Source organism: Caulobacter sp. Root655 (assembly GCF_001427665.1).
GTDB lineage: Bacteria > Pseudomonadota > Alphaproteobacteria > Caulobacterales > Caulobacteraceae > Caulobacter.
In genome coordinates, this window is sequence record NZ_LMHC01000023.1 from 1 (window position 1) to 115,343 (window position 115,343).

Consider the following 115,343-nt stretch of genomic DNA (forward strand, 5'->3'; position numbering starts at 1 on the left):
CTAGTGGTTATCCCTGGGCAGGCCCTTGGTCTGGGCGATGCGCTGGTACTTGACCGCTGGTTCCAGCACCGCTCCGGTCTCCATCTGGCCGACGATGGTCCGCTGGATCTCCTGCCACGGGGTCTGGCTTTCCGGATAGGCAAAGCCGCCGGCCGCCTCCAGGGCCTTGCGGCGCTCCGAGATTTCCAGCGGCGTGACCAGCACGTCGACGCGCGACTTGCGCAGGTCGACCCGCACCCGGTCGCCGCTCTTCAGCAGGGCCAGGCCGCCGCCGGCGGCGGCTTCCGGCGAGGCGTTGAGGATCGACGGCGAWCCGGARGTGCCCGATTGGCGACCRTCACCGATGCACGGCAGCTGATGGAYGCCGCGCTTGATCAGGTAGTCGGGGGCTCGCATGTTGACGACCTCGGCCGCGCCGGGATAGCCGATCGGGCCCGCCCCGCGCATGAACAGCACGCTGCGCTCGGTGATSCCCACCGACGGATCGTCGATCCGGTGGTGGTAGTCCTCCGGCCCGTCGAACACGATCGCGTCGCCTTCGAAGGCGTCGGGGTCGTCGGGRTCGGACAGGTAGCGGTCGCGGAACTCGGCGGTGATCACGCTGGTCTTCATGATCGCCGAATTGAACAGGTTGCCGCGCATGACCACGAAGCCGGCGCGTTCAATCAGCGGCTTGTCGAAGGGACGGATCACCGCCTCGTCCTCGATGGCCGCGCCGCGGCAGGCGTCGCCGAGGGTCTGGCCGGAAACGGTCAGGGCGTCCTCGCGGATCAGGCCCTGGGTCATCAGCTGGTTGACCACGGCCGGCACGCCGCCCGCCCGGTAGTAGTCTTCGCCCAGATATTCGCCGGCCGGCTGCAGGTTGACCAGCAGCGGCACCGCCTCGCCATAAGCCTGCCAGTCGTCGACGCTCAGCKCGACGCCGATGTGGCGGGCCAGGGCGTTGAGGTGGATGGGGGCGTTGGTCGAGCCGCCGATCGCCGAATTGACGACCACGGCGTTCAGGAACGCGTCGCGGGTCAGGATGTCGGACGGCTTGATGTCCTCGTGAACCAGATCGACGATCCGCAGGCCGGTCTCGTAGGCGTTCTGCTGCCGGTCGCGATAGGGCGCCGGGATCGCCGCCGACCCCGTCAGCGACATGCCCAGCGCCTCGGTCAGCGAGTTCATGGTCGTGGCCGTGCCCATGGTGTTGCAGTARCCGGTCGAGGGGGCCGAGCTGGCCACCAGCTTGATGAACCCGGCCCGGTCGATCTCGCCGGCCGCCAACAGCTCGCGGGCCTTCCAGACAATGGTCCCCGAGCCCGTGCGCTGGCCCTTGTGCCAGCCGTTCAGCATCGGGCCGACCGACAGGGCGATGGCCGGGATGTTGACCGTGGCCGCCGCCATCAGGCAGGCCGGGGTGGTCTTGTCGCAGCCGATGGTCAGGACGACGCCGTCGATCGGATAGCCGTACAGGGTCTCGACCAGGCCCAGATAGGCCAGGTTGCGGTCCAGGCCCGCGGTCGGCCGCTTGCCGGTCTCCTGGATCGGATGGACCGGGAACTCCAGCGCGATGCCGCCGGCGGTGCGGATGCCTTCGCGGATGCGCTCGGCCAGCACCAGATGGTGACGGTTGCACGGCGACAGGTCCGAGCCGGTCTGAGCGATGCCGATGATCGGCTTGCCCGACTGCAGCTCCTCCAGCGACAGGCCGAAGTTCAGGTAGCGCTCCAGATACAGCGCCGTCATGTCCGCGTTGTCCGGATTGTCGAACCAGGCGCGCGAACGAAGGGCGCGGGGCGGAACGGCGGCAGAGCTCATGACGGCCGTCTCGCCGCTGGCGGATGCCCGACTGCAGCTCCTCCAGCGACAGGCCGAAGTTCAGGTAGCGCTCCAGATACAGCGCCGTCATGTCCGCGTTGTCCGGATTGTCGAACCAGGCGCGCGAACGAAGGGCGCGGGGCGGAACGGCGGCAGAGCTCATGACAGTCCTTGATAGACGGCCCTAGATAGACGAGGCGGGCCTTGGGTCGGCGACAGCAGGAGGCTCTGGCACGGCATCATGAAGATTGTCCGCCATTCGAGCGGGGCAATCGCCATCCCGTTCGTTTCACCCCTGTTCATTTGTCTGACTATACCGCACAAGACATGGCGTCAACGTGAGAGCTTCGTCGCTCGACGGGGGTGACAGCCGTGGTTTTCAGTTGGACATACAACAAGTTCCTTCGCCGATTGTTGTCGGACGATAGACGGATCGAGAGGCGTGCATGACTTTGAAAAATCCGACTCCGACGCGTGAATTCCGCGCGCTTCGCCGGACCCTCCTGGCCATGACGGTCGTTGCGCCCTGGCTTTCGGTCCCGGCTGGAGCGGCCCAGGCGGGTGCTGATTCTCTCGCCTTCCGCCGCCTGGCTCCGACGCCGCCAATGGGCTGGAATAGCTGGGACAGCTTCGCCACCACCCTGACCGAGGACCAGGCGCTGGACAACGCCAAGGTCATGGCGCGGACGCTGCTGCCGCATGGCTATGACGTCTTCACGGTCGACATCCAGTGGTACGAGCCCGGAGCTACGGGCTTCGAGTACCGCGCCGACGCTCACCTCGAACTGGACCCATGGGGTCGGCTGCTGCCGGCGATCAACCGGTTTCCCTCGTCGGCCAACGGCGCGGGATTCAAGCCACTTGGCGACCGCCTCCATGCCCTGGGCCTGAAATTCGGCATCCACCTGATGCGCGGCGTGCCCCGCCAGGCCGCCGACCGCAATCTGCCCGTCCTGGGGACCACCGTGCGCTGCGGCGACATCGCCGACCGCAACAGCCTGTGCCCGTGGAACCCCGACATGTACGGGGTCGACATGAAGAAGCCCGGCGCCCAGGCCTATTATGACAGCGTCTTCAAGCTGCTGGCCGCCTGGGGCGTCGACTACGTCAAGGTCGACGACATGAGCCGGCCCTATCACGACCACGCGCCGGAGATCGAGGCGGTGCGCAAGGCCATCGACGCCAGCGGCCGGCCGATGGTGCTGAGTCTGTCGCCGGGCGAGACGCCGCTCGACGCCGCCGCCCACGTCCAGCGCCACGCCAACCTTTGGCGGATCAGCGACGACTTCTGGGACCAGTGGCCAGCCCTGCTGGAGCAGTTCGGTCGGCTGGAACGCTGGAACCCCCATCGCATCGAGGGCTGCTGGCCCGACGCCGACATGCTGCCGCTGGGGGTGCTGGATCTGGGCAAGCGCACGACCCAGTTCACGCCCGACGAGCAGCGCACGATGATGACCCTGTGGTCGATCGCCCGCTCGCCGCTGATCATGGGCGGTGACCTGAGGAAGCTCGATCCGGCGACGACGGCGCTGTTGACCAATGACGAGGTGCTGGCGGTGAACCAGCGCAGCGGCGGCAACCGGCCGCTGTTCAGCCGCGACGGTTTGGTCGCCTGGGCGGCTGAGGTTCCCAGATCGCGGGCCCGCTACCTGGCGCTGTTCAACACCCGAGATGTCGAGGCGACGGTGGGCGTGGACTTGGCGATGTTGGCCTTGAAAGGTCGCGTGAAGGTGCGGGATCTGTGGGCGCACAAGGATGAAGGCGAGACAGTTTCGCGGCTCGAACGCGCCCTGCCCGCCCACGGCGCGGGGCTGTATCGCCTGGGCTAGCTAGAGCTCTACAGATCTGCCATCCCGGACAAGCGAAGCGCCGATCCGGGATGGCAATGGCTTTGGAGCTGGCCCTACCCCTTCGGGTCGATCGCCGCCCGGGTATCCTCGAGCGCCAGTCCCACCAGCCGCTCCATCGCCTCGCGCGCGTAGTCCGGCCGGCCGGCGGCGATGGCGTCGAACACCTTCCAGTGGTCGGGCATCGGGTCGCGGGGCAATTCGCGCTTGCGCTGCTTGAAGATGGTGGTCCAGCGCACGGCCGCGCCGATGCTGCTCGACAACGTAAACAGCGCCGCGTTGCCCGTGGCTTCCAGCACGGTGTCGTGGAAGTCGCGGTCGGCGGCCTGACCAGCCTCGGTGGCCAGGGTCCGGTTTTCCATCTGGATCAGCGCCTTGCGCATGCGCTCCAGCTGGCCATCGTCGCGACGTTCGGCGGCCAGTGCGGCGGCGGCCGGCTCGACGATCATCCGCAGTTCGTACAAGCCCTTGAGGAACTCCTCGCTGGGCTCGGACTCGAAGACCCAGGCCAGAACCTCGGGGTCCAGCAGACTCCAGCGGTTGCGCTCGGTGACCCGGGTGCCGGTCTTGGGGCGACTCTCGACCAGCCCCTTGGCGGCCAGAATGCGGATCGCTTCGCGGTAGGCGCTGCGCGAGACCTGCAACTGCTCGCTGGAATCGATCTCGTTGTTGAGGATATCGCCCGGAGCGTACTGACCCGAGACGATGGCCACGCCAAGGGTGCGGGCGATCGAGCCATGGATCCTGCTGGTCGAGAGCCCTTCCCGCGCCAATTCCCCGTCTCCAGCCCTGTCCTTATTCTTCGCCACGTCCGCTCCGCTTCCTGCCCAGTCGACCGCCGGAACCCCGTCCGCCCCGCCGATCTCGACGCAGCGCGACACTAGCGAGACTGTTTGTCGGACGACAAGGGATTTCGGAACCCGCGCCCCACGCGCCGCTCCGAGTTTGACAGCCGACCGCAGATCGCTATTTGTCTGACTAAATAGTCCACGCCTTGGGAGGTAGCGACAGCCATGGTGCTGCGGTTCGTGCAACTGAAGGAACAGAGCGGGACGCGAATCCTCGCGGCGGTCAATGACGCGGGCCAGGCCTGGCGGGTCGAGGGGACCGACACCCTGCTGGCGCTGGCGCAGGCCGCCTTGGCGACCGGCGTCACTTTGGCCGAGGCCGCCCAGATCCACCCGCTCGGGGCCGAGATCGACATCCCCGCCGCCCTGGCCGAAGGCCGGGTGCTGGCCCCAATCGACCATCCCGATCCCGCCCACCTGATCCTCACCGGCACCGGCCTGACCCACCTGGGCTCGGCCGAGGGCCGCGACAAGATGCACAAGGCCGCCCAGGCTGGAGAGCAACTGACCGATTCCATGCGGATGTTCCTGATGGGCGTCGAGGGCGGCAAGCCGGCCGAAGGCGCGGTCGGGGCGCAGCCGGAATGGTTCTACAAGGGCGACGGCTCGCATGTCGTCGGGCCGGGCGCGCCCCTGACCTCGCCGGCTTTCGCCCAGGACGGCGGCGAGGAGCCGGAAATCGCAGGCGTCTATCTCATCGGACCCGACGGCTCGCCTCATCGCCTGGGCTTTTGCCTGGCCAATGAGTTCTCCGACCACATCGTCGAGCGCGGCAACTATTTGTGGCTGGCCCACTCCAAGCTGCGCCAGGCGGCCCTGGGCCCCGAACTGCTGACCGGCGAACTACCGGCCGACGTGCGCGGCGCCAGCCGCATCCTGCGCGACGACGCGGTCGCTTGGGAAAAGCCCTTCCTGTCGGGCGAAGCCAACATGTCCCACACCATCGCCAATCTCGAACATCACCACTTCAAGTACGACCTCTTCCGCCGGCCAGGCGACGTCCACGTCCACTTCTTCGGCACCGCCACCCTTTCGTTCTCCGAGGGCTTCCAGACCAAACTGGGCGACATCTTCGAGATCAGCGCCGCGCCCTTCCTCTATCCCGTCCGCAACAGGCTGGCTCAGGCCGAGGCGCGGACGGTGACGGTGCGCAGCCTGTGACCCAGGGCAGGATCCGCATCGCCCTGGTCGGCCTGGGCAAGATCGCCCGCGACCAGCATCTGCCATCCCTGGCCGCCGATCCCCGGTTCGAGCTGACCGCTATCGTCAGTCGCAACGCCGGCCTGGACGGCGTTGCGCACTTCACGGCCCTGGAAGACCTGCTGGCCAGCGACCTCGCCATCGATGCGGTGTCGCTGTGCACGCCGCCGCAGCCCCGCCACCGCCTGGCCCACATGGCCCTGGTCGCCGGCAAGCATGTCATGCTGGAAAAGCCGCCCGGAGCGACGCTCAGTGAGGTCGAGGACCTGCGCCTGACCGCCGCTGAACGCGGCCTGACCCTGCAGACCACCTGGCACTCGCGCTACGCCCAGGGCGTTGCGCCCGCCCGCGACTGGCTGGCCGACAAGACCATCAAGAGCGTGCGCATCGACTGGCGCGAGGACGTCCGTGTTTGGCATCCGGGCCAGACCTGGATCTGGGAGGCCGGCGGCCTGGGCGTGTTCGATCCGGGCATCAACGCCCTGTCGATCGCCACCGCCATCCTGCCTTCACCCTTCTTCCTGACCAGCGCGGCGCTGCACGTGCCCGAGAACTGCCAGTCGCCGATTCAGGCCGAACTCGACTTCGTCGACGCGGCCGGCGCGCCGATCCGCGCCGAGTTCGACTTCCTGCAGACCGGCCCGCAAAGCTGGGACATTGCGGTCGAGACCGACCGCGGCGTGTTGAAGCTGTCGCACGGCGGCGCCAAACTGTGGATCGACGGCGTCCTGCTCCACGAGGGGCCGGACGCTGAATATGCCGGCCTCTACGACGCCTTCGCGCGCCTGGTGGCCGATAACGCCAGCGACGTCGACGTCAGCCCGCTGCGCCACGTGGCCGACGCCTTCCTGCTGGGCCGGCGCGTCGTCGCCCCCGCTTTCATCGAATTGAGCGAGTAATCCGATGTCCGACGCTGTGTTGCGGGCCCTCAACCCCGCCACCAACCAAGCCTTTGGCCCGACGTTCCCCGAGCCCGACGCCGACGCCATCGCGGCGGCCTGCGCGGCGGCGGCGGCGGCGTTCGACGTCTATCGCGAGACCGACCTGGAGACGCGCGCGGCGTTCCTGGAAGCGATCGCCGCCCAGATCGAGGCTATCGGCGAGGTGCTGATCGAGACCGCCATGGCCGAGACCGGCCTGCCGCAGGCCCGATTGGCCGGCGAGCGCGGTCGCACCACCGGTCAATTGCGCCTGTTCGCCCAGGTCGTGCGGCGCGGCGACTGGATCGGGGCGCGGATCGACCCGGCCATGCCCGAGCGCACGCCCCTGCCCCGCGCCGACCTGCGCCAACGCTTCATTCCGCTGGGACCGGTGGTAGTGTTCGGGGCCAGCAACTTCCCCCTGGCCTTCTCGACGGCCGGCGGCGACACCGCCGCGGCCCTGGCGGCCGGCTGCCCGGTGATCGTCAAGGGCCACCCGGCCCACCCCAACACCGGCGCCCTGGTGGGCGGCGCCCTCCAGCGCGCCGTGGCCGCCGCGGGCCTGCCAGCGGGCGTCTTCGCCCTGCTGACCGGCCAGTCGCATGACCTGGGCGGCGGCCTCGTGCGCGATCCGCGCGTCAAGGCCGTGGGCTTCACCGGCTCGCGGGCCGGCGGTATGGCCCTGGTGCGGATCGCCGCCGAGCGCCCCGAGCCGATCCCGGTCTTCGCCGAGATGAGCAGCGTCAATCCCGTGGTGCTGTGCCCGGCCGCCCTGGCGGCGCGGGCCGAGACCCTGGGCGCGGCCTTCGTCGGCTCCCTGACCCTGGGCGCCGGCCAGTTCTGCACCAATCCCGGCCTGGTCTTCGCCCTGGCCGGCCCCGACCTCGACCGCTTCACGGCCGCCGCCACCGCCACCCTGACCGCCGCCCAGCCGCACGTCATGCTGACCCCCGGCATCTTCGGCGCCTACGAGCAGGGCGTCGATCGCCTGGCCGGCCGCGAGGGTGTCGAACCGCTGGCCCGGGGCTGCGTCGGCGACGGCGTCAACCAGGCGGTGGGCGCGCTGTTCGCAGTCGAGGCCGAGGCCTTCCTGCGCGACGCGGTGCTGGGCCACGAGGTGTTCGGCTCGTCGTCGCTGATCGTCCGCGTGGCCGACGCCGCGCAGCTGAAGACCCTGCTGGAAAGTCTGGAAGGCCAACTGACCGCCACCCTGCAGATGGACGCCGCCGACGCCGACTTCGCGCGCGGCCTGCTGCCTATACTGGAACGCAAGGCCGGGCGGATCCTGGCCAATGGCTGGCCCACCGGCGTCGAGGTCTCGCACGCCATGGTCCATGGCGGCCCATTCCCGGCCACCTCGGATCCGCGCGGCACCTCGGTCGGCACGCGGGCCATCGAGCGCTTCCTGCGGCCGGTCTGCTATCAGGACATTTCGGACGACCTGCTGCCAGCGGCGCTCAAGGCCGACAATCCGCTGGGTTTGGCCCGCGCTGTGGATGGCGTTTTGACGTCCTGACGCCGGCACGCACCGACAAACGACAAAAAGCCCGGGAGCCGGGCGCCAGAGGAAACCAGAGCCATGAACGCGCCTTCTTGCACCGCCGCCCTCGCCGCAGCCCTACTGGCCTCCACAGCGCTTTGTGCGGGCAGCGCTCAGGCGGCTGACTACACGCGCAAGCCCTTCGGCAAGGCGCCCGACGGCGTCGAGGTCGAGGCCATCACCCTGACCAACGGTCACGGGGTCAGCGCCACCTTGATCACCTACGGCGCAACCCTGCAGTCGCTGATCGCGCCCGGCCGCGACGGGACCAAGGCCGACATCGCCCTGGGCTTCGCGGACGCCGCCGCCTACGCCAAGAACGCCAGCTACTTCGGCGCCTCGGTCGGCCGGTTCGCCAACCGCATCGGCAAGGGCAAGTTCTCGCTCGACGGCAAGACCTACCAACTGGCGCTGAACAACAACGGCGTCGCGGCCCTGCACGGCGGGGTCAAGGGCTTCGACAAGCAGGTCTGGAAAGTGGTCGACGTCAAGCGCGGTCCCATCGCCTCGGTGACCTTCAGCCTCGTCAGCCCCGACGGCGACGAGGGCTATCCCGGGACCCTGACCGCCACCGCGACCTACGCCCTGGACGAGACGAACCAGCTGACGATCACCTACGGCGCCACCACCGACAAGCCGACCATCGTCAACCTGACCAACCACGCCCTGTTCAACGTCGCCGGCGAAGGCTCGCCCGGCGGAGCGATGGGCAACGTCCTGACCCTGGCGTCCGACGGCTATACGCCGGTCGACGCCGAACTGATCCCGACCGGCCAGATCGCCCCGGTGACCGGCACCCCGTTCGACTTCCGCACGCCCAAGGTGGTGAGTGAGCGGGTCCGCGACGCCCGCGACCCGCAGATCGTCGTCGGCCGCGGCTACGACCACAACATGGTGCTGACCGGCAAGGCCGGCGGCGCCCCGCGCCTGGCCGCCCGCCTGGCCGATCCCAAGAGCGGCCGGGTTCTGGAAATCCTCAGCGATCAGCCGGGGATACAGTTCTACACCGGCAATTTCATCGACGGCACGACGGTGGGCAAGAGCGGCAAGATCTATCGCCAGGGCGACGGCATCGCCCTGGAGCCGCAGCACTTCCCCGACGCGCCCAACAAGCCGGCCTTCGCGCCGGTGCGGCTGGATCCGGGTCAGACCTACCGGAACGTGATGGTGTTTCGTCTGACCACTCAGAAATAGGCCTCGACGGCGCCGGAGTCCGGCCTCTTGTCTCGTCGCAAAAACCTCTACGCCAAGCTGAACACGGCTGCGGGGAACTCCCGTCGCCGCCGTGTTCAGCGGCTATTGAGGCGTCGTGGCCTGCGCCGGCGAAGCCTTGTCTGGAGTCGCGCCGCCGCGGCCGCGCTCGACGCTGATGCGGTCCATCGAGACGACGCGCATTTCGCGTCCGGAATAGCGATGGTCGGGCCCGCGCGTGCATGGCGGCGAAAAGGCTCAGCCTACTTGGCCGCGCGCTTGGGCCGCACCTCCTCGATCGTCCCGTCGGTCGAGTAGGTCAGCGGCTCGATGGCGATCGAACGGCGATGGTCGCCGCCGCCGGCCAGCAGATTGTCGTGGTAGAAGAACCAAGTCCTGCCCTTGTCCTGCAGGATCGCCTGATGGTTGGTCGAGATCTTCAGATAGTCGAGGATCACGCCGCGATAGGCGTAGGGTCCCATGGGGGTCTTGGCCGTGGCGTAGACGATCTGGCCCGGCCAGCCGGTCGAAAAGCTGAAATAGTAGAGCCCCTTGCGCTTATGCAGGAACGGAGCCTCGCCATATTTCTTCTTGGGATCAGCGGCGGGGAAGCCCGTCACGACAAGGTTCTGGATCGGGGCGGCTAGGCTGACCATGTCCGGGCCCAGCTTGACGATCTTGGGCACGCGGGTGCCGAAGACCATGTAGGCTTGGCCATCGTCGTCGATCAGCACCTGCGGATCGATCGGCTCGTCGCCGGCGTTGGCGTCGCGAGCCTTATCGACCAGGGGCGCGCCGATGGCGTCCTTGAAGGGCCCCTCGGGGCGATCGGCGACGGCCACGCCGATCTTATCGCCGCCCACCGGCGCGTAGAAATAGTACTTGCCGTCCCGATAGGCCGCGTCCGGAGCCCACGCCTTGGCGTCGGGCCTGGCCCAACCGAAAACCGAAACGTCCAGGACCGCGCCGGCGTCCGCCCAGCGCTTCATGTCCTTGGAGGTGTAGAGCCGCCAGGTCGTCGAGTCCCAATAGGTTCCGGAATTCGACGCGTCGTCGGTGGCGTAGAGATAGTAGCCGGACTTGAAGGCGTGGGGCGAGGGATCGCCGTTGAAGCGCGGGCTGATCGGTTCGCCGGCCAGAGCCGGACTCGCGAGCAAGGCGGCGAGGACGAGCAAGAAAGGCCTCATGGTGGAACTCCTTGAATTCAACGCTCCGGCGGCGGCCGCCGGAGCGTTGATGGCGAGATGGGAGCCCGCGACTATTGCGGCGTCGTGGCCCGCGCCCGCAAAGCCTTGTCGGGCGTCGTGCCCTCGCCGTCGAACGGCTCAAGCCTGAAGCTCACGCGGGTGGGCTCCAGATGGGTGCGGTACTGCATGTGCGGCTGGCCGACATGGTTCCAGGCCGTGTCGCCGCCGACGCCCCACTGCGCGCCATCGACCAGCAGCGAGACCTCGCCGTGCGGGACGATGTCGGTGCTTTTCCAGGTCCCCTCGGGTCGCCGATAGAGATCGGCATAGGGGAAGGCCAGAACGTTCATCATCAGCGGCGTCTGGCTCCGGACCCGCAGGCCCCTGCCCTCGCCCGAGACCTCCATCCAGCGGACGTCGACCTTGTTGCCGGTGTCCTGGGGCCGCATGTAGTCGTGGCTCTGCTCGGCGATCTGGCCGCGCCACAGGCCGATCGGCGCGCTGGTCTTGCGGTCGACATAGCTCTCGTGCGGACCCCGGCCGTACCACTCGACCGTCTTGATGCTGGTCGGCATCGTGAACCACAGCCCCACCCTGACCGGCGGCGGCAGATCGCTCTTCAGCGGTGTCAGCAGGCCGGCGACATCCACGGTCCCGTCGCCGTTCATGGCGTAGGTGGTGACGAAGCGCGCCGCGCCCGCCCCCAGTTCGTGGTCAACGACGACCTCGGCTCCGCCGCCCGGCAGGCGGCGGCTCGTGATCGAGCGGACCTGTCGCTCCTTGGTCATCGCCTTCCACGGCGTTTGCTGCGAGACCGTGCCCGTGAGGGTGTCGTTGTCGATCTCGGCCCGGAAGAAGTTGGGCGCGCCGCCGGTCAGCAGCGCCGAGCCCGCCTTGCCGTAGCCGGTGACCAGGCCCGTCTTGCGATCCAGCGTCAGGCTGGCGCCGCCGGCCGACAGGGTGACGGCGTCGGCGGTCTCCTTCAGCTCGACGGCGCCCTTGATCGCCGGAGCGGTCACGGCCGAGGGCTGACCCAGGGCGAACTGTTCCCAGCCGACGACATAGCCTTCCGGCGTCAGCGGCACGGCGCCCGCCCGGGCCTTGGCGCGGATGGTGACGAAGTACTCCGCGCCGGCCTTGCGCTCGACCTTGGGCAGCGGCAGCGTGATCGTCTGGGTGGTCCGCGCCTTGGTCGTCAGGGCCGGCACGTCGCCCTTGGCGATGGCCACGCCGTTCTCCTCCAGCACCCACTCGAAAGCGAAGCCGGAAAGGTCCCGGAAGTCGTGGCGGTTGCGCACGGTCACCGCGCCGGTCGCGGGGTCGAAGCCCTCGAACTGAATCGGCGAGAGAACCTTCTGAACCTCATAGATGTGCGGGTTGGGGGTGCGGTCGGGCTGGTTCAGGCCGTCGCCGAACTCGACATCGCCGCCGGGGTTCGGCCCGTACTCGCCGCCGTCGCCCCAGTAGCGACGACCGTCCTTGGTGTAGCGATACATCGACTGGTCGACCCAGTCCCAGATGAAGCCGCCCTGCAGCTTGTCGTACTTGTAGATGGTGTCCCAGTACTCCTTGAAATTCCCGCCGGAATTGCCCTGCATGTGGGAATATTCGCACTGGATCATCGGCTGGGTGCGGGTCGGATCCAGCGCCCAGTCGACCATCTTCTCGACGTCGTCGTACATCGGCGCATAGACGTCGACGTAGCTGTTGGGGGCATGTTCCCAGTCCAGGGTGCCCCAACCGAGATACGAGATCAGGCGCGACGGATCGCGCTTGCGGGCCTCGGCGGCCGCCTTCTCGAAATTGGGCCCGATGCCGGCCTCGTTGCCGAGCGACCAGAAGATCACCGAGGGATGGTTCTTGTCGCGCTCGACCATGTTCAGCACGCGGCTGACGTGAGCGCCTTCCCAGGCCGGGTCGAAGCCGATCTGCAGCTTGGGCCGCAGTTCCGGATGCTTGTTGGCATAGTCCATGTACGCGTGGCTCTCGATGTCGGCCTCGTCCATGACATAGAGGCCGTACTCGTCGGCGAGTGCGTACCAGAGCTCCGCATTCGGATAGTGCGAGGTGCGCACGGCGTTGATGTTGTTGCGCTTCATCAACTCGATGTCGCGGCGCATCGAGGCTTCCGAGATGACGTGGAAGGTCTCGGGGTCGTGCTCGTGGCGATTGACGCCGCGGATGACGATGGGCCGGCCGTTGACCGCCACCCGACCGTCCTTGATCTCGACGGTGCGAAAGCCGATGCGTTGCGGCGTGGCCTGGATGATCTGGCCCTTGGCGTCCAACACCTCGACCAGCAGGGTGTAGAGGTTCGGCGTCTCGGCGGTCCATTGCCGAACGCCCGGGATGGTGGCCGACAGGGTCTCGGTCTTGGCCGCTCCGGCCGCGACCTTGGCCTCCTTGGTCAGGACGGCCTGGTCGCCGTCCAGCAGGGTCATACGCACGGTGACGGCCTGGTCGCGCTTCGTCAGGGCCACGTCGGTCGACAGCACGCCGTCGCGGTAGGCCTTGTCCAAACCGGCGTGAACGAACAGGTCGGTCAGCCGGGCCTTGGGCGCGGCCTTCAGATAGACCGAGCGCTCTATGCCGCTCACCCGCCAGAAATCCTGGTCCTCCAGGTAGGAGCCGTCCGACCAGCGGTGGATCTGGATGGCGACGATGTTCTTCTGTCCCGCCTTCAGTAGCTTGGTGACGTCGAACTCGCTGGGAAGCTTGGAGTCCTCGGAATAACCCGCCTCCTGGCCGTTGACCCAGACGCGATAAGCCGAGCCGGCCGCGCCGATGTGCAGGATCACGTCCTGGCCCGACCAGCCGGCGGGGACCTCGAAGGTCCTACGGTAGGAGCCGACCGGATTGGTGGCGTGCGGGATCAGCGGGCGGTCGGCCGGGAACGGATAGGTGATGTTGTTGTAGCGAGGCTGGTCGTAGCCCTCGGTCTGCCACAGGGCGGGGACCTTGATCGTCTTCCAGCCGCTGACGTCATAGTCCGGCTTTTCAAAGCCGTCGGGGACAGCGTCCGACGAGGGCGAGAAGCTGAACGACCACGGGCCGTCCAGGGTCTGGTAGCGGCTCGAGCGCGTCTGGTCGCCGGCCAGGGCGGCCTCGCGGCTCTCGAACGGGAAGTGGGTGGCGCTGGCCGCCAGCTTGCCCCGCGCATAGACCGCCGGGTTCTCCCAGTCCTGACGCGAGGCGTCCACCTGCACCAGTTCGACGCGCGGCGCTTCGGCGGCCGCGCTCGCGGCCAGCCCCAACCAGGCGACACTGGCCAACAGGACCTTCTTCATACGCACCCTCCCGACCGGCAAAGCCCGGTTTCATTTATAAGATAATTAGTCTCTTAGACCGGCGCCGGCGTCCGCGCCAGACAATGCGCGTCGATGAAGTCGCCGTGCGTCGGCATCCGGTCGACCGCCTGGTTCGCCACCTGACAAAAAGACGCCGGCGTGGCGGAGACCGCCACGCCGGCTAGCAGGGGGAGGAAGTGCTAGTAGGTCACACGCAGGGCGACACCGAACCGTCGATCGTTCAGCTGGTACTGCAACGGCGCGGCGGAGGTGCCGATGTAGAGGACGTTCATGCGGTTGTTCAGATTCACCGCATCGACCGAGATGGCGATGTGCTCGTTCACGTCATAGCTGACCGAGGCGTCGAGAGAGGCGTAGGGCTTGGCGTACTGTGCTTTGCCGTTGGCGCCGCTGCCCGTGGTCTGGTCCAGGTAGCTTGAGCGCCAGTTCCAAGCCACGCGACCGGAAATCGGCCCCTTCTCGTACAGGCCGATCAGGTTGTAGCTGTTCTTCGACAGCTTCTCGAGCGGCAGTTGCTTGGGAATGTCCGTCCCTTCCTCGGCGAAGGGGTTCGAAACGCTGCTGTCGACATAGGTGTAGTTGGCCTGCATGCCCAGGCCGCTGAACAGACCGGGCAGGAAGTCGAAGAACTGCTGATAGCCGAGCTCGACGCCCTTGACGGTGCCGGCCCCGGTGTTGAGCACCGTGCTGACGGCATAGGTTTGGCCGTTGTAGGTGCGGTCCACGACGCCGTTGGCCAGGAAGCCGTCGACCTTCTTGTAGAAGACGCCGCCGGTGAGCGAGCCGGTGTTCGAGAAGTACCACTCGACGGTCAGGTCGTAGTTGTCGGACTTGATGGGATTGAGCAGCGGGTTGCCCGAATTGGCTGTGAGTTTGTCCGGTTCGTTCGGGTCAGGCTTGTTGAGGGTCAGATTGGTCGACAACTGATCGAAGTTGGGGCGCGCCAATCCCTTGGAATAGGCCAGGCGGGCTTGCAGCGTATCGGTGAAGCGGGCGCGCAGGTTGAAGCTCGGCAGGAGCTTCGTGTAGGTCTTATCCACGGTGATCGGCTGGGTCGTGCCGTCGTCGTTGAACTGGGTGCCCTCGGATGCCGCTTCGGTCTTCACCACGCGAAGGCCCAGGCCGCCATCGAGCCTGACGCCGCCCAGTTCCGTCGCATAGTCAGCGACGGCCCAGCCGGTATAGGTCTTCTCGGTCTGGCTGTTGATGTCCCTCGGGTCGAAGTGGTCCTTCATCTGAGCGCCGAGCAGGGCGAACAGCGCCGCCGTCTGCGCCCGAACGCCGCCGCCGGCGGGGAACGCCGGATACAGCAGCCCCCCCTTGACCGTGTTGCCGTCGAACCAATCCTTGGAGGGACCCGGCATCGAAAGCTGCGGGAAGCTGGAAAGCGGGACCAGCGCCGTACCGTTCGGCGCGGTGCAGTCCGGATCGGCGCCCAGGACGGTGACGCACAGGCCGTGCCACGTGCCGCGCAGGTTGATGCTGCTGTCCGAATAGCGCGCGCCGCCGCGCAGCTTGGTGATGAAGCCGCCGCCGACGTCGTAGTCAAAGTCGGCCGCCAGCGCCAAGGTGTCGGCGTCGTTACGCTGCAGCGAGTCCACGATGTAGGGCAGGCTGTAGTTGGCCGGATTGGTCAGCACCGACGGATCGCGCACGTCCCATCGCGGATACTTGCCGGTCAGGTCGAAATCGACGATCGACTTGTGCGGCGCGGTCAGCCCGTTCTGGCCAGATTGGCTGTACAGCGAGAGGATGTGGCCGTTGCGGTCGGCGTTGTAGTACGACTTCAGGTACTGGGCGTCGAAATTGGTCTTCAGCTTGTCGCTGACCCGCCAGGCGGCGTTCAGGGTGAAGTTCTGGCTCTGGCTCCACAGCTGCTGGTCGTAGCGGCCGGTCTCGAAGGTCTGGTTCTGCAGCGAGCCCTTGGTGGCGTAGCCCTCGTCGTTGAAGGAGAAGGCCGCGCCCGGCAGCGGGTCGGTGCCGTAGCTGGTCACCACCCCGGCGGCGTCGCGCTGGTTCGAGCGGTTGTTGTAGTCGTAATAGTAGGCGCCCGTCCGATTGAACCAGTACTTGGTCCGCTGGTACTGGGCGGTCAGCAACAGGTCGTCGTTCGGCTGCCACTGGAAGGCCGTGGCGATGCCCAGGCGCTTGCGGTCGCCGCTGTCGTCGTAGATCTCAAAGCCGTAGGGGACCTGGGCGTTGGCTGGGGCGCCCGCGATCGAGCCGGCCGCCACGGTGTCGAACGGACCAGCCAGCAGGCCGTCCTGGCGGTAGTGGCTCTTGCTGAGCACGGCGTTGACCAGGAAACCCATCTCGCCGACGGACGTGTCCCAGCGGTTGCTGTAGAGGCCGGAGATCGAGCCACCGTCCTTGTCGACACGGTCGTAGTAGTTGCCGCGCACGGTGGCGCTGAGCACCCGGCCGGCCGCGTCGAACGGCTTGCGGGTGCGCAGGTTCACCGCCCCGCCGACCCCGCCCTCGATGATGCTGGCCGGCGCGTTCTTGTAGACATCGATGCCCGAGAGCAGTTCGGGCGGAACGCCTTCCAGGTCGAACGCTCGGCCGCCCGAGGCGGAATAGACGGCGCGCCCGTCCAGGAAATTCTGCACCTGGGTCAGGCCGCGAACGGTGACGGCCGGCTGCGTGCGGTGATCGAAGTCGGTGGCCCCTTCGCCGTAGCGACGTTGAATCTGCACGCCGGTGATGCGTTGCAGCGCCTCGGTGGTGTTGGCGTCGGGCAGCTTGCCGATGTCCTGCGCCTGGACCGAATCGACGACCTGGTCGGCGTTACGCTTGAGGGCCTGAGCCGAGCGGAGGCTTTCTCGCACGCCGGTGACCACAACCTCGGCCACCGCGTTGGAATCGGAAGTCTGGGCCGGTGCGGTTTGGGCCGCGGCGACGCCGCCGGTCGCGGCGACGACCGCCGCAGCCGATGCGCCCGCCATCAACTGGAAATAGAAACTCTTCACGACCACGGTTCCCTCCTATCGCTATCGATCGCGCTCGAACGGCCCGATTTCTTGTCGGACATTATTGCGTATTATTTATATTACAAGTGCCATTCTGAGAATGGCATCGGAGGCCTCGCATCCACTCCGCGCCAATGGCTTTCCATTCACGACGATCGCACGATCCTGGCCTAAGGCCACTGCAGCAAGCGTTACAATGGCCAAATCGACACGGTCATGGGTCGATCGCCGACAGGCCTCGTTCACTGGAGTTCCCTTTCCGGGTCCTTGCCGGCGCTATACGCTTGTCGTACAAATTTGGAGATCAGGGAGGATTAAAGGCTTGCTGCTCGCGCTCTTGGAACGGGCGGCCGCGCCCATGCTTCACGCCACGCTTGGTTCGACCCGTTCACCCGTCTCGAAGGCGGTTCGCCGATGAAAGCGGCCCTTCTTGGCGCCCTCTGCGCGCCCTTCCTGTTCGGCGTCTCGGCGCTGGCTCAGGACGGCTTGACGACCGCCGGCGGCGGCAAACCCCGCCTTATGGTCGACGGAAGGCCGTTCCTGGTGCTCGGCGTCCAGCTCAACAACTCGAGCGGCTACCCGGCTGCCCTGCATGCGCTAGGACCGGCGGTCGAGCGCAGCCACGCCAACACCGTAATGGCGCCGATTGGCTGGGAGTCGATCGAACCGGTCGAGGGGCGTTACGACTTTTCGCTGATCGACGGACTTGTCGCCGAGGCCCGCACGCAGAAGGTCCGGCTGGCGCTATTGTGGTTCGGCTCGTGGAAGAACGGCGCGATGAGCTACACGCCGGCCTGGGTCAAGCACGACACCGTGCGCTTTCCGCGCGTGATGACGCGCGAAGGCCGAGCGATCGAGGCCCTCAGCCCCATTGGAGCGGCCAGCCGGGACGCCGATGCGCGCGCCTTCGGCGCCGTGATGGCCCATCTCAAGGCCATCGACGGCAAGCAGAAGACCGTGATCATGGTCCAGGTCGAGAACGAAGCGGGCGTCTTGGGTTCCGATCGCGATTACTCGCCGACGGCCCAGGCGCTCTATGACGCGCCCGTGCCCACCGACATGCCGGGGGCCAGGCCCGGCGGCTGGACGCAGAACTACGCCGAGCGAGCTCAGGAGGCCTTCATGGCCTACCACACCGCCCGATACGTCGGCGCGGTGGCCGCGGCGGGCAAGGCCGCCTACGACCTGCCGCTCTATGTCAACGTCTGGCCGCGCGAACAGCCGGGGCTGGAACGTCCAGGCGAGAGTTCGCCTTCCGGCGGCGCCGTCTCCTGGCTCCTGCCCCAATGGCGAGCTCTGGCCCCGGCGGTGGATATCGTCGGCGTCGACAACTACGATATCAATGTCGCGCCCTACACCGCCATCGCCCGCGCTTACGACGTTCCCGGAAACCCGTTGTTCGTGCCCGAGACCGGCGGCAGCATGGCCCATGCCCGGCACGCATTCTGGACGATCGCTCAGCCCCACAGCGTCGGGATCTCGAAATTCGGCCTGGACGACCAGTTCGGCCTCAAGGACGGCCGCGAGGCGGAGGAGCCCATGGCCGCGACCTACCGCCTGCTGGGCCCGGCGGCTTCCGTGCTCCTGCCGCTGCGCGACGAAGGCAAGGTCGGGGTGGCCGTCGAAGAGGATGGATTGGCCAATATCCCCCTGCCCTTCTCCGCGGTCGACCTCGTCGCCCGGTTCGGCGAGGTACGCGACGGCTACGGTGGTCCGCGCGGTCAGGGCAACAAGGACCTGTCGGGCCGGGTGCTCGTCGCCGAGGCCGCGCCGGACCGGTTCTATGTCACGGGGACTTCGGCCAATCTGAAATTCTCCCCCAAACTGGGCCAGACTGGATCGGTCCAGCTGGTCACCGTCCAGGAGGGACGGTTCGAAGCCGGAGCCTGGATCGGCGAGCGTTTGCTCAACGGCGACGAAACCGCCTTTGGCCTGATCCTGCCCAAGGAGGGCCGGTCTCTGCTCGTCACCGTGCAGGTCAATCCATGACCCCCTCCCGTCGCGCCCTGCTCGGCGCTGGTTTGGCCCTGGCCAGCGGAGTCGGAGTCACTGCGGCCGCATCCGAACCGGAGGTGAGCGTCAGGCTCTCACCCGCCCTCGATCGGCCAGGACCGGAATTCGAAGGTTGGGGCACGGCCCTGGCTTGGTTCGCCAATGTCAGCGGAAACTGGAATGACCCGGTGCGCCAGCGCCTGGCCGATCTTCTGTACGGATCGGGCGGCCTCGGCTGGACCATCGGGCGTTACAACATCGGCGGCGGGGCGCGTCCGGGGGCGGAGCCCAGCCTGCGACCCGGGGCCGCCGTGGAAGGCTTCTGGCGTCAGCCCGAAGGGGCGACGGGCGACGCCTGGTGGCGCCCCGAGGACGAGGCGATGTGGAATTGGTCGGCGGACGCCGGCCAGAGATGGTGGCTCGACGCCATCAAGGCGCGGGTGTCCGACCCGATCCTCGAGGCGTTCTCCAATTCCCCGCCCTGGTTCATGACGGTCAGCGGCAAGGTCTCAGGCGCGCAAAAGGCGCTCGATGACAATCTGCGACCCGGGCACGAAGCGCGGTTCGCCGCCTATCTGGCCCGCGTCGTCGACGAGTTGCAACGCCGCCATGGCGTCGCCTTTCGCACCCTCTCGCCGGTCAACGAGCCCAATACCGACTACTGGTTCGCCGGCAACCGACAGGAAGGCGCGCATTGGAGCCCGGCCCGCCAGGCGGCGATGTTCATTGCGGCTGACGCCGCGCTCAAGGCGCGCGGACTTTCGACCCGCGTCAGTGGCCCCGATGAAACCAACTCCAGCACGTTCCTCGCCGACTGGGCCGAATACCCGCCGGTTGCCCGGCGCGTGATAGGCCAGTTGAACGTCCACAGCTATGGAACGGTCAACCAGACCGGCGTGCGCGACATCGCTCGAGCGTCCGGGGTGCGCCTTTGGATGTCGGAGGACGACACGCCGATGGACAAGGACCCGGAGAATTTCGACAGCGTGTCCTCGGCCCTCGCCCTGGCCGAACACATTGTCCTGGACCTCAAGCGCCTGGAGCCCTCCGCCTGGGTGTTCTGGCAGGCGGTCGAGGATCTCAGCGCCCGCAACGGCGGCGCCGGGTCCAATTGGGGGCTGATCAAGGCGGATCTGACCCAGCCGCCGGCGGGTCCGCAGGACCTTCATGTGACGTCCAAATACTGGGCGATGGCCCAGTTCAGCCGTTTCATCCAGCCAGGTTACCGCCTGATCTTCGTCGATGACATCGACACGGTCGGCGCGCTGTCGCCCAGCGGCCAAGAACTGGTGTTGGTGCACGTGAATGGCGGCCTATCGGCGCGCCGCCTGGTGGCGCCGCCCGGCTGGATCGGCCGGGCCGTGGTGTCCGACGCCACTCGGCATGCTGAACCAGGCGCGCGGCTCATCGCCCCCCCTCGTTCCGTGACCACCCTGTTGATGCGAAGGCCGACGACCAGGCGATAGACTCCGGGATTCGACTGGGAGTCGACCGGAGTGGCGGCTTGCCAGGCGCGGCAGTGACAGGTCCTTGCGCAGGTGAAGCTCACCGAGGCGTCGAGGATGCCGTGGCCTTTCAGCCAGCGGCCATCGATCAGGACGGCCGAGACGCTGAAAGCACGTAGCCAGAGCCGCCGATTGCCCTTGGGCGAAGCCACTATTTAAAGCACCGCGCTTTCCTGATGAACCAGAGGGGCGTCGACACCGTGCGCCAGCAGGCTCGCGCGGCGGCTATAGGCCAGATAGACCACCAGGCCGACGACGTTCCAGACCACGAACCGGATCAGCGTGGCGGATGGCAGGCTGATCATGAAATAGAGGCAGCCGACGACCGCCAACGGACCGACGATCCACACCGCCGGACAACGGAACAACCGCGGCAGGTCCGGCCGACGCACGCGCAGCACCATAAGGCACACCGCCACGCAGATGAAGGCGAGCAGGGTGCCGGCGTTGGACAGTTCGGCGATCTGAGCCAGCGGCAGGAAGCCCCCGACCAAGGCCACGACCGCGCCGGTGATCAGGGTCAGGGTGACGGGCGCGCCGCTCTTGGCGTGCAGCCGGCCCATGCCGCGCGGCAGCAGGCCGTCCCGCGCCATGACGAAGAACACCCGGGTCTGGCCGAACATCATCACCAGGATGACGCTGGGCAGGGCGATGATGGCGGCGGCGGCGATGCCGAAGGCGGCGGCCGGGTGGCCCAGGCCACGCAGGATGAAGGCCAGCGGCTCGCCCGAACGGGCGAACTCGGCATAGGGCCAGGCTCCGACCGCGCAGGCGGCGACCACCATGTAGATCAGGGTGCAGATCACCATCGAGCCGATGATGCCGATGGTCAGGTCGCGCTTGGGATTCTTGACCTCCTCGGCCGAGGTCGAGACCGCGTCGAAGCCGAAGAAGGCGAAGAACACGATGGCGGCGGCGGCCATCACGCCGCGCGGATGGCCCGCCTCGGTGTGGGCGGCGAAGCCATAAGGCATGAACGGGGTGAAGTTGTGCCCCTTGATGGCCGTGAAGGTCAGGCCGACGAAGACGGCCAGGGCGACGATCTTGATCACCACCAGGCCGATGTTGAGCGTGGCGCTCTCGCGCGCGCCCTTGGCCAGCAGAGCGGTGACGGCGACGGTGATCAGCACGGCCGGCAGGTTGATGATCCCGCCGGCGTACGGTCCGGCCAGGATCTGTGGCGGCAGGTGGATCCCGACACTCTGGAGCAGGCCGACCATGTAGCCCGACCAGCCTACGGCCACGGCCGCGCAGGTGACGGCATATTCCAGCACCAGGCTCCAGCCGACGATCCAGGCCAGACCTTCGCCCAGCACCGCGTAGGCGTAGGTATAGGCGCTGCCGGCGGCCGGGATCAGGGTCGCCACCTCGGCATAGGCCAGGGCGGCGAACACGCACAGGACGCCGCAAGCGGCGAAGGCCAGGATCACCGCTGGTCCCGCCCGCTCGGCGCCGATGCCGGTCAGGGTATAGATCCCCGTGCCGATGATGGCTCCGATGCCCAGGGCCAGCAGGTGCGGCCAGGACAGGGTCGGCTTCAGTCGACGGTCGACCTCCACCGAGACGATCGCGTCAAGCGCCTTGCGGCGGGTCCAGAAGTTCATGCGATTACCCCAAGATCGTCTTTGACGGGCCGGAGACGACCGGCCAGGACGGTGTGAAAACAGGTGGGCGCGAACGCCCCTGAGCAAGCTTCGAAGGCTTCACGACGGACCGAACGGCGCATCGATCGAGGGCGAGGGCTCGGTGAACCAGGCCGCACCGTCCTCGGTGACGTGGAAATGATCCTCCAGCCGCACGCCAAAGCGGTCCGGCACGACGATCATCGGCTCGTTGGAAAAGCACATGCCCGGCGCCAGGGGCGTGCTGTCACCGCGCACCAGATAGGGTCCCTCGTGGATCGACAGGCCGATGCCATGGCCGGTGCGGTGCGGCAGGCCTGGCAGGGCGTAGTCGGGGCCCAGGCCGTAGCGCTGCAGCACCTGACGCGCCGCTTCGTCGATCGCCTCGCAGGGCAGGCCCGGACGGACCGCGGCGAAGGCGGCGGCCTGGGCCTCGTGCTCGATGTCCCAGATCCGGCGATGCTCGTCGCCCGGTTCGCCGAACACATACGTGCGGGTGATGTCGGCGTTGTAGCCCTCGACCTGGCAGCCGGTGTCGATCAGCACCAGCTCGCCCTCCCTCAGCGTCTGGTCGCCGGGCAGGCCGTGCGGATAGGCGGTGGCGCGGTCGAACTGCACGGCGCAGAAGGTCGAGCCGCCGTCGGCGCCCGCGGCGCGATGGGCGGCGTCGATGAACCGCTTGACGGCGCTGGCGGCGATCCCCGGCGCGAGCATCGCGGCAGCCCGGCGGTGGACATCCAGGGTGACGGCCTTGGCGTAACGCATCAGAGCCAGTTCCGCCGGCGACTTGAGGGCGCGGCAGCCGTCGATGACCGGAGTGGCGTCCAGCGCGCGCAAGGACGGCGCGGCCTTGTCCAGCGCGGAGAACAGCGAAAACGGCGCGGCCGGGTCGAGCGCCAGGACGTCGGCGTCGATCTCGGACAGGGCCCGCCCCACCAGGGCGGCGGGACTGTCGTGCTCCTGCCAGAGGCGAATGTCGGCCTCGATCTTCAAGTCGGCTTGCAGCGAACCCAACTCGAAGGCCGGGCAGACCATGATCGGCCGCCCCCTTCGCGGCAGCAGCAACGCCACCAGCCTTTCGGTCGCCCCCCACGGCACGCCCGTGAAATAGCGCAGGCTTGCCCCCGCCCCGACCAGAAGCGCGTCTGCGCCTAGCGCCGCGGTCAGGATTCGCGCCCGCTCCAGCCGCGCCTCGTATTCGACCACGGCGACGGCCGGCGGCCGCCCGGGCCGAGGCGACAATCCCGCCAGTTGCAGGTCCATGGTCGAACCACCGACGCCCAGGGTCATGCCGCGTTCCTCTTTTGCGGATCGACCCGTCGCGCGAACCGGTCCAGGTCGAAAGGGGTCAGATCGACCGCCGGAGTCGCCGCGCCCATCAGGGCCGCGACCAGTTCGCCGGTGACCGCCGCCAGGGTCAGGCCCAGATGCTGGTGACCGAAGGCGTAGTAAAGATTGTTGGCCCGCCGGCTGACGCCGATGGCGGGAAGATAGTCGGGCAAGGTGGGTCTGGCGCCCATCCATTCAGCGATCGGGCCCTCCATCCGCACCCCCAGTTCGGACAGGTGGCGACGCAGGCGCGACCACTTGCGGGGATCGGGCGGCGAGGATTCGCGACCGAACTCGACGAAGCTGGCGGCCCGTAGCCGGTCGCCGAACCGGGTGAGGATCAGCGAGCGATCCTCGAACACGACGGGCGGCAGGTCGCCCCAGCGCCCCGCACCGCCTTCGAGATGGTAGCCGCGCTCGGCGATCACCGGCGCGACATGGCCCAGGTCACGCATCAGCGCACCCGAGCCGACTCCGCCGGCGATCAGCACCCGCTCCGGAGCCAGCCGCTCGCCGTCCTCGAGCAGGACCTCGACACGCCCCTCGATGTTCAGCAGTCGCGCGGCGCGACCGGTCCGCCGCTGGCCGCCCAGGCCCTCGAAGGTCTCGTCCAACAATCGCAGGACCAGGGCCGGGTCACACACCTGACCCGTGTTCTCGAACTGCGCGCCGCCGGCGATCGGGACGTCGATCGACTGCTTCAGCCGTCGCGCCAGCGGATCGGACAGAGGACGCAGCCTGGCCTGGCCGATATCGGTGGCGCGCCAGGCCTCAAAGCCGGCGCGGGCGGCGCCCTGGCTCTCCCAGACGACGACGTGGCCCCGCTCGACCAGCAGATCAGGACGGCCCAGGCAGGCGGCCAGACGCCGCCAGGCCGGCAGGGCGTCCTGAAGCAAGCCACCCAGCGCCCGCTTACCGTGGGCGGCGCCTTCTGGAGTTGACGCCCTTATGAAGCGCATCGCCCAGGGGCCCCAGGCGGCGATGTCCGCCAGGCGGAAATCAAGCGCTCCGCCCAGGATGAACAATCGGCCGATGGCCGAGGCCAGGGCGGCGGGCGAAGCCAGGGGCTCCACCTGCTCGACCGCGATGTGGCCCGCATTACCGTAGGAGGCGGGACGTGACAGGCTTTGCGGATCGAGCAGCAGCACCGTTTCGCCGGCGCGACGCAAGGCCAGGGCGCAGGCCTTGCCGACCACCCCGCCCCCGATCACCAATGTTCCCGCCGCCTGTCCCACCTGGGCTTTACCTCCGCATCGTCATTTCGTATACCGTAGACGAAGCAGTTAGAGGTGCAAGTCGTATGAGCTCCATGAATTGGTCGGGCGTGTTCCCGGCCGCCACTACCCAGTTCAACATCGACCTTTCGATCGACATAGACGCCAGCCAGCAGGTGCTCGACGCCTTGGTTCGCGACGGCGTACACGGTCTCGTGGTGCTGGGCACCTGCGGCGAGAACAATTCGCTCGAAGCCGACGAAAAGCGCCGGGTGCTGCGGGCCGCGGTCGAGGTGGTGGCCGGTCGGGTCCCGATCATCGTCGGGGTCTCGGAGCTGACCACGCCGCGCGCCGCCGCCTTCGCCAAGGACGCCGAATCCATTGGCGCCGATGCGCTGATGGTCTTGCCCGCCATGGTCTACGTGCCGACCGAGGCCGAGCTCGTGGCCCACTTCCGCACCGTCGCCCAAGCCTCCGCCCTGCCGATCATGCTCTACAACAATCCTCCGGCCTATCGCGCCGCCATCACCTTGGACGTGCTGGCCCGCCTGGCTGAAGAGCCGACCATCGTGGCGGTCAAGGAAAGCGCGCCCGACACCCGCCGCTTCACCGATCTGGCACGGGCCTTTGGCGAGCGCTTCATCCTGATGGCCGGCCTCGACGACGTCGCCCTCGAAGGCCTGCTCATGGGCGCCCGCGGCTGGGTCTCGGGCCTGACCAGCGCCTTTCCGCAAGAATCGGTGGCCCTGGTCGCGGCCGTCGATCGCGGCGACCTGGAAGAAGCGCGCCGCATCTATCGCTGGTTCATGCCGCTTCTGCACCTGGACGCCGAACATGACCTGGTGCAGTCGATCAAGCTGGCCGAACAGATCATGGGCCGTGGAACCGAGCGCGTGCGCATGCCACGCCTGCCCTTGGCCGGCGCTCGCCGCGCCCAGGTCATCGCCATGGTCGAGGAAGCCGCCGCCACCCGACCGCTCCTCACCCCAGCGGCCGCGGCCTAAGGCGAGAGGCCTAGAGGAAGTCCATGCGTCACACATTCTTCTGTATCGACGGCCACACCGCGGGCAATCCAGTGCGCCTGGTGGTCGGCGGAGCCCCGCTGCTGCGCGGCGACACGATGAGCGCGCGACGCCAGGACTTCCTCGCCCGCTTCGACTGGATCCGCACCGGCTTGATGTTCGAGCCGCGCGGCCACGACATGATGTCGGGCGGTTTCCTCTATCCGCCCACCCAGCCCGATTGCGACGCCGGCATCCTGTTCATCGAGACCAGCGGTTGCCTGCCGATGTGCGGCCACGGCACGATCGGTATCGTCACCTTCGCGCTGGAGAACGGCCTGATCACCCCGCGCGAACCTGGCAGACTGCGCCTGGAGGTACCCGCGGGCGTCATCGACATCGCCTACGAGACGGCGGGCGACAAGGTCACGGCCGTGAAGATCCGCAACGTCCCGGCCTATCTGGCCGAGGAAGGAGTCCAGATCGACGTCCCGGGCTTTGGCCCACTGGCGATCGACGTGGCCTATGGCGGCAACTTCTACGCCATCGTCGAACCCCAAGGCGCCTATGCTGGAATCGACGCCCTGGGCGCGGCCGAAATCCTGCGGCTCAGCCCGATCGTCCGGACCCTGGTCCGCGAGAAGGTCGAGCCGGTCCACCCGCTCGACCCCACCATCCGTGGCGTCAGCCACGTGTTGTGGGCGGACGCCCCCAAGGCCCCGGACGCCGATGGCCGCAATGCGGTGTTCTATGGCGATGGCGCCATCGACCGTAGCCCCTGCGGCACGGGCACCTCGGCGCGCCTCGCCCACCTGGCGGCCAAGGGGCGACTGAAGGTCGGCGACGCCTTCGTGCACGAAAGCATCATCGGCAGCCGCTTCATCGGCCGCGTTGAAGCCCAGGTCGAACTGGGCGAGCGGGCCGCGATCATTCCCTCGGTTCAGGGTTCGGCGGTCGCCACCGGCCACAATATTCTCTGGATCGATCGCGCCGACCCTTTCTGGGCTGGCTTTCAGGTGATCTAGACTCCCGCCAACCGGTGGAATCTGGTATACGATAAGGCTCATACGCGCCGGACGTTTCGGCGCGCGCCGTCGCCGAAGGTTCCTTCCCAGGGCGGTCCGCCAAGAGGTTCAGCCTGCGCTTATGAATATCGTCGTCCGCACGCTGTCCGATCAGACCTATGAAATCGTCAGGCGCCGCATCCTCGTCGGCGCGATGCAGCCCGGAACCGCCGTGCGCCAGGATGTCATCGCGGCCGAACTGGGGGTCAGCAAGATTCCCCTGCGCGAAGCCCTGGGCCGCCTGGAGCAGGACGGCCTGCTCAGCTCCTATCCCAATCGCGGCTACGTGGTTCGCGATCTGTCGACCGACGAGGCCAGCGAGGTCTTCGCCCTGCGCCTGAAACTCGAGCCCGGCGCGGTCGCCGAGGCTTGCCTGCGGGCCACGCCAACCGACCACGCCGCCGCCGAAAAGGCCCTCTCGGCGCTCGAAGCCGAGCTGGCCAAGCCCGACGGCGATCATGTCAGCTTCAACCGCGCCTTTCATCTGGCGCTGGTGCGTCCCGGCGGGCACATCACTTTCCAGCTGATGGAACGGCTGCAGATTCTCGCCGAACGCTATGTGCGAGTGCACCTCGAACCCCTGGGGCGCGATGAGCGGGCCAGCCAGGAGCATCGCGAGATTCTGACCGCCTGGACGCGAGGCGATGCGGCCGAGGTCGAAGCGCTTACCGTCAACCATATCCTCGGCACCCTGTCGGATCTGAAACAGCAACTGTCGACCTGACGGGCGCCGACGCCCCCAACATTCGAACTCACTACGACGCGCACGAACAGGTTTCGGGCCAGGTTTCGGACCGTCAATCGACGCCCTGTTCCGGCGCGGGCAAAATGGCCGTAGCCGCGAATAAATTGTCTGAGTTATTTCCCCATGCCGTCGATCTCCCGCCCTAGAAGGGGGCAAGTCGAGGCATGTTTCGCCGCACTTTCCGGGGCGGGCTCGGCCGAAAAATCTGTAGGGAAGTAGCCTTTCGGTGCGCGCGCCGTCGCTCGCGAAGCCGTCACAGCGTCAACCCCATCGCGCCAGACGCAATATAAATTCCATAAAAACATATACTTATTGCCACACGACGCTCAAGCGCCTGGATTTCCAACGTGGCGCAAGGCGGGTCCGCACCCTCTCGATGGTAGAATGTATATTGTATAATTTTTTTGACGGCGGCCTAGAGATGTGTCCAATTTGCGACCTCGTAATTGTCAGGGGAGAGGACAGTCATGATCAGCAAGCACGTCATGTTGGCCGCAACAGCCTTAGTCGCGATCACCATGTGTTCGCCGGCCGTCGCGCAAGACATCCAGTCGACCGGCCCACAGGCGAATCCGGCGACCACCGATGAAGGAAATAAGGCCAGGGACGACGACGCGACGCTGGTGGACACCGTCATCGTCAAGGGCATCAGGGGCAGCCTGGACGCGGCGACGAAACGGAAGAAGAATTCGGCCCAGATCGTCGAATCCATCGAGTCCGAGGATGTCGGCAAGCTGCCCGACAACAACGTTCCCGAAGCCCTTTCGCGCGTCACCGGCGTTCAGATCGAACGCATCCACGGCGAAGGCACGAACATCACCATCCGCGGGATCCAGGGGATCTCGACAACCATCAACGGCAACAGCAACAGCGTCGGCGAAGGCCGTTCGGCCAACCTGGCCGACATCCCCGCCGAACTGCTGAAGTCCGTCCAGGTCTACAAGACCCGCACCGCCGACCAGGTCGAAGGCGGCATCGCCGGCACCGTCAATGTCGAACTGCGCCGCCCGCTGGACCTCCGGAACGGCTGGACGATCGCCGGCAGCGTCAAGAACGTCTACGGCAGCACGGGCGACACCAAAAGCCCCTATGCCAGCCTGCTGGTCGCCAACCGGTTCGACACCGGCATCGGCGAGATGGGCTTCCTGATCAACGCCTCCTACACCAAGAACCGCTACGAGGAGGACTTCGTCGAGAGCGAATCCCCCGCCAGGTTCTTCGGCACGACCCTGGCCACCCTGCCGGCCAGCCAGCAGGACATCATCGCGCCCTATGCGGTCAATTACGGCGTCGAGCGAGGCGCGATCACCCGCCCGTCGATCAACGTGGCGGGCCAGTGGCGCGCCAACGAGCATCTCGACTTCGTGGTGGAGGGCTCCTACTTCGGCAGCTCGGAAAAGCGGGCCCGCGACCGTCTGCACGCCACGGTGCGCCAGGACGGCCACACCGTGTCGAACGTGGTCCTGGCCGACGACGACCGGACCGTCCAATCCCTGACCCTCAGCCGGGCCGCCGGCGTCGACGCCAGCAGCCAGTCCTATTACGAAGACGTCGACTCTGACAACTACACGACCAATTTGGAGGCGCATTGGCATAACGATCGGCTGCAGATCAACAGCAGCGCCCAATACAACTGGAGCTCGACAAACTATTACGGCATCCTAAGTTTGGCGCGTCTGCTGGATTCGACCGGACGCCCGATCAGTACGGTCAATGTCGATCTGAACTCCAACAATGTTCCGGGGCGCGGCCCTTACGTCAGCTTCCCGACCACCGACCTGTCCAATGTCGACAACTACCAGATCTTCCAGGTTCACGACGAGCAGACCTACGCCAAGAGCCATGAGTTCGTGTTCAGCAGCGACGCGACCTACCGCCTGAGCGAAGATGGGTTCTTCCGCAGCCTGATGGTCGGCGTCCGCTACAACGATCGCCACACCACGCGCGACTACGGCTACCGCGACGCCTTCCCCACCAGCAGCCTGACCGACTTCGTCGATGGCGTCGGCGTGGAGGCGAGCAAGCTGGAAGTCGGCGGCTTCTCGCCGACCTGGTATCACCTGTCGGGCAAGGACCTGATGGCCAACGCCGCCGGCTTCCGCGCGGCCGCTGGCTGGACGACGGTGAAGCCGTCGAACAACCTCGGCCAGAGCTATGTCGACGACGAGAAGAGCCTGGCCGCGTTCGGCAACCTGAACTACGCCATCAATTCGCGCTTCCCGATCGACGGCGTGGCCGGCGTCCGGGTCGTCAGGACCAAGGGTTCTGTCAACAGCGCCCGCTACACCCTCGACGCCAACTGGAACGAGACCATCACCGAGGCCACGGGCGGCGGCAAATATGTCGATGTGCTGCCCAGCATCAACGCCGTCATTCACTTCACGCCCAAGGTCCAGCTGCGCCTGGCCTACACCTACAATGTGCAGCGCCCCAACTTCCTGGATATGTCGACCTGGCAGACGATCGAGACGGTCACCCACAACATCTTTTCCGGCAACCCGGACCTGAAGCCGAACCGGTCCACCAACTACGACGCCTCGCTCGAGTACTATTTTGGTCGCGGCGGCATCGTTTCGCTGGGCGCGTTCCTGAAGAAGCCGGACGGCTACATGTACTACACCCCGGAAGACGAGGTCATCAACGGCGAGACCTGGCACGTCTTCAAGAACCGCAACGCCGGACCGGGCGAGTTCCAGGGCTACGAAGTCAATGCGTCGGGCTTCTTCGACTTCCTGCCCGGCAAGTGGCGCAACTTCGGCGCCAGCGCCAACTTCACCTACATGGCGAAGTACGAGATCGCCTACCCGTTCGAAGGCGATCAAAAGCTGATCCCAGGCGTCTACGACGCCGACAGCACGTCGAGGTACACATATAATCTTGCACTTTATTACGACACGCCGCAGTTCAGCGCCCGCGTGGCCTACAATTATCGCGCTCGCTACAAGGTGTTCGTCTGGCAGGAATATCCGGAATATTCGCCCTACAACGACGCGACCTCCCGCCTCGACGCGGCGGTGAACTGGACTCCGATCAAGCAACTGACGCTCAGCGTCGAGGGCTCGAACCTCCTAAAGGAGAACAACAACGTCTATTGGGGCGAAGACCGCGTCCTGCCGCTGGGCGCTCGAGTCCAGGCCCGCACCCTGCAGGTCAGCGCCCGCTTCCGCTACTGATCGAGACGCGAGGCGGTCGGCTCCACGGCTGGCCGCCCTCACTCACTGACCATCGCGCCCCCTTTGAAGAGGGCGCGACATCCCTCCCCCCCTTGGGCCGGCCCCCGCCGGCCGATTTTTTGTGTCGGAGCCCGGCCCGCGCGACCCAAGGGCTGCGGAAACGGGGGTGAGATTGGCGAGCCTCGATGGAACGACGACCTGCTCTACCGGCCTTCCACGCGCAGCATCACGACCCCACGGGCGGGGACCTGGAACTCCCGCGGGCCAGCCGGCAGATCGGCGCCGCGCCAGAGGTCGCGCACGCGGACCAAGCCACCCGTGGCGACATCGCTGGCCAGCAGCGTCATCGGCGCCGCCGCCTCGCCTCGATTGAACAGGGCGACGGCGACGGCGCCGTCGGCCAACGGCTTGGTCCACACCTCTGTCGAGCCCTCGCGCCGAATAGCCTTGCCCTGAACGCCCAGGGCGTCCTGGTCCACGGCGATCACCTCGCGGTTCTCCAGCATCTTCAGCACCTCGGCGCTGCTCTGACGTAGATCGTGCCCCATCATCAGCGGCGCGGCGGACATCGCCCAGAGGCTCATGTGGGTGGCGTACTCGTCATGGGACATGCCGCCGTTGCCGATCTCCAGCATGTCCGGATCGTTCCAGCCGCCGGGCCCGGCGTGCTCGGCGCGACCGTTCTTGTCGAAGCCGATCTTCGCCATGGCCCCGTAGTCGTCGGTGATGTCGCCGGTCGTGCGCCAGAGATGGCCGCCGACCTTGCGCCCCCACGAACCGACCTCGAAGCGCCCGTACTCGCACAGCGAATAGACGATCGGCCGGCCCGTCGCGCGCAGCGCCGCGCCCATCTCGTAGTAGGTACGCTGGACCTTGTCGGCGTCGTCATAGAACCATTCGCCCGAACAGAGATCGTATTTGAGGTAGTCGACACCCCAGTCGGCGAAAGTCTGGGCGTCCTGCTGGACGTGGCCGTAGCTGCCCTCGAAACCCGCGCAGGTCCTGGGACCCGGCGCGCTGTAGAGGCCAAACTTCAGCCCTCGGGCATGGACGTAGTCGGCCAGGGCCTTCATGTCCGGGAACTTTTCGTTCGACCGAAGCGCCCCGTCCGGTCCGCGCGTCCCCTGCCAACCGTCGTCGATGTTGACATAGATGTAGCCGGCGTCGCGCAGGCCGGTCGCGACCAGGGCGTCGGCCATGGCGCGAACGGTCTTGTCGTCGATCTTTTCGGCGAACTTGTTCCAGCTGCTCCACCCCATCGGCGGGGTCTGGGCCAGGCCGTCGGGCGCCAAGGCCCCCAACGGCGGCAGGGACGTGGTCTTGAAAGTCCTCGCCCGTGCGTCCGCGGCCGCCCCGTGGCGCCCGACCTGCTCGACATGCGCGTACCAGATATCGCCCGACAGCTTGATGTCCTTGCCCGTCAACACCGCCGTCCATTGCCGGGTGGCGTGGGCCTTGTCGTTGAGATTGCGCAGGTCGAAGGTCGCCTTGTCGCCCTGGATCACCAGGTTCTGCATCTCCATCGGGCCATACCAGGCGGTGGTGACGAAGCCGCGGGGCTTCCCCCCTTCGCTGGACAGGCTCACCATGGTCACGCCCGGGTAGGACGGCGCGGCGTCGAACAGCCATACGCCGTCCAGCGGTGTCGCCGCACGGGCCGTCCCGGCGGCCATGACCGTGATTCCGAGTGAAAGCGTCATCAGGTCGCGAAGCATGGCGATCTCCGTTCCATTTCAAGGCGCGGCGAGACCGGCGCCATGGGCCCAAGGCGGGCGTTTGACAGGTCTAGGACTTGGCGTCGCAGGCCGACGCCGAACCGCTGCCAGAGCGCGGGGCCTGGACCGTCGGGGCAAGGACCTCCCACTCCTGTACGGCCAGGCCCGCATAGGTTCCCTGGGCGCTCGAAGCGTCGAACACCGCGCGGACGCAGCGCGTCGTCACCGGCGAGAACGCGGCGGACTGGAAGGCGTCGACGCTCGTCGCGAAGCCCTTGGGGTCGCGGACCGGTTTCCAGCCGCGATCCCAGTACTCCATCCGCCAGCCCTTCGGCGGAGCGACTCCCACGCCGGAACCGGCCGGCTGGTCGGCCCAGAACCGGATGCGCGCGCCGTTGAGGGTCACCGGCTGGTCGAAGCGGTACTCGATCCACTGGCTCGCGGGGTTGCGCGGCGTCCAGCTGCCCCACATGTCCGGCGGCAGGGGCGCGTTCTTGGTGACGCCGTCGTTCAGCGCCTTGATCCAGTACTGCACCGGCACGGGCATGTTGGAGGCCGTCGCGGTCGCCCTGCCCGCCAGGTTCCGGGTCGCCGCGAGCGGCGGCGCGGGACGCCGGGTCGGCGTGACCGGCAAGATGGCCGGCGGGCTGACACCGTCGTCCCAAGCCATCTTGTCGAGCGCCACGCTGCGACGGAAGTGACCGCCGCCAACCGCGTCGGCGGTGTGATAGGCCAAGTACCACTGACCCTTGAATTCCACAGCGCCCGAATGGGAAGTGGTCGAGGAGACCGGCTTCAGGACCACGCCGCGATAGGTCCAGGGCCCCAGCGGCGACGGGGCGGTGCCGTAGGCGATGCAGGCATGATAGACGGCCGGCGTGCAGTCGGACCGGGGCCCGGCCCGATTGCCGGCATAGAGCATGTAGTAGACGCCCTTGCGCTTCATCAGCCAGGGCGCTTCGAAGAAGCCGTCCAGGCTCTCGACCTTCACCTCCGGCCCCTTGGGCGTGATCATGTCGGCCTGCAACTCCATGCCGCGCAACTGACCGAACGTGCCCCAGTAGAGGTAGATCCGACCATCCTCGTCGATCATCGCCGTAGGGTCGATGTTCTGGATGTCGTTGGCCATCGGCGTCGTCTGGGAGATGATCGGACCGGCCGGATGGGCGTCCTTCCAGGGGCCGGCCGGACTGTCGGCCACGGCCACGCCGATGGCGAACCGGTCCTTGGCCTCGCTGACCGCCTGCAGGACGGGCGCATAGAGATAGAACTTGCCGTCACGCCCCGGGACGATCTGGCCGGCATAAGCCCGGCCAGGCTCGGCCCAATGGAAGACCGCCTCCGGTCGCGCGATCGCGCGATAGTGCAGCCAGTCGCCCGACGCCGGATCCCGGGTCGAAAGCGCCTGCCACTCGTTCATGATGAAGTCGTTGACGTCGGCTGGCGCCGCGTCGCGGCCGGCCAGGATCCACAGCGTGTCGCCGATCACCACGGGGGCTGGATCGGTCGAGTAGTACTGACCGTCCGAAAGGATCGGATTGCCGGTAGCGTGCACGGCGACCGGCTGGGCGGCGGCCGGCGCGAGCGCCGCCAAGGCGAGGGCCAGGCCGACGCTCCACGAAACAGAGCTCATGTCATTCCTCATCGGGATAGGGGCCCTTGCCGCCATCGGCGATGAGTTGGTCGACACGGGCGTCGATCACCGGCAGCGGCACCGAGCCGAGCTCCAGGACGGCGTCATGGAAGGCGCGGATGTTGAACTTGGGACCCAAGGCTTGCTCGGCCCGCTTGCGCGCCTCGACGAAGGTCAACATGCCCATGTAGTAGGATAGCGCCTGGCCCGGCCATGCGATGTAGCGGTCGACCTCAGTTCCGATTTCGTGGTCGGCCATGGCGGTGTTGTCGTGGAGATACTTCCGGGCCTGCTCGCGGCTCCAGCCCTGGGTGTGGATGCCGGTGTCGACGACCAGCCGCGCCGCGCGCCACATCTGATAGCTGAGCATGCCGAACCGGTCATAGGGTGTCTCGTACAACCCCATGTCCTCGCCCAGCGCCTCGCAGTAGAGCGCCCACCCCTCGCCGTAAGCCGACAGGTAGGTGTCGCGACGATAGGCCGGCAGGTCCTTGTTCTCGGCGGCCAACGGCATCTGGAAGGCGTGGCCCGGCGCGCTCTCGTGCAGGGTCAGCGCCATCAGCGAGTAGAGCGGACGAGACGGCAGGTTGTAGGTGTTGACCAGATAGATGCCCGGACCGCCGCGACCACCGGTGTAGAAGGGCGCGATCTCGTCGGGCACCGGGCGGATGGCGAAGCGACTGCGCGGCAAGTGGCCGAACCACTGCGACGCCTTGCCGTCGAAACTCTTGGCGTCCCAGGCCGCGCGATCCAGAAGGTCCTGGGGCGTCTTGGCGTAGAAGCGCGGATCGGTCCGCAGATAGGTCAGGAAGGCCGGAAGGTCGCCGTCAAACTTCACCTCCCTCATCACATCCAGCATCCGACCGCGGATCTTGGCGACCTCGGTCAGCCCGATCTGGTGGATCTGCTCCGGCGTCAGGTCGGTGGTGGTGAACTCGCCGATCTTGGACTGGTAGTAGGCCTTGCCGTCCGGCAGGTCATAGGCCGCCAGGCTTCGCCGCGCGCCGGGGATATATTCGTCGCGCAGGAAGGTTCTCAGGCGCGCGTGGGCAGGCGCGACCGCCTGGACGACGGCGTCGGCCGCCTCGCGGCGAAGCGCATCCTGAACCGTCGGCGGGATGCTGGCCGGCAGGGTCTTGAACGGCGCGTAGAAGGGCGAGGCTTCGGGCGTGGCGGCGTCGGCCACCAGGGCCACGCCGGCGTCGCGTCCCAGCAAGGTCACCTGAGCCGGCGTGAACCCGCGCGCCAGCCCCGCGCGCATGTTGACGATCTGCTGGTCGTAATAGCGCGGGATGTCCCGCATCATCGCGATGTAGCCGCGATAGTCCGCTTCGGTCCGGAAGGTCCCGCGCGCCGATTCCGCGACGTCGCCCCAGAAACTGCTGTCGGCGTTCAGCGGCTTTTCGTATTCGCGATACCGCTGTTCGGCGAGCAGGGCGTCGATCTGGCCCTTGTAGACGGCGTAGTTGACTTGGTTCTTCTTCGACAGCTTGGCGACGGGCAGCTCCGCCAGTTGCCGCGCCACGGTGGTCCAGCGCGCCAGCCGCGCCGCCTGGACCGACGGGCCGACGTCGGGAAGCTTGAGCGCCTCGGTCTTGGGGCCGTCCTCGCTGGGCCCGGCCTGCCTCAGACGCCAGGCATATTCCTCGGTGGAAAGCGCTTCGAAACGCTTGTCGGCCGAGCCCGCCCGCACGGCCGGCGGGCTGGCCAGCGCCGGCGATATGGCCAACATCGGCGCCGTCATCGCCAAACACAGGACCGCCGTGTCGAAAAGCCCGGTTCGCCGCATGTCTAGTCCTTCCGCTCAAGCAACATCATGATGTCCCGATGGAGCGCGCCTGGGATCATCACGCCCTCCCGCAGGCTGCGCGCCCGCGCGGCGTAGCGCCGTTGGGACGGCAGGCGCGCGCCCTGGGCCTCGATCGCCTCGAACATCGTCTCGGCTCGCACCAGGTGGTCGGCGAGCGCCCCGCCCAGGAAACCCGCCGGATCGAGGGCGATGATCAGCTCTCCGCCGATCGGCGAGCCGCCGCGCCCCGCGTCGGCGGCCAGCGACTCCTGGCTGGTCATGTCGCCGATCAATGGCCCGGCCAGCAGCTCCACCATCGCGGCCAGAGCCGAGCCCTTGTGGCCGCCGAAAGTGCGCATCGCGCCGCCGAGAACCTCTTCGGCCACGGTCGTGGCGACGCCGTCGGCGTCGTAGCCCCAATCGCCAGGCACGGCCAGGCCAGCCCGTCGGTGTAGTTCGATCTCGCCCCTGGCCACGGCGCTGGTGGCGAAATCGAAGACGAACGGATCCCGGCCCGGCCGCGGCCAACCGAAGGCGATGGGATTGGTGCCGAACACCGGCCGCGTGCCGCCCTCCGGCGCGACCCAGGCGTGGCTGGGCGTGAAGGCCAGCGCCGCCAGGCCCTCGCGCCAGCGCCTCGACCTCGGGCCACAGGGCCGCGAAATGCACGACCCTGTTCAGCGCCAGGGCGGCGATCCCAAAGCGCCGAGCCTTGTCGACAAGCATCGGACGCCCGCGCTCGAAGGCCAGTTGCGCGAAGCCCCCGCCGCCATCGACCCGCGCCAGGGCCGGCGCCGGTTCGTCCAGCACTGGTTCGGCGTCGACCGCCACCACGCCCTTGGAGACACTGTTGGCGGCCACCAATAGCCGATAGAGGCCGTGCGAGGCGCAGCCGTCACGCTCTCCGGCGACCAGGGTTTCAGCGACGGCGGCGACATGCGCCGGCGACAGGCCCGTCGCGCTCAAGACCTGATGCGCCAGTCGCCGGACCTCGTCGAGCGAAAGCCGAACGGCGTCCGGCCCATCGCCCCCCGCCGCCGGGTTCACGCGGTGGGCACGGGCTTGGCGGCGAACAGTTGCACGCCGAAGACCGGACCCGCCGTGCTGCGGTCGCGCGGCACGAACCGCACCTTGACCTTGGTCTTGCCCTTGGTCAGCGCCTCGGGCAGCGGATATTCGACGTCGAAGAACTTCCCGGGGCGGTCGGCCTCCAGATGCTGGGAAGCGACCTTCACATTGTCGACGAGAATGTCGAAGTCGCGCTTGCGCTCGTCACCCCAGTAGGTCGCCTGCAGGATCAGCGGGCCGGGCCGGAGCTTCATATCGAACTCGAAGAAGCCGCCCGAGCGGGCGTCCCGGCCGTTGCGGTTGCGGTAGGCCACCGGGTAGGACAGCTCCGAGGTCAGGTTGTGATCTCGTTCGGGCTGCATTTCGCCCAGGTGCATGATGTCGACCGAGCGCGCGCTGATGTCCTTGGCCCTTGCCTGCTCGGCCAGGAACGCGGCTTCCTCGGTCTTCCACGCCCCCTCGGTGAAGCGCTTGAAATAGACCGCGCTGCGGCGCTCGTACTGGCTGTAGAACGGCACGAAGGTCAGGTCGCCGGGACGGCCGACGCCGCGGGCGACATAGACGGCCTTTTCCGCCGCCGTCGGGTGGAAGCCCGTCAGCACCGCTTCGCCGACGAGGGCCGGATCGACGCCTTTCCAAGGTTCGCTGCTGGGGCCCAGGTCGGCCGCCAACACCATCGGACCTCGGACCACCGCCACCGTGCTCGCGTCTCCGGGCGTCGCCTCCAGACGCAGGTCCAGCGGCAGGGTGATGGCCACCATGTCGCCCGCCTGCCAGCGACGGTCCACCAGGGCATAGCCTCCGGCCATCTCGGGCGTGACGACCTGACCGTTGACGCTGACCTTGGCCTCGCTCCCCGCCCAGGCCGGTATGCGCAGGGCGATCGCGAAGCGTCCGGTCTTGGCCAGCTTCGTCAGGGTCAGGCGCGATTCCGGTTCGTAGGGATAGCGGGTCTCGAGCTTCAGGGTCGCGCCGCGCGCCTTCCACTGAGCCTCCGCCGGGATGTAGAGGTTGACCAGCAGCGTCCCCTCGCCTTCCCAGAAGATCGACTCGCCATGCTTGGCGTGGCTCTCCATGCCGGTGCCAACGCAGCACCAAAAGGCGTCGTCTTCGTTCGTCGAATAACCCCGATCCGCGCCAGTCAGCAGCGGCGTCATGTAGGTGAAGCCGCCGGTCTTGGGATTCTGCGCCGCCATCACGTGGTTCAGGTGGGCGCGTTCATAGTAGTCGAAGAGCGCGCCTTCCGGCCGCCAGCCATAGAGCTGCCGGGTCAGCTTGAGCATGTTGTAGGTGTTGCAGTGCTCGCAGGTCTGCTCGCTGATGTGGGCGGCGATGCTGTCGGGCGCGGCGAAGTACTCGCGGTCGGCGTTGCCGCCGATCACATAGCTGTGGTGCTGGGTGACGGTGTTCCAGAAGAACCGCGCGGCCGCCGCGTCCTGCGGCTTGCCCGTCAGCTCATAGAGCCGCCCCAGCCCGATCAACTTGGGCACCTGGGTGTTGGCGTGGAAGTTGGCGAGCTTGTCCTGTTGGGCGACCAGGGGGTCCAGGACCTTGTTGTCATAAATCCGCTCGGCGACCGCCAGCCAGCGGCGATCGCCGGTACGGGCATAGAGCTCGGCGTAGCTCTCATTGAGCCCGCCGTACTCGCAGCCCAGCAAGGTCTGCATCTGCTCGTCGTTCAGCGCGGCGAAGACGCGCTCGAAATAGCCGCCCAGGCCCACCGCGACGTCGAGCGCCTGCTGGTTTCCCCAGGCGCGATGGACGTCGAGCAGGCCCGCGAAGGTCTTGTGCACGGTATAGAGAGGCGACCAGGAGCCGTTCAGGTCGAAACCGCCCGAGCGGATATCGCCCTTCATCACCTCGGCGAAGATCTCCTCACCATCGACGACCGCTCCATCCTTACGCTTGCGCTGAAGGGCGCCGACATAGCCGTCGCCGCGCTTGGCCTGAGCCCTGGCCAGCTCGCCGACGATGTAGTCGGCGCGCCGCCGGCATTCGATGTCGCCTGTCTGCTCGTACATGACGACCAGGGCCGACACGTAGTGACCCAGGGTGTGGCCGGCGATGGTGTCGGACTCCCACCCGCCATAGATCTTGCCCTTGGCGGGCAGGCCCGCGAAGGTCATGAAATTGTGCAGAAAGCGGTCGGGGCTCAGTCGCAGCAGGTAGGCCCGATTGACCTCCACAGCGGTCGCGTAGGCCGAGGGCAGCAGGCGGACCGATGACAGCGGCAGGGGCGCGGCCTTGGCGGGGAGCGATGCGCCGCGGGCCTTGGCCAGGGCGCTGATCGGCTGGACCATTCCGGCGAAAGCCGCGGCCGTCAGCATCAGATCGCGGCGTGTCGCCATTGGTTGTCCCCCATATTTGATACCGTATACGATCTTAGGGTCGCGCCCTTCGCTCGTCAATCTGGCTAGGTCGGCCACGATCGTGTTCTCTACAGGACGCACCTCTATTTGTCAGACTATATATCATATAATTTTCTTGACGCTGCGGCGAGGAACCGGTTTGTGCAGGATCGGAAGAGGGGCGCGGCATGTTGGTGGGCAGAACAATCAAAACCAGATCTCGCGTCGCCCATTTCGGCCTGGCGGCACTAGCCCTGGGCCTCGTGGCCACCCCGGCCGCCCGCGGTGAAACCTCGCTTTCGGCCTCGGCCGTTAACACCACCCGCCCGCCCCCCATCGCCGAGCGCTACCGGCGCGCGGACCTGTTCATGCGTGGCGGCCTGGGCCAATTCGTCGTCGACGACAATCTGCAAGCCCGGTTTGTCGCCGACGGTCGCGGGGTTCTCTATGGCCGCGGCAAGCCTGGCCAGCGCGTCATGACCTATCTGAACCTTGGCGACCGCAGCCAAAAGACGGTCGCCCTCGAGGCCGAGCTGATCCGCCAGGTCTCGGCTGCCCTGGAGACGCCGCCCGCCGCTCCGCCGCGAATCGAAGCCGTCGATTTCGATCCGCGAACCGGCGCCTTGATCTTCACCGCCGCCGACAAGCGCTGGAAATCGACCAGGACCGGCCTCGTCGAGGTCCCGGCCCAAACCTTCGATCCGATCCTGTCGCCCGACGGTCGGTTCAAGGTGATCGCCCGCGACTTCAACCTGTTCGTGGTCGACAACAAGAGCGGTCGCCAGGTTGCCCTGACCTCGGACGGCTCGCGCGAACAGCCCTACGGCCGGGACATCCCGCAGCTCGCGCAGATCCTCAAAGCCGGCGTGGAAGAACCCGATCTGCCCGTCTCGGCCCAATGGTCTCCCGACAGCCGGCACCTCCTGACCTGGCGGCTCGATACCCGAGGGGTCAAACGACTCTCGATCACGCAGCAGAACCCCGGCGGTCTCTATCCGCGAAGCTTCTCCTACATCTATCCCCTGGCCGGCGCCGAGACGCTGCCCCAGGCCCAGCGGCTGGTGATCGACGTCGAGCAAGCCTTCCGCGACGGGGCCGGCAAGATCGTGCCGCTGGCCGTCCCGTCCGAGTCCCTGCTCTACCCCGCCGCGCCCGACATGAGCTGGGACGGCGATCATGTCCGCGCGCAATGGACAGAGCGCGGCTACGGCCAACTGGTCGTCTATTCGGCCGATCCCACCAGCGGCGCGGCGAAAGTCGTCGCCCGCGAGAAGGTCACGCCGCTGGTGACCGTCACCTCGTCGAGCCTGCAGCCGGCGCCCGCTCTCGGTGGCGAGTTGGCGATCTCCGAGCGCAGCGGCTGGGCCCAGCTCTATCTGGTCAAGTCCGATACGCCCGACGGCGGCAAGGCCCTGACCACCGGGACCTGGGAAGTGCTGTCGGTCGACCACGTCGACGCCCGCGACGGACTGTTGGTGACCGGCGTCGGCCGCGAGAAGGATCGCAGTCCCTATTACAAGGCGCTCTATCGCGTCGGCCTCGACGGCGCGGCCCCCAAGCTCTTGACCCTCGAACCGCTCGATCATGAGACCAAGGTCTCTCCCGACGGCCGCTGGATCATCGACGAGATGTCGAGCCCAACGGAGCCAACCCGCACCGTGCTGCGCGACGCGCGCGACGGACGCCTGGTGCTCGAACTGAGCCGGGCGGACCCCAGCGCGCTGTGGGCCACCGGCTTTCTGCCGCCGGAACCCTTCACCGGCCTCGCGGCCGACGGCGTCACCCCGCTGTACGGGATGATCTTCCGTCCGATTGGCTATGATCCGAAACGACGCTATCCGGTGATCGACAACGTCTATACCGGCCCGACCACCACCCAGACCCCGACGTCCTGGCGCGGCTCGGTCTCGGCCACCGGCAATAGCGTCGCCCAAATCGGCGCCGTGGTGGTGATGATCGACGGTCGCGGGACCTCGCGCCGCGGCCAGGCCTTCCGCCTGCCGGCCTACCAGAACCTGGGCGAGGTGGGGCTGGACGACCATATCGCCATGATCCGGCAGATGGCCGCGAAGGACCCGGCGCTCGACATCACCCGGGTGGGCGTGTTCGGCGGTTCGGCCGGCGGCTACGACGCCGCGCGGTTCGTGCTGCGCCGACCGGAATTCTTCAAGGTCGCCGTCGCCTCGTCAGGCAACCACGATCTGCGACTCGACAAGGCCTGGTGGCCAGAAGTGTCGATGGGCCTGGCGGACGAGGCGACCTGGGAGCGCAACTCCAACATGTCGGTGGCTGGCAATCTGCAGGGCAAGCTGCTGCTGGTTCACGGCGACATCGACGACAATGTCCCGGTCACCGAAAGCATCCGGCTGGCCAACGCCATCATCCAGGCCGGCAAGGACGTCGATCTGGTGATCCTGCCCAACACCAGCCACGCGGTCTATCAGCCGTTCTTCTGGCGCAAGCTGCGCGACTATTTCACCCGCAATCTGCTCGACGAAGCGCCGCCGGCCGAGCAGCCGGCCGTCCGCATCGCCGCCAACACCGCGAAATGACGAGGCTCCGATGACGAACCTTCGCCCGCTGGCCCTGACCGCCCTGCTGCTGGCCACCACCCCGCTGAGCTTGAGCACGACCAGCCTGGCCTGGGCCCAGGAGCCCGCGCCGACGCCGGCGCCGGCCAAGAAGGTCTTCGCGCCGATCGCCAGGACCGCCTATCGCACCGCCCAGTTCCAGTTCGAGTTGCGCGCCGACACCCAGACCCTGGCGCGCCTGTCGCCGACGGTCGAAACCGGCTTCGATTTCACCCCTGGCGCCCGGGAAGCCGAGCGGCAGGGCGACGGCTACGTCCATGTTGGCGACATCCACTTGCGTCTGCGCACTGAAGGCGGCGCCTGGCGTGATTTCAGCTCTGCTCATCAACGCGAGCCGATCCGCCGCCTGCCGGTCGGCGGGGCGACCTTGGCGGCGGCCGACATCACCGCGTCCCTGGGCCAGGATTCGCCACTCCGCGTCGAACGCCGCTGGGTCGCCGAAGGCGGGGCGCTGGTCCTGCGCTTCGTCCTGACAAACACGTCCAAACAAGCCGTCGAGGTCGGCGGGCTGGGCCTGCCGATGGTGTTCGACAACATCATCACCGACCGCTCGCTGGAGGAGGCCCACGCCCAGGCCAGCTTCGTCGATCCCTATATCGGCCGCGACGCCGGCTACCTGCAGGTCACCCGCCTCAACGGCAAGGGCCCGGCCCTGCTGGTCTTGCCCGAGAAGGCGACGCCGCTGGAGGCCTATCGGCCGATCCAGCAGGCCGGTCGCGGCGCCAAGCCCGGCGACATCTTCACCGACCGCAGCGAGCGCGGCCAGACCTCGGAAGGCTTCTACGACTGGACGGTCGCCAGCAAGGGCTTCGCCGAGCAGGACTGGAAGACCGCCGGAGATCAGTGGAACACGCCCACCAGCTTCTCCCTCGCCCCTGGAGCCAGCCGTACGATCGGCGTGCGCCTGGTCACCTCGCCCTCCCTTCGCGCGATCGAGGACACCCTGGTCGCCAACGGCCGCCCGGTCGCCGTCGGCATCCCGGGCTATGTCGTGCCCACCGACCAGGACGCGTCGCTGTTCCTGAAGTCGCCCAAGCCGGTGGCCAGGATCGAGAGCTATCCGGCCGGTGCGTTGACAGCCACGGCGGTCAAAGCCGGCGCCGGCTGGTCGCGCTACGCCGTTCGCGCGTCGGGCTGGGGCCGGGCGACGCTGTCGATCACCTACGCCGACGACAGCGTGCAGACCGTCTCCTACTTCATCACCAAACCGCTCGATCAGACCATGGCCGACCTGGGTCGGTTCTCGACGACCGGGCAGTGGTTCGAGGACCCGTCCGATCCGTTCAAGCGGTCTCCCGGAATCCTCACCTACGACCGCCAGGCCGACAAGATCGTCACCCAGGATCCGCGGGTCTGGATCTCCGGCATGAGCGACGAAGGCGGCGCGGGCAGCTGGGTCGCGGCGATGATGAAGCAACTGGACAATCCCGACGCCGGCGAAGTGGCCAAGCTCGAACGCGTGGTCAACGAGACCATCGTCGGCGGACTGCAGGTCGCCGAGGGCGAGCACGCCGGCGCCATCAAGAAGAGCCTGTTCTATTACGCGCCGGACGAACTGCCGGACTATTACGACCCCAAGACCAACTGGAAGAGCTGGACCTCGTGGTCGAAGAAGGACGCGGGCGATCTTGGCCGCTCCTACAACTATCCGCACGTGGCCATCGGCCACTGGGTGCTCTATCGCCTGGCTCGCAACCACGACGGCCTGGTCAAGACCCATGACTGGCGCTGGTACCTCGACCACGCCCAGATGACCGCCGTGGCGATGATGCGCGACGCCCCCTACTACGCCCAGTTCGGCCAGATGGAGGGCGACGTCTTCGTCGACATCCTCGAGGACCTCCGCCGCGAGGGCATGACCGACAAGGCCAATGAACTCGAGACCTTGATGAAGGGCCGGGCCGACCACTGGAAGACCCTGCCCTATCCGTTCGGCAGCGAAATGGCCTGGGACTCCACGGGCCAGGCCGAGGTCTATGCCTGGATGCGCTTCTTCGGTTACCAGAAGCAGGCCGACGAGACCCGCGAGGTGATCCTCGCCTATGATCCGACAATCCCGAGCTGGGGCTATAACGGCAACGCCCGGCGCTATTGGGACTTCCTCTACGGCGGCAAGGTTCCGCGGATCGAGCGGCAGATCCATCACTACGGCTCGACCCTGAACGCCGTGCCGCTGTTCGACGCCTACCGCGCCGATCCCGGCGACCTCCACCTTCTGCGAGTCGCCTATGGCGGCCTGATGGGCGGCGTCACCAACATCGACCAGGAGGGGTTCTCGTCGGCCGCCTTCCACTCGGCGCCGGACATGATGTCCTGGGACCCCTACAGCGGCGACTACGGCATGGGCTTCTTCGGCCACGCCTATGCGGCGGCGACCTATCTGGTCAACGACCCGACGTTCGGCTGGCTCGGCTTCGGCGGCAATGTCAGCCAGGGCGACGGCGTGGTGCGGATCGAACCGAAGGACGGCGCACGCACCCGTCTCTTCGTGGCGCCGATCGGCGCCTGGCTGACCCTGGAGGCCGGCAAGATCGACGCCGCCGCCTACAGCCCGGCCACGGGCAAGCTCACCCTGACCCTGGCGCCGCGCGATGCGGCCACCCCGGCCGCCCGGCTGCTGGTGGAAGCCACCACCAAGGGCGCCCGTCCCTATCGGCCGGCCGGCGCAACCCTCGAACGGGGCGCCTACACCCTGCCCCTGACGGATGCGCCGACCACGATCGATCTGGCCCCGAACTGATCCGCGGGAGCCGCATCGACATGACCAGGATCGAACAAATCAAGGTCCATCCATGAACATCGTCATCGTCATGGGTATCCTGGTCACCCTCTTGACCGGCGTCCCCGTACTGATCCAGCTGCTGCGAGATCACCCCAGGGGTCTGCTGATCCTGTTCTTCGCCGAGATGTGGGAGCGTTTCTCCTATTACGGCATGCGCAGCATCCTGATCTTCTATCTGACGCAGCACTTTCTGTTCGACCCGAAAACGGCGGGCGCCCATTACGGCTCCTATACGTCCCTCGTCTATCTGCTGCCACTGATCGGCGGCTTCCTGGCCGACCGGTATCTGGGGGCCCGCAAGGCGGTGATCTTCGGCGCCGTCCTGTTGATCGCCGGCCACCTGACCATGGCGATCGAGGGCGCGCCCGCCACCCAGACCCTGACCTATCGCGGCCACACCTACGACTTCGTGTCCGAAGGTCGCGGCGAAGGCCGGGTCTCGAAGTTGATGGTCGAGAACAAGCCCTATGCGGTGACGGCCTCCAAGACCGGAGACTTCGCCATACAGGGCCTGCCGGAAACCGCCCCCATCCCGACCGTACTGCCCAAAGGCCAGTACCAGTTGGGCGTCACCGGCCGGGACCCGGCCTATCTGAACATCTTCTGGTTCGCCCTGGCCCTGATCATCGTCGGCGTCGGCTTCCTCAAGCCCAACATCTCGACCATCGTCGGCCAACTCTATCCGCCGGGCGACCGTCATCGCGATCCAGGCTTCACCCTCTACTATTACGGCATCAACCTCGGCTCGTTCTGGGCCTCGATCCTCTGCGGCCTCCTGGGTGTGACCGTCGGCTGGTGGGCGGGCTTTGGCCTCGCGGGCCTGGGCATGGTGGCCGGTTTCGTGGTCTTCGTGCTGGGCAAGCCGCTGCTGCAAGGCAAGGGCGAGCCGCCGGCCCCCAAGCAGCTCGATCAGCCGCTGCTGGGCCCGCTGAACCGCGAAGGACTGATCTACATCCTGTCCTTGGTCGGCGTCGCTGCGGTGTGCTTCCTCGTGCGGTACACGGGGATGGTCAACTGGACCCTGATCGCCGGCATGCTCGCCTCCCTGGGCTACATCCTGTGGTTCATGTTCGCCAAGTGCGACAAGGTCGAACGCGAACGCCTGGGCCTGGCGGTGTTCCTGATCTTCGGGGCGGTCGTCTTCTGGACCCTGTTCGACCAGGCCGGCTCGTCGCTCAACCTGTTCGCGGCCACCAATGTCGATCTCGATCTGGTCGCCAATCCGGTGCGGCTGTTGAACGGCGCCGTCACCCTGGCCACGCCCGAACAGCTGGCGGCCGCAGGCGTCGACAAGGCCTCGACCTTCTGGGTCAACACCAGCTTCAACGCCGCCCAGACCCAGGCCCTGGCCTCCGGCTGGCTCCTGATCTTCGCCCCGGTCTTCGCCTTCCTGTGGACCTGGCTGGGCCAGCGCGGCAAGGATCTGAACCCCGTCGTCAAGTTCGGCCTGGCCCTGCTGCAGGTCGGCGCCGGCTTCCTGCTGCTGCAGTTGGGCGCGCACTTCGTCGACGGCGTCTTCCGCATGCCGCTGGCCTTCCTGCTGCTGATGTACCTGCTGCACACCACCGGCGAGCTGTGCCTGTCGCCGGTCGGCCTGTCGCAGATGACCAAGCTGTCGCCGGCGGCGATGGTGTCGTTCGTCATGGCCGTCTGGTTCATGGCCGTGTCGATCGCCGGCAAGGTGGGCGGCTTCATCGCCGGCCTGACGGCCACCGAGACGGTCGGCGGCCAGGTGCTCGACCCGAGCGCGGCCCTGGCCAAGTCGCTGATGGTGTTCAACTGGATCGGCGGCATCGCCATGGTGATCGGCCTGGGCTTCCTGGCCCTGGCCCCGGTCCTCAAGAAGTGGTCGCACGGCTCGGACGAAACCGATCATCACGCGCCGGTGGACACCGCGACGAAGGCCGGCTGAGCGGCCGGCCCTTTTCGTTGGCGACTTGCCGCTCAGGGGATCAAGACCCTCCCCCTGTGGGGGAGGCGATCGCGCAGCGATCGGTGGGGGGAGGTTTGGGATCGTCGATCCGGGATCTGGCCATCGCCGAATACTCCCCCCTCCGTCGGCTTCGCCGACACCTCCCCCACAGGGGGAGGATCTCTCACGCGGAAAGCCCGCTGAGCTTGTGGGGGAGGGTGCGAAGCGCCCGGGCCTCGCCCGGATGATTTGCAGTTTTGAATACCGTTTCGACGAAGTTCAGGCGCTTCGCGCGGCCGTTATCCGGAAGCCTTCGGATCGCGGATTTTTAACCCGCTCCGATGGAGGCCCCCGACGGGCAGGACGTTGGCGCGCCCTGGACCGCATGGGCGATTTCAGCCCATGCCTGCTGGCCTGTTCCCTCTATCCCGGGCGCCGCAGCTTCGTCGCGACTGAGGCGAACCTGCTCCGGACCGACCTGGGACGTCCCTGTGGGACACGACGGACAAGCCTTCCCGCTCGACCACCCCCGAAGACCGCATCGGTCGCCGTACGTGCGCCCTCCCCGTGCCTTCAGGTGAGATCATTATTGGGGCGACCGGAGAGGGTGAGCATGGAAAAAAGTGAGAAAATCGTAGGGCTTTGAAATCGTTGAACCTGACCGCCCTCTATCCCGTAAATCGCGGGGATGGACGACACTACGACCCTCTCCCRYCGGGAGAGGGTTCAGGATGATCAGGGACGCTTCATCACGCAAAAAGACAGCCACCGGCGCTGGGCGCGGTGGCTGTTGAGTTCACCTAGGGGGAGATGACCCTCGAGCACCAGCGAGACCTTCGCCGATCCTCGAGGGAAGCTGGAGGCCTTAGAAGTCCATGGTCAGGCCCACGAACAGCGTCCGGCCCATCGGGTCGTAGACGCCCGGATAGGTATTGCCGTTGCCGAAGGAGCTGAGCAGCCCGGCCGCGATCACCGGCGGGTCCTTGTCGAAGGCGTTGTTCATGCCCGCCCGCAGCGCCAGTTGCTCGCGCACCTTCCAGGTCGCCGCCAGATCGAAGTAGCTGTAGGCCTTGATCTTGCGATTGATCTCTATGTAGTCGGGGCTATGCAGGGAGGGATTGCTGTCGTTGCTCGACAGGCTGGTCCCACCGAAATAGCGCCAGTTGGCCGAGATCGTGGCGGGGACCCACGGCAGGGTCCAGGTCGTTCGCAGTTGATGGCGCCAAGCCGGATTGGGCTGGCCGCAGGTCGGACCGAACAGGCCCTTGCAGTTGTAGGCGCCCAGACCCGGCAACTGCTCGATCTTGCGGCTGTTGAGGTAGGTGCCCACGAAGCTGAAATCGAGGCTGCCCCAGTCGCCGCCCTTGGTCAGCGACGACAGGTCGAGGCGGTAGTTGCTGGTCACGTCGACGCCGGAGGTCTGCAGGAAGCCCGTATTCAGGTTGGTGGCGACGATATAGCCGCGGTCGCCGAACAGCACGCCCGAGGTCGGGTCGCGATGGAACAGGCTGCAGAAGTACGGATTGCCGGTCTCGGTGCACTGTTTGATCACGGTCGGGGCGTCGACCGAGCCGATATACTTGTCGACATAGATGTCGAAATAGTCGAGCGACATCGAGAAGCCCGGCAGGAAGCGCGGGGTCAGCACGACGCCGGCCGTGCGGGTGTCGGCCACTTCCGGCTTCAGGTTAGGATTGCCGCCGCCCTGGGTGACACAGGTTTCGGCTGGGCACGGGAGGATCTTGCCATATTGGGCGGCCGTGACGCCGGTGAGCGCGCAGGCCGCGGCGGACGCCTCCAGCGTCGACATCGCGCAGGGGTCCTTCGCCGAAACATTGCCCAGCGACTGAGGCGCGAACAACTCGCTGATATTGGCCGCCCGCACCGCGCGGTTGTAGCTGGCCCGGAACCGCACATCCGAGGTCGGCGCATATTGCAGCTCGACCTTGTAGGTCGAGACCCGCTTGTCGAGGTAGTCGTACTTCGACGTCCGATAGCCGGCATTGACCGACAGGCTCTTGATGAACGGCGCGTCCTGGACCAGCGGCAGGTCCATTTCGCCATACATCTCGTTGACGCTGAAGGCCCCGGCGTTTTCCTTGGTGCCAGCGGCCTGGGCCAGGGCGTCGGCCTCGAACTTCAGCTCCTCGCGGCGATGCTCGACGCCGAGGGCCAGGGCGACGCCGTCATTGGCCCACGGGCTCTTGATCCCGTACTGGCCAAGATCGCCGTTCACCGTCGCGCTCAGCACCTTCTCGCGCTGCACGCCGTGGGTGTAGGTCGGGGCATAGAGGTACTTGTAGGCCGCCGCGCTGAGGCCCTGGTACTTGAATACGTCGATCGGCACGCAGGACGGATCGGTTCCGTCGACCACCGACTTGCAGGTCGGCGTCCCGTTGACATTGACCACCTGCAGGGCCTTGGCCGCCTTGGCGTTGTCGACGTTGTTCTTGTAGCTCTCGTCGAGCACCACCTGCGAGTAGAGGAAGCCGGCGTCATAGGTCCAGCCTGGCGCGATCTCGCCGCGCGAGCCGAAGTTGATGCGGTAGGCGGTGTGGCGCAGGTCGTCGCGCCGGGGCGAACTGCCCGGCCCGGTCAACCGGTAGCCGATGAAGGTGTCCTGGTTGACGTCCGTGCCGGCGGTCGCCCCGCAGAGCGTCGCCGCCTGGGAGGCCGACATCAGCGGGTTGTTGCAGTTGATCTTGAACGTCGTCCCCTGGAACAGGGCGGACGGCGCCGCCTGCGAGAAGGTGTGGTCGTCCATGAACATGAAGCTGCCGTAGAGCTCGGCGGCCTTGCTGACTTCATAGTGCGCGAACGCGCCGGCCGTATAGCGGCTGTCCGAGCGCTGGATGTAGTTGCTGGGCGCGTAGTTGTAGAGGAACGAGCTGTCGTACGGGACCCAGGTCTTGTTCCCGTCCTTGGTGTTGTTCAGCGTCAGCCCCGCATTGGGCCCGCTGAGCAGGCTGAACAGGCCGTATTCGTTGTTGCTGGAGCCGCCGCAGACCAGGGCGTTGCTCTGGGGCCCGGTCAGGTTGAGGCCGCAGGCCGAATAGTCGCGGGTGTCCTGGGTGACCGGTTTTAGCTCGCGATAACCGACATAGAAGGTGACATTGCCCTTGCCGTCCGGGGCGTTCATCCCGAAGGCCAGGTTGACGTCGGTCCGCGCCCCGTCGGTGACCGAGCTCTCCGGAAGTTTGTAGCCCGCCGTGGTGATCAGCGACCTGGGATAGCTGCTGTCGTTCCTGTGCTGGGCGATGCCGTACTGGGCGTCCAGCCGCACGCCGTTGAGATCCTTCTTGAGGATGAAATTGACGACGCCGGACACGGCGTCGGACCCGTAGACCGCCGACGCGCCGCCCGTCACAACATCCACCCGATCGACCAGGGCGCTGGGAATGAAGTTCACGTCGGCGGTCTCGGTCGGCAGCATTCGCTGGCCGTCCACGAGCACCAGGACGCGGCTGGAGCCCATGTTGCGCAGGTTGACCCGCGCCGTGCCGTCCGAGCCGTTCGAGCCGTTCTCGTTGGAGTCGGCGGTGACCTGCGGCAGGCGGTTGAGCACGCTCTCGATCGAGGTGGCGCCCTGGTACTTGATCTCGTCACCGCCGACGACGGTCATCGGACTGGCCGAGACCAGGTTGGGCCGCTTGATCCGCGACCCCGTCACCACCACCGCATCCAGGGTCGCCGGCTCGTCCGCCGTCGCGACCTCTTGGGCGAAAGCGGTCGGAACCCCAGCCACGACCGACAGGAACGCGACGGCCGCGGCTCCCGCCAAAAGATCAAGACGCGCCAGTCTGCTGCGCATGGAAGTCCCCTCCAACGTCGCGCCTCCGATAGACGCGCTTCGACTTCAGGAAGGCATGATTGTATGATTTATGTCAAATATCTTATACGATATACGTATAATGCCGTGCGAAGAGCCCGTTTTAGTGACGCCTTCGGGCCCCCTTCGAGGCCCCGCGGAATGTCGATCGCCCGACTTCGTTGGGCGTGCGGCGGCGCCTGCCGCGCCGCCGGCTTCCAGCTTCTCGCGCGACTTGCTCAGATGGTTGTCGATAGTCCGCTCGGGCGCGGCGCTCCGGACAGGCGGGCGTCGATGAGCTCGCCACGGGAGAACACCCGCATGGGCGCCCTGGCCCAGGCTAGCGCGGAAAATCGACAGCCTTCCCCGCGGGCGGATCGACGGCTGTAAAGCCGCTATCGCGGGCGCGGAACCCGCATGGCGAGGATCTCTCGGGTCCGCCGCGTGATGCCGTAGAGCATGCCTTTATCGCTCTCATCCCAATCGATGGCTTGGCCTTCGGCCTCCATGGCCAAGGTCTCGACGTGGTCCAGCACGCCGCCGCCCATGGGCAGCCGCAGGACGTACAGTTCCGGCAGGTCGTGGCCACTCAGATAGAGCTTGCCGTCCGGACCCCAGCCGCCGCCCGAGATACTCATCGGCGCGATGCGCTCCAGCACGATGGCCGGAAGACCCCAGGCCTCCAGCCGCCGCCACTGGTCGTCGAACTTCACCAGGGTGGTGTGCCGGTGGTCACGCGGCGCTTCGCCGCCCTTGCCGTCATAGTTGGCGAACATCGCCCACCAGAAGCCGTCGTGGCGGTCGATCCAGGTGACCGAGCCCGTACCCAGGCCCAACGAGATACTGCGCCTGTGGGCCAGGGTCATCGGATCGAACACCTCGACGGTGCTGACATGAGGCGTGCCGGGAAAGTTGGAACTGGCGCAGACCAGGTCCTTGGCGATCACGGCGCATGAGTTGATGTGGGGGAAGCGAGCCTTCTCGCCGACCCACTCCGCCCGTTTCTCCCCGGTCTTCTTGTCGAAGCGGACCAGCTTGAAGTTGCTGACCGCATAGACGTCGTTGGGGCCGACGGCGGCGCCCTGGCCGGCGTCGCCGTCATAGCGACGCACGGTCTCGGCCTCGCGGGTGATCGCGGGAACGGGTTTATCGGCCGCCTGCAGCATCAGCGCCGCGAAGAGTTCCAGAACCATCGATCGTTCTCCGTCTTCCGCCTTCGGGACCGAAAACCTCGCCCTTCGACAAGCTCAGGATGAGTTTTCTACTGAACGGCGGTCAAATGGTCCTCATCCAGGCCTCAGCCACACCGTCCGCGGTGGCCGAGCACGCGGCGGAGTTCTTGCCCCACTGAAGATCCAGCGTGAATTTCAATGCAATTTAGAGGATTGTCCGGCCGTCACGCGAACGATAACGTCGCGCCATACATGGATCGGCCAGCGCCCGGACTCGGGGGGCGAGCGTGACCGGACCGCTTCGCTCGTAGCCGCTTCTGTTGAGGTGGATAGTGCCGCCCGCGTCAAGAATGACTGATCTGGAAGCGTGTCCGATGGTGGGCGTGAGCCCCATTGTCACCGGGGCGGCGACCGTGTTCATCGAAGGGCTTCCCGCGGCCCGCAAGGGCGACAAGCTGGGTTGTGGCGGCGTAACCCAGATTGAATCCGGCTCGCCTACCGTTTCCATCGAAGGATCGCTGGCCGCGCGCATAACCGACACCACCTGTCACAAGGGCGTGCTCACCACGGGCGCTTTGACGGTCCTGATCGGCAACGGCGGCGCAGGTCGGTCAACGACCTTGGATGACGCCCATCGCAACTCAGCCCCCTTCGTTCGTGCCTGAGGCCATGGCTGCTGGGCCCCACGAAGCTGGTTCGCCGAATGGCGTTCAAACGCCGCTGCACCTTCGGCGCATAGCACCCTCCTACCTGCGGGAGGCGGCCGACGCGGGGAACCTCTATGCGGTCGTCGATGGCTGCGCGGCGCCGACGATTTCCGATCTGGCGCGGTCGCTTGGCCCGGGCCGAGCCGCCTGCCTGTACCTTGGCGACGCGGCGACCAACTACGGCGACAAGGCGCCCTATCTGCTGCAGGTCGATAGCGCCTTGGCCGCATCGCTGGGCGATGGCGCCAGCGATGCGGCCTGGGGCTGTTTCGTCGTGTCGTCGAGCGGCTTCGAGGCGGTGCGCCGACATCTGCGCGGCTGGCTGACGGTCAATTCACCGGAGGGCGAGGCCTGGCTGTTCAGATTCTGGGACCCTCGGCTCCTGCCCGTCTTCCTGCGCGCCTCCCGGCCCGACGAGCTGAACGCGTTTTTCGGCCCTATCGACGCCTTCGCCGTCGTCGATCCCGCCGGCGACGCCTTCGCGGCCTGGCGGGACACGGCGACCACCGAGGTCGCGCCGCGCCGGCCCGTCGGGGGCCGCTACGCCATCAGCCAAGCCCAGGTGACCGCGTTCCGCCGCGCCGGCATGGCCGACAGCCTGGTCAAGACGTTCTCCGAACCGCAGTCGGCGCGCCGCGACCCTGACAGCGATACGGTGCTGGTCCGCGCGCCGGACGGCGGGATCACCCAGATGGTCCCGGGCGAGGACGGCGCGATCGGCGCGGTGATCAGTCCCCTGGGTCGCCGCTGGTCGATGGACTATCGGGAGGACGGCAAGCTCGTCCGCCTGGTGACGCCGACGGGCTCGGAATTGACTCTGCGGCACGACGCGGCGGGACACGTGGCTAGCGTCGCCCGGGATGGCGTCGAGCGCTTCCAGGCCATTCACGACCTGCACGGACGCGTGCAACGGATCGATTTTCCCGACGGCACCGCCGCCCACACCGCCTACGCCCTCGAGGGTCGGGCGGCGTTGGCCGATACCGACGGCGACCTGGTGTCGGCGCGCCGCGACCGATTGGGACATGTCGAGCAGTTCGGCTACGACCGCGAGCGCCTCGTCGCGGCGGTCGACGGCGCCGGAAACGCCACGCGCTTCGCTTATGAGACCTCGCGCCGGCCCGACGCGACCGTGTTCGCCGACGGACGCCGCGAGACCTACGACTACGACCCCGCCGGTCACCTCCTGCGGCTCGCGCGGACCGACGGTGCGACGCTCAACATCCGGTGCGACGACAAGGGTCGCCCGCTCCGGATCGCCGTCCAGGGCGGCGACGAAGCCACCTTCGAATACGACGGCGAGGGTCGCCTCGTCGCCGCCCGCAACGCGCTCTGCGCTCTGGCCTGGCGCTACGACGCCGCCGGCCGGGTGGTGGAGGAGCGGCAGGGCGAGGTCGTCGTCGGCTACCGGTACGACGAGGTCGGCCTGGTGGGCCTGACCTATCCCACCGGCGAGACCGTCGCCTATCGCCGCGACCTGGACCAGCGCGTCGTCGAGATCAGCGACTGGTCGGGCCAGCCCTATCGGGTCGATTATGGCGAAAACGACGCCGCCTGGCGGCTGACGGGCCCCGACGGCCTCGTCTCGACCGCCTGGCAGAACCGCGTCGGACTGACCACCGCGGTGAAGGTCGAGGTCGGCGGCGCGGCCCTCTGGGAGACCGCCTACGCCTATGACGACGAGGATCGGCTGCGCGAGCGGCGCGACCCGCGCCTGGGCGTGGTGACCTATGACTATGACGCCGAAGGTCAGCTGACCAGCGTGGCGCGCGGCTCGAGCGTCGAGCGGTTCGCCTATGACGGAGCCGGCAACCGCACGCTCAGCGGGGCCGGAGCGGCGGCCTTCGATCCGCTCAACCGCATGCTGTCGCAAGGCGCCAGCCGCTTTGCCCATGACGACCGCGGCGCGATGATCGAGCGGGCGGGCCCCGAGGGTGTCTGGCGCTTCACCCATGACGCCTTCGATCGCCTGGCCTCGGCCCAGGACCAGTGGGGGCGGCGCGTCACCTTCGGTTACGACCCCCTCGGCCGGCGGATCTGGAAACGCGCCGTGGCCGGGCCGCTGGAGACGATCACCCACTTCGTCTGGGCCGGCGAGCAGGTCATCCGCGAGACCACCCAGATCAACGGCCAGGACTATGTCTGGGACCTTGGCGATTCCGCCAAGCCCGGGGCCCGCGACTACCTCTACTGGCCCCAGGGCTGGACGCCGCTGCTGCTGCGCGAAGGCGGGACCGTCTATCGCTATCATACCGACCCGGCCGGCGTGCCCGTCCGGCTGACGGCGCCAGGCGGCCGCACCGTGTGGGAGGCCGATCTCGACGCCTTCGGCCAGGCCCAGGTTAGGGTCGGCGAGATCGCCCAACCCTTGCGGCTGCCCGGCCAGTACGCCGACGACGAGTTCGGCCTGGGCCTGCACTATAACCGCTTCCGCTACTACGACCCGGCGATCGGCCGCTACATCAGCCGCGACCCGATCGGGGTGGCGGGCGGGCTGAACCTCTACCTCTACGCCGGCAACGACCCGATCAACCGCGCCGACCCGCTGGGTCTGTGGTGGAAGATGGCGCTGACGGTCCTGGCGGCGGTGGCGGTGGCCGCCGTGGTCGTCCTCACGGCCCCGATCTCCGGGCCTCTGCTGCTCCTTGCGGCCGGGGCGGCGGCGGGCGCGGCGGCGGGCATGGTCAACGAGGCCCTGAACCAGGAGACCTTCTGCCTTCACTGCATCCTGCTGGCGGGCCTGAAGGGCGCTGCGGTGGGCGCGATTGCGTCGGTTCCATTCATGTTCCTGCCCGCCGCCGCCGGCTACGCCGCCTTCGCCGGCGTCGGGGGCCTGAGCGGGTTCATCGGCTATGCCGCGGACTGGGCGATGACCCCCGGCGCGGAGTGGAGCTGGAAGTCGGCGGCGATCGCCACCGGCCTGGGCGCCGTCCTGGGGCCAGCGGCCAAGTACGTCGGCGGGCGGATCGCGGCGCGAAGGCCTGTCGCTTCAAATCCGGAGCCGCCCCCCGCGACGAGCGGAAGAACGCGCGGACCCGACGGTCGATTTACCTCGAGCGGCGAAGCCCCGGCCGTCTACAATCGATCCACTCAATATCCGAGCGGCTATCGGGCGGGCGTCGTGGACGAAGTGCTCGACGCCAATACGATCCGCAGCGGCCCCAACGCCGGAAAGGTTCGCACCGCCGACGGCGACATCGTGGCGAGAAATGACCCCAGGCTTACGATCGAACATAACAAACCCGTTGTGGAGCATTGGAACGAAACTGGATACAATTCCACCAGGGGCGTTCGAAACGACTTCTACAACAATACAGACAACATGAGCCTCCGACTTCGTTCCGCCAACAGCGCGGATGGTGGCAGAATGTCTGCATCGGGCATTCGATATCGCCAAGATGTTGGAACGAGTTATTCGAGATAGATAGAGAATCGAAATGATTACGATTTCAAAATTGAAAGATAACTTCTATCCGGTCGACGAAATCGATGGAAACGTCGTAAGATGCGGTGACGAGCTGCCAAAAACGACGATCTATACGTACTTCATGATCTGCAATGCTCCCGCGCATTCTCCGATTACGGTATCCGACAATAAAATTGACGATGAATTCGCCAAGCTGGTCTTGAAATCCCGCGGCTGCGAAGGCGCGATCGGCCTGACCAAGGCGGAACTCGCGCCGAACAGCTATGGCTTTTCACATGTGCTCTACGTCCCCCCTCAGTATCACTCCGAACTGAAGGGGCGGCTGGACGCCGATCGCGACAAGGTCACGCTTTGCATCCCCATCTTCAAATCGGAATTCTCGGGATCGGAGACACTTGAGGAGTTCACCGAACTACGGAAACACGTCGTTCCAACATATCGCTGGGACCGGGAAGTCACGCCGAAGATCTCCCTTCGTTTTGACAACATCAAGACAAAGAGCGGAACTGGGGACGGCTACGTCTACGCGCGCTTTGAACAGGTTCTCAAGGAAGTGGAAAATCTTCTTGGCGACAGAGACGGCTTCATCGAGATCCTCAACTACAAAAATGACGTTGTGGAGATCGTGTTTTCAAAGGAAGAGGAATTTTCCTGGATCCGGAATCGCGACGACGCGGCGGGCGAGCCCATTCTGATCGACGCAATCCGCGCCAAACTGTGGACCTTCCTCACGGAGTGAACGCGACGTCGACGCGGAGAGCGACGTCGGTCGAGCGAGGCGCACGGAGCGCCTCGCGATACGCCCGCGCGGTGAGGCGATCAGCGGCTCCCGTGAGTTCGATCACGGGCTTTGCGCGGTGGAGGTCCAGCTTGATGGCCATTCAGGATTTGATCGCGACGATCAACGCGGATCTTCCGACGGCTCCTGACAGAAGCCTGCGCCTGAACCGCCGCGCGGACTTCTGGTGCGCCGCGCCGCCCAGGAGCCCCCTGCCCGCTCTTGGCGTCAGATGTAGCGCCGCGGCGCGGTGACCAGCTTGTCCGTGGTCACTGGCCCGGCGATCAGCGACAGCAGGAACGGGTCTGGCGCACGCCCCGTGTCGGTGACAGGGATGATCAACTGGATCGACCCGCCGGCATAGGAGCGTCGCGTCTGGCGCCCGCCACGATCCTGCTCGGCGCCCGACACCTTGGGCTGGAACTTGGTGGCGCCCCAGCACGCCTGGACGGCGTGGTTTTTCGGCACGTCCATGAACCAGGCCAGGCCCTTGTCGCCCCAATCGTCGCAGACGGCCCACCTCTGGCTCACCGCCTTGACGAGATGCTTGCCCGAGGGCCCGGCGGAGAGGATCTCAGCCACCTCGCTGCCATAGAGCCAGAAGCGGCCCAGACGACCGTTCGCGCCACGGCCGGAGTCACTGAACCGCACCAGGCGGATCGGTCCGGCGATCTCCGTGAAGCGGAAGAACCGGCCTTCGAAGGAGTCGGCTTCCTGGACGCTGATATCGAACGGGCTCATCGGAATCCTCCACCAGGCAAGGGGCCTTGCTTCAACCCTTCAAGGTCACGTCGACGCCGTTCGCCTTGAGCTGCCCGGTCATCCAGTCGGCGACCGCCAACGAGCAGGCCCGGTCGCCGACCACATCAGCCCAAGGCACGCCGCCGGCCGCGCCATGCGTGCCCGTGAACTTCTTTTCCTCGAGCACCCCGTGGCCATCGAGCCAGCGGCCGGTGTTGTAGAAATAGAACCGCGACTTGACCGGATTGCGGATCCAGAAGGCCAGGCTGCGGGCCGTCCGCGCATGGGCGACGAAATCGACATTGTCGGGGATGGTCTGTGACAGGCCCAATTCGCTGGTCTGCATGTCGACGGCGTCGAAGAGGAACATCGCCTTGACGCGCTTGCCCTGGGCCTTGAGCCGCTTGGCCGCGATGATCGCGGTGCAACCGCCGCGACTGTAGCCCACCAGCATCAGCGAACCAGACCCGCCTTGCGCCGCGCCCACCGCGCGGTCGGCGATCGTGGAAACTTCCTTGCCCGTCAGCGAGGGGCCCCGGAAATAGGTGCTTCCCACCACTTGCTTGTTGATCTGGCTGGGGAACGAGTTCCCCATTTCCTTTGCGTAATCCTGGTCGCTGTCAGGTCCGGTTCCATCGATGATGACGATCATACTCTCTCTCGCTGGCCTGAATTGCGAGGGGAGCCTAGCGTCGGCGCACAGCTTACTCAATACAGCTTTGCCACCTTTTGTTGTAATCGTGAAAATGTGCTTGCAAGTCAATCGGATACGGAAGCCATAAGCAAGGTAACCAACTCCAGGCCACAGCAACGTCGCGCCTTTATATTATAGCTTAAGCTTGGGAACCTTTCTGAAACTTACCCGTTTTGGGCAGCCCTTAGAGCATCCAGCCGGTCGCGCACTTTTCGGAAGGCCGCCAAAGCTTCACCATTGAGGCTTCGCCCACTGGTGGTCTGAAAGGTCATCGGGTCGACCTGCGCACTATCGACAATCACCTCGTAGTGCAGGTGAGGCCCCGACGAGAGGCCGGTGTTGCCCGAAATGCCGATAGCCTGGCCTTGTCGCACCGAGGCGCCGACGACGATGCCGGGCGTGTAGCCAGACAGGTGAGCGTAGGCCGTCTGCAGATCCGGCGAGTGCCTGATCCGGATGAAGTTTCCATGGCCGCCATGCGGGCCCACGAAATCCACCACGCCGTCGCCAGACGCATAGACCGTCGTCCCCACGGGAACGGCGAAATCGGTGCCCTTATGGATCCGGGTGTAGCCGAGCACGGGATGCCGCCTGGGCCCGAAGCTGGACGTGATGCGCGCGCCCTCGACCGGCGTACGCATCAGCCCCCTGACAACGCTGGCGCCATTGCCGTCGAACCAGCTGGGCCGGGCGTCGCCGGGCGGCTGGAAGAGATAGAGCGCACGCGATTTGGTCTGGGTCTGCAATGACGCGTAGACAAGCCGTTCGGCGCCCACGATGTCGCCCTGGCCATCGACCTTTTGCTCGAACGCGGCCTCGAAGATGTCGCCCGGCCTGATTTCCCGCTGGAAATCGAAATCGAAGGCGAAGGCGCCGGCGAAATCATTCACCAGCAAATCCACGACGCCCGCCGCCACGGCGGAGGAATAGAAGCTGTTGGCGTCCATTTCCCCGCGCACCACCTTGATCCGGACGTTCAGATCCGAGGCCAGGGACTTGGCGACGAGGCGACCGCTGGCGTCGGGCTGGATAAGCAACCCCGAACCGTCCGCGCGGCGGAGCTCCACCGTTTCGACGGAACCGGCCTGGCCGGTTGGAAAACTCAACGAGACCCTCAGTTCGCCGGGCGCGCCCGCCAAACTCTCGTTGGCCAGCAAGCCAAGTCGCAGCGCTCGGTCAGAAGGAACGCCCTCGGCCATCAGGGCGGCGGCCAGATCCTGAACGCGACCGATCACCAGCGCACGCCGAAACCCGCCATACGGCGTGGCGGTGGGGGCGGTTGCGGCGGCGGGCGGGGATTGCACGGGCGCGGCGGGGCGATGCCAGAGGCTCCAGCCCACCACGGACAACAGGGCCAACGACGCCCCGCCGGAGATCACCCACAGCACAGGCCTCCTTATGCTCAAGCTTGTTCGAGACAATCTCGCCCCGCCCGTATTCACGGCTTCGGACGAGACAGATTTCCGCCGCCAGCTACGAGGATCGAAAGATGGTTCGTCTTCCCGTGCGCCGCGCATCCATCTCTCGTTGCTTGCGTTTCCACAAGCATAACCGCACGGCGCGCGAGAGCCAGGGCTGGAGATGGCAAATGCGACTTCCGCCGCCCCAGCGACTAGTGTTTAAGTGGTATTTCTAGAGTCCGTCGAGGGAAGCGTATGCAGAGCGACAGCCGCGTCGCATGGCGCGAGGGCCTATTCCTTCGACAGCAGCATTTTCAGCAGCAGGATCGGTATTTGGAGGCTTTGGTCGCGACGCGCGCCAACAGCCTGCGTCCCTATCCGTGGGGCGTATCGCAGCTGAAGATCAACGCCGACCTCGCGGCCTTGGGCAAGTTCGCGATCGAATCGATGAATGGCGTGCTGCCCGACGGCTTGCCGTTTTCGATACCCGGCGACCTGCCGCCGCCGCCGCCGCTCGACATACCGGCCGACGCGCGCGACGTGGTCGTGTACCTGACCCTCCCCGCCCGCCAGAGTGGCGCGGTCGAGTTCAAGAGCCGGAGCGAACGCGGCGGCGAGACCGTGCGCTATGTCGTGGACGAAGAGGACGTCGCCGACTCGTTTTCCGACGAACGCGGCCAGGAGCCCATCGAGGTGGCCAGGCCGAACCTGGCGTTCGGCGTCACACAGGACCAGACCTACGGGCGCGTGCTGCTGGGGTTGGCGCGGGTACGCGAAGTCCACAACGGCGCCGTCGTCTTCGACGAACGCTACATCCCGCCAACCCTGGACATCCGGGCCAGCCCCCGGCTGTCAGGCTTCCTGAGCGATATCATCGGCCGGGCCTCGCAACGCGTCGACGAACTGGCCCTGCGCGCCGTCGAGGCGACGGATGGCGGGGCCGAGACCTTCGCCAGCTTCCTGCTGTTGCAAGCGCTCAATCGGTGGAACAGCCAACTTCGCCACCTGGCGGCCCTGCCAGCCGTTCATCCCGAGCGGCTGTATGAAGCCTTCCTGGGCATGGCCGGCGAACTGGCGACCCTGACGCGTCCCGATCGACGCCCCCCGCCCTTCCCGGACTATGTCCACGAGCAATTGCAGCTGACGTTCGAGCCCGTGTTCGAGGTGCTGCAGACCGCCCTCTCGGCCGTGTTCGACCGCTCGGCCATCCAACTGCCCCTGCAGATCGCCGGGCCCGGCGCCTACACCTCGCGGATCACCGATCACAACCTCTACAAGACCGGTTACTTCTACCTGGCCGTCAACGCCCGCGCGTCGCTCGACGACATTCGCGGCCGGTTCCCCGCGGTCGCCAAGATCGGCGCGGTGCAGAAGATGCGCGAAATCGTCGATTCCGCCCTGCCCGGCGTACCGCTGCGGCACACGCCGACCCCGCCGCCGCAGCTGCGTGTGATCCCCGGATACATCTATTTCGAACTCGACCGCTCGGCGCCCGATTGGCGTGACTTCGCCAACGCCGCGGCGCTGGGCCTTCACGTCGCCGGCGAGTGGCCCGACCTCAAGCTTGAGCTCTGGTGCGTCAAGGGAACCGGGCGATGACCGACGACGGCGACGAGAAAAACCCGAACAAGACGGTTTTTCGACCGTCACCGTTGCAAAATCTGCGTCAATCGAGCCAGCCGTCGGCCGCGCCGGCCTTCACGCCCGACGACGTGGCGGCGTTCGCGTCTTCGCCCTTCAAGTCAACACGGGCGCCCCGCCGCGCGACCGGCCTCGACGATGATATCCCGCTTCCGCCAGCGGCCGCGCGATCGCGAAACCCGATGATGATGGCGGCCGCGCCCATCCTGTCGTTGATCGTCGCCGTCCGCTCCGGCCGCGTTCACCTCGCCCTGCCCGAGCTGCACCAGGAGGCGTCGGCTTCGGTCGCGACGTTCGACCAGGCCCTCGTGACCGCCGGCTATGACACCGAAACCCGACAGCGGGCGCGTTACGCGATTTGCGCCACGATCGACGACATCGCCCAAAACCTTCCCGGACAGGACGCCGATGGCGCGGAATGGGCGCGCCGCAGCCTCGTCGTCCAGGTCTTCAACGAGAACATCGGCGGCGACCGTTTCTGGCGCCTGCTCGACGACATGCTGGCCAAGCCGGCGGAATTCGCCAACCTGATCGAACTCTACCACGCGTGCCTCGCCGCCGGCTTCGAGGGCCGCTATCGCGTCGCGCCCGACGGAAAGCGCCGCCTGCACGAGATCATGGCCAGCGTCTATGCGGCGCTGAGTCATACGCGCGGCCTGTCCCAGACCGAGCTGTCGCCCCGTTGGCGGGGTCAGCCGACACCGGCCGCGCGGGTCAGCTTCTGGGCGACCCTGGCGCTGGCCGGCGCCATCGCCCTGGGCGTCCTGCTGGCCCTGTTCATTCTTCTGCGCGTGGTGCTGATCCAGACGGGGCAGCCGTCCCTGGCCGCCCTGAAGGCCATCAATCCGGACCAGCCTCTGCGGATGTCGCGCGTCGCGCCCGCGCCGCCGGTTCTGACCAGCACTCAACTCCAGCGCCTCCAGGGTTTCCTCGCGCCCGAGATCGCCCAGCACCTGGTGGCGGTCGAGCAGGACGCCCAGTCCATCCGCGTGCGCACCACGGTCGGGCAGTTGTTCCGGTCCGGATCGGACAAGCTGGAACCTGGTCGCGAGGCGCTGTTCGCCCGGATCGGCGCGGCCATCGAGGCCGAGCGCGGCTCGGTTCGGGTGGAAGGCCATGCCGACACCGATCGTCTGGCCAGCATCACGTTCCCGGACAATTTCGCGCTCTCCAAGGCGCGCGCCGACGCGGCCGCCAGGATCCTGCGCGGCAAACTCACTGACCCCGCTCGCGTCAGCACCGAGGGCTTCGGCGACAGTCAGCCGATCGCACCCAATTCCTCCGCGAACGGCAAGGCGCTGAACCGCCGGGTCGAAATCGTCATTCCGCGCGCCGAATAGGGCCACGATGAAGCGTTTCTTCCTGAATTGGTGGTTGCTCACCAGCCTGGCGGCGATCCTGGTCGTGGTGCTGCTGGTGCTGGTCCTTCCCCTGGTCGCGCCGTTCCTGAGGCCCTGGTGGGTCAAGGCCTTGCTGGTCGTCCTGGTCGCGACGGCGTGGGGCGCCTTCGCCACGCTCCGGGTGCTGAAGGCCCGCCGGGCCGCCGCCGAGATCGCCAAGCAGTTGGCCGTGGTCTCGCCCGGCGACGTCGAGGCCGAGGCCCTGGCCAACCGCATGCGCGCGGCCTTGGCCAAGCTGAAGACCGCGGTCGGCGACAAACGCGACTATCTCTACGCCCGCCCATGGTACGTCATCATCGGCCCTCCCGGGGCCGGCAAGACCACCGCCCTGCTGAAGTCCGGCGTGCAGTTTCCGTTCGCCGACGCCGCGTTGAAGGGCGTCGGCGGCACCCGGAACCTCGACTTCTGGTTCGCCGACGACGCCGTCCTGGTCGACACGGCCGGGCGCTACACCACCCAGACCTCGGACTCGGCCGTCGACCAGAAGGGCTGGGACAGCTTCCTCAAGCTGCTTCGTCGCACCCGCCCGCTGCAACCGATCAATGGGGTCATGGTCGCCATCGGCCTGGACGAAGTCCTCAATTCGGATCGCGCTGGCCTGGACGAGCACGCCGCGGCCGTACGGCGGCGCCTCCTGGAACTCCGTCGCTCGCTCGAGGTCTCGGCGCCGGTCTATGTGCTGTTCACCAAGGCCGACCTGCTGGCGGGTTTCAGCGAGTTCTTCGACGACCTCGACGTCGAGGGGCGACGCGCCATCCTGGGGGCCACCCTGCCCCTGGAACCGGCGACAGGCCTGGAAGGCGTGCTCGCCGAATTCGACGCCGTGGTCCAGGCCTTGGCCGACCGCGTCGCCAAGCGCCTGCAGGAAGAAACCGACCCGCGTCGCCGCAGCCTGATCCTGGCCTTCCCCTCCCAGGTCGCGTCGCTGCGCGCCCGGCTCAGCCGCTTCCTGGACGGCGCCCTGCTGGCGGAGCAGGACACGCCGCCGATGCTGCGCGGTTTCTACTTCACCAGCGGCGTGCAGGACGGCGCGCCACTGGACCGGATCCTGGGTGAGGTCGCCGCTGTCTACGACGCGCCGAGCGCCCGGCCCACCGGACCGCTGGGCCAAGGCGGCCGAGCCTATTTCCTCAACCGGTTGCTCAAGGAGGTGATCTTCGCCGAGGCCGGCCTGGTCCAGAGCGACGCCAACGCCCGCGCGCGACGTCGCACGGCGCTGATCGCCGGCGTCGCGGGCGTAGCGGTGGTGTCCCTGCTGATCGCCACGCTGTGGGCTGTCAGCTTCGCCAAGAACCGGACGCTTCAGGATCAGCTGCTCAACGGCGCCCAGAACGTCAACGCCGAGGTTCGCAACACCGGGGTCGACCTGGTCGAGGTGCGCGAAGGCGATCCCGATCTGGAACAGGCGCTCTCGCTGATCCGCGCGTTGCGTGACCTGCCGCGGGGTCATGCCGACCAGGCCAAGGGCGGCGCCCCGCTGATGATGCGTTTCGGCCTCTTCCAGGGCGGCCACGCCAAGGCCGCGGACCAGGCCTACCGGGAATCCCTGCAACGCATCCTGCTGCCGCGCATCCTGCTGCGCCTCGAGCGCTACATGCAGGACCACGCCCAGGAGCCGCTCAAGGTCTATGAGCCCTTGAAGGTCTATCTGATGTTGGGCGGCCAGGGACCGCTGGACCCGAAGACCGTCAAGGCGTGGGTGACGGATGACTGGGCCGAGAACGCCTTGCCAGGCGCCGACCGCGCCGAGGTCCGCGAGGAACTGGGCAAGCACCTGGACGCCCTGCTCGCGGACCCGCAATTGGGCCGGGTGTGGCCGGAACGCAAGGCGCCGCTGGATGGCGCGTTGATCGAGTCGACGCGCGCGGCGGTGCAAACCCTGTCGCTCGCCGATCGGGCCTACGCCATCCTGCGCCAGAAGGCGGCGGCCTCCGACCAGGCCGACTGGCGCGCCGACAGCGTGCTGGCGAGCGGGGATCGCCAGGCCTTCCTGAACGGCGACGCGGTTCTGGACTTGAACGTTCCGTACTTCTTCACGCGCGCGGGCTTCGAGCGGGCCTATCAGCCGGGACTTCAGACCGTGGCGTCGGATCTCGAAAAGGATCTGTGGGTCATGGGCCAGGATGCCGACAAGGCCGCCATCCGGGGCCAGATTTCGCAGGTCAAGCCGGGCGTCGCGGCGCTCTACGCCAAGGAATATATCGCGGCCTGGGATGGCGTGGTGCAGGGCCTGAAACCGGCCGACTACTTCACCAGTCCCGCCGCGCTCGGCGCCTTCACCCGCACCCCGTCGCCGTTGAAGGTTCTGCTGCTGGAGGTGCGCAAGAACACCACCTTCGGCAAGGCCCCGACGGTCAACATGTCCAGCAAGCTGAAGACCGCCACGCGGGTCCTCGGAGCGGCGGTCCTGGACTCGGGCGGCGTCGATGCGGGTCGAACGATTTCCAACTACTTCCACCCGCTGTCGGACTATGTCGGCGACGGCAAGGGCGCGGCGCCCGTCGACGAATTCCTCGCGGCCGTGAAGCAGGCGGCCTCGGCCAACATGGCGGCGGGCGTCGCCGGCGGCGGCCTGGGCGGCGTCGCCGTCCAAGGCCAGTTGGCCACCGCCCTGGGCCAGGTCGCGACGGCGGGGGTCGTCGCCCCACCCCAGCTGCAAGGGTTCGTCACGGAGGCGACCCGGAGCGGAAAGGGCGCCGTGGTGTCCTCCGCCCAGAACGCCATTGGCCAGGAGTACGCCTCCAGTCTGGCCGGTGCGTGCCACGGCGTCAGCGACAATCGCTATCCGCTCTACGGCGCCGCGCAGAACGACGCGACCGCCTCGGACATGATGCGGGTCTTCGGCCTGAACGGGCAGTTCGACAACATGGTCCGCGACCGCCTGCAGCCCTTGCTGCTGACCTCCGGTCCGGTCTGGCGCTGGCGGACGGACGACCCGGTGGCGGCCACGCTGGATCCGGCCAGCGCCGAGCAATTCCAGAAAGCCGCCCAGATCCGCGACTTGCTCACCTCCGGCCTGCCGATCAAGGTCGAGGCGACGGGCTTTGGCGGCTCGGTCACCGCCGCCGAGTTTTCAGCCGGCGGCGCGACCTATCGCTTCGAGCCCAACAGCGTCAGCGCCAAGCCGGTGATGTGGGCGATCTCCGGCCTCCCCGAGGCCCACCTCATCCTCTATGCCGGCCCCAAGGAGGTGCGGCGCTACGAGGGACAAGGCGTCTGGGCGCTGTTCCGCCTGATGGACGCCGCGCAGAAGGAAAACGCCGGTCCCAGCGCCGTCAAGGCCACCTTCGGCCAAGGCGCCCAGTCCTTCACCCTCAAGGTCACCCTGCCCTCCGACAAGAATCCGTTCGGTCGCGGGGGCCTATGGTCGTTCCGATGCCCGGCCAAGCTTTAACGCCCCCGTCCGCCTTCGCGTTCGGCAAGCTGCCGACCCACGGCGACTTCGTGGCCCGGGGGCTGTCAGGCCAGGATCGCGACGCCTGGGACGCCTGGGCCAGCACGGGGCTGGAAGAGGCGCGCATGGCCCTGGGCGAGGCGTTCGAGACCCGCCACGACGCCGCGCCACCTGTTCGCTTTTCCTTCGGCCCGGGGCTCTTTGGCGACGGCTGGCGGACGGGCGCGTTCGCACCCTCCGTCGATTCGACGGGGCGACGCTTCATCATCCTGCTCGGCGCACGCACGGGCCATGCGCCGACCACGGAAACCATCGACCTGCTCGCCTCCGCGGCCGAGGGCGAAATCTATCGTACGTTCGAAGCCGCCGCCGACATCGACGCAATGGTGGTCAGCGCGCAAAGTATCTTCCAAACTCTGGGATCAGAGAGCGACTCGGAGGCTGACGGCCGTTTCTGGGCGCCGGACTCACCGCTCGATATCACTGCCAGCCAACCACCCGCCGACCTGATAATCCGGGTTCTGACGACATAGGAGCTGTCCATGGATGATGGGAGTTTGCGGTTTCACGACGCCACCCTCACCCATCCCGGGAAGGTGCGCAGCGACAATGAGGACCAGGTTCTGGCGCGCCCGGACCAAGGTTTGTGGGCGGTCGCCGACGGCATGGGAGGCCATGCCAATGGCAAGTGGTCGTCCAAGGCCATCACCTCGGCCCTGGAAGCCGCCGTCCTGCCCTCCGACTTCGACGACGCGGCGGCGGCGGCGGCGGCGGCGGTCCATGAAGCGAACGAGCGCATCTGGATCGAGTCGGCGGGCAAGCCCATGGGATCCACCGTCGTGGCCCTGTTGCTGCGCGACAGGAGGTTCGTGGTGCTGTGGGCCGGCGACAGTCGCTGCTATTTGCTCCGCGCCGGCCAGCTTTATCAGCTGACCGTCGACCATTCGCAGGTCCAGGACATGGTCATTTCAGGGCGGCTGACGCCCGAGGAAGCCGAAAACCACCCCATGTCGCACGTCCTGTCGCGGGCGGTGGGCGTCGCGCCCCGGCTCGAGCTGGACGCGGTCTCTGACGAAGCCAAGGTGGGCGACGTGTTCCTGGTTTGCAGCGACGGCCTGACCCGTACGATCCCGGACGCGGAACTGGCGACGATGCTGGCGCAGGGCAACCCGGCGGCGGCGGCGGACGACCTGGTGAAGGTGTGCCTGGAACGCGGCGCGCCCGACAATGTCAGCGTGGTCGTGGTCAATTGCGACGAGACCACGCTGCTGGCGCTGACCTGACGCCCTCGCCCGCGCGCCCAGCTCCGAAGGCCGGACTCGCTAGGACCTCTGCTTGGCTTTCATGTCGGCGGCGATCCGTTCGTAGGCGTCGCGGAACTCCTTGGCGAAGACCTCCATGAAGGCTTCGTCCGATCCCCTTGTCACCCCTTCGAATTCCCGCTCGTAGGCCTGCCAGAGCGCGGCGGCGCGCGCGCCCGGCACGATCCTGGCCAGCAGCCCGCGAGTCTCCGCCCGCCCCCGGATCGCCGAGGGCGAGAAGCGATCCAATGTGGAGGCCAACGCCCCCTGCATCGCGGTCAAGGTCGCCAACTGATGCGCTTGCAGGTCGCGGAACGCGTCCTCGACGGCGCGATCGGCGGGCATGAAGCCGCGATCGGGCCGATTGAGCATCTGGGCCATGGCCTTGTCGGTCGATCGCGTGAACTTCAGCGGGTTGTTGCCGTCGAACTCGAGGCTGGTGTTTTGCGCGCCCAGTTGCGCCTTGGCCCGGGCTCTGGCCTCCATCATCACGACCATGCCGCCCAGCAGACGCCGCAGCAGGCCGCCCGCCGTCGACAGAACTTCGAGCGGCGACCCGTTGAAGTCGTCGGGCCTGAGGCCGGCCCCTTGCAGGAAGGCCTGCCATTCCCCGCCCGGGCCCGGCGCCGGGGCCGCCGGACGCGCCTTCGCCCGCGCTGGAGGCGGCGGCGGCGCGGCGGCGACCTCGCCCCAAGGCGCCGTGGTGGGCGAGGACGTCGGCGGCGGCGAGAACGCCGAGGTGGCGGGCGCCGCGAATCCCCGCGCCCAATCGACTTCGTTGGTGACGGCCAATTGGCCCCAGACATCGACCGCCGCGGGCGTCGCCTGCACCGCCGGTTCACTGGACCAGGCCGAGGGCGGCGGGGCCTGCGGCTGGGCCGCGGCCCAAGCCGAAGAGGGTTGCGGCGTCGGCTCCATGCGTGGCGGCGCCCAGGCGCCCGACACCGACCCCTGCCCGCTGGTCGCGGCCCTCGCCGGCGGCTGATCCCAGCGCGCCGGGTCGCCGACCGGTTCTCGGGCGCCGTGGCTGTCCCAACCGCCCCAGGCGGCCGGCGCGGCGGCCGGATTGTCGGCCTCCCGGCCGCGATCCAGGCGCGCCTCGATTTCGTAGTGCCCGACCAGGATCACGTCGCCATCGGCGATCCGATGGGGCGAGGTGATCCGCGCGGTCGAGCGGTTCACGAAGGTGCCGTTGGTGCTGCGATCGACCAGCAGATATCCGTCGTCGCGATACTCGATCTCGCAATGGGCCGAGGAAATGTAGCTGCGCGGATCGGGCAGGCACCAGTCCATGTGAGGAGAGCGCCCGATGCGCGCCCCGTGGCGGTCGAGCTTCAGGCGCGCGGCTTCGCCATTGTCGAGACGATCCAGCGCCTTGATGGTCAAAACGAGAGTCATGCGCGCGCGCTTTCCCGCCCGCTGGCGAACGCCTCGCCAAGCACCAGCGCCGCGCGCAGTCCCTCCTGGCGACGCGCGCCGTGAGTGGCGGCGGTCAGCACGGCGCCGGCGGCGAATGTGCCGGCGGTTTCCCTGGGTGGCGGCAAGGGCTCCACCGCGTCCAGCGCCATCGAACCGCCCGAAAAGAACACCGCCATGGCGCACATTCTCTGCGGGCCGGCGACGCTGGCTTCCGACGCGGCGTCGAAAGCCGCGCGACGTCGCGTCTCGCTAGGATCCTGCAGCCACAACAGCGTGGCCTTCAGCGCGTCGGCGTCCTGTGTGGAAACCTCGGCGGGCGAGAGCTGGCGGACGGCCTGGGCGGCCCACGCGACGACCTCGTAACGCGGCAGGGCCTGGCCCAGGAACAGAGCCGCATCATCATCGCGCCCTTCTCGAAGAAGGCGGTCAAAAAAGATCTCGGGCGCATCCGTGTCGTGCTCGGACACCGGCCACCCCAGAATCGCGGCGACCTGACCCGCTTCGGTCCACTTAACCTGCTTCCAGCGTCTCATTCGCGGTCCTAGTTGATCTTGACGACACCGCCCGTGATCGTGGTCGAGGCCTTCCCATGCACCTCCGTCGTCGTGCCATTCATGACATTTCCGACCCGGGCGGTGCTTGTGATCGACAGGGCGTCCAGCGTGATGCTGGACGGGTTCATCACGATCGAGCTGGACCCCACCTTGAGCGTGATGCTCTGCGCAGCCTCGATCGTCACGGATCCCTTGTCCACCGTTACGGTATAGTTGCCTGAGCGCACGGTGGTTCCATCGTCCAGTTCGATCGTGGTGGTGCGCTTGCCCTTGCTGACCTCATGGGTTTCGTTGCCGGTCTCGATCGTCGTGGTTTCATGCTGCTTGATCGCGGTCGTCCGGTCACGCCCCACTCGGGTCGCGCGATCGCGCTGAACCGTCAGGGTGTCGTCGAGCAAGACGTCGCGCACCATCTCGCGCTGGGCGTGGATGTAAATTTCCTCCGAGCCGCCCTTATCCTCCAGGCGAATTTCGTTGAAGCCCTTGCTGTTGGGTGGCGGCTTCTTTTCCGCGCCGCCGTAGTCGCCCTGCAGCCCGACCGTCTGGGTGCGCCACAGCGAGCGGGTCTTCTGGGCCGGGAGGTCGTAGGCGTGCTTGCGCTGGCCGTTATAGACCCGGCCGGTGATGATCGGCCGGTCCGGATCGCCATTGAGGAAATCGACGATGACCTCCTGCCCGACCCGCGGCAGATCGACATTGCCGAAACCCTCACCGGCCGAGTGGTGCGCGACCCGCATCCAGCAGGACGTCTTGCCCGGCTGATCGGGCGAGCGGTCCCAGTGGAAGCGCACCTTCACCCGGCCCCATTCATCGACATAGATCACTTCGCCAGCAGGCCCCGTCACGGTCGCCGTCTCGACGCCATTGGAGATCGGCTTGACGGCGACCAGCGGCGGCCGAAACAGCGTGCCGCTGGGAATGGCGACGACATTGACCCGCCGCGCCTGGCGATCGTCGCCGCTCCGATGGCTTTCAGCTTCCACGACGTGGTTGACGCCGATGATCAGGTATTCCTGGTTGAAACGATCGACTCCGGCCTCCGTCAAGGTGAACAGCCCGCCGCAGGCCAGACCCAGCACGTCGCCGCCGCCGCTGTACAGGCGTCGCGGCGCGCGGCTGGCGGCCAATCTCGACTGGCCCCGCGCTTCGCCCGCGCTCTTGTCGGTGAAGTCCCCGAGGTACTCGTAGACCTCGAGCGCATCGCCGGGATGCTGGCCAGCGCCCTGGCTGGTCGCCTCGACGGGGTTCTGCGGCTTGGTGAAGTCGAAGCTGCGCAGGGTCACGTTGGCCTGGCTGACCGAACTGACGCTCTCGTTCCAGTCCGAGAGGGTGTCGGGCGTGCTCGCCTCGTCGCCGGCCACTGGGAGAAAGCGAATGCTCTCATAGCCGGGTTCGGGCTTGTGAGCCGATTTGGCGTCGCAGAGGACCAGCTTGTGCGCGGCTTCCTCGTGCCGGAAGTAGTAGTAGACGCCCTCGTCCTCGAACAAGCGCGACAGGAAGTTGAAGTCGCTTTCCTTGTACTGGACGCAGTACTCCCGGGGCTTGTAGCTGCCGGTCAGCTTGTCGAATTCAACGTCCTTCATGCCGGCGTCGGCAAACACCTGCTTGGCGATATCCACGACGCTCTTGTCCTGGAAAATCCGGTAATTCCGGTTGAGGTCCAGCAGCGAAAACCACGGCTTGACGGTCAGCCGGTAGTGCGCGCCGCTGATATCGACCTTGATCAGGGCCGCTTCCGTCAGCAACCCATGGAAGTATCGGACGTGGTCCATTTCGTCGCCGGCGTCGAGTGAAACCGGCTTGCCGAGATGTGGCAGGAAATCGATCTCGTCAGCAGAAAATCCTTCTACTACAATCACAAACGGCTCGCTCAAGCGCTCGATGGACTCGAAACGCTCAAGGTTAAGCTTAGCCGTACCAAGAGCGACAGATATGGTAGCCTGCCGATCCATCAATCGCTCCTGTTACTGACCATGAAACCTACGACCCACGAACGGATGTGCATAGGTGTAGCGAGCAAATTTAACATCTCAACCAGACGCACTTGCCAAAACGATTTCTTCGGCCACACTTCCCGCCGCCCTCCGACGTCGCCTTTTACAAGCCGACGTTGCAAACCGGGCTCGGATGGACGGAGGCGACCTCGAACATGGCGTTTGATCTTGGTCGACTGCTGGCGCCGGTTTCCGATGACGAGCCGACGGGCCCCGACCTCGCCTATGATCCGGCGCGATACGAAATCGAGCAGGCGTTCGAGACCGAAGTGTCGATCGACGCCTCTGGCGTCGAGGCGCAGGCCTCGGACATCGACTGGCGAACGATCCTCGCCAAGATCGTCGAGCAAAGCGACCGCACCAAGGACATCTGGCTGCCCATCTACCTTTGCCGGGCCGGAGCGCGGGCGGGCCAATTGGACACCGTCGAGATCGGAGCCCGATATCTGGCCGGCCTGCTCGAGACCTACTGGCCCACCCTGCATCCTCAACTGGAGGACTACGGTTTCCAGGGACGGAAGGGGCCGTGCGACTCCCTGGCGGGCATCCCCCAGTTCATCACGCCCCTGCGCAAGATCACTTTGATCAGCCATCCTCGCCTTGGCAGCTATTCCATCGATGATTTCGAGCGCTTCCGCCTGGGAGGTGAAAGCGAGCCAGGCTACGGAATGTTCCGCGCCGCCATCGACGATGTTAGCCACGAAGGCCTCGACGAGATCATTCAGCGGCTCAACGGCGTCGAGGACAACCTTCGCCGCGTGGACCTGGTGCTGACCGCGCACGCCGACGAGGGCGGCGGCACCAACTTCCAGGAGACCTACGCGGCGCTCGGTCAGATGCGGCGCGCGGTGCAGGCGTTCGGCCCGAAACCGATCGAATCCGAAATCGGGGAACCCTCGACGGCGCCGGACGTTGCATCGCCAAGCTTCTCGCATAACGCGACTCCCGTGGGAGCGCGCATCGAGACACGGGAGGATGTGGTCCGCGCGCTTGATGCGATGGGCGACTACTACCGACGCAAGGAACCGGGCCATCCGATCTTGGCGTTGCTGCAGCGTGCACGGGAATGGGTGGGATTGGATTTCATGGCGATCCTTGAAGATATCGCTCCTGGAAGCCTCGATGAGGCTCGCACCGTTCTACAATTCCGCAAACAACGCGAATAATTATGACTTCCTGATTGAACATCGCCACCACATAGCCTTATGGTGGAAAGCAACATCATCGGCATCTAACGTCTAATTCCGGGTGAATGATCATGGCGTCGAACAAAGGCGGACAACGGTTTATTAAAGAGAACCGCGCCCCTCGAGTTCATATTGAATACGAGGTGGAGACTTTTGGTTCACGCCAGAAGATCGAAATTCCGTTCGTGGTCGGAGTAATGTCTGATCTTTCCGGAAAATCGAATGTTGAGAAAAAACCGCTTGATAAGCGCGATTTTGTCGAATTCGACATGGATAATTTCGAACAGAAAATGGAAGCCGTCGCACCACGCGCGGCTTTTACGGTCGATAATACCCTGACCGGAGACGGCAAGATCGGCGTGGACCTGACGTTCAAGTCGATGGAAGATTTCTCGCCAGGTCATGTCGCCAAGAATGTCCCGGCCCTGGCCAAGCTTCTTGAAGCGCGCCAGCAGCTCAACGACCTCATGCTCTACATGGATGGCAAGGACGGCGCTCAGGACTTGCTCGACAAGGTCCTGAAGGATCCCGAGCTGATGAAGGCCCTGGCGGCCGCCAAGCCTCCTGCCGACAACGTTTAACAATCTCCGGTAGATCGAGAATGACTTTCGCTACCCTGCCCGTTGGGAGACCGTGATGGCGCAAGAAACGCTTCAGCAGATTGGCGCCCCCGAGGCCGAAACCGTCACCGTGGACGATTTCGCGTCGTTGCTACAACGCGAGTTCAAGCCCAACACCGACGCCAAGCAGGCGCGGATCGAAGAGGCGGTGAAGACCCTCGCGCAACAGGCGCTCGAAGACACCCAGATCATCGGCGCCGACGTCTTTTCGACGGTGGACGCCCTGAAGGCCGCGATCGATCGCAAGCTGACCGAACAGGTCAACAAGATCATCCACCACAAGGACTTCCAGACGCTGGAATCCGCCTGGCGCGGGCTGTGGTACCTCGTGGGCAACACCCCGACCGGCAAGGACCTGAAGGTTCGCGTCCTGAACGTCTCAAAGGACGAGACCCGCAAGATGCTGCGGCAGTTCCGCGACGCGGCCTGGGACCAGAGCCCGTTGTTCAAGAAGATCTACGAAGCCGAGTTCGGCCAACTGGGCGGCCAGCCCTATGGCGCGTTCATCTGCGACTATGCCTTCGACCACACAGCGCCCGACATCGAGGTGATGAAGGGCCTGTCGAAGATCGGCGCCGCGGCGCACGCTCCGTTCATCGCGGCGGCGGACTCGCAATTGCTGGGCATGGAAAGCTGGCAGGAGCTGGCCAACCCCCGCGACATCGCCAAGCAGTTCGACGCCACCGACTACATGGCCTGGCGCTCGTTCCGGGCCTCGAACGACAGCCGCTACATGGCCCTCACCCTGCCCCGCTTCCTGGGTCGCCCGCTCTACGGCGCCAACAGCGAGCCGGTCGAGGAATTCGCGTTCGAGGAAGAAACCGACGGCGGTCAGCACGACAACTATCTGTGGCTGAACGCGTCCTACGCCCTGGGCGTGCGCATCACCGAGGCCTTCAAGACCTACGGCTGGTGCACCCGCATTCGCGGCGTGGAATCCGGCGGCACGGTCGAAGACCTTCCAACCGCGATGTTCCCGACCGACGACGGCGCCATGGACGCCAAGTGCCCCACCGAGATCGCCATCTCCGATCGTCGCGAGGCCGAACTGTCCAAGGCGGGTCTGATGGCCCTGGTGCACCGCAAGAACACTGATCAGGCCACCTTCATCGGCGCGCAGACCCTGCACGCCCCGAAGGCCTACGAAGACGCCGACGCGACCGCCAGCGCCAATCTGTCGGCGCGCCTGCCCTACATCTTCGCCAGTTGCCGCTTCGCGCACTACCTCAAGTGCATGGTGCGCGACTGGATCGGCAGCAATCGCGAAGCGCCGGCCCTGGCCAGCGATCTGCAGTCCTGGATCATGCAGTACGTGGACATGCAGCCGGACTTCTCGACGGAAGAAGACAAGGCCCGCAAACCCCTGAAATCCGCCTCGGTGGATGTCATCCCCGACCCCGAAAACCCAGGCTACTACCGTGGCGTCTTCCGCATGGTGCCGCACTATCAACTCGAGGGGATGGACGTGTCGCTCAGCATGGTCTCGCGCCTGCCGAAGGGCGCGAACTAGCTTTCAGTAGATCATTTTTCGTGAGGAGAACGCCTTATGGCCGTTGATATGTTCCTGAAACTTGAAGGCATTAGTGGCGAGTCCAAGGACACCAGCCACAAGGGTGAAATCGACGTCCTGGCGTGGAGCTGGGGCTTGAGCAATTCCGGCACCGCGCACGTCGGCGGCGGCGCCGGCGCCGGCAAGGTCAACGTGCAGGACCTGTCGTTCACCAAGTACGTCGACCTCTCGACGTCCCCGCTCCTGCTGGCGGCCGCCAATGGCAAGCACATCAGCAAGGCCACGCTCGTCGTGCGCAAGGCCGGTGAATCGCCGCTGGAATACATCACCATCACCATGACCGATTGCCTGGTGAGCGCGGTGTCCACCGGCGGCAGCGGCGGCGAGGATCGCTTGACGGAAAACGTCTCGCTGAACTTCGCCAAGGTCGAGGTCGGCTACAAGGAACAGAGCCAGGCCGGCAAGGCCGCGGGCACCGGCGACTTCAAGTGGGACATCGCCGGCAACGCCAAGTTCTAAGGCGGTCAGCGCCCGGTCTGCGGCAATTCATAGAAGCGAAGCATGAGTAACGCCGACGACCTCCTACGCGCTGGTGATCTGGACGGCGCGCGCCAGGCCCTTGTCGAAAGGGTCAAGCGCGCGCCGGACGATCAGCCCAGCCGCATGTTCCTGTTCCAGCTTTTTTGCATCCTGGGAGAATGGGACAAGGCCAAGGCGCAGCTGAAGGTGCTCACCCAGCTGTCCCCCGAAGCCCAGATGCTCGCGGTCGCCTACAACCTGGCCATCGCCGCCGAACTTGAGCGCGAGAAGACGTTCGCGGGACAATCCCCGCCGGCGCTGCTGGTCAATACCAGCGACTGGGCGGGCGATCTCGCCGTGGCCTTGAACGCTGTCGTCCAGGGACGTCAGGACGACGCCGAGGCCGCGCGAGGCCGCGCCTTCGACGCCGCCCCCGACACGCCCGGCCACTTCAACGACCAGACCTTCGACTGGATCGCCGACGCCGATGCGCGCTTCGGCCCCGCCTTCGAGGCGGTCATCCACGGACGCTGGGGCCTGGTCCCCTTCGACGCGGTGCGGAAGATCACCAGCGAGGGCCCGCAAGACCTGCGCGACCTGGTGTGGCTCCCCGTGGAAATCGAGTTCAAGACCGGACAGGGCGTCGCGGGGATCCTCCCGGTCCGCTATCCGGGAACCCAGGACGCGACGGACGCCAACCTGCTGCTGGCCCGCGCTACCGATTGGCGCGACGCCCCCTTGGGCGCGCAAGGCGTCGGACAGAAACTGTGGTCGCTCGGCGACGGCGAAGAGGTGGGAATCCTGGCGCTTCGCCAACTGGTCTTCGCCTAAGCTCATGGCAGCCCGGATCAATCCAACCCTGTTCGACAAGCTCGTCGCCGACCTCGACATCGACGGTCTTCGCGACGATCCCAAGATCGAAGCCGGTCAGGTCAGCCGGACGGCGACGATGCGGCTTTATCCGATCCAGAAGCTGGAACGCTTCAACGAGGCCGCGCTTCGCGCAACCGTGCTGCGCGAGCTCAACTGGATCCTGAACACCACCAATCTGGGCTCGATCCAGAACCTCAAGCCCTATCCCCAGGTCGCGACGTCCGTCCTCAACTACGGCGTTCCCGACATGGCGGGAAAACTGCTGCAAAGACGCGCCGTCGAAACCCGGGCGCGCGAGATCAAGGAAGCCATCCGCCGCTTCGAGCCGCGCATCTCGCCACAGCGCCTGGATGTCACCGCCACCGCCAAGGACGCCAAGCCCAACGCCGTGACCTTCGTCATCCGCGCCGACGTCACCAGCGCCGTCATGGCCCTGCCCGTCGAGTTCAAGACCGACGTCGAGATCGACACCGGCGCCGCCACGCTGCGGGAGTAGACGGTTGGATCCTCGACTTCTCAGGGCCTACAACGACGAACTCCTCTATCTCCGCGAAACCGCGCGCGAGTTCGGCGAGGAGTATGAGACGGTCGCCGGCCGCCTGGGTCTGAACGCGCCCGCGGACACCGACCCCTATGTCGAGCGACTGCTGGAAGGCGTGGCCTTCCTCGGGGCCCGCGTGAAGCTGAAACTGCAAGACCAGTTTCCAGACTTCACCCAGCACCTGCTCAACGCCATCCAGCCGCACTATCTGTCGCCGACGCCCTCGATGTGCGTCGTGGCCCTCGAGCCGCAGGACGGCGATCACGCCGTCGCGACGGGGTTCCCGGTCCCGCGCCTGACCGAGATGTCGGCCACCTCCACCGATGACGCCGCCACGCCGGTCACCTTCCGCACGGGCCACGCGGTGACCCTTTGGCCGTTGAAGATCACGGAGGCGGAATACCTGCCCACCCGGGCGGCGGTTTCCACCTATGCCGGGGTCACGGGCGTCCGCGCCGAGGCGGGCCTGCGTCTGAAATTCAGCGGCCTGGGCGGCGTTCCGCTTTCGGCGATCGCGCCGGACGCCCTGCCCATCTATCTCGACGGCTCGGAACTGGTGCCCGGAGAGCTCTACAGACAGCTGATCGGCGACGCCGTCGCCACCGTGGCGCGGTCCGTGGACTCGGCCGCCGGCGACGCGGCCTGGGTGAAACTTCCCGCCGCCGAACAGCACGGTTTCGAGGAAGACTGCGCCCTGCTGCCAAACGGGCGGCGCTCGTTCCGGGGCTATCGCCTGCTCACCGAGTATTTCGCATGCCCCGAGCGCTTCCTGTTCGTGCGCTTGCACGAGTTGGGCCAGGTTTTCGCCAAGTGCAAGAACGAGTGCGAGGTGATCTTCCTGTTCAACCGCGCGTCCGCGGCCCTGTCGGGCGCGGTTTCAGTCGCCAATTTCAAGCTCTTCGCGACCCCGGCGATCAACCTGTTCGAGAAGCAGATCGACCGCGTGGCGATCAGCGAATTCGAGCACGAACATCAGTTGATCGCCGATCGCACCCGGCCGCTGGACTTCGAAATCTTCCGCGCGCTGGAGGTCATCGCCTATTCGCAGAAGAACGGCGACGCCCGTCCGGTCGCCCCGTTGCACGCCTTTGGAAGCCTGCTCTACGATTGGACCGAGGCCCTGTTCTACGTCACCCGGCTGCGCCACCGGCGTCTGTCGACCAAGGAGCAGCGACTGAAGCGCAGGGCCGACTATCTGGGCACCGAAACCTGGATCAGCTTGGCCGCTCCCGGAGAGCCCCGGCGGCTGGACGGGGTCTACGAACTGGGCATTCGCGCGCTGGTCACCAATCGCGAACTGGCCGAGAACCTGCGCACCAGCGGGGCGACGGATTTTCGCGTCAGCGGCGTTCCGGTGCGCGCCGTGACGATCGTGCGTGCGCCGACCAAGCCCCGGCCGCCGATGGGCATCAGCGACGGCGCCTGGCGGGTCATCGGCCACCTGACGCCCAACTACGCCTCCTTCGCCCTGGACGACGACGACGATCCGTCGGTTCTGCGCGATCACCTCGCCCTGTACGGACGGATCGACGACCCGACCCTGCGACGACAGATCGACGGAGTCCTGGCCATTCGCTCCGAACCCGTGACCCGTCGCGTGGCGGGACCCGGGCGTAGCGCTTTCGCGCGCGGACAGCGACTACGCCTCAAGCTGGACGACGCGCCTTTCGAAAACGGTCGGATGTTTCTGTTCTCGGCCGTCCTGGAGCGTTTCCTCGGCGAGTTCGCCACCGTGAACGCCTTCACCGAATGCATCTTTGAAAGCCCCCAGGAAGGAACCTTCGCGCAATGGCCGCCGAGAATGGGCGAACGTCGCAACATCTAGAGTTTCTTCGCCGAGCGGCGGGGAATGCGAGGCGGTACGGCCTGTTTGGCCTGCTGCGCGCGGCGGAGGCGCGTGCGCCCGACCTGCCGCGCATCGGCGACTCCCGCCTGCCCTCGCAGAACCTCGTCGATCTGTCGCAAATTCCAGCCCTCGGCTTTCCCGGCTCGACGCTGGAGTCCATCACCGTCAAGGGCGCGCGCGCCAAGGTCGAGGGCTACTGGTTCGGGCTGACCGGTCCGATGGGACCGCTGCCCCTCCACATCAGCGAGTTCGCGCATTTCGAGCGCCGCTACGCCAAGAGCCGGCCGTTCGGGCATTTCCTGGACGTACTGGCCGGGCGAATGCTGCAGTTCTTCTATCGCGCCTGGGCCGAATCCAATCCCGCGGCCAACGCCGATCGCCCCGCCGACGATCGCTTCTCCGGCTATCTGTCGGCCTTGACCGGCGCCACGGAGGGCGTGCGACCCGGCGCGGCCTTTCCCGCCCGCGCCCGCCTCTACTACGCCGGACTGTACGCCTCTCGCCGGAGCGCGGCGGGCATCGAGGACGCGGTCTCCGACCTGCTGAACGCTCCGGTGCGGCTGATCGAATACCGCCCGGTCTGGCGCGACATCGAGCGCCCGGATCAGACGCGCCTGGGCGGAGCGTTCAGCCAGCTCGGCGGTGACGCGGTCTGCGGGCGGCGCACCAGCACCGTATCCGACGCTTTCCGCATCGCCGTGAGCGTCGACACCTTCCACGACTACGAAAATCTGCTGCCCGGAGGGCCCCGCTTCGCGGTCGTCGCCGAGGCGCTGGACTCCTTCGCCCCGTCCCATCTGGAATGGGACCTCGAGATCGAGGCCAGCGAAGCGGCCATGCGCCCGACGGCGCTGGATGGTCGTGCGCGCCTGGGGTGGACCAGCTGGATGAATCCGCCGGCGGGTAGCGGCCCGTGCGCCGAGACCCGCCTGGGCCCGAGCTCGCGCCGCGTCGCTCGGGCCGCCGCTAGAAGAGGTGTCGCATGACCGAGATCAACCGCTCCGCGCTGTTTGGCCGCCTCAGCCCCACGGGTCTGAAGAGCATCGAAACCGCGACCGGCTTCTGCAAGATGCGCGGCAACCCCTATGTCGAGCTGGTCCACTGGATCCACATCCTGCTGCAGGATCCGCAAAACGACCTGGCCGCGATCCGCACGCGGTTCAGCCTGGACGACACGAAACTGGCTCGCGACGTGGTGGCCATGCTCGACGGCTTGCCGCGCGGCGCGACCGCGATCTCCGACTTCTCGCCGCAGATCGAGGAAGCCATCGAGAAAGGCTGGCTCTATGCGTCGCTGATGTTCCAGGCCAGCCGGGTCCGCACCGGCCATCTGGTCTTCGGCATGCTCAAGACGCCAATCCTGCGCAACGCCCTGTTCGCGATCTCGCCGGAGTTCCGCAAGGTCTCGGCCGACGCCCTGGGCGATGAGTTCGACCAGGTCGTCGCCGGCTCGGCCGAGGTCGGCGGGGCTCTCGCCGCCGAGGGGTCTTCAGATCTGGCCGGCGCCCCCGGCGCGCCGTTCTCCGGGGCCTCGGGCGAGACCCTGGCCAAGTATTCCGTCGATCTCACCGAACGGGCGAGATCGGGCGAGCTCGACCAGATCGTCGGCCGCGACGCCGAGATCCGCCAGGTCATCGACATCCTGCTGCGCCGCCGTCAGAACAACCCGATCCTGGCCGGCGAGGCGGGCGTCGGCAAGACGGCGGTCGTCGAGGGGTTGGCGCGCAGGATCATCGACGGCGACGTCCCCCCGGCGCTCAAGGACGTCACCCTTCGCACCCTGGACATTGGGCTGCTGCAGGCCGGCGCCGGGGTGAAGGGAGAATTCGAGAAGCGGCTGCGCCAGGTCATCGACGAGATCGAGTCCTCGCCCAAGCCGATCATCCTGTTCATCGACGAGGCCCATACCTTGATCGGGGCCGGCGGCCAGGCCGGCACCGGCGACGCCGCCAACCTGCTGAAGCCCGCCCTGGCGCGCGGCCGGCTGCGGACCATCGCCGCCACCACCTGGTCGGAATATCGGCAGTATTTCGAGAAGGATCCGGCGCTGACCCGCCGGTTCCAGACGGTCAATGTCGGCGAGCCCGAGACCCATGTCGCGATCTCGATGCTGCGGTCGGTCACCCCCGCGATGGAGAAGCACCACAAGGTGGTGATCCTCGACGAGGCGGTCGAAGCCGCCGTCAAGCTGTCCCAACGCTACGTGCCGGCCCGGCAACTGCCCGACAAGGCCGTCAGCCTGCTCGACACCGCCGGCGCCCGGGTGGCCGTCTCCCAGCACGCCACGCCCGCGCCGGTCGAGAACCGCCGTCGCCGGGTCGAACTGCTGAACGTCGAACTCGGCATCGCCACCCGCGAGGCCGAAGGCCAGTACGCCGGCGCCGAACGCATCGCCAAGCTGAACGAGGCGATCGAGGAGGCCCAGGTCGCGCTCGACGCGGTGGAGACCAAGTGGGCGGCCGAAAAGGAAGCCGTCGCCAACGCCTTCGAGGCCCGCCAGGCTCTGACGACAGCCGCCTCGACGGGCACTGGCGACGTTACCGTCTTGAAGGCCGCGCTCAACGCGGCTCTGGCCGCCGTGGCGGCGGCTCATGGCGACGACCCGATGGTGTTCGGCGAGGTCGACGCCGACGCGGTGGCCGCGGTGGTCGGCGACTGGACCGGCATTCCCATCGGCCGGATGGTCAAGGATGAGATCGCGTCGGTCCTGACCATCGCCGACCAGCTGAAGAAGCGCGTGGTTGGCCAGGATCATGCGATGGACGCCATCGCCAAGCGCATCCAGACCAGCCGCGCCAAGCTCGACAACCCCAATAAGCCGGTCGGCGTGTTCATGCTCTGCGGCCCGTCGGGCGTCGGCAAGACCGAGACCGCCCACGCGCTGTCGGAACTGCTCTATTCCGGCGACGACAGCCTGATCGTCATCAACATGAGCGAGTTCCAGGAGGCCCACACCGTCTCGACCCTGAAGGGCGCGCCGGCCGGCTATGTCGGCTACGGCCAGGGTGGCGTGCTCACCGAGGCGGTGCGCCGACGCCCCTATTCCGTCGTGCTGCTCGACGAGGTCGAAAAGGCTCACCCCGACGTCCACGAGATGTTCTTCCAGGTGTTCGACAAGGGCTACATGGACGACTCCGAGGGGCGTCACATCGATTTCAAGAACACCCTGATCCTGCTGACCTCCAATGTCGGCACCGACCTGATCACCTCGGTGTCGGAAGATGAGGAGATGAAGCCGGAAGCCGAGGCCTTGGCCCAGACGCTGCGGCCCGAACTGCTCAAGGTCTTCCCGCCTGCCCTGCTCGGCCGCCTGCTCGTGCTGCCCTATTATCCGCTTTCGCCGGACATGCTGCAGGGCATCGTGCGCCTGCAGATGGAGCGGGTGAAGAAGCGCATCGCCGAGAACCACGGCATCGTCTTCGCCTACGATCAGGCGGTCGTCGAACTGATCGTCTCGCGTTGCACGGAGGTCGCTTCCGGCGGCCGGATGATCGACGCCATCCTGACCAACACCATGCTGCCAGAGCTCTCGATCGCCCTGCTCGAACATCAGATGGCCGGCGAGGACGTGGCCCGGATCACGGTCGGGGTCGAGAACTCGGTGTTCGTCTACGCGTTCGAAGGCGCTGAAGCGTCCCCGCAAGCCGACGCGCCGGCGATCCTGGAAACCGTGGCCTGATGCCCGAAACGCTCTACGATCAGGTGGCCTATCCCAGCCGACCTTTCCAGCAAACCCATCCCTCGCGGATGGCGTTGCCGGCGGCGTTGTTTGGCCTGGCCTTTGCTCCGGTCGCGACGGCCAGGGTGCTGGAAGTCGGCTGCGGCGAAGGCGGCAACATCATCCCTTTGGCGCTGAGCTATCCGAAGGCGACCGTCGTCGGCTTCGACCTGGCGGAGACGGCGATCGCCGCGGGCCGTCGCACCGTCGACAGCCTGGGCCTGGACAACATCACCCTGAAGACGCTGGACATCCTCGAGGCCGGCGCCGACCTGGGCCAATTCGACTACATCATCGTCCATGGCGTCTATTCCTGGGTGCCCGAGGCCGTGCGCGAGGGCGTCATGCGTCTGATCGACGCCTGTCTCGCGCCCGACGGACTGGCCTTCGTCAGCTACAACGCCCTGCCCGGCTGTCATCTGCGCCTTCTCGTGCGTGAAATGGTCATGCACCACCTGCGAGGCGTGAAAGGCTTCGAGGCCAGGTTGGCCGCGACCCACGAGTTCCTGCACCTGTTCCTCGCCAACGCGCCCGACAACGATCCCACGACCGTCGCGATAAAGACCTATTGCCACTCGATGCTGGATCGTGATCCGCGCGTGCTGTTCCACGACGAGTTGGGTCCAGTGTTTCAGCCGTTCTATCTGAGCGAGTTCGTGGACGAGGCGCGGCGCTGGGGTCTCGATTTCCTGGCCGAAAGCGAAGGCGTGTGGTGGCGCGAAGAGCTTTTCCCCAGCGCACGCGGCAAGGCGGTGGAAAGCCTGATCGGTTCGGATCCCGTGGCCCTGCACCAGTATCTTGACTTCCTCACCGCCCGCGTCTTTCGGCAATCGATCCTGTGCCGCGCCGATCGCGCGGTCGATCGTGTCGTCGATCAGGGTCGCGTTCGAGGCCTTTGGGTCACGGGAAGCGTTCGCTGGCCGGACACCGCCGTCGATCTCGACTCTCTCGCGCCGATGCGGTTCGAGTTCGCGACGGGAGCGGCGATCTCGCTGGACGCACCGGTGCTCAAGCGCGCGCTCTGCGCCATCGGGCGGGCCTGGCCCTCGGCGATCGCGATCGCCGATCTTGCCGACGAGCCCGACGTGCATGAGGGCCTTCTGCAGCTGTTCTGCGCCGGTCACCTGGAGTTGGCCGTGGGCCCGCCGCCGTTCGCGCTCGAGCCCAGCGCGCGCCCCAGGAGCAGCCCACTGGCGCGCCTTCAACTGGACGGCGGGGCGACGACCGTCACCAGCCTGGACCATGCCACGATCGCTCTGGAAGATGCGCCCAGCCGGCGCTTCTTTGAACTGCTGGACGGCAGCCGCACCCACGATGATCTGCGCGACGCGGTCATCGCGGACGGTCACCCTCCCGAGGACGCCCCGGATCTGGTGGCCAAGCAACTCAACGGGCTGGCCCGCCTGGGCCTGCTGATCGCATGAAGACGCAGGCCCGCGCGCCGGTCGCGCCCGGATCATGCCGAAATGTGAGGGCCGGCCGGGTTCCAGCGCGCTCGATCATCGCGATCGCGCCCGACAGGGAGAACCCGCGGCGCAAGCCCCGCATTATCAACTTGCAACCTGCGCGTCGCCAAGGCGAGGTTGCGATCAGAGTTGGAAAGAGACGCCCCCAGTGAGCATGCCGGACGATCCCTCTGACGAAGACGCCGCGCCCGCCCCGAGCTTGACCCAGTCTTCGTCGGGCAGGCGTGGTTCGAGGAAATCGGCGCCGCGCGGCATCCTGCCGATCGGCTTCGTGCTGAACGGCATCTACGAGGTGAAGCGGTTCATCGCGCGCGGCGGCATGGGCGAGGTCTACGAGGGGGTCAACGTCAACGCCGAGGAGCGGGTGGCGGTCAAGGTCATCCTGCCTCACCTCGCCGCGGACCCGAAGGTCCAGGCGTTGTTTCGCAAGGAAGCCAAGACCCTTACGAGCCTGGCCCATCCGGCCCTGGTGCAGTACCGCGTGCTCGCTCGCGAGCCGCGCAAGGATCTCCTATACATCGTCACCGACTTCATCGACGGGGAGCCGCTGACCAACCTGATCGGCCGCAATCCGCCGACGATCGCGGAATTGGTCATGCTCACGCGCCGCCTGGCCGAGGGCCTGCATGCGGCCCACAGCCATGGCGCCATTCACCGCGACATCTCGCCGGAAAATATCCTGCTGTCGGACGGCGTGCTGAGCCGCGCCAAGATCATCGACTTCGGCATCGCCAAGAGCATGGAGATCGGCGCCCATACCGTGGTCGGCGACGGTTTCGCCGGCAAGCTGGGCTACGTCGCGCCGGAACAGTTCGGTGATTTCGATCGGCGCATCGGTCCGTGGACGGATGTCTACAGCCTGGGCCTGGTGGTGCTGGCCCTGGCCGGCGGCAAGGCGCCCGACATGGGCACGACGCTGGTCGAGGCGATCGACCGCCGCCGCGCCGGCGCCGACCTCGCCGCCGTCCCGCCGCTGTTGCAGCCGCTGTTCTCCCGGATGCTCAGCCCTGACCCTCGCGGACGCCCCCAGACCATGGCGGAGGTGATCTCGGCGCTGGATGCGCTCGACGTTCCGTTCGAACCGCCGTCGGCCCTGACCTGGAGCCCGCTGCCGAGGGGCGCCCCGTCCCAAGGCGCGCCGCTCGACCTCGAGCGCACCGTCATCCATTTCGGCTCGGAACCGCCCTCCTGGCAAAGCGCCGAGCCACGCGGGCAAGACAGCCTTCTCCCGTCCCTGGCCGCGATCGAGCCTGACACGGTCGATGAGATCGCGCCCGAGGCGCGCACCGTCTTCGCGCCGTCCGTCCCGCTGCCGCCATCCGTCGATGCAACGACCACGGATGACGCCGCCGCTCCCACGCCCGTCGAACCGCCGATCAGGCCGGAGCCGGTCGCCCCGCCGACGATCCCTCCGGTTGCCGACGCCCCGGTCGCGGCGCGCCCCTCCGAAGACGAGGAGGAAGAGGAGGAGATCAACGAACCGGCGGCGACGATCTTCTCGCCTCCGCCCGAGGTTGAAACGCCAGCCGACGTCGAGCCGGATCCGGCCCCGATCGCGGACCGAGCGGAAGACATCGCACCGCGATCGGTCTTCGCCGCCGCGACGACCCGGCCCGGCAACGAAGCGGAGTCCGCGATTCCGCCGGCCATGGACTTCGCCTACAAGACCGGGAACGACGAAGCCGGGGATGCCCAGCCCATCGTGCGTCGGCGCGTCGGCGCCAAGCTGATGGCGGGCGGAGTCACGGCGGCTGTCGTCGTCGTGGGCATCGGCTTCGCGGTGCTGTCGTCGCAAAAGAAGGCGCGGCCGCCGACGCTTCAGCCCGTCGCCAGCGCGCCCGCGCCGCCGAATGTCGTTCGGGCGGAGCAGGCCATCACGGCGGCGCTGCCGAACGTGCCTTGCGCCTGGCTGACGGTCAGCCGCGGTCAGAACGCCGATGGCTCGGCCAACATCAAGGTCTCCGGCACGGCGGGCGATCCAGTGGCCGCCAACCGCACCGTGGCCGGCGCCGCGCAGACCGCCGGGGCGTCTGGCCTGCAGGTCGACACCACCGAGATCCTGCAGACCGACCAGGCCCTGTGCCCGCTGCTCGACACCGTCGGCAAGTCCGCGGGTCCGCGCGACGCGGCGCCGAGCCTTCTCGCCCAGCAAGCCCGTTTCGAGATCGATCGCGGCATTCAAGGGTGCCCGACCGGTCTTTGGGCGCAGTCGATGATCAATGTCGCGCCCGATCCGACCAGGAACTTCAGCCTGATCGCCATCCAACCGAACGGTCGCCTGCAGCAGTTCGCCGGCAATCGCGAACAATTCGCGGCCTTGGCCGCGCGCAATCCCTATCTCTACAAGGACCTCGGTGGCGGCCGCTATCGCGTGTCCATGTGCCAGAACGCTCCCGGGCTGGCGGGCGTGCTGATGATCGAGGGCGCCGCGCCGTTCGACGTCGGCCTGCGCCCCGGAGCCCTCGAGCGTCCCAAACGGGACTTCCCGGATCGCTTGCGTCAAGTCGCTCAACAGAAGGGCTGGACGATGCAGATGGCCTGGTTCCAGGTCGTCAACGACCAACCGGATCTGCCCGAACAGGCCAGTACGGACGAAGCGGCGCGGCATCGGCGAGAGTTGCTCGCGGCCGAGAAAGCCGCCGCGGCGCAGGCTGCGGTGGCCGCGACGCCGACCGTGGTGGACGTGCCACTGGCCGAGCCGCAGAAACTTCCAGCCGACCACGTCGCCTGTCGTCGTTTCGTGGAGGGCGCCTGGGAGGAGCTAGGCTACGCGACACGGGCGTCCTGTACGGAACGGGTGTTCGCCGGTCGATGCGACGTGCTCTCGGGCCAGTCCGGCGACATAGCGCTACGACGCTACGGAGACCGCTTGCAGGCCAAGACCGGCCGTGGCTTCAACAAGTGGGCGAATGTCGGCAAGTCGGACTGCGCCAAGTAACGCACCTGACGGCGCCGCGCCTTATTGGATCGTGATGGTCTGCAAAACGCCGTCCATTTCGCGAGCGGTCGCCGGCGTGATGTCCATGGCGTTGTTCCAGCCATAGGCGTTGTCGCGCTCGATCACCACGCCGCAAGCGTTGCGGGTGATGACCCGGCTGAGCGCGTCGTTGAGGGTGCGGTCGACCTGCTGCTGGCCGCGGGTCTGGGCGGCGATGAAGCGGGCGTTCTGCTGCTGGTCGAGGGTCTGGGTTTGTTGGTTGAGGCCAGCCAGTTGGCGCTGGAATTCGATCGGCGCGATCACGCCTTGCTGGACCTCGAGCAGCCGGCGCTGCTGATCAAGCGAGGCGCGTCGCTGCGCCAGGTCGGCGTTCAGCGACGCCTGCATCTGGCGCAGCTGGGCCTGCAACGACTGGCCGGCGCGCGAAGCGCTGATGGCGCCGGCCCGCGACAACAGGCACAGGCCGGCGACGGGCGGCCCGAAAGTCTGGGCCGAGGCCGGCGCGGCGGCCAACACCGCCAGGCCGATGAGCAGAACCCCGATCAATCTCATCTCGCCCCCTGCCCGCTCAGCTCGCCGCCGCGACCCGATCGGCGCAGGATTTCTCCTGCCAGACCACTTCGGACACGGTGACATTGTAGTGTCCGCGCGGCCGCGTGAAGCGAATCTCCATCCGGCAGCGCACCCGGTCCACGCTGCCGGGCGCGACCGGGAAGAACAGCACGTAGTTCCACCGTCGCCTGACGCTCTCCGCGAAATGCGGCGGGCCCAGCAAGGGGTAGATGCTGAACTTGTCGACCCCCGGCGTGATCAGCCGCACGGAGGCCGGACTGACCGTCACGCCCAGTTTATCGCGTTCGCCCGGGACTTCGTGAAAGGCGCCGGGATCGACCGACGCCACATAGATCGTGGCGGACGGGGTCGAGGCGTCTCGTGCGACGGCCGCGGCCGGGCTCGCGAGGCTGAGCCCCGAAAGGATCGTAAGGATGAGGCGCTGGGCTTTCATCATGTCCTCCTTGGAATGGTGAAATGGGGAATGTGAAGATCAGAACTGGAAGCCGACGCCGAGATTGGCGCCCGTGCGTTCCCGGGTGTCGTAGGTGGCGCCCGCCTTGAAGATCGTGCGGCCGTCGTCCATCACCCGCGAGAGGCCGAAGGCGAAGGCCGACTGTCCGCCATAGGTGCCAGCGCCCACGGCGACCATGCTGCGGCCCGGCTCATAGGCCTGGGGCAGGCCCGCCGCCGCCAGCGCGCCCGCGGTGCCGGCGAAGGCGTCGCGCCGCGCTTGCGACATGTCGACCACGAAGCCCTGCAGCCGCGAGTCGGTATAGGCGTTGGCCGTCGAGATCGCGTTCGACAGCCCGTCGTTGAGCTGCTGGACATTGACCGCGTCGGTCGGCGCCACCCCGGCGGCGACATTGTGCAGCGTCGTGGCCTGGCCGCCCGGATTGAACGTCACCGCGTTGTGGCCGGCGTCATATTGCACCGAATTGCTGGCCAACTGCTGAACCGGGTAGAGCTGCGAGCCGTTGACCGCGTCGGTCGAGGTGGCGGTCACCGCCCCCGCCCCGACGTTGCGGACCACGTTGCCGCCCATGTCCACGCTGGTGTTCTGGCCCACGGCCAGGCCGCCATTGGCGTTGATCACGCCGTTGAAGGTCGGGTTGTCGGCCATGGCGATCTGCAGCTGGTTGCCGCTGAGCGTCACCACGGTATTCGTGCCCGCCGTCACGTTAAGCGTGCCGTTCGACGGGACATTGGTGGCCGGGCCGCCGTTGGCCTGGATGTTCCAGCCCGCGGCCGCCGTCTGGTTCAGGGCCTGCAGCGCATCGTTGACGCTGCCGTAGTTGTTCCCGCCAACGTTCAGGCTCGTCGTCACCGTGCCGGTGGTCGAGTCATAGCTCGAATTGCCGCCCATACCGGCCGCCACGCTGCCGCCGAGATTGGTGACGTTGGCGCCGAGGTTGGTGACGGTGTTCTCGACGGTGGTCACGCGGCCATCCAGATTGGTGACCGCCGTCGTCTGGGCGCCCAGCGCGTCCCCGACATTGGTGTAGGTGGCGCCTCCGACCGTATAGGTGGGCGCGGTGTAGGTCCCGGTGGTCGGATCGTAGGACGCCCCGCCGCCCAGCGCGCCCGCGGTGTTCTGGGCCACCTGGTTGAGCTGGCTGACGTTCACCGCGTCGGTCGGCGCCGAACCGGCCGCGACATTGGTGATCTGCCGCTCGGCGCCCGCGCTGCCCACCGACACCTCGCCCACCGAGTTCTGTGGCGCGGCCAGGCCGTAGCCGGCATAGCCGGTCCGCGAACCGACCGCCGTCGTCGCGCCCGCGCCCAGCGCCACGCTGCCCGCGAAGCTGGCGTTGGCGCCGGCTCCAAGGGCCAGAGCCTGTATGCCGTTGGCGACCGAGTTGGTGCCCAGCGCCACCCCGTCGGCCAGGTTCACCGTCGCGTTCTGGCCGAGGGCCACGCCGCCCGGGGCCGTGATCTGGACGATGGCGCCGTTACCCAGGCCCACGCCGTTGTCGCCGTTGACCGTGGTCCGCGGGCCGATCGCCACCGAGTCAGCGCCGACGGCCAGGGAGTCCGGCGCCGTCGAATTGGCGTGGAAATACTGGATCGGCGTCACCGAGAACGAACTCATCGCCCCCTTCAGCTGCCGTAGCGTCACCGCGTCCTGGTCCAGGGTGCCGTCGGCGACGTTGGTGATCTGGCGATAGCTGGTGGCGTTGCCGACCGACAGAGCGCCCAGCAGCGTCAGGTCGCTGGTGTTGTAGGGCACCAGGTTGGTCCCGACGATGATGCTGCCCGAGGCCGGAGCCAGGGCGCGGTCGGACACCGACCCGGAACCCAACGCGATGCCGCCCAGGATGCTGGACTGGGCGCCGCGTCCCAGCGCCACCGCGTCGCCCGCCGTGGTGCGCGCTTCATAGCCCAGCGCCGTGGAGCCCACCGCCTGCGCGAAGGCGTCGCTTTGCGCGAGCCCGGTTTCGTTGGTGCGGGCATAGCGGATGCCGTCGCCGTTGGCGTCGGTATAGGCGTTGGTCGTGTCGCCGGCGATGTTGGTCAGCGCGCCGCCCATGTTGGCGATGTCGGTGGTGTTCTGGGTGACCTGGGTTCCCAGGTTGGTGATGTCGGTCGTGTTCTGGGTGACTTGGTTTCCCAGGTTGGTGGTGGTGGTCCCCAGATTGGCGATGTCGCTTGTGTTCTGGGTCACCTGGTTTCCAAGGTTGGTGGTGGTGGTTCCCAGATTGGCGATGTCGGTCGTGTTCTGGGTCACCTGGTTTCCAAGGTTGGTGGTGGTGGTTCCCAGATTGGCGATATCGGTCGTGTTCTGAGTGACCTGGGTTCCCAGGCTGGCGATGTCGGTCGTGTTCTGGGTGACCTGGGTGTTGGTGGCGAACAGCTGCGAGCCGTTGATTCCGTCCGTCGAGGATCCGTCGATCCGCCCGGCCGCGACGTTCTGGATCTGGCGTTCGGCGCCGGCGGAACCGATCGAGAAGGCGCCGCTGGGGGCCACGCCGGCGAAGGCGTAGTTGACGCCGCCGATGGTCGCGCCAGTGACGGCGGTGGTGACGCCGGAGGCCGCGTTCAGGCCGATCGCCACGTCGCCGGCGTTGTTGGCCACCGCGTTCGGGCCGACGGCGACGGAGTCCGTCCCCAGCGGCTGGGAGTCGGCCAGCACCGAATTGGCGTGGAAATACTTGATGCCCGCGCCGGTGTTGATGTTGGTGACCGTGCTGGAGAGGTTGGCGATATCGGTGGTGTTAGTGGCGATATTGGTGGTGTTGGCGGCGATGTCGGTGGTGTTCTGGGTCACCTGCTGGTTGGTGGCGAACAGTTGCGAGCCGTTGACCGCGTCGGTCGAACCGCCGTTGATCCGCCCCGCCGCTAGGTTGGTGATCGTCCGCTCGGCGCCGCCCGCGCCGACGCTGACCGTGCTGGTCGGAGTCGTGCCGGCGAAATTGTAGGTCACGCCACCGATCACCGTGTTCGCCGTGCCCACGGCCGCGGCCGTGACCGAGCCTGAACCCAGGGCGACGTCGCCGGCGTTGTTGGCGACGGCGGTGTCGCCGAAGGCCAGCGCGCCCGCGGCCCCCGCGCGGCTGAAGTTGCCCAGCGCCACCGAGCCCTGGCCGATCGCGACGTTGTTGTTGCCGATGGCGACCGCGCCGTTGGCCGCGTTGGCCGCCGTGGCGCTGGCCGTGCCGTCGGCGTTGGCGATGTTGTTGGCGCCGCCCGTGAAGGCGCCCGTGCCGCTGGCATAGCTCGGATCGCCGATGGAGACCGCGCCGTCGCCATAGGCGACGTTGCCGGCGCCGATGGCGACGGCCTTGCCGCCGGTCGCGGTCGCGCTGGTGCCGATGGCGACGGCGTCTTCGGTCTCGGCGAAGGACTGAGAACCGACCGCGATGGCGTTGGTCCCGGTCGCAAAGGTGTCGCGGCCCATCGCGATGGCGCCGTCCTGGGACGCTGTCGCGTCCGTGCCGATGCCGATGGCGCTTTCTCCACTGGCGCTGGTCGCGAAGGTGCTCGAGCCGAGATAGACCGAGTTGATCCCGCTCGCCCTCGTCCCGACGCCGACGGAGACGGAATTCTGGGCGCTGGATTGGGCGCCGCGGCCCAGAGCGGTGCTGTTGACCCCGCTGGCGCGGGTTTCACGTCCAACGGCGGTGGAATTGGCGGCGATCGCCTGGCTCTGGCGTCCCATCGCGACGGTGTCGGCGGCGTTCGCGATCGAGCCCAGGCCGACCGCTACGGCGTTCGTGTCGCTGGCGGCGGAGTTGTTGCCCAGCGCCACGGCGGAGAGGCCCGAAGCATTGGCGTTGGGGCCGAGCGCCGCCGAGCTTGTTCCCGTCGCACGGGAACTTGTCCCGATCGCGATGGCGAATTGGGCCGACGCAAGGGATTCTCGTCCCATCGCGGTAGCGTCGGCCTGAGATGCTATCACATCTGTGCCAATGCCGATGGCGCTCTGTCCGCTGGCGCCCGTTCCAACCGTGCGCGAGCCAAGATAGGTCGCGTTCAGCGCGCTCGCCGTGGCCCCGGCTCCAAGCGCCGCCGCATTGGTCCCTGTCGCCATGGCGTTCTGGCCGATCGACGTCGTCGCATTCCTGGTGACGCCGATACCGGCGTTGGTTCCGATCGCGACGTTGTCGTTGCCGGTGACCAGGCTGCCCGCGGCGGCCTGCAGAGTCCCGTCATAGGTGACCGTGCCGTCGCCGGTTCCCAGGGCCAGGTTGCGTGTTCCCGTGACGCCCGAGCCGGCGCCTCTCATGACGCTGGCGACGCCGCCGCCGATGGCGGTGTTCTGCGCGCCGCTGACGAGCGCGCCGGCCGCGACGCCCATGGCGACCGAACCGGAGTTGCCGACGGTTGAACCGGCGCCGGCGCCCTGTCCGACCACGACCGTGCTGCTGCCGACCGCGACAGCCTGCGTGCCCAGCGCGAGCGAACTCAGCCCCTGCGCTTGAGCGCCATTCCCGACGGCGGTAGCGGCATTGCTCGTCGCGACGGCCGAAGAGCCCAGCGCGACGCTCTGAGTCCCGCCCGCGTTGGCCGCGACGCCAAGTGCGACGGAATTGACCCCTGACGCCACGGTGTTGGCGCCGAGCGCGTAGGCTCCAGCGGCCGATGCGTTGGCCGCGACACCTATCGCCACGGCATTGCTCCCGGTCGCCCGGCTTACACGTCCTATCGCCGTGCCGTCGGCCGCGGTTACCGTCACATCCGTGCCGATGGCGATGGCCCCCTGTGCGGTAGCGCCTGTTCCCGGAGCGGTGCGGGCTCCCAGATAGACAGCGTTCACGTCCGTGGCCGTGGACCCGATGCCTATGGCGACGGCGTTCAGGGCTTCGCCATGAGAGTTGGTCCCTATCGCGATCGAGCCGCCGCCAATGGCGCTTCCGCCGCCGGCCGCGTACTGCGCCTGGGCCGGGGCGGAGAGGCCCAGCGCCATGATCGCGGCCAAGCCACCGATCGCGCTGGCCTGACCCAGCCCGCCGCCAACACCCAAGGTTCCGAGCCCCAGAGCCTTGCGGCTGACGCCGAGCACCTGATGGGCCCTGCGCAGGATCGCCATCAGCCGGCGAAGTTGCGACCAGCCCCGTCCGTCCCCGCCGCCCATCCAGTTGCGGACGAAGCCGGCGCCACGGCGACCCTGTTTCGAAACGTACCCAAGCTTTTCCATGGTGACGCTACCCTCAATATTGGCCCGCCAGTCCCTTCGGGTCGCTGGCGAGAACCACGCTCTGGGCCCGGTTCAGTCGTCCTGTGCGAGTGGGCCGCCGACCCGCACAACTGATCCCGCGCGCCGGCTTCGCCCGGCTCGCGGGACGCGGCTTCAGGGCCGCTGGGTCATTCCGGACAGGGTCACCACCACGCAGGCGGAACCGCTCGGGATCATCAAAGCCTGCCCCTGGGCTCCGCCGAGCTGGTATTGCCAGACGCCCGAAAGGCTCTGACCCACCACGCTCCCGGCCGGCAGCAGGCGGACAACCTCGGCGCAGGGCTGCTGGAAGGGCGCCACGCGCACCAGGTACCCTTCGCACCCGCCCGCTCCGGGCGCGGCGAGGACAACCCCGCCCGCGGCGCCCTTGAGGTCGGGCAGGTCGTAGGTCATGCCCAGGACGCCCTGCACGATATGGGCGTCGGGAGCGCCCTGGTTCGCCTCGGTCTTCACCGAGAACGCCGCGCCGCGGGTCAGGCCTTGGCCGAGCGCCTCATAGAGGTTCGCGCAGGTCCGCGCGCCGACCTTGCTGGCCTGGTCACGGAAGACATCGACGTTGGCGGGGGCACTGGCTGCCGCCGCAGCCGCGATGGGAGCGAAGGCGCAGACGTTGCCGATGAGCGCGAGCCCGAAAATCGCCGCGACGGCGCGTGGGCGCCAGCGGTGCGTCACGGCGCCGCGTTGCTGAACATGATTACCCACCAATACTTTGATCGCCGTCACTCTAAACTCCCTACTGACGGAGAGCATCACGGCGCCGGAGGCCTTTGGTCCCCGAAACGGCGCTGTTTCTCGCCTAGGTGGTAGATATAGGTGAGCGAACAGCCCGAAGCATTAACAAGTAGTTAACGCAAACACCCAAAAAGGGGCAATGATACCGATATCATTTACCGATATCAGCCAATTTTCAGTGAAACTGTATTATATATTTACTATCATTGGAGTATATTTCAGGAAATCATTCCAATATATTCAAATACGCCACAGCCACAACTTTTTTCCAAGGATAAATGGGCCCCTCGGCCCCAGAGAAGAGGTCGTTGGGAGAACATTTCCGCGCAACTGAAATGAACATTTCTCGCAAATTGCAAACCCCAAGGCCGTCGGCAAGCTGAGCCATTTTTGTAAAAGCGGCAGTTGGATTTATAATATAATATGACCACATACAAAATATACATGCCACGTATCGAGATATAACAGTACACGACGCCATACTTTACATTTCAATATTTCTAAATTGCTCAATATACATGATCTTTTGAACATCACTTACAATCATACATCACGTTTAATTGAAATTATGCCCAAAACTTTAGATATATCATCTTACGAGTCACAATTAACCAGTCCAATGTGGTTAATAACCTGCTCCCGCAACCAAAAATATCCAGACCTGAGCGGAAATGTAAAGTTTTACATACATTTTGCGCCCGCCATACGGGTATACCTCGAACGAATATGCGATATTTGTTGTAAAATTTGAACTTGCAGAAAGATATGTGACAATAATATTGAATACCGTAGGTCACAAATCTGTTTTTGTATAGAATTTTGAAATTTCAACACTGAATGACCTAAATCAATTGCCGATAAACTCGACACCCCAGAAATTTCTCGATCAGGGTCTTTTTGAACGCAGAATCCGACCGCCCCACCAGTCATCAGCGTGAAGTCGGAAGAATCGACGAGGACGACGCGTTGTGTGGAGCAAGCGAATCCGCCCGCCTCAATTCAGAATCCAAGTCTCTCGCGCGATCTGGTCGCCACCGCCAGGGCGTCGGTCCGATCATTTCAGCCGCCATGGGTGGGCGCCATCGACAACGCTAGCTGTTCTTCGTGGCGGCCAAGCCGCTCGTGACGGGCTTCGAATTTCACATCATCCAGAGCGGGTCGAAATCGACATGCCCGACGCGCGACCGCGGAATTTGACCGGCGTCGCCGCATCTCAATGCGCGTGGTCATGGCCTGCATGCCGACGACGCCAGTTCAGAACGTGGGCCGTGGCCAGGACGACGCCGCCGACCACCGTCAGCGGACGCTCCCAGGCGACCAACGGCATCCCAAGAGCGCCGGCCAGCATGAGGCCAAGACCCAGCGCCGCGAGAGCGACGAGGGGCCAGGCGTGGGGGCGACGCGCGCGCCAGTCCATGAACGCCAGCAGGGCGATCGGCGCGGCCACGCAGACGAACACCACATGCACCCACTCCGCATGGACCCAGACGCCGACGAATGGCAGGGCGAGCGCCAGCACGGGCAGCGCCAGGCAGTGGGCCAGGCACAGGGCCGACAGGCTGATCGCCGAGGCGTCCAGAGCGCGCGCCAGGGTCGCTTTCATCGCGAGTTTCCCATCCGATTGAAGAGCGTCACCCACCGCCCCGTCGGCGGCCGCCCGGCCCAGCGCCATCCAGGTGCGCGAGGCTTCCCGGTGGGCCCGTCCGTGCGCCTCGATCGCGACCCAGGCCTGGAACGCCCCCTGCTCTCGCGGCGCAAGGCCGCGCGAATCCCGGCGGACGATCCAATAGGCGGCGACCGCGGCTGGATCCATGCGCCGAACTCGACTCCAGTTGAACATCCAGGTGGCTCCCTCGCCTCGCCTCGCCAGGGTCATGGCGGCTCGCAAAAATAGATCCGCCTGGGCTCGTCCCCAGCCTCGCCCGCGCCCAAGGCTTGCGGCGGCGCGAAGCGATAGAGGACCAACAGCCAGTCGGCTTCTTCCAGGCTGATCCCCAGGATCGCGGCCACCCAGTTCGGGGTCGGCTCCTCGTCGTCGAGCGGCGGGCCGGCGTTGCCGCCTAGCCCCACGACGGGAACGGATCGGGCAGCTTGGCCCAGGCCTTGGGCCCGAAGCCGAACTGCAGGTCCGACAGCAGGCAGTCGTCGAAGCCCTTGGTCAGCGCCGCCTGGTCCATGTCCTGGCCGATCAGCACGATCTCCTGCCGCCGGTCGCCATGCGGCGCTTTCCAGACCTTCATGATGGTGTCCAGCCAGGCCGGATCGTCTGGCCACTGGTCGCGCGGCGCGGTCGCCCACCAGCGGCCATGCGGGCCGTGCTGGGTGACGGCGCCGGCCTGGCTCCAGCCGCCGACCCGGTCGGGCCGGGTCGCCAACCAGAAAAAGCCCTTGGACCGCAGGACGCCCGGCCATTCGCGCTCCAGCCAGGCCTTCAGCTTCGCCGGATGGAAGGGCTTGGCGGCGCGGTAGACAAAGTGGCCGATGCCGTATTCCTCGGTCTCGGGCAGGACCTCGCCCATCAGCGCCTTCTGCCAGCCGGCCGCGCCCTCGGCGCGCTCGTAGCTGAACAGCCGGGTGTCGAGCACGGCGTCCAGGGCCACCGCTCCGCGTTCCGAGACCACGATCCGGGCGTCCGGGTTGAAGGCGGCGATGATCCCGCGCAGTCGCCCCAGGTCCGAGGCCGAGACCAGGTCGGCCTTGTTCAGCACGACGACGTCGGCGAACTCGATCTGTTCGACCAGCAGGTCGACCACGGTGCGCGCGTCGCCGTCGCCCGCCGTCTCGCCGCGGTCGGACAGCCGGTCGCGCGAGCCGTAGTCGCGCGGGAAGTTGAAGGCATCGACCACGGTGACCATGGTGTCCAGCCGCGCGACGTCCGCCAGGCTGGCCCCGGCCTCGTCGCGGAAATCGAAGGTGGCGGCCACCGGCATCGGCTCGGAGACGCCGGTCGACTCGATCAGCAGGTAGTCGAAGCGCCGCTCGGCCGCCAACCGCCGCACCTCCTGCAGCAGGTCGTCGCGCAGGGTGCAGCAGATGCAGCCATTGGACATCTCGACCAACGCCTCGTCGGTGCGTGACAGACCCGCCCCGCCCTCGGCGACCAGGGCGGCGTCGATATTGACCTCGCTCATGTCGTTGACGATCACCGCGACCCGCTTGCCCTCGCGGTTGCCCAGCACGTGGTTGAGCAGGGTGGTCTTGCCCGCGCCGAGGAAGCCCGAGAGCACGGTGACCGGCAGGCGGCGGTCGATGCGGCCGGCCGGAGGCGTTGAGGAGGTCGAGGTCATGGCGAACCTATCAAGTGTTATAATATAACACCAATAGGCGAGGCGCCGAAAGGGTGCAAGCGCTATTGTTATAACATAACACTCGTGCTTAAACGACATGGTCCCGCCGCGAGAATCCTCGATGCTCCCCCCCTCATCGACCGCCGCCAGTTGCTGGTTTTCGGCGGCGGCGCGCTTCTCGCGGCGGGCGCTCCGGCTGGCCATGGACGGACCGATCGCGGCGCGAACGCCCTTCACCCTGGGCGTGGCCAGCGGCGACCCGCGCCCACTGGGAGCTGGGCTGGTTCTTGGCCTATCGGTCTCGCCAGCCGATTTCCTCAAGCGCCAGGCAGCGGACCAGCGATGCCGGGCCCCACGGTCGCATCGTGCTCCTGGAACACGGCGAGACCGCCTGGACGCAGCAGGCCTCTTGGGGAAGGGATGGTCATAGGGCGAGCGAGGCGGTCAGGCCCCCGGCGCGCCGCGCAAGCTGTTGTTGGTCCGATCGCGATCGGGCGTGCGATGATCCGGATCGATCACCGCCTCGACCACCGGCGAGGTCGTATCGACGGCGAAGACGTGCGATCCCGACTGCATCCAGGTCTCCACCGGGACGCGGATGTCGCGATGACCGCCATCCTGGAACATCACCCGCAGGGTGGCCGGCAGCACCAGCTGCCCCCGGTTCTCGACCGTGACCTTGGCCCCCTTGGCCAGGTCGGCGTCCTGGGCGATGCCGGCCACGTCCATGTCGAGCGTCCAATTGTTCAGGTACCAGCCGCGCCAGAACCAGCTCAGATCCTCGCCGCCGGCGCTCTCCATGGCCCGGAAAAAGTCGCTGGGCTTGGGGTGCTTGAACGCCCAATCGGCGATGAACTTACGGAACGCCGGATCGAAGCGCTCGGGCCCCAGGATGTCCTCGCGTAGCAGGGTCAGACCGAACGCCGATTTGAAATAGGTGATCGGGTGGCGGTACTTTTCCCGGACGGTGTCGGCCCGAGACAGGATCGGCGGAGCGGCGGCGTCCTCGAGGATGGCGGCGATCTGGTCGGCCGGCGCCCCGGGACCCGGAGCATATTCGGAATCGCGCTTGGGACCGTAGACCCCGCCGCCGAAGGCGTCGGACTCATAGACGTCGATGAAGGTGTTGAAGCCCTCGTCCATCCAGGCGTCGCGCCGTTCGTCAAAGCCGACGATCATCGGAAACCAGGTGTGGCCGATCTCGTGGGCGGTGATCCAGAACAGGTCCTTGCCCTTGTCGTCGACGCCGTCGAACACGATGCCGGGATATTCCATGCCCGTGGCCGGCCCGGCGACATTGATCGCGTTGGGGTAGGGATAGGGGTACCAGCGGGTCGAGAACTGCTCGACCGCATGCTTGAGATATTCCGTCGACCGGCTCCAGGCCCCCTCGCCGACGCTCTCGACCGGATAGACCGACTGGGCCAGGGCGGTCTTGCCGCCAGGCAGGTTGATGCGCGCGGCGTCCCAGACGAAGACCTTCGAGGCGGTGAAGGCCACGTCGCGGGTATCGTCCATGTGGAAGCGCCAGGTCTTGGTTCCGGTCGCGGCGGACGAAGCGACGGCCTCCTCGGGCGGACGGATCAGCACCGTCTGGTCGCTGGCCCGCGCCTTGGCCAGGCGGGCCTGCTGCTCGGCGGAGAGCACGTCCTTGGGGTTGGTCAGGGCGCCCGAGCCAGCGACGATCATGTCGGCGGGCACGGTGACAGCGTAGTCGAAGCTGCCGTAGTCGAGGTAAAACTCGTTGGCGAGGTAGGGCAGCGTGTCCCAGCCGCGCACGTCGTCATAGACGGCCATGCGCGGATACCACTGGGCGATGTCGAAGATGTCGCCCTTGTCCGAAGGCCCCCAGGCGGTGCGGCCGCCAAACGCGCCCGGCACGGCGTAGTGGTAACGGATCGTCAACTTGACCTGACCGCCGCCGCCCTTCAGCGCCGCCGGCAGGGTCACGCGCATGCGGGTGTCGTCGACCAGGAAGGGCGCCGCGGCGGTCTTGCCGACCTGCTCGACCTCGACGGCCTCGATCGCATAGCCGTCGGTGAATTCCTTGCGCGGCCGACCGCCCAGAGCGCCAGCCCGGGAATCCCTGCGATAGACGTTCTGGTCGAGCTGCAGCCACAGGCTGCCCAGCGCGTCAGGGCTGTTGTTGGCGTAGGTGATCGTCACCGTCGCCGACAGGGTCTTGGCCGCCGGGTCGAGCCGCGCGTCGATGCGGTAGTCGGCGCGGTTCTGCCAATAGCCGGCTCCCGGCGCGCCCGCTCCGTTGCGCACGCCGCTGGCGGGCGCCGGCAGGGTCAGGGGCGCGAAGGTCTTCAGCGGCGCGTAGTCGTTGGGCGGGAAAACCGGCGCCGCGGTCTGGGCGAGAGCGAGCGGGGCGGCCAGCAGGCTCCCCGCCAGAGCCAGGATCGAGACCCGGATCATCGACGCGTCCCGGTCTTGACGCCGCCCCGCAGCAGCTCGTCCACCAGCGCCTTCTGGCCATAGACCTGCAGGAAGGCCTCGGTCGCCCCGGCCGTCGAGGTCACCACCGTGCGGTTGATGGTCCCGTCATAGGCGAAGGCCCCGCCCAGCGAGTGGATGTTGCCGTCGAAGGCCGCGCCGATCACCTCGCCCCTGGCGTTCAGCACTGGCGAGCCGGAATTGCCGCCGATGATGTCGTTGGTCGTGACGAAGTCGAACACCGTGTCGTCCTTCAGCTTGTCCTGGGCGGCGAGCCAGCGCGGCGCCAGGGCGAACGGCTCCTGGCCCGTGGCGCGCGTCCACAGACCCTTGAACACCGTGGTCGGAGAAATGGTCTGGCCGCGATAGGTCCAGCCGGCGACCTTGCCGTAGGACAGGCGCGGCGAGAAGGTGGCGTCCGGATAGATCTTGTCGCCATAGACGGCGAAGCGGGCGGCGGCGATCTTCTGGGCGGCCTGACCGCTGGGGCCGGTGACCTTCTCCTCATAGGCCTTGCGGGCCTGGCGCGCGGCCGCGTCGGTGGCCAGGACGTACTGGATCAGCGGATCCTTGGAGGCCTGGATGGCCGGCAGGCCGCCGTCCCACAGCGCCTTGCGCACGGCCGGGTCAGCCAGGCTGGAAGCGGCCAGGCGTGCGGCGATGGTCTCGGGCGACTCCTTGCCCAGCAAACCCTGGGTCTGGGATGCGTCGGCGGTCAGCACCTCGCGCACCTTCAGTAGCCAGAACTCGATCTGCATCTGGTTGAGGATCGGATCGATCGGCTTGGCGTCGAGCACTTCCTTTTCCAGCAGCGACAGGCGGGCGTCGGCATATTCGGGCAGGCGTTCGGGATTGGGCTTGGCGCGCTCCTGCGCCGCGCGCACCAGGTCGACGGCGTAGCCGTACAGCGGCGAGAAGAAGCCGGCCCGTCCCTCGAGCAGGACATAGGGCGCATAGAGGCCGGCTCGGTCGAGCTGGACCTTGGCGATGGCGCTCCACGGATCGCCGATCCTGGTCGCCAGGGCCGGATCGGCCGCGACCCTGGCCTTCAGCGCGGCGTCGGCCTGGCGCTTGCCGGCCAGGAAGCCGGGCTCCGACAGCGCCTGCATCTGGCCGACATAGACCTTGTAGCTGTTCTCGATGCCGAACAGCTCGTGGCTGGCCACCCGCTGCTGCTCGGGCCCGCGCTTGCCGAACTCGATCAGACGGCCGCGCAGCTCGGCCAACTGGGTCAGGGTCATCGGCATCGAGACGTCGCGCAGGAAGTCCAGCTGGTCGGCGGTCAGCAGGCGGCTGGTGGAGCCGGGATTGCCGGCCACGAAGGTCGGTTCGCCCTCCTTGGGCGGTGCGGGATTCCACACCAGGTGCCCCGGCGTGGCGACCGGCTTGCCGTTCTCGTAGAGGCGCACGAACGACATATCGAGGTCATAGCGCGGGAAGTTGAAGTTGTCCGGGTCGCCGCCGAAGAAGGCCGTCTGCAGCTCGGGCGCGAACGCCAGGCGCACGTCGGCGTACTTCTTGAAGGTGTAGAGCTTGTACTGGCCGTCCTGGTAGAGGTTGACCACCTGGCAGGTCTGGACCGCCTCCTTGCCCACGCAGTTGGATTTTTCGATATCGGCGATGGCGGCGTTGCGGGCCTTGATGAACTCCGCGCCCGTCTTGCCGGCGGCGGTCTGGCGCACCGGGTCGGTGACGTCCTTGATCGACAGCAGCACCTCGGCCTGCATGCCCGGGCACTGGCGCTCCTCGCGGCCGTCGGTGGTCAGGAAACCGGTCTTGAGGTGATCGCTGGTCGCCGTCGACAGGTCCTGGGCGCAGTCGGCCACGCAGTGGTGATTGGTCAGGACCAGGCCTTGGCCCGAGACGATCGAGGCTGAGCAGCCGGTCGACAGCCGCACGGCGTTGGCCTGCACGTGATCGAGCCAGCGCTTGTCGATGGTCACGCCATAGGTCGCCTTGACCGCGGCGGCCGGGAAGTTGTCGAAGGTCCACATGCCCTCGTCGGCCTGGGCGGCTCCCGCGCCAAGGGCCAGCAGGCAGGCGGCGCTGGCGCCGGTCAGCAGATCGCGCATCTTCAAAGTCCTCATGGCGGGCGGCTCAGCCGCCCCGGTCGAGGCGGAAGAACAGATCCTTCTCGCCGTTGTTGGTCAGAGCCATGCGGCCCGAAAGGGGGATCAGGCCCGCGGTCAGCTTGACGCCCGAGCGGCTGACCACCTCGACCACTTCCGGTGCGGCCGGCTCGGCGTCGACGTCGCGCCCCGCCTGGATTTCGACCTGAGCGTGGGCGTCCATGGCCAGGAGCAAGCGCCCCGACGCCTTCAGGGTCATGTTGTGGGAGTTGGAGAGCCATTCGTGGATCTGTGGGCGCGAGACGCCCAAGGCCGCGGCCAGGTCGGCCTGACGAAGACCTTCGGTCGCCTTGAGGTGCTCGAAACGCGCGACGACGCCACGCCACATCGCCGCCTGGGCCCGGGCGACGGCCAGGGCCTGCTCCTCAAGACCGAAATGCCGCAACCGCTGTCCCAATCGAGGGCTCCGTCACCAAACACGGCGTCACGGGGCTGACGCGCCCGCCCCGTGACGCCGTCTCGTCAGAACTTGGCGCTCAGCACCAGGCGCACGTCACGGCCCGGCATGACGACCGCATCCTTGTTGAGCGCGGTGGCGTTGCGGATCGTCTCGTCGGCGAGGTTGTGGCCGACCAGCGTCAGCGCGATCCCCGGCTTGGCCTTGAACGGCTTCCAGCGAACCTGGGCGTCGACCGAGGTGTAGCCGTCGGTCGCCAGATCGGCCACGCCGACGTGATCCTGCGAGGACACCGCCAGCACCAGGAAGCTGGCGTCGATCGTATCGTTGGCCCAGTCGAGACCGCCGCCGAACCGGCCGGGTTGGATACGCGGCACATCACCGCCGCCGCCCGTGAACTTGGCGCGGACATAGTCGCCCAGCACCTGGCCCGAGAGCTTGCCGCCCGCCACCGAGGTCAGCGGGAAGAAGGCCTTCATCTCCGCGCCCCAGAAGTTGGCGTCGCGCTGGCCGTAGTTGAGTTCCTTCAACTCGCCGTCACCGCCAAGGCTGCAGACGCCGTCCTCGTCGCACAGGCGTCCGGTCAGCGCGCCGTAGATGTAGTTGTCGAACCGCGCGCCCCAAACCGAAGCCTCAAGGCGTCCGGTCGAGCCCAGCTTGTAGCGCGCCGTCGCCTCCAGGGAGTTGGCCCGCTCGATCTTCAGGCTCGGATCACCCGTCTCGAAGGTCGCCGGACCATCGTGTGGTCCCCGGGCGAACAGTTCGGTCTGGGCCGGCGCCCGGGCGGCCGAGGCGGCGGTCAGGCCCAGCCGCAGCGTGTCGGAGGCCTCATAAGTAAAGCCCAGCGAGCCGCTGACCGGCGTGTAGTTGCGCCGCGTGGAGACGCCGGACGCCGGCGTGCCCTCGATGCGCGTGCGCTCGACACGCAGGGCGCCCTGCATTTGCAGCGCCCCGATCGGCGCCTCCACGAAGGCGAAGGCCGCGCCGCTTTCGGTGTGGGTCGGCAGCAGATAGTCGGCTCCTTCGCCCAGCGCGCTGAACTTTCGGTCCTGGAATTGGACGCCCAGGGCCGAGGCCGAAAGCGGACCCGTCGGGCCAAACAGCGCTTCGGCCCGACCGTCCCACTCCTTGTTGTTGAAGGTCGACAGCACGACATTGCCCTCGGGATCGATCTCGCTGTGGGTGTAGTCGGCGTAGCCGGCATCGACATTGAGCCGCTGCAGGGCGCCTTGGTCGAGCTTGAACGAGGAGCCGAAAGCGCCCTTGTCCTGCTTCATGCGGATGTAGGTGTCGTCGGACGGGATGCCGTATCGGGCCTCGTAATGCGTGCCGCTGGCGCCGACACGGCTGTCGTCGCCGAAGAAATAGGACGCGCCGCCCGAATAGCCGTTACCCCGGAAGAACGAGTTGGGCTGCTCTCCATCAGGCGTTTCGTAGTTGCTCGCCCGACGTCCAAAGCCGTCCAGGTGGACGGCGAAAGGCCCCTGCCCCGCGTCGATGCTGACGGCGCCTTCGCCGGTCGCCGCGCTGGAGGCATAGGCGGTCGTGGCCTCGCCCTCGATCCCGTCGATGGGCTTGAGCGGAATGCGGTTGTTGATCACGTTGACGACGCCGCCGATCGCCTGGCTGCCATAGCGCAGGGTGGCCGCGCCGCGCACCACCTCGATCGACTGCGCCGCCAAGGGATCGATCGGCACGCCGTGGTCGGGACCCACGTCCGAGACGTCCGAGCTGGACAGACCGTTCTCGGCCAACTTGACGCGCTGGGCGTCCATGCCGCGGATCACCGGGCGGCTGGCGCCGGCGGCGAAGCCCGTGCCCGCGACGCCAGGGATATTGCGCAGGGCGTCGGCCAGGCTGGCGCCGCCGTTGCCGAGCACTTGGTCGCGGCCGACCTGCTCGACGATCGTCGCGAAGCGGTCCGGGTCACCGGCGAGCGGCGAAGCGGTGACCACCACCTCCGAGACCGAATGGCCCAGATCCTGGGCCTGGGCCATCGCCGTCCAAGCCAGCAAGACCCCGGCGCTTGACGCCGTCAACAACATCGAACGCAGCCGCATGAGGTACTCCCAAAAATCGAACTCCAGCTTCGTATGTTATATCGTAACGTCTTCCAAGCCCATCATTGAGCCATTTCGTGAAGGACAGCCAAGGTGATGCATTTGGATCACGACGCCGACAAACTGAGCTGGCGAGGGGTCGCGGCGTTTGACGACGCCTTTTCAGCGCTGCTCCCGAAGCCTCGGCCTTGGAACTGGTAACCGGCTTTGATGAGGGACCAGCAGGTGATGCCGTGGAAGCACGCCGAAACGCGCCGTTCCTTCGGCGGTCAGGCCTAGGCCCCGAGTGTAGCGACCGCTTCGGTCAAGGCGCCGCGAGACTCGACGCGCCCAAGAGGGGTCAGGTCCCGAAATGCTCGGTGAGACAGGCCTTGAGGCGCGCGAAGTCGTTGGCGATATAGGGCTTTCGCATCACGTCCTGGAAGGCGAAAGCGGGCAAGATCTCAACGCGGCAGAACCGGTCGGGCGCGGTTACCGAGAACCGCTGGGCCTCGTAGGGCCTGTGTCAACGAACGTCCGCCCTGCGTCACATCGCCACGGGCGTTGTCCGCGAGTTTCACCGCGACGCGGGCCTACGCCGCGCGTACGTCCAAAAATCGAAGGCCCGCCTACCTTCCTCACCTCCGCCGCCGCGCGTTTCCGCTTGGGGTGAGTTAAAAAACTTCACCATAGCGTGTATCGGCAGCGTAGACTGTCGCCTTAGACGTCCGCCCTGGGTGAACCAACGCGCGGCCACGCCAAGGAAGATCGGATCTCGGTTTCTGGGGATCGCAATGTGGCTGCACCTGACCTCCGCGGCGACCTTCATCGGCAAGTCTGGGCGCCGTTGCGGATGAACCCACCCATCAACTTCGCATTCGATGCGCCATCGCGCGTGGTCGGCGTCAGCATGGTGTCCTGATGCTGGTCCCGGCGCCATGGGGTCGTTGCGGCCTTCGTCGGCTACGGCTGCGAGGCCTCATCGCACTCGGCGCGGCCCTGTCGTGGTCCGCGGCCGGCGCGACCTCTCTCGAGTATCAGGTGAAGGCGGCCTACCTCTACAAGCTTGTCTCGTTCGTGGACTGGCCCCCCGGATCGCTTCCCCCGCCGGGCGCCCCGGTCAATCTCTGCGTCGTGGGCGATGACCCCTTCGGGGCGACCTTGGACCAGGTGGCGCAGAACCAGCAGGTCAATGGACGTCCGCTGATCGTGCGCCGTATGGCGACGGTGTCGAAGTCGTCGGGTTGCCACGTCCTCTACATCACCGGATCGAAACGTCAGTCGATCGCCAGCGCCCTGCAATCGGTCAAGGGCGCGCCGAGCCTGACGATCACCGACGGCACGGAGGCGCGCGGGAGTGTCGTTCAGTTCGTCGTCAGGGAAGGCCGCGTCCGTTTCACCGTCGACGTCACGATCGCCGCCCAGAACGGCTTGACCATCAGCGCCAAGCTGCTGAGCCTGGCGCTATCTGTGAGGGATGGGCCCACCTCATGACCTGGCGCGATGAATTTCAGCCGCGTAGCGGGCGTTCCGGCTTCGCGTTCGGCGGCCTCGCCTTGATCGGTGCGTTGGCGCTGGTGGCCGTGGGCCTGCTGATGGGCATCTACAACGAGCAGGCGTACCGGGCCCAGAAAACCCGGGAGGTCGCCGTCCAGGCCCAGATTCTCGCGGCCAGCGTGACCGCGGCGCTGGCCTTCGACGACCGGAAGGTGGCTCTGGAATATGTCGAGGCGCTCGGCGCCAATCCGGAGGTGGAAGCCGCGGGCGTCTATGACACCCAGGGCCGCCTGCTGGCCGGTCACGCTCGTCCGGGCGCCGCGCCCGCGCCCTCGACGGCCGCCAAGGGGCCGACGTCGCGCGACGATCGGTACATCGTCGTGACCGCGCCGGTTCGACAGGGCGAAGCCGTCATGGGCTCGGTCTATTTGCGCACCGTGGTGGAGGCCCTGCCCCAGCGGTTGGCGCGATACGCCGGCGTCGCCGTGCTGCTGGTCATGGCCGCGCTGCTGGTCAGCGTGCTCGGCGTGGGGCAGATGCTCCTGAAGCGAGCGAACGCCAGGCTGGAGGAGCGGGCCCAGGCCCTGGGCGACGCCAACAACGCCCTGCAGATCCACATCCAGGAACGCGAGCGAGCGGAGGAAGCCCTTCGCCAGGGACAGAAGATGGAGGCGATCGGCAAGCTGACCGGCGGCCTCGCTCACGACTTCAACAACCTGCTGATGGTCGCCTCGGGCGGCCTGGACATCCTGGAAAAGACCGAGGACCCCGTGAAGCGCCAGCGGTTCGCCGGCGCCGTTCGCCAGGCGCTCGATCGCGGCGCCGAGCTGACCAGCAAGCTTCTGGCCTTTTCCCGCCGATCGCCGCTGAAACCGGAGGTCGTCGACCTGTCGACGCGCATTCCCGACCTTTCGATCCTGCTCGAACGTTCCTTGCGCGAAGACATCACCGTGGAGTTGCGCCTGGCCGACGATCTCTGGCCGGTGGAGGTGGATTCCACCCAGCTCGAGGTCACGTTGCTGAACATCGCGGTCAACGCCCGCGACGCCATGCCCAAGGGCGGCTCGCTGACGATCGTGGGCAATAATCAGCCCGATCTGGCCGAAGGCGAGTTGATCGGAGACTTCGTTCGCCTGTCGATCATCGACGACGGCGTGGGCATGGCCGCCGAACACGTCGCCCGAGCCTTCGAACCGTTCTTCACCACCAAGGAGGTGGGCCGGGGAACCGGACTGGGGCTCAGCCAGGTCTACGGCTTCACGCGGGCGTCGGGCGGCGACGTCCAGATCGAAAGCGCGCCGGAACTGGGGACGGTTATCTCGCTCTTGCTGCCGCGCTCCGCCAAGTCGGCCCCGGTCAAGGCCTCCGTGACCGTGCAACCGACGGCCTCTTCGAACCAGGGCCGGGTGCTGCTGGTCGAGGACGACGACAATGTCGCGCTGATCGTGCTGGAGATGCTCCAGGCCCTCGCCTATCAACCCACCCGCGTCGAGAGCGGCGCGGCGGCGCTACGGATACTCAATCAACGCAGTGATTTCGACATCGTCTTCTCGGACATGGTCATGCCCGGCGGGATGGGGGGCATGGATCTGGCGCGGGTGGTCAGCCAGAAATATCCTCGCCTGCCCGTCGTCCTGACGACCGGGTTCAGCGAGGCCGCCACGACCGCGGCGAAGGCGGGCTTCCGCGTCCTGCCCAAGCCCTATGCGATCGAAGCCCTGGCCAGCGAACTTGGCGCGGCGCGACAAGGCGTCTAGTCCTCGGCATGAGCCTGGAACCTAGAAGCTCCAACGAAGGTCCGCGAAGACGCTTCTGGGGACCACGACACCGCCGGGGAATTCCTGGCTGCGCTGGTGCAGCAGGTTGGAGCCGGACAGGGACAGTTGCACCCGGTCGGAGAGGTTCCAGGCGACCCTGCCGTTGAGTTCCATATAGGACGGCAGGCGGGGGTCAGGCAGGGCGTCCACATAGCGGACGGCCGCGTCCAACGTCACCGTCCGTCCAAGATCCATCGACGACCTCAACGACGCCTGGTGTTCGGGATCATCCCCCGCCTGCTCCATACCCAGTATGCGGCTCGAACCGGGTTTGAACTTCAGGCGCTTCTCGAGTCGATTATACCCCCCGGCCAGCCGCCACCACGGGGTGAGGTGGTATTCGCCCCAGACCTCCACGCCATAGCTGTGGCCCGCCATGCCGTTGCCCCAGTGGAGCGGCAGGAGCGTGACCCGGTCGAACTCGATGGTGCGCAGGTCGTCATAGACGTTGTAATAGGTCGAGACCGAAAACGAGACCTTGGCGGAAGGCCGGATCCGCGTACCGATCTCGTAGGCCGTGAGCTTTTCGGACTGGAAGGTTCCGCCGCCGGTCAGGAACCGGATCGCGCCCAGGTATTCGACGACGTCCCGATCGAACGGCGTGGCCGAGCGCACCGCCTTCGAGGCCGCCGCCCACACCATGGCCTTGTCGTTGGGCGTCCAGGAAATCCGCGCGCTCGGCAGCAGTTCGGGATCGAGGTAGGGGTCGTCCTCGACCTTGAGGCCCAGGGTCAGCTTGGTGGTCTTGGTGACGGCGAGGCTGTCCTGGACGAACAGATTGGCGAGGTTGAGATCGCCGCGGGCCGGCTCGTAGAAGAGCGTCGGCGAACTGCCGATGGCGTAGTGGCTGTGACGGAAGCCGCCGCCCCAGACGACCGCCTGCCGGGCGCCGAGATCGAAGCTGTGGCGGATATCGACGTCGTAGGTGTCCACCTTGAAGACGCCGCGACGTACGGCGCGATCATAATAGGCCTGGACCTGGAGCTCCGCCCCGCCGTCGCCCAGACGGGTCCAGCGCGCGAGCAGGTTGTGGCCCGCCAGGCCGACGTCCGACGCGCCGTCGTAGACGTCGCCCTGCAGCGTCAAGGCGTTGCCCGACGCCGGGGTCCAGTCGAGGCGGAAACCGCCCTGCGTTCGGGACAGGTCTTGGTCCGCCTTGCCGTCGGCGGTGATGGTCCCCATGCTGTCCGCCTTCAGGTCGCGCACATAGACGCGATAGGTCAGACTTTCGCCGAGCCGGCCGCCATAGCGCAGGCTGACCGAACGCCCGTGGCTTCCCCCGCCCGCCTCCAGGAAGCCGCCCTGAGTGTCGCCCGATTTTCGCGTGGTGATGTTGATCACGCCGTTGACGGCGTTGGCCCCCCAGAGGGTCGCGCCGGGCCCGCTGATCACCTCGATGCGGTCGATGTCGGCCGGCAGGACATCCTGCATGTCCCAATAGACGCCGGAGTACAGCGGCGTGTAGACGCTTCGGCCGTCGATCAGCACCAGCAGCTTGTTGGTGAAGTTCTGCGCCGCCTCGTTGCCGTTGAAGCCGCGCGCCGTGACGATGTATCGGCTGGCGGTGAACTGCTGCACCTGGAGATTGGGCGCCAGGCGGAGCATTTCCGGCACCGTTCGCGCGCCCGACCGGACGATGTCGTCATGGGTGATGACATAGATCGCCGACGGCGCTTCCCGCACGGGTTCGGCGCGCTTGGAGACGGACGTCACCTGGATTTCGCCGAGTTCCTCGATCGAGAGATTGGCGAAATTGATCGATGTTTGGGCGTGACCGGCGGTGGCGACCATTGCGGCCCAGGCCGCGCCGAGGACTCGGATTGTCGCCAGTCGCGTCCAAGACGTTGTTCGCATCCGCAGCTCCCCTTCAGCCTTGGCTACCCGATGGCAACTGGAACAGGCTCCGCGCGGCGGCATGAACTGAAGATCGCCCGCCTCTTCCGGGGCGGTTTCTCCCCAAAAAGAAACCGGACCTCGCCGAGCGATCGCCAGACGGGCAAGCGTTCAACAAGGCGACGATCTCCACGCCTCGTCGGTGAGACTAACATGACCCACACGGATAGGTTGGAGAATGTTGGCGGGCCGCGACAGGCAGGTTCCATTCCGCGTCTGATGGATCGAGCCCAATACGAGCGCCCGAGCACGGTTGCGGCGATGATCTCGTGAAGTGGGGCTGACGAAGAATCCGGGCGGAGCCGATCCCCAACATTGGCGAGATGGCATTGGGAAACGGGGCGGTTCTGGCCTCCCGTTTCATGCGCTTTCGGCGTCTAACGGCGGATCGGTAGCGTCCTCTGGTCGTCAAGATGTCTGGCTTCCCGAGAACTTCCGTCAGCCGCCGCCCCTTTCGCATCGCGCTCGACACCGTCAAGGGTGAAGGCCCTGACGACTAGATCGCCGCCTCGATCGCCGCGTTCTCCGGTGGCGTCGATCGCCGCCTCGCGAGTTGCTCCACGATGTCCTCATGAACACCTCGCCCCAGGGGGTAGAACAGCATCACCACGGCGCAAGCCAGCAGGCCGAGGGCGGGAAACACGACCATGATGGTCTTCATGCCGTGCAGGGTCGCCGCCGTCTGCTCGACATTGGGATGGTAGCCGACCAGGTCCAGGGACCAGCCGAACAAACCCGCGCCGAGGCCCAGGGCTGCCTTGAGAAAGAACTGGCCCAGCCCGAAGATGAAGCTCTCGGCGCGAAAGCCGGTCCGCCATTCGCCATACTCGACGGTGTCCGGCAGCATCGACCAGAAGGTCAGCGCCAGGCCGAGCGACGCCACCTGCATATAGGCGAGGAAGGCGATCATCAGCGCCGGGCTACGAATATCCGTCACCGCGAAGGCGCCGAGACCGGCCAGGCCCCAGCCGGCGGCGACGAACCAGGCCATGCGTTTGCCGATGAACTTGGTCACCAGCAACCAGGCCGGCACGATCAGCAGGCCCAGCGCCGCGCAGAGCGCCAGGGCGGTCCGCGACGCGGCCTCGTCATGCAGGTAGTATTTGAAATAGTAGAGCACCGACTTGCCAAGCGCCGTCGTGCAGGCCACGGCGCAGACGATGCCGCCCATCACCGCCCAGAAGGCGCGGTTGCCGCGCAACGACCGCCAGTAGTCCGCCATCCGCGGCGGCGCGACCGTCTCCTCGGTCTCGGGCGGCTCGCGGGTGACGGCGAAGACGATGGGAAAGATCGCCGTGGCGATCAGGGCCAGGACGCAGGCGGCGTAGAAGAAGCCGCGCGCCTGATCGCCGCCACCGAACCGCGCGACCATCGGCTGGGTGGTCAGGGCCACGACCAGGCCGGCCAAGGTCGCGAAGATGATCCGCATGCCGGCCAGCGTCGAGCGTTCGCCCGAGCTCGAGGTCAGCCGGGCGTTCAACGAGGTGTAGGGGATCGACAGAGCTGTGTAGCAGGTGCGGAACAGGAAATGGGCCGCCATCACCACGGCGACCAGGCCAAGGCCGTCCAGGGCGGGCTCGTAATAGAGGAAGCTGAAGGACAGGCCGACCGGAACCGCGCCCAGCAGGATGTAGGGGCGATAGCGTCCCCACTCGCTACGCGTGCGATCGGCGATGGCTCCCATGAACGGGTCGATCGCCCCGTCCCAGATCGACGCCAGCATATAGATCAGGCCCGCCGTGCCCGCCGACAGCCCCAGGGCGTCGGTGTAGTAGAACAGCAAGAACAGCGACACGCTCTGCCAATAGAGATTGCAGGCGAAGTCGCCGGCCGTGAAACCGACCTTGCGGGCGAAACTCAGGCGCGGCGCCGTGGCCGATAGCTCTGTCACGAGATGATCCCTCCCATCGCCGACGCGGACCCGCCGCGTGTCGAGCGCCGCGGCTAGGACCGATCAGTCGTTTCACGAGAATGGATCGAGTGGCCGCAGGAGTCAAAAAATAGATCGAAAATCTTTTTGGATATAATTTGCGAGAAATTTCCGGCCGATTCAGGCGCCCGCCCCGGCTTTTGGGGAAGAGGTCTCCATCTGCTTGAGCTTCTCGATGATCGACTTCCGGATCGGGTCGGCCACCGCGAAATAGCTTTCAATCAGCGCCTGGGTCCGCTCGCCGTCCCGGGCGACGATAGCCTCGACGATCAGCCGATGGTCGGCGTGATGGTCATAGTAGCGGTCGCTCTCGAGGTCGGCGAACAGGTTGACATAGCGCTCAAGGCGAGCGCCGACGTCCTTGTAGATTTTCAGCAACAGGGGCGATCGGCATCCGGAGAGCAAGGTCATGTGCAGGTCGCCATAAGCTCTCTGCCACATCTCGCGCGCTTCCGGGTCGCCATCGATGATTTTCTTAACCTTCAGGGATCGATGAAGCTGGATGACAACCTGCTCCTCCCAATCGTCATCGCCCAACTCCATGGCCATTCCGAGCATCATCTTGTAGATGCCTTGGTATCCGGTCAGGAGATCATGGTAGTCGGCCCGAGAAACCGGGGCGACCCGGTGCCCCTTCTGATGTTCGTGGACCACCAGGCCGCTGTCGGCCAACAGCAGGATCGCCTCGCGGATCGGGCTGTGGCCGACGTTGTAGAACTTGGTCAGATGCTCGATCTTCAGCCGCTCCATCGGCTCGAACACCCCTCGGACAATGTCGCGCCGCAGCCAGAAGGCGACCGCCTGGGTCGGATTGCGGGCCGGATCGACCGGCGCGGCCACGCTGGGCGCCGTGAAGGTCGAAACGGAAGGGATTTGCGTCGGCATCGCCTGGTTCAGCCTCTTTGAATCGATTCTGAGTATCTGGGCGACGATATGACTGCGTGACCTGCTTGCGAAGCAATTTCGCGATGGCAAGGACCGGGGCGGTCCATCTAACCTCACCCCGCTCCAGATTTGTCGAGGGCGTCGGCCCAGCAGGCGCGCGCCAGCTCGACCAGCTTGAGCGCCTCGGTCCAACGGTCGGCCTCCTCGCGAAGCTGGCCCGAGGCGTCGGGAACCAGCCGGGCGTAGAAGAAGGACGCGGGCAACAGTTCGGGATAGAAACCCATGCAGTCGCCGGGGCCGGCGCTGGCCAGGAAACCCGCGAAGCCGCGGGTCCAGAGGTCGCGGAAGGCGGCGACATGGGTGTCGGCGGGGTCGCCGGCGACCGGAACCTGAATACAGCCCGGATCGGACACCCGGCCGTGCAGGAACCGCGTTCGTTCGAGGACCGGCGCCAGCCGGGCGACCTTGGCGGCGAGGTCGCCATAGGTCATCTCGGCGCCGGTGTACCAGTGCGAGAAGTCGCCGTTAAACCGCACGCCCGGGCAGCGTTCAACCAGGTCCAGCGTGCGCTTCATGTCCTGGGTGATGGTGGCGCGGTGGGTCTCGACGAACAGCGGATGGTCTTCGCCGACCGAGGCCTCGACGATGGCCTCGACCAGGGCCAGGGCCTCGTCGTCGTTTTCGAAGCCCGAACCTACATGGAGCGTGGTGCAGTCGTAGCCGGCGTCGCGATGACGGGCCGCCAGGTCGCGGGCCTCCTGGGGCCGGTCCACGCGGGCCAGGGCCGTTGGAACCAGGCCGGCCTCGCGCGCGGCGACCGGGTCGCGGGTCTGCACCGCCTCGAAGCCGGCCTCGCGAACGGCATGCAGGGCACGCGGACCACGGGGGCCCTCGGACCAATCGGGCAGGTTCATCAGGGTGATCAGGCTCAGCCCGATCCGTAGCCGCGGGGCGTCCGTTCCGCCGTCGCGGGTGTTCGGGGTGTCTGGCATCGCCGTCTCGCAAGCAGGTCTGGTGAAAATGTCCGCCCGCGCGAACAGGAGGCGCGCGGGCGGCAGTCGAGGAGGAGGAAAGGTCAGTAGGCGAGGTCGAGCGACACGCCGACGATGCGCCGGGCCTCGTACGGGATGAACTGGCTGTAGTTGCCCGGCGCCGCGCCGAAGGGCGTGGCGAACATCACCTGGTTGTAGACCTGATCGGTGAGGTTCTTGCCGAACACGGCGAGCTTCCAGCGTCCGTCCGCCGCCGCCACGCCGATCGCGCCGTTCACCAGGGTCAGGGAGTCCTGGACCGTGGCCGGATCGTTGGGGAAGGCCATGCCCATCTTCGAGCGATAGCTCACGCCAAGATCGGCCTGGACCTTCAGGGCGCTGGCGACCGGCCGCTCATAGTGGGTTCCAAGGTTGAGGGTCCACTTGGGCGATCCCGTCCACTGGCCGGTGAGGTCCTGCTGCGGCGCGGGGCAGGTGGGTGTCACGCTCTGGCCGCATGGGGCGTTGCGATAGTCGCCCCACTTGACGTCGGCATAGGCGCCGCTGGCGGTGAGGGTCCAATCGACGTCCGGCAGCGGCCGCGAGGTCAGGTCGAACTCGACGCCCTGGGTCTTCACCTCGCCGCTCTGGATGGAATAGACGGTGGTGATCGGGTCGCGCGCCGAGACCTGGTAGTCCTTCACCTCGGTGTGGAAGGCGGTGAGGTTGAAGATCAAGCGCAGGTCGGGCCAACTGGTGCGCAGGCCGACCTCGTAGTTGATCGGCTTTTCCGGCGCGACGCTCGGCAAGGTGGCAAGGCCGATATTGGTGTCGTAGCCGCCGCCCTTGTAGCCGCTGGTCGCGGTGGCGAAGGCCATGATGTCGTGGCTGAAGTCGTACTGCAGGCCGGCGCGCCAGACGGTGGCGTCGCTGCGCTTGGACGCCGACGCCGAGTCACGGAGCAGGAAGCGCGGATCAAACCGGCGCTTGGTCGCGGACGCCGTCTCCTCCAGCGCGCGTCCGCCCAGGATCACGCGAAACTTGTCGCTCAGATTGACGTTCGCCTGGCCGAAGAGCGCGATGTTGCGGGTGCTGGCCTCGTTGCGGACCACCTTGCTGTAGAAGGGTGCGGGGACGGCCGGGAAGACCTGGACCGAGGTCGATCCGACCTTGCCGTCGAAATAGAACAGGCCGGCCACATAGTCGATCAGCCCCCCCTGGGGCGAGGTCAGTCGCAGTTCTTGTGTCCACTGGCGCTGCTTGAAGTCCGAGAAGTTGGTGTCCAGCAGGTTCAGGGGGCTGGAGTCCGAATCCAGGCCGTCGTGGGTCAACCAGCGCCGCCAGGCGGTGATCGAGGTCAGGGTGTAGCCGTCGCCGAACCGGTAGTCGGCCTGGGTCGACAGGCCGTAGCTTTCGGCTTGGGAGAAGACGTCGCCGCCGATGTTCTGCTTCTGGTTGGTCCCGGACGGCACGATCCCGGCCGCCAGGCTCTGCCGCTCAGGCGCCAGGGATGGCGTGGGGCCGACCGAGAACAGGGTGAACATGCAGCAGGCCGCGTCGCGCTTCCAATAGTCGCCGATGGCCGTGAGCTCGAGGTCGGCGGTTGGCGTCCATTCCAGCTTGCCGCGGAAGCCGTAGTCGTTGCGGTCGTTCAGCTTGCGGCCGTCGAAGATGTTGTCGATGTAGCCGTCGCGCTTGTTCAGCCGGGCCGAGACCAGGAAGCGCAGGTCGTCGGTGATCGGCCCGGTGACCAGGCCGCTGATCTTGCGCTCGTCGTCCGGCCACGCCCAGCTGGTGGACAGCTTGGCGTGGAACTGGTCGGACGGGCGGCTGGTGGTGACGTTGATGACGCCGGCTGAGGCGTTCTTGCCAAACAGCGTGCCCTGGGGGCCGCGCAGGACCTCGATGCGCTCGACGTCCGGCAGATCGGTCAGCGAGGCCCCCGACTGACCCAGGACGACGCCGTCGAGGACGAAGGCCGTGCTGCCCTCGATCGATTCCGACGAGAACGAGCTGGTCCCGACGCCGCGCACGAAGAAGCCGAAGCTGCGCGGTCCCGCCGCGTTGGTCAGTTGCACCCCGGGCACCAGGTACTGGATGTCGGTGGTCTCGTTGAAGCGGAAGGCCTCGAGGGTCTCGGCGCTAACGACCGCCACCGACAGCGGCACGTCCTGCAGCCGTTCCACGCGCTTCTGGGCGGTGACGACCACCTCGCCCAGGGTGGTGGCGGCGTTTGTCGCCGCGCCGGCCGGGGGCTGGGCGCTTTGGGCCAGGGCCTGGCCGCCGCTGGCCGCCAGGGTCGCGACGGCGGTCGCCGCCAGCAGGCCAAGGCGCAAGCGCCCCGCACGGGGCGCGAAGCGGCGCCCCTGGATTTCCGCCAAGGTCATGGATTTCCCTCCCAGATATTATCTGTTTTCTCGTTAATTGAATTATTCGATCTAATTTTTCGACATGTCAATCCAGGGCATATTTCGGCGTTCTCTCAAGGTCGCATGCCCCTGCCATGGCCACGGTTCGCACCGCCATGAAGGCATGCGCGCCAAAAATGCCCCTTGATGAGCGAATTGATTCGATCAATTATTGTTTGAAGACAAAAAATAGATCAAAAAAATGTCGGGAAGAAATTTATGACCAAACAGGAGCGGAAAGCGGCTTGGCGATCCCAGGGCTTCTTCATCGAGCGAGGGATGCTGTCGTCGGCCCAGACCTCGGCGATCGAAGCCGAGGTGGTGGGCCGCATCCGCGCCGACCCTCCCGAGGGGCATCCCGACGAGCGGCTGTACTTTTCCGGCCCCGACTACCTGATCTATCCGGAGACGGCGCCCAGCCCAGCGGCCCTGAACCCGGAAGACCGGGTCTCGAAGGTCTTCAACTGCCACGCCGAGGGCCTGGCGCGGCGGGCCGCCGAGCGCGCCGATGTCGTGGACCGCGTGGCCGAGATCCTGGGTCCGGACGTCGACTGTTTCCAGAGCCAGTTCATCTTCAAGAATCCCGGCGTCGTCGGGCAGCCCTGGCACCAGGACTCCTACTACTTTCGCTTCGACCGCCAGCCGCAGGTCGGCGTCTGGGTCGCCCTGACCGAAGCGACGCTGGAGAACGGGTGCCTCTGGGTCCTGCCCGGCTCGCATCGGGGCACGATCCACGAGCACGTTCC

At 66.9% G+C, this 115,343-nt stretch carries 73 protein-coding genes and 1 pseudogene (1 of these 74 running past the window's edge); 36 read left to right on the forward strand and 38 right to left on the reverse strand.

Features of this window, described 5'->3' with window-relative positions; genetic code table 11:
* On the reverse strand, positions 1-1,803 hold the full coding sequence (locus tag ASD79_RS15110) for an IlvD/Edd family dehydratase (protein ID WP_056723068.1): 1,803 nt from the start codon (positions 1,801-1,803) through the stop codon (positions 1-3).
* Between the two features lie 605 nt (positions 1,804-2,408).
* Here ASD79_RS15110 and ASD79_RS15115 point away from each other — a divergent pair.
* On the forward strand, positions 2,409-3,632 hold the full coding sequence (locus tag ASD79_RS15115) for a glycoside hydrolase family 27 protein (protein WP_235524473.1): 1,224 nt from the start codon (positions 2,409-2,411) through the stop codon (positions 3,630-3,632).
* Positions 3,633-3,706: 74 nt separating this feature from the next.
* Here the strand turns inward: ASD79_RS15115 and ASD79_RS15120 are convergent, their stop codons facing one another.
* Positions 3,707-4,459 (reverse strand): FadR/GntR family transcriptional regulator, encoded by a 753-nt coding sequence (locus ASD79_RS15120; RefSeq protein WP_056724025.1) that lies wholly within the window; start codon positions 4,457-4,459, stop codon positions 3,707-3,709.
* A gap of 204 nt (positions 4,460-4,663) precedes the next feature.
* Between ASD79_RS15120 and araD1 the strand changes: the two genes are divergently transcribed.
* From araD1 to ASD79_RS15140, 4 genes are all read left to right on the forward strand, one after another.
* On the forward strand, positions 4,664-5,659 hold the full coding sequence (gene araD1 / locus ASD79_RS15125) for an AraD1 family protein (protein ID WP_056723072.1): 996 nt from the start codon (positions 4,664-4,666) through the stop codon (positions 5,657-5,659).
* Positions 5,656-6,597: a Gfo/Idh/MocA family protein gene (locus ASD79_RS15130; protein ID WP_056723074.1), complete on the forward strand. Its 942-nt coding sequence runs from the start codon at positions 5,656-5,658 to the stop codon at positions 6,595-6,597. Before araD1 ends, ASD79_RS15130 begins: the two co-directional genes overlap by 4 nt.
* A 4-nt stretch (positions 6,598-6,601) precedes the next feature.
* The gene (locus ASD79_RS15135; protein WP_056723077.1) at positions 6,602-8,134 is read left to right on the forward strand and encodes an aldehyde dehydrogenase (NADP(+)); all 1,533 of its coding nucleotides are present in this window, start codon (positions 6,602-6,604) and stop codon (positions 8,132-8,134) included.
* 63 nt (positions 8,135-8,197) lie between these two features.
* Positions 8,198-9,352 (forward strand): aldose epimerase family protein, encoded by a 1,155-nt coding sequence (locus ASD79_RS15140; RefSeq protein WP_056723079.1) that lies wholly within the window; start codon positions 8,198-8,200, stop codon positions 9,350-9,352.
* Positions 9,353-9,612: 260 nt separating this feature from the next.
* On the opposite strand, the gene ASD79_RS15145 is transcribed toward ASD79_RS15140, so the two are convergent.
* From ASD79_RS15145 to ASD79_RS15155, 3 genes are all read right to left on the reverse strand, one after another.
* Positions 9,613-10,536 carry a family 43 glycosylhydrolase gene (locus tag ASD79_RS15145; protein WP_056723081.1) on the reverse strand — a complete coding sequence of 308 codons (924 nt, stop codon included), beginning with the start codon at positions 10,534-10,536 and terminating at the stop codon, positions 9,613-9,615.
* Between the two features lie 71 nt (positions 10,537-10,607).
* Positions 10,608-13,823, reverse strand: a complete 3,216-nt coding sequence (locus ASD79_RS15150) for a glycoside hydrolase family 2 TIM barrel-domain containing protein (protein ID WP_056723083.1) — start codon at positions 13,821-13,823, stop codon at positions 10,608-10,610.
* Between the two features lie 200 nt (positions 13,824-14,023).
* Positions 14,024-16,819: a TonB-dependent receptor gene (locus tag ASD79_RS15155; RefSeq protein WP_235524475.1), complete on the reverse strand. Its 2,796-nt coding sequence runs from the start codon at positions 16,817-16,819 to the stop codon at positions 14,024-14,026.
* A 408-nt stretch (positions 16,820-17,227) separates the two neighbouring features.
* Here ASD79_RS15155 and ASD79_RS15160 point away from each other — a divergent pair, with 408 nt between their 5' ends.
* Together ASD79_RS15160 and ASD79_RS15165 are read left to right on the forward strand one after the other, a co-directional pair.
* Positions 17,228-18,802 carry a DUF5597 domain-containing protein gene (locus ASD79_RS15160; RefSeq protein WP_056723084.1) on the forward strand — a complete coding sequence of 525 codons (1,575 nt, stop codon included), beginning with the start codon at positions 17,228-17,230 and terminating at the stop codon, positions 18,800-18,802.
* On the forward strand, positions 18,799-20,271 hold the full coding sequence (locus tag ASD79_RS15165; protein WP_056723086.1) for a glycoside hydrolase: 1,473 nt from the start codon (positions 18,799-18,801) through the stop codon (positions 20,269-20,271). Before ASD79_RS15160 ends, ASD79_RS15165 begins: the two co-directional genes overlap by 4 nt.
* 194 nt (positions 20,272-20,465) lie before the next feature.
* Here ASD79_RS15165 and ASD79_RS15170 read toward each other — a convergent pair whose 3' ends face one another.
* The 3 genes from ASD79_RS15170 to ASD79_RS15180 form a co-directional block, all read right to left on the reverse strand.
* On the reverse strand, positions 20,466-21,914 hold the full coding sequence (locus tag ASD79_RS15170; protein ID WP_056723089.1) for an amino acid permease: 1,449 nt from the start codon (positions 21,912-21,914) through the stop codon (positions 20,466-20,468).
* A 99-nt stretch (positions 21,915-22,013) separates the two neighbouring features.
* Complete coding sequence (locus ASD79_RS15175) at positions 22,014-23,222, reverse strand: Xaa-Pro peptidase family protein (protein ID WP_056723090.1); 1,209 nt, start codon at positions 23,220-23,222, stop codon at positions 22,014-22,016.
* A complete protein-coding gene (locus ASD79_RS15180; protein ID WP_235524477.1) occupies positions 23,219-24,472 on the reverse strand; it encodes an FAD-binding oxidoreductase in 1,254 nt (417 codons plus the stop codon). Before ASD79_RS15180 ends, ASD79_RS15175 begins: the two co-directional genes overlap by 4 nt.
* A gap of 89 nt (positions 24,473-24,561) precedes the next feature.
* Between ASD79_RS15180 and ASD79_RS15185 the strand changes: the two genes are divergently transcribed.
* From ASD79_RS15185 to ASD79_RS15200, 4 genes are all read left to right on the forward strand, one after another.
* Positions 24,562-25,479: a dihydrodipicolinate synthase family protein gene (locus tag ASD79_RS15185; protein ID WP_200952314.1), complete on the forward strand. Its 918-nt coding sequence runs from the start codon at positions 24,562-24,564 to the stop codon at positions 25,477-25,479.
* A gap of 23 nt (positions 25,480-25,502) precedes the next feature.
* Positions 25,503-26,501, forward strand: coding sequence for a 4-hydroxyproline epimerase (locus ASD79_RS15190; RefSeq protein ID WP_056723094.1), 999 nt, complete (start codon positions 25,503-25,505; stop codon positions 26,499-26,501).
* Positions 26,502-26,622: 121 nt separating this feature from the next.
* The gene (locus ASD79_RS15195) at positions 26,623-27,264 is read left to right on the forward strand and encodes a GntR family transcriptional regulator (RefSeq protein WP_056723096.1); all 642 of its coding nucleotides are present in this window, start codon (positions 26,623-26,625) and stop codon (positions 27,262-27,264) included.
* A 539-nt stretch (positions 27,265-27,803) separates the two neighbouring features.
* Entirely contained in the window at positions 27,804-30,458 is a 2,655-nt protein-coding gene (locus ASD79_RS15200; RefSeq protein ID WP_235524478.1) for a TonB-dependent receptor, read from the forward strand.
* Positions 30,459-30,661: 203 nt separating this feature from the next.
* Here the strand turns inward: ASD79_RS15200 and ASD79_RS15205 are convergent, their stop codons facing one another.
* From ASD79_RS15205 to ASD79_RS15225, 5 genes and pseudogenes are all read right to left on the reverse strand, one after another.
* Positions 30,662-32,173, reverse strand: a complete 1,512-nt coding sequence (locus ASD79_RS15205) for a glycoside hydrolase family 27 protein (protein ID WP_056723099.1) — start codon at positions 32,171-32,173, stop codon at positions 30,662-30,664.
* Positions 32,174-32,243: 70 nt separating this feature from the next.
* Positions 32,244-33,806, reverse strand: a complete 1,563-nt coding sequence (locus tag ASD79_RS15210; protein ID WP_082584965.1) for a family 43 glycosylhydrolase — start codon at positions 33,804-33,806, stop codon at positions 32,244-32,246.
* Between the two features lies 1 nt (position 33,807).
* Positions 33,808-35,595 (reverse strand): DUF885 family protein, encoded by a 1,788-nt coding sequence (locus ASD79_RS15215; protein WP_056723104.1) that lies wholly within the window; start codon positions 35,593-35,595, stop codon positions 33,808-33,810.
* A gap of 2 nt (positions 35,596-35,597) precedes the next feature.
* Positions 35,598-36,642: pseudogene (locus ASD79_RS25550) on the reverse strand (Ldh family oxidoreductase).
* Positions 36,639-39,011: a glycoside hydrolase family 127 protein gene (locus tag ASD79_RS15225; protein ID WP_056723105.1), complete on the reverse strand. Its 2,373-nt coding sequence runs from the start codon at positions 39,009-39,011 to the stop codon at positions 36,639-36,641. Before ASD79_RS15225 ends, ASD79_RS25550 begins: the two are co-directional and overlap by 4 nt.
* A 188-nt stretch (positions 39,012-39,199) precedes the next feature.
* Between ASD79_RS15225 and ASD79_RS15230 the strand changes: the two genes are divergently transcribed.
* Genes ASD79_RS15230 through ASD79_RS15240 form a run of 3 tightly spaced genes read left to right on the forward strand, consistent with a single transcriptional unit; the run spans position 39,200 to position 46,296 of the window.
* On the forward strand, positions 39,200-41,563 hold the full coding sequence (locus ASD79_RS15230; protein WP_056723107.1) for a DPP IV N-terminal domain-containing protein: 2,364 nt from the start codon (positions 39,200-39,202) through the stop codon (positions 41,561-41,563).
* Positions 41,564-41,573: 10 nt separating this feature from the next.
* Positions 41,574-44,342 carry a DUF5695 domain-containing protein gene (locus ASD79_RS15235; RefSeq protein ID WP_056723109.1) on the forward strand — a complete coding sequence of 923 codons (2,769 nt, stop codon included), beginning with the start codon at positions 41,574-41,576 and terminating at the stop codon, positions 44,340-44,342.
* A 52-nt stretch (positions 44,343-44,394) separates the two neighbouring features.
* Positions 44,395-46,296, forward strand: coding sequence for a peptide MFS transporter (locus ASD79_RS15240; RefSeq protein WP_056723111.1), 1,902 nt, complete (start codon positions 44,395-44,397; stop codon positions 46,294-46,296).
* A gap of 865 nt (positions 46,297-47,161) precedes the next feature.
* On the opposite strand, the gene ASD79_RS15245 is transcribed toward ASD79_RS15240, so the two are convergent.
* Together ASD79_RS15245 and ASD79_RS15250 are read right to left on the reverse strand one after the other, a co-directional pair.
* On the reverse strand, positions 47,162-50,107 hold the full coding sequence (locus tag ASD79_RS15245; RefSeq protein ID WP_056723112.1) for a TonB-dependent receptor: 2,946 nt from the start codon (positions 50,105-50,107) through the stop codon (positions 47,162-47,164).
* 392 nt (positions 50,108-50,499) lie between these two features.
* On the reverse strand, positions 50,500-51,270 hold the full coding sequence (locus ASD79_RS15250) for a hypothetical protein (RefSeq protein WP_368664869.1): 771 nt from the start codon (positions 51,268-51,270) through the stop codon (positions 50,500-50,502).
* A gap of 356 nt (positions 51,271-51,626) precedes the next feature.
* Between ASD79_RS15250 and ASD79_RS15255 the strand changes: the two genes are divergently transcribed.
* The 3 genes from ASD79_RS15255 to ASD79_RS15265 are packed head-to-tail and all read left to right on the forward strand — an operon-like array spanning position 51,627 to position 56,149.
* Positions 51,627-51,941 carry a PAAR domain-containing protein gene (locus ASD79_RS15255; protein WP_082584966.1) on the forward strand — a complete coding sequence of 105 codons (315 nt, stop codon included), beginning with the start codon at positions 51,627-51,629 and terminating at the stop codon, positions 51,939-51,941.
* 4 nt (positions 51,942-51,945) lie between these two features.
* Positions 51,946-55,407, forward strand: a complete 3,462-nt coding sequence (locus ASD79_RS15260) for a DUF4123 domain-containing protein (RefSeq protein WP_056723117.1) — start codon at positions 51,946-51,948, stop codon at positions 55,405-55,407.
* Between the two features lie 13 nt (positions 55,408-55,420).
* On the forward strand, positions 55,421-56,149 hold the full coding sequence (locus ASD79_RS15265; protein ID WP_056723120.1) for a hypothetical protein: 729 nt from the start codon (positions 55,421-55,423) through the stop codon (positions 56,147-56,149).
* Here ASD79_RS15265 and ASD79_RS23985 read toward each other — a convergent pair.
* The 4 genes from ASD79_RS23985 to ASD79_RS15280 form a co-directional block, all read right to left on the reverse strand.
* Positions 56,139-56,291: a hypothetical protein gene (locus ASD79_RS23985; protein WP_156400532.1), complete on the reverse strand. Its 153-nt coding sequence runs from the start codon at positions 56,289-56,291 to the stop codon at positions 56,139-56,141. The genes ASD79_RS15265 and ASD79_RS23985 overlap by 11 nt on opposite strands.
* Before the next feature lie 125 nt (positions 56,292-56,416).
* Complete coding sequence (locus tag ASD79_RS15270) at positions 56,417-56,929, reverse strand: hypothetical protein (protein WP_056723122.1); 513 nt, start codon at positions 56,927-56,929, stop codon at positions 56,417-56,419.
* Positions 56,930-56,960: 31 nt separating this feature from the next.
* Complete coding sequence (locus ASD79_RS15275) at positions 56,961-57,581, reverse strand: thioesterase domain-containing protein (protein ID WP_056723125.1); 621 nt, start codon at positions 57,579-57,581, stop codon at positions 56,961-56,963.
* Between the two features lie 206 nt (positions 57,582-57,787).
* Positions 57,788-59,011, reverse strand: a complete 1,224-nt coding sequence (locus ASD79_RS15280) for a peptidoglycan DD-metalloendopeptidase family protein (protein ID WP_056723127.1) — start codon at positions 59,009-59,011, stop codon at positions 57,788-57,790.
* 267 nt (positions 59,012-59,278) lie between these two features.
* Here ASD79_RS15280 and tssK point away from each other — a divergent pair, with 267 nt between their 5' ends.
* The 5 genes from tssK to ASD79_RS15305 are packed head-to-tail and all read left to right on the forward strand — an operon-like array spanning position 59,279 to position 66,741.
* Entirely contained in the window at positions 59,279-60,622 is a 1,344-nt protein-coding gene (tssK, locus tag ASD79_RS15285) for a type VI secretion system baseplate subunit TssK (protein ID WP_056723128.1), read from the forward strand.
* Complete coding sequence (gene icmH, locus ASD79_RS15290) at positions 60,619-62,004, forward strand: type IVB secretion system protein IcmH/DotU (RefSeq protein WP_056723131.1); 1,386 nt, start codon at positions 60,619-60,621, stop codon at positions 62,002-62,004. Before tssK ends, icmH begins: the two co-directional genes overlap by 4 nt.
* A 7-nt stretch (positions 62,005-62,011) precedes the next feature.
* On the forward strand, positions 62,012-65,458 hold the full coding sequence (tssM, locus tag ASD79_RS15295) for a type VI secretion system membrane subunit TssM (RefSeq protein ID WP_056723132.1): 3,447 nt from the start codon (positions 62,012-62,014) through the stop codon (positions 65,456-65,458).
* Positions 65,440-65,991 carry a type VI secretion system-associated protein TagF gene (gene tagF, locus ASD79_RS15300; RefSeq protein ID WP_162252368.1) on the forward strand — a complete coding sequence of 184 codons (552 nt, stop codon included), beginning with the start codon at positions 65,440-65,442 and terminating at the stop codon, positions 65,989-65,991. Before tssM ends, tagF begins: the two co-directional genes overlap by 19 nt.
* A 9-nt stretch (positions 65,992-66,000) precedes the next feature.
* Positions 66,001-66,741 carry a PP2C family serine/threonine-protein phosphatase gene (locus tag ASD79_RS15305; RefSeq protein ID WP_056723135.1) on the forward strand — a complete coding sequence of 247 codons (741 nt, stop codon included), beginning with the start codon at positions 66,001-66,003 and terminating at the stop codon, positions 66,739-66,741.
* Between the two features lie 39 nt (positions 66,742-66,780).
* Here the strand turns inward: ASD79_RS15305 and tagH are convergent, their stop codons facing one another.
* From tagH to ASD79_RS15320, 3 genes are read right to left on the reverse strand one after another with little or no spacing between them, the layout of a single operon-like run.
* Positions 66,781-68,157: a type VI secretion system-associated FHA domain protein TagH gene (gene tagH / locus ASD79_RS15310; RefSeq protein WP_056723138.1), complete on the reverse strand. Its 1,377-nt coding sequence runs from the start codon at positions 68,155-68,157 to the stop codon at positions 66,781-66,783.
* Entirely contained in the window at positions 68,154-68,711 is a 558-nt protein-coding gene (locus ASD79_RS15315) for a hypothetical protein (RefSeq protein ID WP_056723140.1), read from the reverse strand. Before ASD79_RS15315 ends, tagH begins: the two co-directional genes overlap by 4 nt.
* Positions 68,712-68,719: 8 nt before the next feature.
* A complete protein-coding gene (locus ASD79_RS15320; protein WP_082584970.1) occupies positions 68,720-70,684 on the reverse strand; it encodes a type VI secretion system Vgr family protein in 1,965 nt (654 codons plus the stop codon).
* Positions 70,685-70,881: 197 nt separating this feature from the next.
* Between ASD79_RS15320 and ASD79_RS15325 the strand changes: the two genes are divergently transcribed.
* The 11 genes from ASD79_RS15325 (at position 70,882) to ASD79_RS15375 (ending at position 85,944) form a co-directional block, all read left to right on the forward strand.
* On the forward strand, positions 70,882-71,892 hold the full coding sequence (locus ASD79_RS15325; RefSeq protein ID WP_056723144.1) for an ImpA family type VI secretion system protein: 1,011 nt from the start codon (positions 70,882-70,884) through the stop codon (positions 71,890-71,892).
* A 92-nt stretch (positions 71,893-71,984) separates the two neighbouring features.
* Complete coding sequence (tssB, locus tag ASD79_RS15330) at positions 71,985-72,494, forward strand: type VI secretion system contractile sheath small subunit (protein ID WP_056724031.1); 510 nt, start codon at positions 71,985-71,987, stop codon at positions 72,492-72,494.
* 55 nt (positions 72,495-72,549) lie between these two features.
* Entirely contained in the window at positions 72,550-74,043 is a 1,494-nt protein-coding gene (gene tssC / locus ASD79_RS15335) for a type VI secretion system contractile sheath large subunit (protein WP_056723145.1), read from the forward strand.
* A 36-nt stretch (positions 74,044-74,079) separates the two neighbouring features.
* Positions 74,080-74,562, forward strand: coding sequence for a type VI secretion system tube protein Hcp (locus tag ASD79_RS15340; RefSeq protein ID WP_056723147.1), 483 nt, complete (start codon positions 74,080-74,082; stop codon positions 74,560-74,562).
* 42 nt (positions 74,563-74,604) lie between these two features.
* Entirely contained in the window at positions 74,605-75,393 is a 789-nt protein-coding gene (locus tag ASD79_RS15345) for a type VI secretion system accessory protein TagJ (protein ID WP_056723149.1), read from the forward strand.
* 4 nt (positions 75,394-75,397) lie between these two features.
* Positions 75,398-75,931, forward strand: a complete 534-nt coding sequence (gene tssE / locus ASD79_RS15350; protein WP_056723151.1) for a type VI secretion system baseplate subunit TssE — start codon at positions 75,398-75,400, stop codon at positions 75,929-75,931.
* A 4-nt stretch (positions 75,932-75,935) separates the two neighbouring features.
* Positions 75,936-77,801, forward strand: coding sequence for a type VI secretion system baseplate subunit TssF (gene tssF, locus ASD79_RS15355; RefSeq protein ID WP_056723152.1), 1,866 nt, complete (start codon positions 75,936-75,938; stop codon positions 77,799-77,801).
* Positions 77,765-78,808 carry a type VI secretion system baseplate subunit TssG gene (gene tssG / locus ASD79_RS15360; protein ID WP_082584971.1) on the forward strand — a complete coding sequence of 348 codons (1,044 nt, stop codon included), beginning with the start codon at positions 77,765-77,767 and terminating at the stop codon, positions 78,806-78,808. The genes tssF and tssG overlap by 37 nt, the downstream gene beginning before the upstream one ends.
* Positions 78,805-81,501 (forward strand): type VI secretion system ATPase TssH, encoded by a 2,697-nt coding sequence (gene tssH, locus ASD79_RS15365; RefSeq protein ID WP_056723154.1) that lies wholly within the window; start codon positions 78,805-78,807, stop codon positions 81,499-81,501. The genes tssG and tssH overlap by 4 nt, the downstream gene beginning before the upstream one ends.
* Positions 81,501-82,964: a class I SAM-dependent methyltransferase gene (locus ASD79_RS15370; protein ID WP_056723156.1), complete on the forward strand. Its 1,464-nt coding sequence runs from the start codon at positions 81,501-81,503 to the stop codon at positions 82,962-82,964. Before tssH ends, ASD79_RS15370 begins: the two co-directional genes overlap by 1 nt.
* 196 nt (positions 82,965-83,160) lie before the next feature.
* Positions 83,161-85,944 carry a serine/threonine-protein kinase gene (locus ASD79_RS15375; protein WP_056723158.1) on the forward strand — a complete coding sequence of 928 codons (2,784 nt, stop codon included), beginning with the start codon at positions 83,161-83,163 and terminating at the stop codon, positions 85,942-85,944.
* A gap of 21 nt (positions 85,945-85,965) precedes the next feature.
* Here ASD79_RS15375 and ASD79_RS15380 read toward each other — a convergent pair whose 3' ends face one another.
* The 11 genes from ASD79_RS15380 to ASD79_RS15430 form a co-directional block, all read right to left on the reverse strand.
* Complete coding sequence (locus tag ASD79_RS15380; RefSeq protein WP_056723159.1) at positions 85,966-86,496, reverse strand: OmpH family outer membrane protein; 531 nt, start codon at positions 86,494-86,496, stop codon at positions 85,966-85,968.
* A gap of 16 nt (positions 86,497-86,512) precedes the next feature.
* Positions 86,513-86,950, reverse strand: a complete 438-nt coding sequence (gene bamE, locus ASD79_RS15385; RefSeq protein WP_056723161.1) for an outer membrane protein assembly factor BamE — start codon at positions 86,948-86,950, stop codon at positions 86,513-86,515.
* Between the two features lie 39 nt (positions 86,951-86,989).
* Positions 86,990-92,134, reverse strand: a complete 5,145-nt coding sequence (locus ASD79_RS15390) for a YadA-like family protein (RefSeq protein WP_056723164.1) — start codon at positions 92,132-92,134, stop codon at positions 86,990-86,992.
* Between the two features lie 153 nt (positions 92,135-92,287).
* Positions 92,288-92,896, reverse strand: a complete 609-nt coding sequence (locus ASD79_RS15395) for a hypothetical protein (RefSeq protein ID WP_156400533.1) — start codon at positions 92,894-92,896, stop codon at positions 92,288-92,290.
* A 1,222-nt stretch (positions 92,897-94,118) separates the two neighbouring features.
* On the reverse strand, positions 94,119-94,718 hold the full coding sequence (locus tag ASD79_RS15400) for a MerC domain-containing protein (protein ID WP_200952315.1): 600 nt from the start codon (positions 94,716-94,718) through the stop codon (positions 94,119-94,121).
* A 59-nt stretch (positions 94,719-94,777) separates the two neighbouring features.
* Positions 94,778-94,975 carry a hypothetical protein gene (locus ASD79_RS15405; protein ID WP_056723168.1) on the reverse strand — a complete coding sequence of 66 codons (198 nt, stop codon included), beginning with the start codon at positions 94,973-94,975 and terminating at the stop codon, positions 94,778-94,780.
* Positions 94,966-96,192, reverse strand: a complete 1,227-nt coding sequence (zigA, locus tag ASD79_RS15410; RefSeq protein ID WP_056723170.1) for a zinc metallochaperone GTPase ZigA — start codon at positions 96,190-96,192, stop codon at positions 94,966-94,968. The genes ASD79_RS15405 and zigA overlap by 10 nt, the downstream gene beginning before the upstream one ends.
* Before the next feature lie 444 nt (positions 96,193-96,636).
* Positions 96,637-98,613: a M1 family metallopeptidase gene (locus tag ASD79_RS15415; RefSeq protein WP_056723172.1), complete on the reverse strand. Its 1,977-nt coding sequence runs from the start codon at positions 98,611-98,613 to the stop codon at positions 96,637-96,639.
* Positions 98,610-100,703 (reverse strand): S46 family peptidase, encoded by a 2,094-nt coding sequence (locus ASD79_RS15420; protein WP_056723174.1) that lies wholly within the window; start codon positions 100,701-100,703, stop codon positions 98,610-98,612. The genes ASD79_RS15415 and ASD79_RS15420 overlap by 4 nt, the downstream gene beginning before the upstream one ends.
* A 25-nt stretch (positions 100,704-100,728) precedes the next feature.
* Entirely contained in the window at positions 100,729-101,157 is a 429-nt protein-coding gene (locus ASD79_RS15425) for a helix-turn-helix transcriptional regulator (protein WP_156400534.1), read from the reverse strand.
* Between the two features lie 65 nt (positions 101,158-101,222).
* The gene (locus tag ASD79_RS15430) at positions 101,223-103,217 is read right to left on the reverse strand and encodes a TonB-dependent receptor (RefSeq protein WP_056723180.1); all 1,995 of its coding nucleotides are present in this window, start codon (positions 103,215-103,217) and stop codon (positions 101,223-101,225) included.
* Positions 103,218-104,237: 1,020 nt separating this feature from the next.
* On the opposite strand from ASD79_RS15430, the gene ASD79_RS15435 reads away from it, so the two are divergent.
* Together ASD79_RS15435 and ASD79_RS15440 are read left to right on the forward strand one after the other, a co-directional pair.
* Positions 104,238-104,690 (forward strand): YfiR family protein, encoded by a 453-nt coding sequence (locus ASD79_RS15435; protein ID WP_056723181.1) that lies wholly within the window; start codon positions 104,238-104,240, stop codon positions 104,688-104,690.
* A complete protein-coding gene (locus ASD79_RS15440) occupies positions 104,687-106,450 on the forward strand; it encodes a hybrid sensor histidine kinase/response regulator (protein WP_056723184.1) in 1,764 nt (587 codons plus the stop codon). Before ASD79_RS15435 ends, ASD79_RS15440 begins: the two co-directional genes overlap by 4 nt.
* 21 nt (positions 106,451-106,471) lie before the next feature.
* Here the strand turns inward: ASD79_RS15440 and ASD79_RS15445 are convergent, their stop codons facing one another.
* From ASD79_RS15445 to ASD79_RS15465, 5 genes are all read right to left on the reverse strand, one after another.
* Entirely contained in the window at positions 106,472-108,301 is a 1,830-nt protein-coding gene (locus tag ASD79_RS15445; protein WP_162252369.1) for a TonB-dependent siderophore receptor, read from the reverse strand.
* 598 nt (positions 108,302-108,899) lie between these two features.
* Positions 108,900-110,294, reverse strand: a complete 1,395-nt coding sequence (locus tag ASD79_RS15450; RefSeq protein WP_056723189.1) for an MFS transporter — start codon at positions 110,292-110,294, stop codon at positions 108,900-108,902.
* Positions 110,295-110,453: 159 nt separating this feature from the next.
* Positions 110,454-111,218, reverse strand: coding sequence for a GntR family transcriptional regulator (locus ASD79_RS15455; RefSeq protein WP_056723192.1), 765 nt, complete (start codon positions 111,216-111,218; stop codon positions 110,454-110,456).
* Between the two features lie 113 nt (positions 111,219-111,331).
* A complete protein-coding gene (locus tag ASD79_RS15460) occupies positions 111,332-112,210 on the reverse strand; it encodes a hypothetical protein (RefSeq protein WP_056723193.1) in 879 nt (292 codons plus the stop codon).
* Positions 112,211-112,293: 83 nt separating this feature from the next.
* Positions 112,294-114,576, reverse strand: coding sequence for a TonB-dependent receptor (locus ASD79_RS15465; protein WP_056723195.1), 2,283 nt, complete (start codon positions 114,574-114,576; stop codon positions 112,294-112,296).
* Positions 114,577-114,816: 240 nt separating this feature from the next.
* On the opposite strand from ASD79_RS15465, the gene ASD79_RS15470 reads away from it, so the two are divergent.
* On the forward strand, positions 114,817-115,343 hold the 5' portion of the coding sequence (locus ASD79_RS15470) for a phytanoyl-CoA dioxygenase family protein (RefSeq protein ID WP_082584975.1). Its footprint extends 265 nt past the window's final position; 527 of the gene's 792 nt are visible here — the first part of the coding sequence; its start codon is at positions 114,817-114,819; its stop codon lies off the right edge, out of view.

Bases quoted from the DNA above. Each gene is read 5' to 3' on its own strand.
- ASD79_RS15115 (WP_235524473.1), top strand. From the start codon at position 2,409: ATGGGCTGGAATAGCTGGGACAGCTTCGCCACCACCCTGACCGAGGAC.
- araD1 (WP_056723072.1), top strand. From the start codon at position 4,664: ATGGTGCTGCGGTTCGTGCAACTGAAGGAACAGAGCGGGACGCGAATC.
- ASD79_RS15135 (WP_056723077.1), top strand. From the start codon at position 6,602: ATGTCCGACGCTGTGTTGCGGGCCCTCAACCCCGCCACCAACCAAGCC.
- ASD79_RS15140 (WP_056723079.1), top strand. From the start codon at position 8,198: ATGAACGCGCCTTCTTGCACCGCCGCCCTCGCCGCAGCCCTACTGGCC.
- ASD79_RS15145 (WP_056723081.1), bottom strand. From the start codon at position 10,536: ATGAGGCCTTTCTTGCTCGTCCTCGCCGCCTTGCTCGCGAGTCCGGCT.
- ASD79_RS15150 (WP_056723083.1), bottom strand. From the start codon at position 13,823: ATGAAGAAGGTCCTGTTGGCCAGTGTCGCCTGGTTGGGGCTGGCCGCG.
- ASD79_RS15160 (WP_056723084.1), top strand. From the start codon at position 17,228: ATGAAAGCGGCCCTTCTTGGCGCCCTCTGCGCGCCCTTCCTGTTCGGC.
- ASD79_RS15165 (WP_056723086.1), top strand. From the start codon at position 18,799: ATGACCCCCTCCCGTCGCGCCCTGCTCGGCGCTGGTTTGGCCCTGGCC.
- ASD79_RS15170 (WP_056723089.1), bottom strand. From the start codon at position 21,914: ATGAACTTCTGGACCCGCCGCAAGGCGCTTGACGCGATCGTCTCGGTG.
- ASD79_RS15175 (WP_056723090.1), bottom strand. From the start codon at position 23,222: ATGACCCTGGGCGTCGGTGGTTCGACCATGGACCTGCAACTGGCGGGA.
- ASD79_RS15185 (WP_200952314.1), top strand. From the start codon at position 24,562: ATGAGCTCCATGAATTGGTCGGGCGTGTTCCCGGCCGCCACTACCCAG.
- ASD79_RS15190 (WP_056723094.1), top strand. From the start codon at position 25,503: ATGCGTCACACATTCTTCTGTATCGACGGCCACACCGCGGGCAATCCA.
- ASD79_RS15195 (WP_056723096.1), top strand. From the start codon at position 26,623: ATGAATATCGTCGTCCGCACGCTGTCCGATCAGACCTATGAAATCGTC.
- ASD79_RS15200 (WP_235524478.1), top strand. From the start codon at position 27,804: ATGTGTTCGCCGGCCGTCGCGCAAGACATCCAGTCGACCGGCCCACAG.
- ASD79_RS15205 (WP_056723099.1), bottom strand. From the start codon at position 32,173: ATGCTTCGCGACCTGATGACGCTTTCACTCGGAATCACGGTCATGGCC.
- ASD79_RS15210 (WP_082584965.1), bottom strand. From the start codon at position 33,806: ATGAGCTCTGTTTCGTGGAGCGTCGGCCTGGCCCTCGCCTTGGCGGCG.
- ASD79_RS15215 (WP_056723104.1), bottom strand. From the start codon at position 35,595: ATGCGGCGAACCGGGCTTTTCGACACGGCGGTCCTGTGTTTGGCGATG.
- ASD79_RS15225 (WP_056723105.1), bottom strand. From the start codon at position 39,011: ATGGCGACACGCCGCGATCTGATGCTGACGGCCGCGGCTTTCGCCGGA.
- ASD79_RS15230 (WP_056723107.1), top strand. From the start codon at position 39,200: ATGTTGGTGGGCAGAACAATCAAAACCAGATCTCGCGTCGCCCATTTC.
- ASD79_RS15235 (WP_056723109.1), top strand. From the start codon at position 41,574: ATGACGAACCTTCGCCCGCTGGCCCTGACCGCCCTGCTGCTGGCCACC.
- ASD79_RS15240 (WP_056723111.1), top strand. From the start codon at position 44,395: ATGAACATCGTCATCGTCATGGGTATCCTGGTCACCCTCTTGACCGGC.
- ASD79_RS15245 (WP_056723112.1), bottom strand. From the start codon at position 50,107: ATGCGCAGCAGACTGGCGCGTCTTGATCTTTTGGCGGGAGCCGCGGCC.
- ASD79_RS15250 (WP_368664869.1), bottom strand. From the start codon at position 51,270: ATGCTGCAGGCGGCCGATAAACCCGTTCCCGCGATCACCCGCGAGGCC.
- ASD79_RS15255 (WP_082584966.1), top strand. From the start codon at position 51,627: ATGACTGATCTGGAAGCGTGTCCGATGGTGGGCGTGAGCCCCATTGTC.
- ASD79_RS15260 (WP_056723117.1), top strand. From the start codon at position 51,946: ATGGCTGCTGGGCCCCACGAAGCTGGTTCGCCGAATGGCGTTCAAACG.
- ASD79_RS15265 (WP_056723120.1), top strand. From the start codon at position 55,421: ATGATTACGATTTCAAAATTGAAAGATAACTTCTATCCGGTCGACGAA.
- ASD79_RS23985 (WP_156400532.1), bottom strand. From the start codon at position 56,291: ATGGCCATCAAGCTGGACCTCCACCGCGCAAAGCCCGTGATCGAACTC.
- ASD79_RS15270 (WP_056723122.1), bottom strand. From the start codon at position 56,929: ATGAGCCCGTTCGATATCAGCGTCCAGGAAGCCGACTCCTTCGAAGGC.
- ASD79_RS15275 (WP_056723125.1), bottom strand. From the start codon at position 57,581: ATGATCGTCATCATCGATGGAACCGGACCTGACAGCGACCAGGATTAC.
- tssK (WP_056723128.1), top strand. From the start codon at position 59,279: ATGCAGAGCGACAGCCGCGTCGCATGGCGCGAGGGCCTATTCCTTCGA.
- icmH (WP_056723131.1), top strand. From the start codon at position 60,619: ATGACCGACGACGGCGACGAGAAAAACCCGAACAAGACGGTTTTTCGA.
- tssM (WP_056723132.1), top strand. From the start codon at position 62,012: ATGAAGCGTTTCTTCCTGAATTGGTGGTTGCTCACCAGCCTGGCGGCG.
- tagF (WP_162252368.1), top strand. From the start codon at position 65,440: ATGCCCGGCCAAGCTTTAACGCCCCCGTCCGCCTTCGCGTTCGGCAAG.
- ASD79_RS15305 (WP_056723135.1), top strand. From the start codon at position 66,001: ATGGATGATGGGAGTTTGCGGTTTCACGACGCCACCCTCACCCATCCC.
- tagH (WP_056723138.1), bottom strand. From the start codon at position 68,157: ATGACTCTCGTTTTGACCATCAAGGCGCTGGATCGTCTCGACAATGGC.
- ASD79_RS15315 (WP_056723140.1), bottom strand. From the start codon at position 68,711: ATGAGACGCTGGAAGCAGGTTAAGTGGACCGAAGCGGGTCAGGTCGCC.
- ASD79_RS15320 (WP_082584970.1), bottom strand. From the start codon at position 70,684: ATGGATCGGCAGGCTACCATATCTGTCGCTCTTGGTACGGCTAAGCTT.
- ASD79_RS15325 (WP_056723144.1), top strand. From the start codon at position 70,882: ATGGCGTTTGATCTTGGTCGACTGCTGGCGCCGGTTTCCGATGACGAG.
- tssB (WP_056724031.1), top strand. From the start codon at position 71,985: ATGGCGTCGAACAAAGGCGGACAACGGTTTATTAAAGAGAACCGCGCC.
- tssC (WP_056723145.1), top strand. From the start codon at position 72,550: ATGGCGCAAGAAACGCTTCAGCAGATTGGCGCCCCCGAGGCCGAAACC.
- ASD79_RS15340 (WP_056723147.1), top strand. From the start codon at position 74,080: ATGGCCGTTGATATGTTCCTGAAACTTGAAGGCATTAGTGGCGAGTCC.
- ASD79_RS15345 (WP_056723149.1), top strand. From the start codon at position 74,605: ATGAGTAACGCCGACGACCTCCTACGCGCTGGTGATCTGGACGGCGCG.
- tssE (WP_056723151.1), top strand. From the start codon at position 75,398: ATGGCAGCCCGGATCAATCCAACCCTGTTCGACAAGCTCGTCGCCGAC.
- tssG (WP_082584971.1), top strand. From the start codon at position 77,765: ATGGCCGCCGAGAATGGGCGAACGTCGCAACATCTAGAGTTTCTTCGC.
- tssH (WP_056723154.1), top strand. From the start codon at position 78,805: ATGACCGAGATCAACCGCTCCGCGCTGTTTGGCCGCCTCAGCCCCACG.
- ASD79_RS15370 (WP_056723156.1), top strand. From the start codon at position 81,501: ATGCCCGAAACGCTCTACGATCAGGTGGCCTATCCCAGCCGACCTTTC.
- ASD79_RS15375 (WP_056723158.1), top strand. From the start codon at position 83,161: ATGCCGGACGATCCCTCTGACGAAGACGCCGCGCCCGCCCCGAGCTTG.
- ASD79_RS15380 (WP_056723159.1), bottom strand. From the start codon at position 86,496: ATGAGATTGATCGGGGTTCTGCTCATCGGCCTGGCGGTGTTGGCCGCC.
- bamE (WP_056723161.1), bottom strand. From the start codon at position 86,950: ATGAAAGCCCAGCGCCTCATCCTTACGATCCTTTCGGGGCTCAGCCTC.
- ASD79_RS15390 (WP_056723164.1), bottom strand. From the start codon at position 92,134: ATGGAAAAGCTTGGGTACGTTTCGAAACAGGGTCGCCGTGGCGCCGGC.
- ASD79_RS15400 (WP_200952315.1), bottom strand. From the start codon at position 94,718: ATGGATCCAGCCGCGGTCGCCGCCTATTGGATCGTCCGCCGGGATTCG.
- zigA (WP_056723170.1), bottom strand. From the start codon at position 96,192: ATGACCTCGACCTCCTCAACGCCTCCGGCCGGCCGCATCGACCGCCGC.
- ASD79_RS15415 (WP_056723172.1), bottom strand. From the start codon at position 98,613: ATGATCCGGGTCTCGATCCTGGCTCTGGCGGGGAGCCTGCTGGCCGCC.
- ASD79_RS15420 (WP_056723174.1), bottom strand. From the start codon at position 100,703: ATGCGCGATCTGCTGACCGGCGCCAGCGCCGCCTGCCTGCTGGCCCTT.
- ASD79_RS15430 (WP_056723180.1), bottom strand. From the start codon at position 103,217: ATGCGGCTGCGTTCGATGTTGTTGACGGCGTCAAGCGCCGGGGTCTTG.
- ASD79_RS15440 (WP_056723184.1), top strand. From the start codon at position 104,687: ATGACCTGGCGCGATGAATTTCAGCCGCGTAGCGGGCGTTCCGGCTTC.
- ASD79_RS15445 (WP_162252369.1), bottom strand. From the start codon at position 108,301: ATGGTCGCCACCGCCGGTCACGCCCAAACATCGATCAATTTCGCCAAT.
- ASD79_RS15455 (WP_056723192.1), bottom strand. From the start codon at position 111,218: ATGCCGACGCAAATCCCTTCCGTTTCGACCTTCACGGCGCCCAGCGTG.
- ASD79_RS15460 (WP_056723193.1), bottom strand. From the start codon at position 112,210: ATGCCAGACACCCCGAACACCCGCGACGGCGGAACGGACGCCCCGCGG.
- ASD79_RS15465 (WP_056723195.1), bottom strand. From the start codon at position 114,576: ATGACCTTGGCGGAAATCCAGGGGCGCCGCTTCGCGCCCCGTGCGGGG.